A 112,227-nucleotide genomic window follows, 5' to 3' on the forward strand; every position below is an offset into this window, starting at 1 on the left:
CACGCCGACGTTCCAGCGCCGCTCCCGCACCGCCCGCAGCGCCACGTCCACGGCAGTGTGCGGGTCCGCGACCACGCCGATCAGCTCGTCCCCCACGGAGCGCTGGAACGGCAGCAGGGTGTCCACGTGGCGGAGCCGGCGGATCAGCTCGTCCACCATGTCTCCGACCTCGCGGGAGTCACGCTGGTTCACGGTCAGGACGTACATGCCCTCCATCCTGCCAGCCGGCTCGACTCCCGCCGGGGAACCCGGCCGTCTGCCCCACGCAGACGACCGCCCGGCCCCACAGTGGACGGTGTGGGGCCGGGCGGTCGTTGCCGGGGGTGCTGTCAGGCGCCGCGCCGGCCGGCCAGGATGATGCCTCCGCCGGCCAGGGCGATCACGCCGAGCCCGCCGATGGCCCACGGCAGGATCCCACCGATGCCGCCGGAGTCCTGGGACTCGGCCGCCTGCACGTCCGCCTCGGTGTCCTTGTCCTTCTGCTCATCGGTTCCCGACGACGGCTCCTCGCCGTCCTCGGATCCTCCCGCCTCGGACGGGGACGGCTCGGATTCGTCGGTCTCCTCCGCCTCGTCCGAGGACTCAGCGCTCTCCTCTGCCTCGTCCGAGAGGTCCGAGGACTCGGCGTCGTCCTCACGGTCGGTGTTTTCCGACTCGTCCGCGTCCTCGCGGTTGGTGTCGTCCTCCCGCTCGGCGTCCTGTTCCCGCTCGGCGTCCTCCTCACGGTCGGTCTCGTCCTCGCGGTCGGCGCCTTCCTCGCGCCCGGTGTCGCTGTCCTCGCCGAACGCCTCGGTGTACTCGGCGCTGGTGGTGATGAACTCGCCGGCCTCCTCCTCGGCCTCACCGCGCACGTCCACGGCCAGCTCGAAGGACTGGGGGACGTCTGCGGCAGAGGGGTCGTACTCCCGCTGGACCTTGATGTACTGGCCCCCGGGGACGGAGTAGGCCTCGGCCCCGCCGCTGGAGATCCGTCGGTTCGGGTGGATGTGCTCCTCCAGCACGCCGTTGGCGTACGAGCCCTCTCCGGGGCCGATGATCGACAGGTCGCCGGTGCCGTTCACTCCGCTTCCCCCAGCGTCGGGGTCGGACGTGAAGGACATGTGCTCACGCAGCGGGTTGTAGGCGAGGGCCCAGATCATGAGGTTGTCCTCTGCGTCCGAGGTGATGTCCACTCGGGCGGCCAGGGTCTGGTTGGTCGCGGCGTCGATCTTGAAGTACTTCGCCTCGCCGGGGACCAGCGTGTCGGTGATGGTCTGTCCGGACTCGATCGGTGTGGCGTCGTTGAAGGAGCCGCCGCCGGCGACCTGCTCTGCCTTGGCGGTCTTGACGTCCTTGAACTTCGGGCTCGGTGCCGGGGAGCCGGAGGCCTTCTCCTGCTTGGCGTAGGCCACCATCAGCTCCAGGGGGATCTCCTCGTCCGAGGCGGTGTCGGCGGCGTGCATGACCTCGACGACCACCTCGTCGTCCTTGGTCAGGCAGTTGTCCCGGGTCTCCTCGCTCAGCTCCTTGCTGAAGGCGTCATGCTCGAACCAGTGCACGGTCGCGTGCAGGCCCTTGCCGCGCGACGGGACAACCTCGTCCCTCAGCGCGGTGCAGGTCTCGTAGGGGCGCTCGGACAGGTCCACGGGCCGGATCAAGATGTCGCTGCCGCCCAGCATCTCGTTGGTCTCGCGGTCCTTGACCACCGTGGCTGTGACCACCGGGGTGTAGCCCTCGTGGTAGGGGATCCGGTAGTAGCGGCGGCCGGCAGAGTCGTCGCCGTCGTCGCTTTCGCCCTTCTGTGTGGCGATGGTGTCCGTGAACTGTCCGGCGCTCATGCGGGGCGCGTCCTCGGCGCTTCTGCCGCCTTCCACGGGGGTGCCGGCGGTCTGGTAGCCCTGCAGGGCGCGGGTGGTCTGGGTGGTCAGGGTCTCGGTGAGCTGCTCGGCGTCGTCGGCGGAGGAGTAGGTGCCGCCGGTGGCCTCGGCGATGCACTCGAGGGTCTCCTGGGCCTTGGTGTTGCCCTGCAGGCGGAAGCCGATGGTGTGCACGGTCAGGTCGATGCCGTCCTCGGCTAGCTGCTGGGCGATCTCGCAGGCCGGGGGCTCGTCACAGGTGGGCTCGCCGTCGGAGACCAGGACGATGGACTTCTCGCCCTCGACGTCCTTCAGTTCGTCCGCGGCGTGCTGCAGGGACTGGCCGATCGGGGTGCCGCCCTGGGCGTCCAGGGCGTCGACCTTCTTCGTCAGCTTCTTCGCGTCGACCTTCTCGACCTTCTGCAGGGTCTCGATCTTCGTGCAGGTCTTCCGGTCCGCGTGGCCGAAGGCGACCATGCCGAGCTTGGCGTCCTCGGGGGTCTTCTCGATCAGGTCTTTGGTGGCGTCCTTGGCTGCGTCGATGCGGGCGGTGCCCTTCTCATCGGCGTCCTTCTCCAGCATGGACTCGGAGTAGTCCATGACCACGACGACCGGCTGCTGGGAGGTGCCCGGGGCCGGGGTCTGTTCCTTCTGCTGCTCGGCAAGTGCGGGGGCGGCGGTGAGCGAGGCGAGGCCGAGCAGGCCTGCGGTGGTCGCGGCGGCGAGGACCGGACGACGCCCGGTCCGGGTGCGGTGGGTCTGTGCGGCGGCGCTGGCCTGGTGCTGCATGATGTCGATCCTCCAGGTGTTCTGCGGCCGCCCCGTCGGCGACCACTCCCTTGCGTTTGCTGTTGCAAACATACCCCAGGTGATCGCAAATGCAAACACCAGGCGCGAAGGATTCTCGTCCACTGCGGCGACGATTCGGTGAACTTCCGCTCGACTGCAGATGAAACGCCAGGTCAGAGCCGCCTTCCCCGCTCGGCATCCTGACGCGCCGCACATCACGACGACGGCCGCCCGCCTCCGCCGGACCCCGCACCCTCCGGTGCGGTTCGGTTGAAGGCGAGCGGCCGTCGTCGGTCAAGCACCGGCGGGAGCACAGGTCCCGGCGGCGCTCAGAAGGCGCGGATCACTCCTGCTCAGTGGCCGGCTCGGCGGCCTCGGTGTCCACGTCGCGGCCCTGCGGCTCGTCCGACTCGGAGTGCTCGCCAGCGGCCTCGAAGCGCTTGATGGAGGCCTCGAGCTCGGCCTCGGCGGCCGCGCGGCCCTCCCAGCCCTCGGCCTTGACCCACTTGCCCGGCTCCAGGTCCTTGTAGCGGGTGAAGAAGTGCTCCAGCTCCTTCTTCAGCCACTCGTCGATGTCCTCGAGCTCCTGGATGTGGTCGAAGCGCTTGTCCGCCGGGACGCACAGGATCTTGGCGTCGCCGCCGCCGTCGTCGGTCATGTTGAACACGCCGACCGGGCGGGCCTCCACCACCACGCCGGGGAGCAGGTCGAAGCCCGGCAGGAACACCATCGCGTCCAGCGGATCGCCGTCCTCGCCCAGGGTGTTCTCGAAGAAGCCGTAGTGGGTCGGGTACTGCATCGGGGTGAACAGCACGCGGTCCAGGCGCAGGCGGCCGGTCTCGTGGTCGAACTCGTACTTGACGCGCGAGCCGGCGGGGATCTCGATCGTGACGTCGTGCTCCATGACGCTCCTCAGGTAGGAAATGGGGGTTGGTCTGGGACCACAGTACCGGCGCAGTGGCAGGCATCCGCCATGATGGGACGTATGGGTCAGGTCATCGCAGGGCGTTTCGAGCTGCTCGCCCCGATCGCTCGCGGAGGGCAGGGGACGGTGTGGCTGGCGGTCGACCGCCGCATCGGACGCCGCTGTGCCGCCAAGGTGCTGGACCAGGCCGACTCCGCCTCCCTGCTGCGCTTCGTCCGCGAGCAGGGTGTGCAGGTGGACCACGCGCACCTCGCCTCGCCCTACGGCTGGGCCGCCGAGGACCACGAGGTGGCCATCGCCATGCCGCTCGTGGCCGGCGGGTCGCTCGAGGGCGCCCTCTCCGACTGGGGTGCACTCGGGGAGTCGCTGACCGCCGCGCTGCTGCTGCAGCTGCTGGACGGGCTGGCCGAGCTGCACGGCTCCGGCTGGATCCACCGGGACGTCAAACCCGCGAACGTGCTGCTCGACGCCAGCGGCTCCGGCGCGCCCCATCTGCGGCTCGGGGACATGGGCCTGGCCATGCGCGACGACGACCCCCGCCTCACCAGCCTCGGGCACCTGCACGGCACGCCCGGCTACGTGCCCCCGGAGGCCTACACGGAGGCGGCCCCGGCCCCGGCGCAGGACTTCTTCGCCGCCGGCGTGACCGCATTGCGCATGCTCGACCCCGGCTGCCGACCGCGGGACGTCGGCGAGATCGCACGGGTGCTCGCCGGCGTGCAGGACGCCGGGCTGCGGCAGGTGCTGACCGGACTGGTCGCCGACGACCCCGACGCCAGGGTGCGCGCCGCCGCGCAGGCGCCTACCCGGCTGGCCGTGGTGGCGGCCGCGGGCCCCGGCGGTGGATACGTCACCGCCTCCGGCGAGCCGTTCGAGGTGTTCGACCAGCTCGAGGGGCTGGACGAGGAGTTCGGCAGTGCGGCAGCGGAGGACGGTGCGCCGGGGCCCGCACCGGCCGAGCCGGAGACCGAGACGCGGACCGTGGACCTGCCCCCTCAGCGGCCGACGAGCGTCCTGTCCGCCCCCGGGCGGGTGGAGGCGAGCGCCGCACCTGCGCCGCGGCCGATCGCCGCCGAGGCAGCCCCGCCCCAGGCAGCCCCGGCCCAGGGCGCGCATGCCCGTGCAGCGGCGGTCGGGGCCGGTGCCTCCGGCCCGGGTGCCGCTGGACGCGGCCGCTCGCCCCTGCTGGCCTGGAGCCTGGTGGGCGCCGGGGTGCTCGCCGTGGTCGTCGCCCTCGTGATGCTCCTCGGCGGCGGAGGAGGGGACGACCCCGGGGACCAGGCGCCCTCGCCGCCGTCCTCGACCGCTCCGGCGACCGACGCGCCGTCCTCCGCCGAACCGTCCTCCGGGGTCGCGAGCTCGGAGTCGACGGCAGACGTCGAGACCTCCGCCGAGCCGACCGACGGCTCGGGCGCGGAGTCCTCGGGAGGCGAGGAGCCGTCGTCGGGCAGCGACGAGTCCATGCCCCCGGCCACGGGACAGTCGAGCCCCGACGCGCCGGCGACCCCGCGTTCGACGGGGCGACCGAACTTGACCAGTTCGGTGCGCGAAGGGCAGGGATGCATCCCCGCCGAGCACGGCACCGAGGTGATCGGCCTGGACGAGCAGCACCTGATGTGCACCTGGACCGACGGCGCCTACAGCTGGACCGTGGTCCAGGACTGAGCCCCGGAGCCTGACCCAGGCGGTCAGGTCCGGGGCCCGGCCGTGGGGCCGGCTCCGTCAGGCGCGACGGCGGGCGGCGAGCAGCAGGCCGCCGACCAGCGCCACCACGCCCGCGCCGCCGAGGGCCCACGGGAGGAACCCGGCGCCGTCGCCGTTCGAGGAGCCCCCTGCCGCGGACTCGGGGGTGGCGTCCACGGAGGTGTCCGGGGCGTCCTCCTCGGCGTCGTCGGAGGGCTCGGAGCCGTCCTGGCCGTCGGACTCCGCACCGGCGTCCTCCGCCGGCGAGCCGTCGCGGGAGGTCTCCTCAGCGGAGCCCTCGGTGGAGCCGGCGGAAGAGCCCTCGCCGGCGCTCGACCCGTCCGTGTCCGCGGAGGACTCGTCCTCCGCGCCGAAGCGCTCGTCCCACTGGGCGGCGGTGAGGACCATGGCGCCCTGCGGATCGGTCTCCTGCGGCTCCCCGTCCACCACGGCGGTCAGCTCGAAGGGCAGCTCGCCTCCGGCCTGCTCCTGGAACTCACGGGCCACCACGATGTACTGCCGGCCCGGCACGGAGAGCGGGAAGTGCTCCCGTCCCGGATCCAGGGTGCTGCGCAGCTCCGGGTCGATCGGCCCGGCGAGCACGCTGGCCTGCATCGCCCCGCCGTCCTTGGGATACAGCCCGAGGTCCAGGCTGAAGTCCTCGTCGGCCGGCTCGACCTCTGTGGCGAAGGGCATCTCCTCGCGCAGCGGGTTGAAGACGCTGACCTGGGTGCCGCCGGCCCGCTGGGAGTCGCCCGGCAGATCCTCGCGGACCGTCAGGGTCTGGCCGGCCTGCACGTCGATCGCGTAGTAGCGGCGCTCACCGGGCAGCAGGGTGCCCTTCACGGTCTTGCCGGACTCGATGTCCTCGGCCCGGCCGAAGGACAGCCCGCCGGGGAGGTCCGCGGCCTCCGTGCGCTCGGGCAGGGTGAAGGACGGCGGCGGCAGTTCGGCCCCGCCGCCGGAGCTCTCCACCGTGGGCTCGTAGCCGACCGTCAGCTCGAGGGGCACGTCCTCCGGCCCGCCCTCTCCGTCTTCCATGCGGTAGACCGCCACCACCAGGTCCTCGCCGTCCACGAGGCACTCCTCGCGCAGCGCCTCGTCCTCGGACAGGGCCTTCATCTCCTCCCGGTCTGACCAGAGGGACGTCAGGTGCGGGTTGGCGGCGCCGGTGTTCTGGATGGTCCACTGCCGTCCGCCGTCCATGCCGTCCGGGAAGCAGTTGCCCTCGGCGTCCGGGCGTGCGGGCACTGGGCGGACGGCGAGCCCGTAGCCCTCGCCGGTGCGCAGGTGCTCCACCGGGGTCGCGAGGGTCGCCGAGACCACCGGGGTGTATCCCTCACGGAACGGGACGCGGTAGAAGCGGACGTCCTCGAAGGTCTCGGAGGCCATCTCCTCGCGCGTGGGGTGCTCGAGCCAGGCACGGGTCGGGAGGGAGTCCACGAACTGTCCCGGGGTCAGCGCGGCGGCGCTGCGGACGCCGTCTCCTCCCTGCACGGGGGTGCCCTCGGCGGTGTACGCCTCCAGCGCCCGGCGGGTCAGCTGGCTCGTCAGCTGGTCCGCGTCCTCGGCGTCCGAGTAGGTGCCGCCGGTGGCCTCCGCGATGCACTCGAGGGTCTCCTGGGCCTTGGCGTTGCCCTCGAGGCGGAAGCCGATGGTATGCACGGTGAGGTCGATGCCGTCGTCGGCCAGCTGCTGCGCCACCTCGCAGGCGGGCGGCTCGTCGCAGGTGGGTTCGCCGTCGGAGACCAGGATGATCGACTTCTCGTCCTCCACGCCCTTCAGCTCGTCCGCGGCCTGCTGGAGGGACTTGCCGATCGGGGTGCCGCCCTGGGCGTCCAGCGCGTCCACCTTCTCCATCAGGGCGTCCTTGTCCACCTCGGAGACCTCCTGCAGCGTCTCGATCTTCGTGCAGGTGTTCCGGTCCGCGTGGCCGAACGCCACCATCCCGAGCTGCGCGCCCTCCGGCGTCTTCTCCACCAGCTCGCGGGTCGCGGTCTTCGCGGCGTTGATGCGGGCGGTGCCCTTCTCATCGGCGTCCTTCTCGAGCATGGACTCGGAGTAGTCCATGACCACCACGACGGGCTGCTGGGTGGTGCGGGCGCCGTCGTCGTCCTTCTGCTCGGCGAGGGCCGAGGGCGGGGCGAGCACGGCGGCCGAGAGCAGCGCGCCCGTGGCGGCGGCGGTGATGCGGCGGTGGATGCGGTCCATGACGTCCTCCTCGTCTGGGGGGCCCGTTCGCCCCTGTGTTCGCAGTCGCAAACATACACGAGTGTTTTGCAGTTGCAAACCCCCTGCCGGCATCCGATGTGACCGACCCGATGTTTCGCACCTGCAAACACCTTTGCGATCATGGAGCGCATGACCACCACACAGGACTACGCAGAACAGCAGCGCGCCCTCTACGGCGCCCCTCTGGGCGAGCGCTTCGGCGTGGTCCTGAAAGAGTACGGCATCAGCCAGCGCACGCTCGCCGCCACGCTCGGCCTCTCCGCACCGATGCTCTCCCAGCTCGCCAACGCCCAGCGCATCAAGATCGGCAACCCCGCCGTCTACGCGCGCCTGGTCATGCTCGAGGAGCGCATCCAGGAGGAGGACAAGGCAGCCGTCCTCGCCGAGGTCCGCGAGTCCGACCCCGTCCTCACCACCCAGGTGCGGCACACCTCCTCCCAGAACGCCGACGACGGCACCGCACCCGGGCACGACCGCCTCGCCTCCGCCCTGGCCTCCCTCGGCCGTCCGGCCGAGCTCACCTCCGCCGCGGAGGCCGCCGGAGAAGGACCGCTCGCCTCCGTGCTGCGCCGGGCCGCCGAGCTGGCCGAGGGCCGCCGGTGAAGACCTCCCTGTTCGCCGCGGCGGCGGCCGCGCTGCTGGCCGCGTCGCCGATCGTCCAGCCCCATCCCGGGGGCATCGGCCCGCTCGAGGGTGACCCGGCCCCGGCGGCGGTGCGGCAGATCGCGGAGGATGCGGCCACCGCGCCGATCCCCACGGAGGACGAGGTCGCCTCCGTCCTGGCCGGGCCGCTCGCCGAGCATCCGGGCACCGCGCACGTGTCCGTCCGGGACGCGGTCACCGGGGAAGAGCTCTACGGGCAGAACCAGGACGCAGGGATCGCCCCGGCCTCCGCGCTGAAGCTGCTCACCGCCGCCACCGCGCTGCGCACCCTGGGCTCCGAACGGCAGTTCCGCACCCGCACCGTGCTGGTGGACCCGGCCCGTTCCGCGGTGCACACCCAGCCGCAGCCGGCGAGCACCTGGCAGCCCGCGGCCCCCGCCCAGCCCGCGCCGGTGGCGACCGCCCAGCCGGAGCCGGCCTCCACCGCGCAGCCGGAGCCGGCCTCCACCGCGCAGCCGGAGCCGGCCTCCACCGCGCAGCCGCAGCCGACCCCGAGCTCCACCTGGCAGCCCCAGCCCAGCTCGAGCTGGACCCCGGGTTCCTCGTCCTGGACCCCGAGCCCGTCGTCCACGTGGCAGCCGAGCCCGTCCCCCTCCGGGACGCCTTCGCCCACACCGACGCAGAGCCCCGCACCGACTCCGGAGCCGACCCCCTCGCCGAGCGACGCCCCGGCCCCGAGCCCCACGTCCGAGCCGAGCGAGAGCGGCGAGCCGAGCAAGAGCGGCGAGCCGAGCCAGAGCCCGAGTCCGTCCTCGGCGAGCCCCTCGGAGGGTGAGTCGGACGGCGAGGGCGTGCCGCCGTCGTCGTCCCCGAAGCCCTCCGGCCCGAAGCAGCTGGTGCTGGTCGGCGGCGGTGACGTCATGCTCGGCACCGGGGCCTCGGACGAGAAGCGTGTGGACGGCCACGCCGGCCTGGCGACCCTCGCCGAGCAGACCGTGAAGGGCCTCGAGGAGCAGGGCGTCACCGGGGAGGTCGAGCTGTCCCTGGACCTGCGCCTCTACGCCGGCGACGGCGTGAACCCCGGCTGGAGCGAGGGCCTGCTGGAGGAGGGGTACATCTCCCGGGTCCAGCCCCTGGCGACCTTCGGCGGCCGCCCGCAGGCCGGCACCGCCGAGGAACGTGTGGCCGACCCGGCCCAGTTCGCCGCGAAGCGCTTCCAGTCCGTGCTGAAGGAGAAGATCGCCGAGTCCGGTGCGGACCTGCAGCTGAAGGTCCGTGAGGACGTCCCGCAGACCACGGTCCCGCGCGAGATGGTCGAGGAGTCCGACTCCGTGGGCGAGGTGCGCTCCGCCCCGCTGCGCGAACAGGTGGACTACATGTTGGCGCACTCGGACAACCAGCTCGCCGAGGCCCTCGCCCGCAACGCCGCCTACGCGGTCGGCCGCGTCCCGGACCACCGCGGCGCCGCCGGCCTGATGACGGACGTGGCGGCGGACCTCGGCGTGGACACCGAGGGGATGGACCTGAAGGACGCCTGCGGTCTCACCGGGCAGAACCGCATCAGCGCGTCCGCGCTCACCGGCGTCCTCGCCGCGTCCGCGGAGATGCCGCTGCTCAGCGCGGCGCTGGAGGGCCTGCCGAGACCCGGCAGCGACTCCACGCTCTCCGAACGGCTGGTGGGCACCGCGGCGGAGGACGTGGCCGCCGCCAAGACCGGCACCCTGCTCGAGTCCGTGTCCCTCACCGGGCGTGTGGTGACCCCCCGGGGGCGGGTGCTCGTCTTCTCCGTGGTCCTCTCCGGCATCGACTCCCAGGTCGGCGAGGCCCGCGCCGCCACCGACCGGGCCGTGGTCGCGCTCTCCCAGCTCTGAGCGAAGCCCCCTGCACAGGGGACCCGAGGGCGTCCTGAGACCGGGGCCGTGTGGTGGACTGGGCGCATGACCGATTCCACCGCCGCCACCGCCCCGGCCGGCTCCGACGCCCCCGGCCCCTCCGCCGACGCCGTCCGCCGCGATCCCATCGACTGGGCCGTGGCCGCCCGCACCGCCGGGGCCCTCGTCCCACCGGGCCCCCGGCTCTCCGCGCGGCAGGCGAAGGCCGAGGCCGAAGGGCTGCGCCGCGCCGCGGACGACTCCGTGGAGCACGTCCACCGGCTCACCGGCCTCGAGGCCGCCCGCGACCTGCGGGACTCCCAGGTGCTGATCGTGGACCGCGCCACCTGGGCGACGGCGAACACCCGGTCCTTCAAGGCGCTGCTCGCCCCGACCTTCGCGCACCTGGCTGCCACCCGCCCGCAGGAGTACGCCGTCTCCACCACCCCGGTCGCCACCGCTGCCACCGGCGCCGAGCTCGGCGCGATCCTCGCGTTCCTCGGCTCCAAGGTGCTCGGCCAGTACGACCCCTTCGCCGCCCTCTCCGGCAACGGCGGACGCCTCATGCTGGTGGCCCCGAACGTGGCCGCCGTGCGCGCCGAGATCAACGTGGTCCCCGAGGACTTCCGGCTCTGGGTGTGCCTGCACGAGCAGACCCACCGCGTGCAGTTCGCCGCCGCCGACTGGCTGGCCGCGCACCTGCAGGAGAAGACCACGGAGCTCACCTCCGCCCTGTTCGACAAGTCGGACTCCCTGCCCGAGCGCCTCCGCGCAGCGTTCACCGCCGCGCTGCCCGGCAGGAACAACGACGACGGCCCCACCGGCCGCCCGGGCGTCTCGGCCGATCCCGCGGTCACCGCCGTGGGGGAGGACCCGGCGCACGGCGCCGGGGGCGCCTCCGCCGAGGAGGAGGCCGCGGTGGACCTGCAGACGGGGGCGGGAGCCGCCGTCGGGAAGGGTGGTGCCGAGAGGCCGGGCGGTGCCGAGAGGCCGGGCGGTGCCGAGGGGCCGGGCGGTGCCGAGAGGCCGGGCGGGCTGCTGGGGGCCCTGCAGGACGACGAGGACCGGGCTCGCCTGTCCCACCTGACCGCCGTGATGTCCCTGCTCGAGGGGCACGCCAACGTGGTCATGGACGCGGTGGACGCCGAGGTGGTGGAGACCGTGAAGACCATCCGCCGCCGGTTCAACGCCCGCGGCGACCGGCGCAGCCCGCTGGAGAGGTTCGTGCGCCGGCTGATCGGCATGGACGCCAAGATGCGGCAGTACGCGGACGGGCAGAGGTTCGTGGACGCAGCGGTCGCCGAACTCGGCATGGACGGGTTCAACGTGGTCTGGGACGACCCCGCGCTGCTGCCCACCGAGGCCGAGATCCACGCGCCGGACCTGTGGGTCGCCCGCATGCGCCGCGAGGCATGAACACGGTGAACGGCGGGGGCGAGGTGGACCGGCGGACCGCCGGGGTGCCGGTCGGTGACGGAGGCGCTGCCGGGCGCGGCGCCGAGCCGCCGGCGCTGGGTGCGTGGCCGCCGCCGACCCGCTGGCCGGACGCCGTGCATCGCGGGGTCGCCGCGCTGAAGGGTGTCCTTCAAGGTCAGCGGCCGGCCCTCCTGGCCGTCTCAGGCGGGGCGGACTCGCTCGCGCTCGCCGTGCTGGCCGCCGTCTTGATCGGTACGCGGGAGGGCGCCGCACTCAGGATCGGGGCTGCGGTGGTGGACCACGGGCTGCAGCCGGGATCCGCCGAGGTCGCTGCGGCGGCCGCCCAGGTGTGCCGTCGCCTGGGGATGGAACCGACCTGCGTGGAGACGGTCCGCGTCGAGGACGACGGCGACGGCCCCGAGGCCGCCGCCCGTGCGGCACGGATGACGGCGCTGGCCGAGGCCGCGCGCCGGACCGGGGCAGGGCTGGTGGTCACCGCCCACACCGCCGACGACCAGGCCGAACAGGTCCTCCTCGCCCTCGCCCGAGGCTCCGGCACCCGTTCCCTGGCCGGGATGCCGGCCCGGCGCCGGCTGCTCCCGGCGACGCAGGCCGGCGGCGCAGAAGGGGCGGGCACGACGGACGGGGCCGACGATGGGGGCGTGGAGCTGGTGCGTCCGCTGCTCGGGCTGACCCGCGCCGACACCGAGGCGATCTGCGCCTGGGCGGGCGCGACCTGGTGGACCGATCCCATGAACGCCGAACCCGACATCCGCCGGGTGAGGGTGCGTGAGCACCTGCTGCCGCTGCTCGAGGACGAGGAGCGTGGCCTCGGCGCCGGAGTGCGCGCCGGGCTCGTCCGCTCCGCGGCCATCGCAGCCGAGGACGCCGCCGCCCTCGACGCCTGGGCCGGCCGGGAGCTGGCCCGACTGCGGCGGGACGTGGAGGACACGGCCGCCACCTCGTCGCCTCGCCCGCTCGCGCTCGACCTGGACGGCCTGGCCGCCCTCCCCGCCGCCGTCCGGCACCGGATCTACGCCCGCGCCGCCGCCCTGACCGGGGCCGAGCCCACCACCCGCGAACGCCTCCTGGCGATGGACGCCCTCGTCACGCAGGCGCGCCGCGGCGGCACCTCGGCGGGCCCCGTGCAACTGGGCGGGGGCACCCGGGTGAGGCGCCGTCGTCGGGAAGCCGCCGGAGGCGGAGAGCGCCCGGGCGCGGGCGCGCGCACATGTGCAAGACTGGAGTTCCACCCCGACCCCGCGGTCGACTGAACGCGTCCGCCGCAGGCCCGCCCGCCACCCGGGCCGCCCCGACCGGACGCCTCCCACCTGTCACCACACACCCCTACAGGAGCGGCTCAGCATGGATGCCAACGACGTCCGGGACGACCTTCTTCACGTTCTCATGACCAAGGAGGAGGTGCAGGAGACCATCGAGTCCCTCGCCGCCCGCATCGACGAGGACTACAAGGGCAAGGACCTGCTGATCGTGGCGGTCCTCAAGGGCGCCGTCATGGTGGTCGCCGACCTCACCCGCGCGCTGAAGTCCCACGTGGAGCTGGACTTCATGGCCGTCTCCTCCTACGGCTCCGGCACCAAGTCCTCCGGCGTCGTGCGGATCGTCAAGGACCTGGACACGGACCTGATGGGCCGCGACGTGCTGATCGTCGAGGACATCATCGACTCCGGCCTCACGCTGTCCTGGCTGAAGACCAACCTCGAGTCCCGCAACCCGAACTCGGTGGAGATCTGCACGCTGCTCCGCAAGCCGGACGCCATGAAGGTCGAGATCGACGTGAAGTACGTGGGCAAGGACATCCCGAACGAGTTCGTGGTCGGCTATGGGCTCGACTACGCCGAGAAGTACCGCAACCTGGACTTCGTGGGCACCCTCGCCCCGCACGTGTACTCCTGAGCCGGCGGTGCCGGCCGGGGCGGCGGTGCGCTGGCCGGGCCGAGGGTCTGGTTGGGGGCACTGGCCGGGCCGAGGGTCTGGTTGGGGGCGGCGGTGCGCTGGCCGGGCCGAGGGTGCCGGCCGGGGCGGGAGTGATCTACTCCACGTCTCGCGGACATCTACTCTGAGTCTGTATCGGCTGCGTCGGAAAAGCGGTCGAATCTGCGGCGATTCCGACCCGTGGCACACAGTCAGCAGGTCATCGACATGATGGTTCGACGGTGGGCAGGTGCGATCCGAGCCGTTCGCCGTCCGTCTGCGCTCACGGACTCGGCCAGAGACGCCTGACCTCACGGATCACCCGCGCATAGGCGTTGTCCGCATCCCGTGCAGTGACGACGATGTTGCGGTAGCCGTGGCGCTCGAAGGCGGCGTTGCGCAGCACGTCCTTGTTCAGCTGCCGCTCCCTGCCGTGGTGCTTGCCGTCGTAGTGGATGGCGATCAGCTGCCTGCGGTATCCGAGATCCGCACTGGCCGGGTACGTCGGATGGAACTCCCGGTCGACGACGGTGATCTGCAGATCCGGGTCTGGAAGGCCGGCGTCCACGAGCGCGAGCCGCAGCTCCGTCTCCTTCGGGGAGTCTGCTCCGATGCGGATCTGCGTGGCGCACTCGCGGAGCAACCGCCGGTGGCGGCGGCCGGCCCGGCCTTCCACGGCCGCCGTGAGGCGAGACAGGAAGAAGACTCCACCGTCGCCTCCGTCGAAGCGCACGGCGCGTCGCGCCAGGTGGTCGCCGAAGGCGATGAGCTCGTTGCGCTCCAGTAGCGCGGCCATGTCCAGCCACGTCCGAGTCGGATCGGTGACCTGCCACTCCCGTCCCAGAAGCTGGCTCACGACGAGTTCCTCGGCACCGATGCGACTGCGGTGGGTTGCGAACCCCCGGGCGCGGGGGACGCCGGCGCGCGGATCGCGTGTGAGATGGAGACGCGAGTCGTCCATGACCCGTGCCGGCAGCCACAGTCCCTGGACCCGGGCGGCGGTGACATGGGAGAGGACCACGCTCTCACGCAGGTGGAGGAGGTGATCCAGGCGCCTCATCTCCTCCATGTCCAGATGACGGGTCCAGGTGTAGGGCTGTTCGTCGGACAGGCGTGAGCCGCCGTCCACGCCGGTGGTGGACTGTCCGGACGGGGGGTTCTCCGTCTGTGCGGAGCCGGGCGGTGTGGGTCCGTCGCCCTCGAGGCCGATCCAGCGGTAGACGCCCCGGCCGATCCGCTGGACGTCCCGGCGTCGGAGGCGCTCCTTGCTGACACCGGCTTTCTCTGCATCCCTGAGGGTGAAGGCGCGGGAGCGCAGGGAGGAGGGGAACGGGGCGGGGTGTCTCATCGACACCAGCGTGGATGAGGCGTGGGAGCTGTGGGGTGTCCGCGGGGAATCTGTGGATAACCGCATGCGGGGGAGCGATCCTCCTTCCGACGTCGGTGACGGGACGACGACGTGCGTGCCGGGCTGACGGAGAGGAGCGTTACGCGCCGTCTGTATCCCCTGCGTCGGAACTCGCGCTGCTGAGCAGGGGCATTCCGACCCGTGGCACACAGCGAAGGGCGGTGACGCCGCCACGACGGTGACGACGACGCCAGACTGCCCCCGCGCCCCCACCCCGCGCCCCCGCCCCCGCGCCCCCGCCCACACGTCCCCACGCCGCCCACGCCTCGCCCGCTGTCCACCTGCGGCGAACTCTCCGCCGCCCGCCAGCATCCCGTCGGCCCCGGCCGGTAACGTAGGCCCCCGGACCAGTGCACCCGGCCGGCAGGCCGTGTTTCAGGACAGGAGCGTGGCCACGTGGCGGACAAGAACGCCGGCTCGAAGGACAGGCCTTCGGGTCTGAAGAAGTTCCTCCAGGGACCCTTCTTCTGGATCCTGCTCGCTCTGGTGGTGCTGGGCTTCGTGATCCCCTCCGTGATGCAGCCGCAGCGCGAGGCGGTGGACACGAACGTCGGCATGACGCTCCTGAAGGAGAACAAGGCTGCCGAGGCCCTCATCTCCGACGGCGACCAGCGCGTGGACCTCACCCTCCGCGAGAACTACAAGCAGGAGGGGAAGGACTTCGGCAAGGAGGTCTACTTCTACTACTCGGAGGCGCGCGCCGAGAACGTCGTCGCGGCGATCGACGAGTCCTCCCTGGACGGCTACCAGGACGAGCCGGAGCGCTCGAACTGGTTCCTGTCCATGCTCGGCCTGGTCCTGCCGTTCATCATCATCCTGGGCCTGTTCTGGTTCCTCATGAGCCGCATGGGCGGCGGCAACTCCAAGGTCATGCAGTTCGGCAAGTCCCGGGCGAAGCTGATCAACAAGGACAACCCGGACGTGCTGTTCAAGGACGTCGCCGGCGCGGACGAGGCCGTCGAGGAGCTCCACGAGATCAAGGAGTTCCTGACCCAGCCGCAGCGCTTCCATGCCGTGGGCGCGAAGATCCCGAAGGGCGTCTTGTTGTACGGCCCTCCCGGCACCGGCAAGACCCTGCTCGCCAAGGCCGTCGCCGGCGAGGCGAACGTCCCGTTCTACTCCATCTCCGGCTCGGACTTCGTGGAGATGTTCGTGGGCGTGGGCGCCTCGCGTGTCCGTGACCTGTTCGAGCAGGCGAAGCAGAACGCTCCGGCGATCATCTTCGTGGACGAGATCGATGCGGTCGGCCGCTCCCGCGGCGCGGGCATCGGCGGCGGCAATGACGAGCGCGAGCAGACCCTGAACCAGATGCTCGTGGAGATGGACGGCTTCGACGCCTCCACCAACGTCATCATGATCGCGGCCACCAACCGGCCGGACGTCCTGGACCCGGCCCTGCTGCGCCCGGGCCGCTTCGATCGGCAGATCCCTGTGGAGGCCCCGGACCTGGACGGCCGCGCGAAGATCCTCGAGGTGCACGCCACGGGCAAGCCGATCGCCCTGGATGTGGACCTGCGCACCATCGCCAAGCGCACCCCGGGCTTCACCGGTGCAGACCTGGCGAACGTCATCAACGAGGCCGCTCTCCTCACGGCCCGTTCGAACAACAACGTCATCGACGCCACCGCCTTCGACGAGGCCGTGGACCGCGTGATGGCCGGCCCGCAGAAGCGCACGCGCCTGATGAACGAGCACGAGCGCAAGGTCACCGCCTACCACGAGGGCGGCCACGCCCTGGTGGCCGCGGGCCTGCGCCATTCGGCGCCGGTCACGAAGATCACGATCCTGCCCCGCGGCCGGGCGCTCGGCTACACGATGGTGGTCCCGGAGAACGACAAGTACTCCATCACCCGCAACGAGCTGCTGGACCAGCTGGCCTACGCCATGGGCGGCCGGGTGGCCGAGGAGATCGTCTTCCACGACCCCTCCACCGGCGCCGCGAACGACATCCAGAAGGCCACCGAGACGGCGCAGAAGATGGTCACCCAGTACGGCATGTCCTCCAAGGTGGGCGCTGTGAAGCTGGGCGGCGAGAACTCGGAGGCGTTCGGCCACGGCAGCCCAGGCTCTGGCCGCGGCTACTCGGAGGAGCTCGCCTACCTCGTGGACGCCGAGGTCCGTCAGCTGATGGACCAGGCGCACGCGGAGGCCCACTGGGTGCTCACTGAGAATCGGGACGTCCTGGACCGCCTGGCCTACGAGCTCCTCGAGCGGGAGACGCTGAACCAGGAGGAGGTCGCGGAGATCTTCAAGGACGTGCGCAAGCGCGAGCCTCGCCCGGTCTGGCTGGCTGCGGACGACCGCCCGCAGCAGGATCTGCCCCCGGTGCTGTCCCCGCAGGAGCGCCGTTCGCGCCTCGGAGACGGCGAGCAGGAGCCGATCGGCGTGGAGTCGACCACCGTCCCCGGCCACGCGCCGGACGCCCCGCCCACCACGGCCGGACCGGACCGGGGCTCGGCGCCCGGTGACGGCGGCCCCGACCTGCCCGGAGCCGGCCATGACCCGATCCACTGACCACCATGACCAGCCCGGCCGCGACCACGCCGGCCGTGACCACGCCGGCCGTGACCACGCCGGCCGTGACCACGCCGGCAGCAACCACCCCGGCCGCGACCACGCCGGCAGCAACCAGCCCGGCCGCGACCACGCCGGCCGTGACGCCTGGCCGGAGGACTGGATGGACGGCGGCGCGTCGCCTGCGGTCTGGGACCCGGCGGCGCAGGAGTCGGTGGTGACGTCGGCGGACGCGGATCCCGTGCTCGTCTCCTCGGCGCCGCAGGCGCAGCGTCCCGACGACGGCGCCGGCACCTCCGCCTGGCACGGCACCTCCCCGGATCCCCACCGGGACGCCGAGGATCCCCACCGGGGCGCCCAGGATCCCCATCGGAACGCCCCGCAGGGGGAGGCGGCTGGCCGGGGTGACGGAGCCGACGTCGTGACGGGGGTGCCGGGCACCTTCGACCCGCAGCAGACCACCGTGGACCGGCCGCGCATCGAGCGGGCCGTCCGCGAGATCCTCGAGGCGATCGGGGAGGACCCGGACCGCGAGGGACTGCAGGACACCCCGAAGCGCGTGGCGAAGGCCTACGCGGAGTTCTTCGCGGGCCTGCACCAGTCCGCGGACCAGGTGCTGGGCACGACGTTCGACATCGCGCACGACGAGCTGGTGCTGGTGAAGGACATCCCGTTCTACTCGACCTGCGAGCACCACCTCGTCCCGTTCCACGGCACCGCGCACATCGGGTACATCCCGTCCGCGCAGGGCCGGGTGACCGGCCTGTCCAAGCTGGCCCGGCTGGTGGAGCTCTACGCACGCCGCCCTCAGGTCCAGGAGCGGCTGACCACACAGATCGTGGAGGCGCTCGTGGAGCATCTGCACCCGCGCGGGGCGATCGTGGTGATCCAGGCCGAGCACATGTGCATGTCCATGCGCGGTGTCCGCAAACCCGGCGCGAAGACCGTCACCTCGGCGGTCCGCGGCCAGCTGCGCGACCCCTCCACCCGGGCCGAGGCGATGAGCCTGATCCTCAACGGCTGATGTCCGCCTCCCACGACTGCCGCGTCCGGCCCCGACCGTTCACCCAGGTGGACGTGTTCGGCGCCGGGCCGTTCGCGGGCAACCCGCTGGCGGTGGTGCTGGACGGCGAGGGCCTGTCCGAGGAGCGGATGGCGGCGGTCGCGTCCTGGACGAACCTGTCCGAGACCACCGTGGTCCTGCCGCCCACGGACCCGGCCGCCGACTACCGCGTCCGCATCCTCACCCCCACCGGCGAGCTGCCGTTCGCCGGGCATCCCACGCTCGGGACCGCCGCGGCCTGGCTGCTGGCCGGCGGCCGTCCGCGCACGCCCGGGGTCGTGGTGCAGGAGTGCGCCGCCGGCCTCGTGGAGGTCCGGGTCGAGTCCGGCCCGCACCTGCGTCCCGACGACGGCCCCGTCGCCTCCGAGGGCTGCCTCACCGGTGGTGCGGGGTCTCCGCTGCGCCTGGCCTTCCGTGCGCCCGCCCTCACGCGGGACACGGAGCCTGATGGGGCCGAACTGGAGGCGGCCCTGCACGTGGCCGGCCTGGACGGGGACGATGTGGTCGCCGCTCGCTGGACGGACAACGGCCCCGGCTGGCTGTCCCTGCTGCTGCGGGACGTGGAGACCCTGCGTGGGGTCCGCCCACGGCCGTCGGCGGACGGCTCGGCGGTGAAGGTCGGACTGTGCGCACTGACCGACGCACGGACCGCCGCCGTCGCCCTGGAGGTCCGCGCCCTGCTCGCGGACTCGGGTGTGCGGGAGGACCCCGTGACCGGCAGCCTGAACGCCGGCCTGGCCTGCTGGCTCACCGGCGCGGACGCGCCGGACGGCGGCCACCGGCTGACGGTGCCGTTCGAGGCGGGGCAGGGTGCCGCCGTCGGGAGGGACGGGCGCGTGTGGGTGAGCGCGGACGAGGCCGGGGAGCTCTGGATCGGCGGCGACGTCACCGTGGGCGTGCACGGGCAGATCCTGGCGTGAGCGCGGCATGGCCCCGACGCCCGGCCACGTCTGCCGGCGCCCGTGCCCGCTCTGACACAATGAACCCATGACCGCCGAGGACCAGACGCCCGCCCTTCTGCGCCGACTGCCGGCTGACCGCACGCTCGTCATGGGCGTCCTCAACGTCACCCCGGACTCCTTCTCGGACGGAGGCCTCCACGCCTCCGTCCCGGCCGCGATCGAGCACGGCCGCGCGCTGCTCGCCGCCGGGGCGGACATCGTGGACGTCGGCGGCGAGTCCACGCGGCCCGGCGCCGCGTTCGTCACCGAGGAGCAGGAGCAGGAGCGCATCCTCCCGGTGATCGAGCAGCTGCTCGCCGAGGGAGCGGTCCTCTCGGTGGACACCAGGCACACCGCCACCGCGCGCGCCGCGCTGGCCCTCGGGGACGTGATCGTCAACGACGTCTCCGGGCTGAACCACGAGCCGGACATGCCCGCGCTCATCGCCGCCACCGGCGCGCCGTACATCCTCATGCACAACCGCGGCACCCCCACCACCATGGACACCCTCGCGGACTACGGGGACGTGGTGGAGGACGTGATCGCCGAGCTGATCGAGGTCCGCCAGCGCTTCTACGACGCCGGCGTCGCCCCGGAGCAGCTGATCCTGGACCCGGGCCTGGGCTTCGCCAAGGCCGGGGAGCAGAACTGGGAGCTGCTGCGCGGCCTCGACCGGCTCACCCCCCTCGGCCACCCCGTGCTGGTGGCCGCCTCCCGCAAGCGCTTCCTGGGCACCCTCCTTCAGGGCCAGCCCGGGCACACCCACGACGACGGCGCCTCGCCGTCCCCGACGCAGCGCGACGCCGCCACGGCCGCCGTGTCCGCCCTGTCCGCGCACCACGGCGCGTGGGCGGTCCGGGTGCACGACGTCCCCCCGACCGCGGACGCCGTCCGCGCCGCCGCCGCCTGGCGAGGCAAGGAGACCGTCTGATGTTCGCCCGCCACCAGAGCGCCTCCGGCCCGACCGCCGGCCGCGGCGTCCGTTCCGAGCACACCGGCGCTGAGAGCGTCCGCCCGGTCCGTCCGGCCCGCCGAGACGTCATCCGCCTCATGGGCATCTCCGCCGTCGGCCACCACGGGGTCTTCGAGGCGGAGAAGCGCGAGGGCCAGCCGTTCGCGGTGGACGTGGTCATGCACGTGGACGTCGCCGAGGCCGCCGCCACGGACGACCTGACGAAGACCGTGAACTACGCCGAGGTCGGGGACCTGGTGGCCGGGTTCATCATGGGCGAGCCCTTCGACCTCATCGAGACGCTGGCGGACCGCATCGCCGGCACGATCCTGCAGACCCAGCCGCTGGCGGGGACCGTGGAGGTCACCGTGCACAAGCCGCAGGCCCCGCTGCCGCACGAGTTCCACGACGTCCAGGTGACGGTCGTCCGCGACCGCGCCGACCTCGAGGCCTCCCGCTGATGTCGGACGCCTCCACCCCCGCCCCGGGCGAGCCCGTCCCGCGGGACTGGACCCACCCGGCACAGGGCCCGGCCCCCACGAAGACCCTGGGGGACAGGCCGAGCCGGCCGGCCGTCGTCGTGCTGGCGCTCGGCGCCAACCTGGGGGAGGCGGACCAGACGATGGACGCGGCCGTGGCCGCCCTGACGGTGATGCCCGGGTTCACGGACGTGCAGGCGTCCCCGCGTGCGCTCACGAAGCCGGTCGGCGGCCCGCCCGGACAGCCGGACTACCGGAACCAGGTGGTCACCGCGCGGACCACGCGCTCGCCGTGGGAGGTGCTGGGCGTCGCGCACCTGCTGGAGCAGGAGCACCACCGCCGCCGGACCGTCCGCTGGGGCGCCCGCACCCTGGACGTGGACATCGTCGCCTACGGGGACCTCACCAGCGACCACCCGGACCTGACCCTGCCGCATCCGCGCGCCGCCGAGCGCGCCTTCGTGCTGCTGCCGTGGCTCTGGCTGGACCCGGACGCCGCGCTCGCCGGGGTGCCGGTGGCCGAGCTCGCCGCGCGCGCCGAGGGTGCGGACACGGTCCGCCGCATGCCGCCGGAGCGCGTCCACCTGGACGGCGGGCCCGCCCGCACGAAGCCCTCCCTTCCCGACGGCGGCCGCCTCTCCCCGGGTGCGTCGTCGGCCTCGCACGGGACCTCACGGCAGGAGGAGACTGCTCCCGGAGAGCGCATCGACTCGACGTGGAGGGACCGCACATGATCACGCTGCGCACCTGGTGGCTGCCCGGGATGGCGCTGCTGGCCGGCCTGCTGGGCTGGACGGTCGCGCTGCTCTCCCAGGGCGCCGGCCGGCTGACCCCGGTGCTGGGCCCTCCGGCCCTGATCACCCTGCTGGTGGTGGCCCTGATCAGCCTCGGCTTCGGCCTGCGCATCCGCCGGGACCGGGGCCGGAAGCCCGCCGAGCGCATGGACCCGCTCGCCGCCGCCCGCATCCTGGTGCTGGCCCAGGCGGGGGCGTTCGCCGGCGCCCTGTTCGGCGGCTGGCACGCCGGGGTGCTGGTGCAGGTGCTGACCAGGGCGGTCGCCGCCCGCGGCGTGCTCCTGGACGCGATCCTCATGGTGGTGGCCGGTGCCGTGATGGTGGTGATCGGCCTGCTGGTGGAGTCCTGGTGCCGCATCCGCGGCGACGATTCGGATCCCGAGGGCGGCCTCGGGCAGGATGGGCAGTCCGGCGGGCGGGGCGTCCGCCGTCCACCCGAGACGGAGGAGGGATACGCCAGTGCGCGCCATGGAGCTTGAGGGCGTCGAATTCACGCCCGTGTCCGAGCGGGAGATCCCGGCCCAGCTGGTGACCGGCGTGGTGGGCACGCTGTTCTTCGTGGGCGTCACCGCCGTCCCGTTGATCCTCAAGCTCACCGGCGTCTGGGCGGGCCTCTGGGACTGGTTCGCCTGGGGTCTGCCCGGCGCGATGCTGCTGTGGGGTCTGATCGACCTCGCCCTGACCCCCCGCCAGGTGCGCGCCCGGGGCTATGCGGAGCGGGAGGACGACATCCTCTGGCGGGAGGGACTGATGTTCCGCTCCGTGAAGGCCGTGCCCTACGGGCGCCTGCAGTACGTGGACGTAGAGGAGGGGCCGATCCAGCGCCGCTTCGGCGTGCAGACGGTGACCCTGAAGACCGCCGGCGCGGACCTGGAGATGACCGGGCTGTCCAAGGCCGAGTCCGAGCGGCTGCGCGAGGTGCTCATGCAGCGCGGCCAGGCAAGGCTGGCGGGCCTGTGATCCCGGAGGACCGCATGCCGACGCCTCAGGACGACGACCGCCGCGACCTGCCCGGACCGCAGCCCCAGGGACAGGACCTCCCCGCCGATGACGCCCCCGCGGCGGAGACCGAGCGGCCCACAGACGCCGCCGACGCCCCCGCGACGGACACCGAGCGTCCCACGGACGCCGAGGGCTGGACCCGCATGCACCCGCTGACCCCGTGGGTGAAGAGCTGGACCTTCCTGGCGGTGATGCTGTTCATCGTCGGCCGTGAGTTCGTGGAGGAGTGGGTGGACAGCGTCTTCGGCGGCGGCCGCCGCGGTGGGGACTCCGGTTCGGGCGGCTCCGGGCCGGACTCGATCATGGACTTTTTGCCGGCCATCGGCATCGCCGCCGGCGTGATCCTGCTGCTCGGCGTGGTCTTCTTCCTGTCCTGGTGGTTCAGGCGCTTCCGCCTCACGGGCACGGAGGTACAGCTGCGCGAGGGCTGGCTGTTCCGGAAGAACCGGCAGATGCGCTATGACCGCCTGCAGGCCGTGGATCTGCAGCACCCCCTGATCCCGCGCCTGTTCGGGCTGGCCGCGGTGAAGGTCGAGGCCGCCGACGGCGGGGACACCGCCCTGGAGCTGTCCTTTCTGAAGAAGGACCGCGCTGAGCAGGTCCGCCGCGAGATCCTCGACCACGCCTCGGGCGTCGCCGACTACCGGGCCGAGCAGGCGCAGCCGGCAGACGGCCTGCCCGCGGAGGGCGCGTCCGCCCCCGGCCCCCTTCCCGACGACGGCACCGCACCCGCCGCTTCCGGCTCACCGGACGCGGTGGTCCCGGCCGGGCAGCCGATGCTGCGCGACCGGGACGAGGGCGTGCTCATGCTCAAGGTCCCGCCGGGACGGCTGGTCGGCTCGGTGATGCTGTCCGATTCGGGCCCGCTGGCCACCCTCATCGGCTTCGCCGGGCTCCTGGGGGCCGCGGGACTGTTCGTCGGCCTCATGCCCGAGGCATGGCTGGGCGACGGGGAGACGCGGTGGTCCATCATCGGGCTCGGCGCGGCGGGCTTCGCGGTCCCGCTGCTGTTCGCGATCGTCGCCAGCACCTGGTCCGGCCTGAACAAGGGCTGGGGCTTCACCGTCCGCCACTCGCGGGACGGGCTGAAGCTGCGCTACGGCCTGACGGAGACGAACTCGCAGACCGTCCCGCCCGGGCGCGTGCAGGGCGTGACCATCCGGCAGTCCCTGCTCTGGCGGCCGCTGGGCTGGTACCAGGTGCGGGTGCAGGTGGCCGGCTACGGCACCGGTGTGGACTCCGAACGCTCGCTCGTGCTGCCGGTGGGCCCGTGGGAGGACGTGCTGCGCGTGCTGACCATCGTGTCCCCGGAGCCCGGCGTGGCCGAGGGCGTGGCCGCAGAGCTGAGCCCGGCGGAGTTGATGCACGTGGCCATGCACGGCGACCTCACCGACGGCGGATTCACCCACATCCCGCGCCGCGCGCGGGCCTGGTTCACGTGGTTCACGTGGCGCCGCACCGGCTTCCTCACCACCTCCCGGCTGCTGCTGGTGCGCGGCGGACGCTTCGCCCGCCGCCTCGAGGTGGCCGAGCACGAGCGCATCCAGGACCTGCGGATCGATGCCGGACCCGTGCAGCGCCGTCTGCGCGTGGCGGACGTGGCCGTCCACCTGGCCGGCGGCAAGCAGGTCACCGTGAAGGCGCAGGACCGTGCGGCGGCCGAGAAGCTGTTCCAGCATGAGTCGCAGATCGCCGCCGTGGCCCGCCGCCTCAAGGACCGCGATCAGTGGATGACCCCCGAGGAGCTCGAGCTCTTCGAGCGGCAGCTGCAGCCTGCGGGGGCCGGTGCTGCGGCGCCCGCGCCGGCCGCACAGGACCCCGGCCGGCTGCCGAGCGCGGAGGCGGGCCCGACCCCCACGAAGGAGACACCGTGACCGGCGGACTGGACACCGCGATCGACCCCGCCCAGCGTCCGGGACGCCTGGGCGTCGGCGTGATCGGCGCAGGGAAGGTGGGTGCCGTGCTGGGCGCGGCCCTGCGCAGCGCCGGGCACACGGTGACCGGCGTGCACGCGGTGTCCGAGGCCTCGAAGACCCGGGCCGAGGCGCTGCTGCCGGACGTGCCGGTCCTGGAGATCCCGGAGATCCTGCGCCGTTCCGAGATGGTGCTGTTCGCCGTCCCGGACGACGTGCTCGGCGAGCTCGTGGACGGTCTCGTGCAGGCCGGCCACGTGCAGGCCGGGCATCTGCTGGTGCACACCTCCGGCCGCTACGGCGTGGGCGTGATGACGTCCGTCCGGGCGGTCGGTGCGATCCCGCTGGCCATCCACCCGGCCATGACCTTCACCGGGCTGTCCCTGGATCTGGACCGGCTCAAGGACTGCGTCTTCGGCGTCACCGCGGACCCGGTGGTGCTGCCGGTGGCGCAGGCGCTCACCGTGGAGATGGGCGGTGAGCCGGTGGTGATCAAGGAGGCGGACCGGCCGGCTTATCACCTGGCCCTCTCCCACGGCTCGAACCATCTGGTGACCTTGACCGCACAGTCGGCGCAGCTGCTGGCGGAGATCGGCGTGACGGACACCGAGCGCCTGCTGCGGCCCCTGCTCTCGGCGTCCCTGGAGAACGCCCTGTCCAACGGGGATGCTGCGCTGACCGGCCCGGTGGCCCGCGGGGACGTGGAGACGGTGCGTGGTCACCGCGAGACCCTGGAGCATCTGGGGGCCGAGGGCATGCCCGCGGACATCCTCCACGCCTGGGAGGCCATGGCCCGCGCGACCGCAGACCGCGCCGAGGACCGCGGCGCCCTGCGCCCGGATGCGGCGGGGTGGATCCGCGCCGCCCTGGACGGCGCGGAGGAGTCGGGCGAGACCGGCGGCGAGACAAGCAGCGAGACCGGCGGCGAGACCGGCGGGCTCTGACCCCTCCACGCCCCCGCTTTCTGGTCCCCCCGCTTACTGGTGAGGACTCACCCTCTCACGCCCTGCTTTCGGGTCCCGAGGGGGTGAGTCCTCACCAGTTGGTGGAAGGGGAGGAGGAACTCATTCCGCCCTGGCCGGCGCCTCAGCCTCCCAGCCGCACGGCGTGCTCCAGCGCCGCCTCGGCCTGCCGCCCGTACCCGCCGCCGAACAGCACGGCGTGCACCAGCAGGGGCACCGCCTGATAGGCGAGCACCCTCTCCTGCCACCCGTCGGCGAGTGGGAAGGCCTCCTCGTACGCCTCCCACGCCCCGGGCCCGAAACCGCCGAACAGGTCCATCATGGCCAGGTCCACCTCGCGGTGTCCGCGATGCGCGCACGGGTCGATCAGCCAGCTGCGCCCGGCGGCGTCGATCAGCCGGTTCCCGGCCCACAGGTCACCGTGGACCAACGACGACGGCTCCGCCCCTCCCAGCACCGCCGCACCCGGGTGCGTGTTCGGGGAGTCGGGGCCGAAGCCGGCCGTCAGCTCCGCCAGCGCGGCCGCCAGTTCTCGGACGCGCTCGGGGGCGCTGCCTGCGTCCACGGCCTGCTCGGCCAGCGGCACGATGCGTCGGACCACCCATGACTCCGCCCAGGTGTCGCACGGGGTCAGGTCGATCGCGGCGGCGCCGAGCCAGGCCCGCACCGGCCCACGGTCGGATCCGGCGGGCCGGTGCGGGTGTCCGTCCACCGCGCCGAACCAGTCGGCACCTGCCTCCGGCGGTCGGGAGTCCCGGTGCAGGGCGGCCAACTCCCGGCCGAACGCCTCCTCTGTCTGCGGGGTGGCCCGGCCGGTGTCCTCGACCCACTCGATCTCGAGCAGGTCGTCCTCGGCCCGCAGCACGGCCGGCACCCGCGCGCCCGCACCGGCCAGGGCGCGCAGACCCCGGGCCTCGAAGGCGAGGAGCCCGGGGAGGGCGTCGGTCTTGCGGAAGGCGAGGGTGCCGTCGTCGTGGCGGACGCGGTGCGTGGAGCCGGTTCCCGCCATGCTCAGCGGTCCAGCAGGGAGGTGAAGCTGAAGAACATGAGCTGTGAGGACACCAGGAAGAACAGGGCGAAGAGGATGATGAACACCCGGACGCCGATCTGCACACCATGGCCGCGCATCCGCAGCTCCTGGCCGTCCTGGGGGGCGAGGAAGCGGGAGGGGTCCTGCGGGTCGTAGATGACGGTGACGAACATGCCGCCGCGGTCGGTGAGTCCGACGTCCGAATAGGTGGGGGAGGCGCGTACGGTGCGGCCGTCCAGGGTCATGAACTCGATGGTCTCCACGATGTAGGTCTGCCGGTTGTCCCCGGAGCCGCTCTGGCCCACGTAGGCGGTGATCACCTTGCCCTGCACGCGCTGCCCGACGCGGACGATGCGGTTCGCGTCCGCGCGGCGCCGGGCGACGGAGACCAGCCCCCATCCGGCGATGGCGATCATGAACAGCGGAACCGCCGCGAACATCAGCTGGAACGTGCTGAACCCTCCGGGCCCGAATCCGAGCAAGGTCCCCTCCTCTGCCTCCCGCGCCTTCCGGGAGTCCGTCTGTCCGGCGGCCTGTGGCCATCCCTGTCCGGGTGAGACGCTAGCGCATGGGCCCGGCCGGGGGAACGACCACCGTGATGGAATGGTGTCCATGACCGAGGATGCCGCGCAGAAGAACGCCCCGCACACCGACGCCGTCGCCCCGCTCACCGATGCGGAGGAGCAGTGGGTCCAGGACCGCCTCGGCTTCGCCCGTCAGGAGGGCGTGGACCACCTCGAGCTGGACCAGGTCAGCGCCTACGCCGAACGGCAGCTGGCCGCCATGCAGGCCGGGGAGCTGGAGCCGGAGGTCGCCTCCGTGATGCTGGACGTGGTGGCCGTGCTGATCGGCGAGCACCTGGGCGCCGCGCACGGTCTGCAGTGGGTCACCGTGAGGGACGACGACGGCACGCACCTCGGCCTGCGGGATCCCTTCTCCTCCGCGGTGGTCTTTCCGCAGTCCACTGTGGGCACCCACTGGAACGACGGCGCCACCGGGTGGGTCCCGCAGTTCGTCGAGTGGTTCGGCGGGCAGGTGCGTCAGGTGCGGAGGCAGGGCTGACGTGGGGGCGGTGCGCATTCTCACGGATGGCGGGGTCGTCGTCCTGCGCTGTGACCACGGAGGACCGGACGCGCTGCCGCGACTGACGCTGGAGGATCCGGGTCCGACGTTCGGCCTTGCCCTCAGCACACAGAGGTGCCCCGGCCCCGTCCCGGGGGTGCGGGTGGAGGTGCTGCGGTCGGGCCTGTGCGGCGACCTGTGCTCCGTCGGTGCCGCGTTGGTGCCGGACGGCGGCGGTGAGGTGGTCTGGCTGTCCGCGCCGGAGCGTTCCGATGCCGGGCAGATCCTGGCCGCCGCCGTCGAGGTCCTGCGTGCTGCGGCGCCGGCTGCGCAGGTCAGCGCACCGCCGGTGGCGGCACCGCGCGCACGGGTGGCACAGGTCAGCGCGTGGGACGCGGTGGTGGCCCCCAACGGTCTGGCCGGGGGCCTTCCGGACGGGGATCAACCAGCGCCGGTGCAGCGCGCCCTCGGCGGGGCCTGGAGCATCGTCGTGGACACTGCGCCGGACCGTCCCGTGGAGGCTTGGCTGTGGCTGGCCCATCGTGAGCAGGCCGCAGGGGACGAGGTGGTGCGCATGACGGCCACCTGGCACGGGCCGGGCGCGGACACGCCGTGGCATGTGGAGCTGCATGTCAGCCACCGGGTGGAGGAGGCGCAGACCGAGTTCCTTGTCATCGACGGCAGCACGTCTCAGGACTGGGTGATCGCGGACGCGGTCCACGTCCCGGGGACCTCGCTGACCTGGCGGGTGCATCCGGCGCCGCGGCCGGACGAGGCCTCCCGGACCGGCGAGGCCCTCTACGCGCTGATCACGGCGCTCGCCGAGGCCGTGCCGGCGCAGGCGTGATGACGTCTCGCCGTCGGCGGAGGTCCTAGAGGTCTCCGGCCTTGATGGCCGCGACGACTCCCTCCACGCAGTCCTCGATCTGCTCGTACATGTCCACGAACACGTGCTTCGGACGCTGCCAGGGGTCCGGGACCTCCAGGACGCCCTGGGTGTCCACGGAGGAGGCGAACTCGCCGAGCAGGTGCACCTTGTCCTCCGCGTCGCCGGGTCCGGCCAGGGCCAGGACGTCGTCATAGTTCGACTCGTCCATGACGAGGATCAGGTCCGCGTCGTCGATGTCCTCGCGAGTGAGCTGCGCGCCCACGGAGTCGAAGGTGTAGCCGCGCTCCCGGCCGACCTCAAGGGCCAGCGGGTAGGGCTGCTCGCCCACGTGGTAGTCCGCTGTCCCTGCCGAGCGCACCGAGACCCGGGAGTCCAGGCCGGAGCGCTGCAGGGCGCGTTTCAGCACCGCCTCGGCGGCGGGGGAGCGGCAGATGTTGCCCAGGCAGACGGTGATGATGCGCATGTCTCGATCCTTCCATGCGTTCGCACAGCCGCGCCAAGGGCGTCCGTGGGCGGAAGGGAGGCTGGAGTTCCGGTATACCTGGCGGTATCCTAGGCGCATGACTGTGACGAGCAACGGCCCGGCCACCATCAAGGTCTCGAGTGGACTCCGGGACCGGATCAATGCAGATGCACGCGAGCGCGGTGTCACTGCTGCGGGACTGATCGAGCAGCTGCTCGACGACTATGAGCGTCGACGCCGGATGGAGGCCTTCGGGTTCGCAGTGCGCGGCGCGGACGACGAGTACTGGGATGAGTTCCGGGAATGGGACGTCGCACTTCCTGCGCCAGAGGGGCACGACGGTGACCGTTGAGCTCCATCGCGGAGACGTGGTGTGGGCGGATCTGAACCCGACCCTGGGGAGGGAACAGGCCGGCCGGCGGCCGGTGTTGGTCGTGGCGAGCGACCTCTTCCTGGCCAAAGCTGACACACTGGCCATCGTGCTTCCCTGCACCACCACCGACCGGGGCTGGCCCAACCATGTCCGCCTGACGGGCCCCCACCTGGAGCTGCCTCGGCCGACCTTCGTCCTGACGGAGCAGCCTCGGACGATCACGAGGGACAGGCTGGGATCCCTGCTCGGGCGGGTCGACGTCACGACGATGCGCGAGGTGGACGTCTGGCTTCGAGACTTCTTGGCCCTGCCCTGATCTGCACCTCCCGCTCCACCGGTTCCGTCCTCCGCGAAGCCGATTGACCCGCATCACACCCCGCGGATAGAACGGTTCTCATGAGTGAACCGCGCACGTCCTTCCACGACCTGACCGACTTCATCGCGCTGCCCCGCACCTCCGGCCTGACCCTGAGCCCGGACGGTACCCGCCTGGTCACCACGCTGGCCACACCGAACGCCAAGGGCACCGGCTACGCCTCCGCCCTGTGGGAGGTGGACCCGTCGGGCGAGCGGCCGGCGCACCGCCTGACCCGCTCCGTGGAGGGCGAGGCCGGTGCCGAGTTCGCGGCGGACGGCACCCTGTACTTCACCTCCGGCCGCCCTGCCCCGGGAGAGGAGGAGAAGTCCTCTGCGCTGTGGGCGCTGCCGGCCCAGGGCGGCGAGGCCCGCGTGGTGCTGACCCGCCCCGGTGGCGTCTCCTCCGTCTCCTGCGCCTCCGCGGCGGACACCGTGGTGCTCGGCGCCCCGCGCCTGCGCGGCGCCGCCACCGAGGCCGAGCATGCCGAGCTGGCGAAGGCCCGCAAGGACGCCGGCGTGGACGCCATCCTCCACACCGGATACCCGGTCCGCTTCTGGGACCACGACCTCGGCCCGGCCACGCCCGAGCTGTTCGTGCTCGCCGACGGCCCGGACCCGGACGTCCCGGTCGACCAGGACGACGCCTCCGCCGATCACCCCAGCGCCGCGACGATCGAGCAGGCCGGCGGCATCCCGGAGGAGGGCGAACACCATCTGCGCCACCTCACCGGCTTCGACCGCTCCCACGGCTTCGGCGTCTCCGCCCACGTGGCCCCGGACGGCTCGTTCGCGCTGGTCACGGCGTCCCGTGCCGGGGCGAAGGCGGACATGAGGGAGTGGATCGCCCGCGTGGACACCGCCACCGGCGAGGTCACCGCCCTCGTGGACGAGCCCGGCCAGGACGCCCACGCCGGGCCGATCAGCCATGACGGGACCCGCGCGGTCATCGTCGTCGGCCCGCACACCACCCCCCAGTCCACGCGAGACCCGAAGCTCTTCGTCATGGACACCGCCACCGGCGAGCTCACCCCGCTGGCCCACGACTGGGACCGCTGGCCCCACGTGGTCGGCTGGCTGCCGGACGACTCCGCGGTGATCGCGGTGGCGGACCAGGACGGCCGCGCCCCCCTCTTCCGCATCGACGTCCCCTCCGGCGCCGTCACCCAGGTGACGCACCAGGACGAGGCGTGGTCCGACGTCGTCGTCTCCCCGGACGGCACCACCCTGTACGGTGTGCGCTCCTCCTACCTGTTCCCACCGGAGGTGGCCCGCGTGGACCTCGCCACCGGCGAGGCCACGCGCCTGCAGAACCCGTCCGAGCGCCCGGCTGTGCCCGGCACCCTCGAGGACGTGGAGACCACCACGGAGGACGGCACCCGCGTCCGCGGCTGGCTCGCCCTGCCTGCCGGGAAGGCCCCCGAGGGCGGCCACCCGCTGCTGCTGTGGATCCACGGCGGCCCGGTGTCCTCCTGGAACGCCTGGTCCTGGCGCTGGAACCCGTGGCTCATGGTCGCCCAGGGCTACGCGGTGCTCCTGCCGGACCCGGCGCTGTCCACCGGCTACGGCCGCGACTTCGTGCAGCGCGGCTGGGGCCGCTGGGGCGCCGAGCCCTACACGGACCTGATGGCCATCACGGACGCCGTGGAGGCCCGGGCGGACATCGACGCCACCCGCACCGCCGCCATGGGCGGCTCCTTCGGCGGCTACATGGCCAACTGGGTGGCCGGCCACACGGACCGCTTCAAGGCGATCGTCACCCACGCCTCCCTCTGGGCGCTGGAGGGCTTCGGCCCGACGACGGACGCCTCCTTCTACTGGGACCGTGAGATGAGCCCGGAGATGATGGCCGCGAACTCCCCGCACCGATTCGTGCAGGACATCGTCACCCCCATGCTCGTGATCCACGGGGACAAGGACTACCGCGTGCCGATCGGCGAGGGCCTGCGCCTCTGGTACGAGCTGCTCGCCACGTCCGGCCTGCCGGCGGGCGAGGACGGTTCCACCGAGCACCGGTTCCTGTACTTCCCGCAGGAGAACCACTGGATCCTCACCCCGCAGCACGCGAAGGTCTGGTACGAGGTGGTCCAGGCGTTCCTCGCCGAGAAGGTCCTCGGCGAGGAGGCCGCACCCCTGCCCAAGGAGCTCGGCCTGAACCCCTGACGGCCCTGCTCGACGCCGGTCGCCCGCCTTCCACACAGAAGGCGGGCGGCCGTCGTCGTGTTCGGGGAGGGGGCGCCGTCCAGGCCGGCGACGAGCACGGCCGGCAAGGGCTCCAAGCGCGGCCTGAAGGTGCGTTGACTGCGCGTCGACCCGCGGCTCAGTCCTTGGACCAGATGCGCGTGTTGAGGCGGAAGTCCTCCACGAGGCCGAGGAACAGGACGAGGTCCTCGTAGATGTCCCGGCCCATGTCCTCGATGGTGCGCTCGTGCTGCCGGGCCAGGTCGAAGCCGAACCGGTTGGTGTCCAGTGCCGCGCCGATGTTCATGCGCCCTCCCGTGAAGGACACGGCCATGTGCTCGGTGCCGAAGCGTTCGCGCAGCCGGTCGAGCGTGTCCATCAGCTCCGGGGTGATGAGGTAGCGCGCCTCGACCTGGTCCGAGGCCCACCCCTCGTACTGGCGCATGATGCGCACGTCCTCCAGACGCAGCGGGGTGATCCCGCGCTCCCGGGCCGTGTCCTCGCTGAGTCCGCGGAACGCCTGGTGGTCCTTCCGGGGCAGCAGGTACACGGTGGAGGTGAAGTCCTTGTGGAAGTCCGCGGAGAAGAACACGAAGGACGGGCCCAGCATCGCGGTGTCCGTGGTGACCTGCTCCGCCCAGCCCTGGACAGAGGTGCGCAGGGACTTGGGCACCAGCGCGCTGAGGTCGCCCCCGCGCTCGAAGCGTGCCTCCAGTCTGGACAGCTCGTCCTGGCGGCGTCGCGAGTCCAGGGTGCCCCGGCGCGCCGAGTCCTGGAGGCGTTCCATGCGTCGGCGGTCCCGCGCCTCCTTCTCAGGGTCGGCCTCGGGGGCCGGCGGACGCATCTGCTGCCACTTCAGGTCGGCCAGCACGAAGTCCGTCTCGCCCAGGGTCCCGGAGACGACGTCCTCCTGCAGGACGCTGGTGTCCATGATGAAGCCGGCCGAGCGCAGGCGGGGCTGCGGGACGCTTCCCTCCGGCTCGTACTCGGCGCGCAGGGCGGCGCCCTCATGGCCGGCGTCGGGGAGGGTGAGCCCCGCCGCGATGGCCTCGAACACGGGGGCGGTCACGTCGGTGCTGACGGTGCGGGACGCGTTCGCCAGGCGGCGGACGACCACGAAGGCCGGGATCGCGAACACGACGGCGGCGCCCAGGGCGATGAGGACCTGGCCCAGCAGCAGTGCGAGGACGAAGACCGCGAGTCCTCCGGCGAGCATCACCTTGAAGTACCAGGGCACGTCGGTGCGGGCCGTGTCGACCTGCTCGCCCACCTGCCGGGTCCGCTCGGCGTCGAGCCCGGACCAGACCTCCTCGAACGGGGGGACCTCGATGCCGCTCATGCCCGACCCTCGGAGAGGAAGCCGTCGAGGTCCGTCTGGCTGCGCTTGACGGGATCGGTGAGCGTGAACAGCGTGTGCGGCTGGAAGCCGAGCAGGCCGGCGATGAGCACGGTGGGGAACTGGCCGCGGGCGGTGTTGTACTCCGTGGCGGCCGCGTTGTAGGCGCGCCGGGCGGCCTGCAGGCGCTCCTCGGTCTCGTTGACGGTGCGCTGGAGGATCTCCACGTTCGCCAGCGACCGCATCTCCGGGTAGGCCTCGAAGCTGGCCAGGCTGCCGGGGGAGCTGATGATGCGCCGCTGGACGTCGTCAAGGGTCTGGTCGAGCTCGGCCTTCTCCGGGACGCTCAGGTCGCGGATGCTGCGGCCGGTGCGCAGCGCCGTCGCGTCGAGGATGGTGCGGACCTCCTTGCCCACGGCGCCCTCGACCACCTTGGCCTGCTGGCTCACCTGGTCGTAGCGGGTCTCCAGGGCGACGTCGATCCCGCTGAGCGCCTCGTTCGAGTCGTTGCGGCGGCGGACCAGCCCGTTGTAGACGGAGACGGCCCACACCGCGAGCACCACCACCACGGCGACGGCGACGAGCGTGAGGATGGTCGGGGTGTTCACAGGTCCTCCTCGGGACGACGGCGCGTGGGTGCGGGGCGACGGCGCGTGGGTGCGGCGGAGTCCTTAACGGGACGGGCGCGGGTGCCGGCCACCGTAGCACGTGGGGGACAGAGAGCATCCGGTCAGGGGCCGCGACAGCCCTGCGCCCCGCCCGCCGGCCGCCCCCGTGCCTTATGGCGAGAACCTCATGACCCCGAACACCTAGACTTGGACGGTGACTCCCTATGACCGCGTCCCCGACCAGCGTCCCGTCCCCGCCGGCACCGGCCTCACCCTCGAGGACGCCTTCCCGGCACCTGAGACGGCCGAGGCCGGAAGTGTGCCTGCGCGTCCTCGTCTGACCCGGACGGTCGCAGAGATGCGCTCTGCCCTCCGTGAGCTCGTCGCCGGCGCCGCGGACCACGATGCCTCCGACGCCGAGCCCGTCACCGTCGGCCTGGTCCCCACGATGGGAGCCCTCCACGGCGGCCACGCGGCCCTGGTGCGGCGGGCCCGCGCCGAGAACGACGTCGTGGCGGTCAGCATCTTCGTGAACCCGCTGCAGTTCGGCGATCCGGCCGACCTCGAGCACTACCCGCGCACCCTGGACGCCGATCTGGACCTGTTGGCGGCGGCGGGGGCCGACGTCGTGTTCGCCCCCGACGTGCAGCAGATGTATCCGGGCTACCCTGACGCGCCGATCGTCACCGTCTCGGCCGGCCGTATGGGGGAGGTCCTCGAGGGCGCCTCCCGCCCGGGGCACTTCGACGGCGTGGCCACCGTCGTGGCGAAGCTGTGGAACATCGCCCGCCCTGCGGTGCCGGTCCTGCGCAGCTACTTCGGTCAGAAGGACGCGCAGCAGCTCACCGTCCTGCGCCGCCTCGCCACGGATCTGGACATCGACGTCGACGTCCGTGCCGTGCCCATCGTGCGTTCCCCCGAGGGCCTTGCCCTGTCCAGCCGCAACACCCGCCTGGACGCCGCGGGCCTGGAGCACGCGCTCGTCCTCAGCCGTGCCCTGCGCGGCCTGGCCGACGCCGCGGCGGCCGGCGAGCCCGTCGACGTCCAAGCCGCCCGCCAGATGATCGCGGACGAGCGCGGCGTGGAGCTCGACCACCTCGTGGTGGTGGACCGGGACACCTTCGCCGAGCTCGGCCCGGAGCTGCTGTGTCAGCCGTTGCGCCGGGACGCCCTCGCCCTCGTGGCAGCACACGTGCCGCCGGTGCGGCTGATCGACAACATGGTGCTGCCGGCGGCGCAGGACTGAGGCGTCGGCACTTGGTGGCAGGCCGGCCCCGGCTGGGATTCTGACGGTCCACGCCGCCAGGGTGGAGGTTCGTCCAGCGTCCGCACGCACGTCTCCGGAAGGATGAAGATGCCGTCCCCAGCTCACCGCGGCCTGCCGGGAGGGGACCCGGAGGACGCGGTCTCGACGCCCGTCCCGCGCTCCTGCGACGACCTCGCCGCACTCTTCCACGTCCACCCCACGCAGGCGGCGCCGGCACTGCTCGGCTGCCTGCTCACGGCCGTCACCGCCGACGGGGCGGTCACCGTCCGCCTCACCGAGCTCGAGGCCTACGGCGACCGGGGCGAGGACCCGGGCGCCCACTCCTACCGTGGCCGCACCGAGCGCAACGCCGCCCTCTTCGGACCGCCGCAGCGCACGTACGTGTACCTGAATTATGGGATCCACCGTTGTCTCAACCTCGTCGTCCACGAGCCCGACGCCGCCGGAGGCCTCCTCGTCCGCGCCGCCGAGGTCGTCGCCGGTCATGACCTCGCCGTCCTCCGCCGGGGCCGGAACACCGGCGCCCGACTGCTCTCCGGCCCCGGCAACCTCGGCCAGGGCCTCGGCATCACCCTGGAGATGGGGCACCTGCCGATCACACTCGCCGATGCTCCTGCGCCCGGGGGAGCACCCGGGCTCGCTGTTCCCCGCATCCCGCGTCCCGACGACGGCCTCGCGCCCGCCGTGTTCGTCCTCGCTCCGCCGCCGGCCGGCTCGGTCCCACCGCACGTGTCGACCGGGCCCCGGGTGGGCGTCTCCGGCGAGGGCGGATCGGCGCGGTTTCCGTGGCGGTACTGGATCACCGGCGACGCCTCGGTGAGCCGCTTCCGTGCGGGCCGGAACGTGCCCGCCTGAGGGCGGCCGCCTGCCGCGGGCCGCGATGTCCGAGACCCCGGAGGCTTCGCTCCGAAACGGAGCACCCCGCGCATGCTCTGGATCAGATCGAGCGCTTGGGATGGGGAAGGGTGCTTGGCCCCGGAGGCTTCGTTCCGAAATGGAGCGTGCCGCGCAGGCTCTGGATCGGATCGAGGCGCAGATCGAGGCGCGGGCAGGCGCAGATCCGAGTGCAGATCAAGAGCCGCGCAGGACGCCGCGGCGGACGCGCGTCGCTCCTGCGCCCTTGTCAGCAGAGGGGCGGGCGTGTCTACGGTGCAGGCATGAGCATGAATCAGAGCCCCCAGGGCGAGACGAAGCAGTCCGTGACCCGTACGATCGACGCTCCGGCCAAGGACATCTTCGAGGTGCTGACCCTGCCGGAGAAGCACAAGCTCTTCGACTCCAGCGGCTTCGTCGTGGACGACGAGAAGACGCAGCGCATCCAGAAGGTCGGCGACGTGTTCACCATGAACATGCAGGGCGAGCACATGGGCGGCGAGTACCGCACCGACAACCACGTGGTCGCCTACGACGAGAACAAGATGGTCGGCTGGGCCACCGCACCCGCCGGCACCGAGCCGCCGGGATGGGAGTGGATCTGGACCCTCGAGGCCACCGGCCAGGACTCCACGGAGGTGACCCTGACCTACGACTGGTCCAAGGTCACCGACCCGGACCTCCTTGCGAAGAACCTGTTCCCGCTGATCAGCCAGGAGCAGATGGAGGAGTCCGTCTCCAAGCTCGCGGCCGCGGTCTCCTGACCTGAGCGAGGCATGGTCGGCGGGGCAGTGACGGCCCGCCGGAGGAGTTCCGCACCCAGCAAAGTCCTCTGAGCCGACCCGACGACGGCGGCGCACCCGGGCACTGCATGCAGTGCTCCCCGGGTGCGCCGCCGTCGTCGCCCCTGCGCAGGTGTGACCTGACCCACTAGGCTTCGGGGGAGCATGCCCGCCCGCCGTCCACAGCATCCGAAGGAGCACCACCTGTGACCGCACCTGCCGAGAACGCCGTCCCGAGCCCCACCGAGGACCTCTACCGCCACGTCAACGGCGAGTGGCTGGCCTCCCATGAGATCCCCTCCGACCAGGGCGCCTACGGCGCGTTCCTCGAGCTGCGGGACAACGCCGAGCTCGCGGTCCGGCACCTGTGCGAGGACGCTGTGCGCGCCGTCGGCACCGGCCATGATGCCGCCCGCGCCCGCGTGGAGGCCTCTGCGGACCTCGCCTCCCCGGACACCGCGTTGGACGCCGCCTCCGCGGATGATCCGGGGCAGACCGCTTCCGCCGAGGACGCCGCCGCCTCGGACGCCTCTTCCGATGACACGTCCGACGACCAGACCGCGCTGCGACGCCGCATCGCCGCCCTCTACACCTCGTTCATGGACGAGGAGGTCGTGGAGGCCCGCGGCGTGGCCCCGATCGCCGGAGACCTCGCCGCCATCGAGACCGTGGAGACCCCGGAGCAGCTGCTCACCCTCTCCGGCGCCCTGCAGCGGCACGGCGTCTCCGGCCTGATCAACACCGGCGCAATGAACGACGCCGGCGACCCCGAGCGCATGCTCCTGCACCTGCTCCAGGGCGGCCTCGGCCTGCCGGACGAGTCCTACTACCGCGAAGCCTCCTACGCGGAGATCGTCTCCGAGTACCGCGCCCACCTGGGCCGCATGCTCGCACTGGCAGGCATCGGCGCGGACGAGGCGGAGGCCTCCGAGATCGCCGGCCGCGTCGTGGACCTGGAGACGCGGATCGCCGCGCACCACTGGGACGTGGTCCGCACCCGGGACGCCGTGGCCCGCTACAACCTGCTGACCCGCGCGCAGCTGGACCAGACGTTCCCGCTGGCCCAGGCTTGGCTGGAGGGCATCGGCGCCTCCGGCACCCGCTCGGACGAGGTGGTGGTGTGGCAGCCGGAGTTCCTCACCGGGATCCAGTCCCTGCTGGCCGGGGCCGACGCCGTGGACCTGCAGACCTGGAAGCACTGGCTGGAGGTGCAGGTGCTGCGCTCGCTGGCCCCGTACCTGCCGGAGGCCTTCGTGGAGGAGAACTTCTCCTTCTACGGCCGCCGCCTGGCCGGCACCGAGGAGGTACGCCCGCGCTGGAAGCGCGCCGTGGCGTTCGTGAACTCCGCCGCCGGCGAGGACGTGGCCCAGCTGTACGTGGCCAAGCACTTCCCGGCCGGCCACCAGGAGGAGATGGACAGGCTCGTCCACCTGCTCAACGAGGCCTACCGCCGCTCCATCTCCGCCCTGGACTGGATGGGCGAGGACACTCGCCAGCGCGCCCTGGAGAAGCTGTCCATGTTCCGCCCGATGGTCGGCTTCCCGTCCACGTGGATGGACTACTCCACCCTCGAGGTGGACGCGGACGACCTGCTCGGCAACGCCCGCCGCGCGGACGAGTTCGCGTGGGACTGGGACCTGGCCAAGATCGAGAAGGGTCCGGATCCGGAGGAGTGGCACATGACCCCCCAGACCGTGAACGCCTACTACTCGCCGCTGGAGAACGCGATCGTGTTCCCGGCCGCCATCCTGCAGCCCCCGTTCTTCGACCCGGAGCGCTCCATGGCCGCGAACCTCGGCGGCATCGGTGCGGTGATCGGCCATGAGATCGGCCACGGCTTCGACGACCAGGGCTCCCGCTACGACGGCACCGGCACCCTGAAGAACTGGTGGACGGACGAGGACCGCGAGGCCTTCTCGGACCGCACGGCCAAGCTCGTCGCCCAGTACAGCGCCCTGTCCCCGGCGGAGGCCCCGGACCACCACGTCAACGGGGAGTTCACCCTCGGGGAGAACATCGGCGACCTCGGCGGCCTGGGCATCGCCCACCAGGCGCTGGAGATCTGGCGCGAGGAGCAGTCCGACGCGGACTCGGAGGACACCGCCGCGCAGGACCGCGAGTTCTTCTCCTCGTGGGCCTCGGTGTGGCGTCAGCTGACCCGCACGGAGACGATGATCACCCGCATCGCCTCGGACCCGCACTCCCCGAACGAGTTCCGCTGCAACCAGGTGGTGAAGAACCTGGACGCCTTCCACGCGGCGTACGGCACCACCGAGCAGGACCCGATGTGGTTGGCCCCGGAGGAGCGCGTCTCCATCTGGTGACCCGACTCCGCAGGGGAAGAACGACGGCGGCCGCGCACCTGCCGACTGCATGTGCAGTCGGACGGTGGGCGGCCGTCGTCGTGGGTCCGGGGCCTCGGAGGCCTCGGCGCACCGCGGCAGCCGGGGTGGGCGGCGGGGAGGGGCGCCTGCGGCGCCGGAGGCCTCACTCGGCGCGGCGGGTGCGCTCCTCGGTGAACCGGTGCAGCAGGGTGCCGAGCTGCCGGATGTCCTCCAGGTCCCAGCCGGCGAGGTCGCGGCGCATGCCGCCGCCGACCGGTCCGGTGCGCACCTCGTGGAGGCGGCGCAGGCCCTCTTCGGTGGGGCGCAGGACGGCGGCCCGTCGGTCCTTCGGATCGGCGTCCCGGGTGATGAGCTCCAGGGACTCGAGCTCCTTGACGAAGCGAGAGATCTGGGCGCGGTCGGCGAGCATCGTCTCGGCCAGGGCGGACGGGGACAGCGGGGCGGCGTTGACGATCGTCAGGAACGCCTTCATCGCACCGGAGGACATGCCGGGGCTGAGCTGCTCGGCGTGCCGGGCCATGAGCTGGCGGTACTGGCGGACGAGTGTGACGAAGGAGCCCTCGAGGTCGCGGATGGCGGCCTCGAACTCCTCCGGGTGCTCGGCGGCGGCGCCCTGGGGAAGCGGGGTGCTGCTCATCGGTCGCCTCCGGTCCGGCGAGTCGCATCGGTGCCGGTGCCCCGGGAGGCGTCCGGTTGCTCGCCGGTGTCCCCCCGAGCCGTGTCCGTGCCGCGGGAGACGCCCGGCTGTCCGCCGGCGTCCGGGCGCTCGTCACGGATCTGCGGCAGGGAGCCGGTGTGCGGGCCCACCGCGGCGGCCGCCGCCTCCTGCTGGGCGCTGCGGCGGGCGCGCTGGGCAGCACGCTGCTCCTGGGCGTTGCGACGGCCCAGCGGGATGTTCGGAAGCAGCAGCACCGCCACGATGCCCAGCACGGCCAGCGGCACGGTCCAGAGGAAGGCGTTCGAGATGGCCTGGGCGTAGGTCTCCTCGAAGATCACGCGCAGCTCGTGCGGCATGGAGGCCACGGCGGGCAGGCGGCCGGCCTGCATGTCCGTGGCCCACTTGGCCCCCTCGGGGCCCATGCCCGCGAGGGCGGCCTGGACCTCGGCGGCGCGGGACTGGATGCCGTCCGCCACCGTGGTGGCCACGGCGGCGCCCATCGCGGCCACGCCGGCCGAGCCGCCGAGGGTACGGAAGAAGGTCACGCCCGAGGTGGCCACGCCCATGGCGTGCGGATCCGTGGTGTTCTGCACCACCAGCACGAGGTTCTGCATGGTGATGCCCATGCCCAGGCCCACCAGTGCCATGTAGACGCAGACCAGGGCGAAGTTCGTGTCGTAGCGCAGGGTGCCGAGCAGTCCCAGGCCGACGGTCAGGAGCACGGAGCCCGCCACCAGGAACGGCTTCCAGTTGCCGTGCTTGGTGATGTGCCGGCCCGCCAGAGTGGAGGAGATCAGGAACGCGGCCATCAGTGGCAGGGTCATGAATCCGGCTTGGGACGGCGTGGCACCGCGGGCGAGCTGCATGTACTGGGCCAGGTAGACGCCGGAGCCGAACATGGCCAGGCCCACCGACAGCGAGGCCACCACGGCCAGGGTGAACGTGCGGTTCCGGAACAGGCGCAACGGGATCAGCGGCTCGGAGACGCTGCGCTCGACCACCACGAACAGCGCGGCGGCCAGCAGGGATCCGCCGACCATCCAGGCGCTGGTGGGCGAGACCCACTCGAAGTCCTGGCCGGCGCGGGTGACCCAGAGCAGCAGGAGGGTGGTGGCGGCGGCCATCAGGGCGATGCCGAGGATGTCGATGTTGGCCTTCCGGGAGGAGAGGCGCTCGAGCTTGAGGTTCTTCTCCACCATCACCAGGGCGGCGAGGGCGAACGGCACGGCGACGAAGAAGTTCCACCTCCATCCCAGGGTGTCCGTGATCAGGCCGCCGAGAAGCGGGCCGCCCACGGTGGCGACGGCTATGACGGCACCGAACAGCCCCATGTAGCGTCCGCGCTCACGGGGGCTGATGATGTCCGCCATGATCACCTGGGAGAGGGCGATGAGACCGCCGCCGCCCAGGCCCTGCAGGACGCGGCAGGAGATCATCCACGCCGGGTCCTGCGCGAAGCCGGCCGCGGCGGTGGCCGCGACGAACACGACGATGGCGATCTGGAACAGCAGCTTGCGGGAGTACAGGTCCGCCAACTTGCCCCAGATCGGGGTGGCGATCGCGGTGGCGAGCATCATCGCGGTGACCACCCACGTGTAGGTGGCCTGGTCTCCGCCGAGGTCATGGACGATCACCGGCAGGGACGTGGAGACCACCGTGTTGGCGATCATCGACACGAACATGCCCAGGAGCAGGCCGGTCAGGGCCTGGAGGATCTTGCGGTGCCGTTCCTGTGGATCGGCGGCGACGATCGAGACGGACGAGGTCTCGGGGTTCGTGGTGGACATGCGGTCCTTCCGGGGAAGGGAGGCGACGTCGTGGCGGCGGCGGGCGGCAGCGGCACCCCTGGGAAGGTGCTTCAGGCTGCGGCGGGCCGGGGCGCGCGGCGGGGCACTCCGGTCAGGTCATTGCGTGGAGTCAACGGTTGATTCTAGTCAATGATTGACGATCGTCAATGGTCGCTTCTTGAGGCCTCCTGACACCTCCGGCCGCCTCCGTCCGCGTCAGCGCTAGCCTGGGACGCAATGCCCGGTGGCGGCCGGCGCCGCAGCCCCCGGCCCCCTCGCCCTGCTGATCCACCCGCACGGAGGTGCCCCATGACTGCTCGCTTCCTGACGATGATCGACCTGCCCGAGTCCGGACTGGCCCTGCTGCGCGAGGCCGGTGAGGTCACCCGCGGCGAGGATGTCGGCGGGAACGCCGCCCTGCCCGAGCTGGCCGCCTCCGGCGACTACGACGTGATCGTCTGCGCGCTGGACCAGACGTTCGACGCCGCCACGCTCGAGAAGGCACAGCTGCAGGGCATCGCCAACTACGCGGTGGGCTACAACAACATCGACATCCCCGCGGCCACCGCCGCCGGCATCCGCGTGGGCAACACCCCGGAGGTGCTCACGGCGGCCACCGCGGACATCGCGCTGCTGCTGATCCTCGGCGTCACCCGCCGCGCCTACGAAGGAGAGCGGATGATGCGCGCCGGGCAGTTCACCGGCTGGGCGCCGGACCTGTTGGTGGGCAAGGACGTCGCCGGCGCCACCCTCGGCCTGGCCGGATTCGGCCGCATCGGCAGGGCGGTCGCCGAGCGCGCCCTCGCCTTCGGCATGCAGGTCGTCTTCGCCCCGCGCCCGCCGGCCCATCGTGACGTGTCCGCAGCGGAGCTCGGTGACCTGGCCGGCCGTGTGGAGCAGGTCCGTTGGGAGGAGATGGTGGAGCGCGCGGACATCCTCTCCCTGCACGTGCCGCTCACCGAGGACACCCGCCACCTCGTGGACGCGGACGTCCTGGCCCGCATGAAGCGCGGCTCGGTGCTCATCAACACCGCCCGCGGCCCGGTGGTGGACGAGTCGGCCCTGGTGGAGGCGCTGCGCTCCGGGCATCTGTTCGGCGCCGGCCTGGACGTGTTCGAGGACGAGCCGGCCATGGCCGCCGGCCTCGCCGAGCTGGACAACGTCATGGTCCTGCCGCACCTGGGCTCGGCCACGCGCAACACCCGGGACGAGATGGCCGTCCTCACCGCCCGGAACGCGATCGCCATGGCCACCGGCGGGGACATCCCGGCCTGCGTGAACCCCGCGTGATGCTCCTGACCCGCGCCCGCCGCCTGGTCCGCGCGCTGCGCACAGCCCGCCGCACCCATGACGTGGTGACGGCCGCGGACGGCGCCGCCCTGGCCATGACGACCTGCGGAGACGAGACGGCCCCGGGCGAGCGCCGCGTGGTCGTGGTGGTGGGCGCGCATCTCAGCGCCTGGTACTACCGTCCCTTCGCCCATGTGCTGCGGGCCCGCCTGCGGGAGATCTCCGGGCAGGACTGGGCCGTGGACGTCTACGACCGCCGCGGTCGCGGCGACTCGGCTCCGCAGCCGGAGGACTACTCCATGGACACCGAGGTGGCGGACCTCGCCGCCGTCCTGGAGCACACCGGCGCCCGCCAGCTGATCGGCCACTCGCTCGGCGGCTCCGTGGTGCTCAACGCGCTGCAGCAGGCCGGTGGGCTGTTCCCTGCCGAACTGGTCCCGGACCGCACCGCGCTCTACGACCCCTGCGTGAACCTGGACGGCCCCCGGACCGCCCACTGGCTGTCCCGCCTGGAACAGGCCGTGGAGGACGGCAAGACCGCCCGCGGCCTGGCGATTCTCCAGCGTGGCCTTCAATCCTCCGCCGTGCTGTCCCAGGTGCCGGAGTGGTTCCTCACCTTCACCTTCGCCGGCCTCGTGGCCACCCCGCTGGGGAAGATGGCCCGCCGCATGCTGCCGACCCTGTCCCGTGAGCTCATCGCGGCGATGCACGAGGACGACCGCCCCGAGAACTTCGCCGCCATCACCGCCCCGGTGCACCTGATGTGCGGCGGCCTGTCCCCGCAGTACTTCCAGGAGGTCGTCCGCCGGCTGCACGCAGCCATGCCGACCACCACCTTCGAACGCTCCCCGCGCTGCATGCACGGCGCCATCCCGTTCGCCGTGGAGGCCGTGCTCTCCGATCTCGCCGAGCACTTCACCGCCGCCCCGTCGGTCAGCGCAGGGCGGACGCCAGCGCCCGCAGCATGAACGGCTCAGGCGTGATGGGCCCGTCATGCAGGCGGGCCGGCATCACGCGCCAGGCCATGGCCGCCGTGCGCCGCGGCGCCCCGGCCCGGTGGGCGGCCTGCGTCAGCACGCGCGCGGTGTCCGCGAAGAACCCGGGGGAGCGGCCTCCCGTCACCAGGGTCACCCGAGTGTCCGCCAGGTTCCGCGCCAGTGCCTCCGCGTCCACGGGCTCGGCCACGGCCGCCCGCATCTCCGCCGACGACGCCGGCAGCAGCCGCAGCATCCCCTTCCCGGGTCGGGTGAAGGACGCCGCGCCGATCATTCCGCGCAGCACCGTCACCGGCAGCCGGGACAGCGGCCCGGCCGTGCCCAGGTCCCGCACCAGATGCGCCCATGCGGTGCCCCAGCGGGCGTCCGCCACGGCCTCGGCCATCCCGGGGCGCCACAGCCCGGCCAGCATCCCGTCCAGGTTCAGCGCCGCATCCCAGGTGACCACGGACCACGGCCGGCCACCGGCCGCGGCGTGCTCCGCGGCGGCGAGCAGCGCCACCGACCCGCCGAACGAGTGCCCCAGCACCGACCTCGCCCCGGTCAGCGCCATCACCGCGCGCAGGTCGGCCACCTCGGCGGCCAGCAGGTCCTGCTCCGGCTGCGGCGAGGACCCGGACCGGCCCCGCCGCGCGTAGGTGGCCACCGGGGCCCGCAGGCGCTTCGCCAGCGCCCGTGCCGTGGCCGCGTAGGCCGCGTCCGTCACCAGCGTCCCGTGCACCATCACGACGACGGCACTCGCCTCGGCGCCGCCTGTCGCCGCGTCCGCGACTTTCGGCGCGGCGCCCGCTCCCGCGGGCGACCCGCCCGCCCCGGTGGGCCGGGAGGCGGGGGAGGCGGCCGTCGTCGTGCCCTCGGCCCACCCCGGCGGCAGGTGGGTGCGCAGACGCAGGCGCGTGCCGTCGTCGAGGGTCACGAGGCGCTCCAGCGTGCGACGGGGAGAACGGCGTGCGGGCATGCCTGCACGCTACCGTCGCCCGGAGCCCGTCCCACGTGGCGGGCCCCACTGGCCGGGGTCGTGGAACCGCCTGGCCACGCCTCTAGACTGGGGAATTGTGACCACGCAGAACACCCCCGCTCAGACCGCAGTCGACCACCACGACCAGCAGGCCGTGCGCGCCGCCAAGCGTAACGCCCTGCTCACCGAGGGCACAGAGGCGTTCCCGGTCGAGGTGAAGCGCACCCACTCGCTCACCGCGGTCCGCGAGGAGTTCGACGGCAAGCACGAGCCGGGCTGGGAGGACGGCCCGGAGGTGTCGGTCGCCGGTCGCATCGTGTTCCAGCGCAACACCGGAAAGCTGTGCTTCGCCACCCTCCAGGAGGGCGGCCCCGACGGCGCAGGCGTGCGCCTGCAGGTCATGCTGTCCCTGGCCAACGTGGGCGAGGACTCCCTGGCCGAGTGGAAGAAGGTCGTGGACCTCGGCGACCACGTGTCCGTGACCGGCAAGGTCATCGTCTCCCGCCGCGGCGAACTGTCCATCATGGCCGACTCCTGGCAGATGGCCTCCAAGGCGCTGCGCCCGCTGCCGGTGCTGCATGCCGAGCTCAACGAGGAGACCCGCGTCCGCCAGCGCTACGCGGACCTGATCGTGCGCGACGCCGCCCGTGAGATGGTCTACACGCGCGCCAAGGTGGTCTCCGCGATCCGGCGCACCCTGGAAGGCCACGACTACGTGGAGGTCGAGACCCCGATCCTGCAGCTCGTCCACGGCGGCGCCCAGGCCCGCCCGTTCCAGACGCACCTCAACGCGTTCGACCAGGACATGACGCTGCGCATCGCGACCGAGCTCTACCTCAAGCGCGCCGTGGTGGGCGGGATCGACCGCGTCTACGAGATCGGCCGTGTCTTCCGCAACGAGGGCGTGGACTCCACCCACTCGCCCGAGTTCACCACCCTCGAGTGCTACGAGGCGTGGGCGGACATGCGCGTCATGGCCGACCGCATGCAGCAGATGATCCTCGCCGCCGCGGACGCCGTGGGCGCCGGCCGGCAGATCCAGACCGAGAAGGGCACCGTCGACCTCGACGGCGAGTGGGCATGGGTGGCCGTCTACCCCGGTCTGTCCGAGGCCGTGGGCCAGGAGATCACCCCTGAGACCGACGTGGCGGTGCTGCGGGAGATCGCAGAGCGGCACGAGGTGCCGGTGGACCCGCAGTGGGGCGCGGAGAAGCTGGTCATCGAGCTGTTCGGTGAGATCGTCGAGCCGACGCTGATCAACCCGACCTTCGTGTACAACTATCCGCCGGCCGCCCAGCCGTTGGCCCGGCCGCACCGGGAGGAGCCGGGCGTCATCGAGGCCTGGGACCTGGTCATCGGCGGCACGGAGCGCGGCACCGCGTTCTCCGAGCTGATCGACCCGGTCATCCAGCGCGAGCGCCTGACCGCCCAGTCCCGCGCCGCCGCCGCCGGCGACGACGAGGCCATGCAGCTCGACGAGGACTTCCTCCGCGCGCTCGAGTACGGCGCCCCGCCGATGGGCGGCCTCGGCCTCGGCATCGACCGTCTGGTCATGCTGTTCACCGGCGTGGGCATCCGCGAGACCATCCTCTTCCCGTTGCTGAAGCCGGAGGCCTGATCGGCCATGGCGACGTTCTGGGACTACTTCTCGGTGCTGGCCCCATCCGTGGGCCTGGCGCTGCTGTTCTGGCTCATCATGCGCTCCCTGCTCCGCGCGGACACCGGTGAGCGTGAGGCGGAGGGCCGGAGGCGCTCGGGCGTGGACGCGCGCGCGGCGGCCGAGGAGGCCGAAGCCCGGGAATGGGCGCGCCGGCGGCGCGCGGATGAGGCGCCCGCCGAGGGGCGTGTGGAGGCCGACGCCGCGGAGGGCGGCGAGGGTCGCCTGGAGACCGACGCCGCGGAGGTCGGCGAGGGTCGCCTGGAGACCGACGCCGAGGCGCCCGCCGAGGGGGCCGGCGAGGGGCGCGCCCCGGAGGAGGGTGCGCCGCGCGCCTGAGGGCGCGGTGCCAGCCAATGGACGCTACTGCGACCAGCACAACGGGTGCGCCGCGCGCCTGAGGGCGCGGTTCCGTCCGGCGGACACCCTTTCCTGCAGCGAGTATCCGCTGCAGGGGAATGACCCTGCGGAGGCAGGTTTCCCCGTACCTGGGATTCTGCTGACAGACGACGCCTGCAGGAGAAATGTTCATCCGCAGGAAAGGCATAGATCGGCTACCGTGGAAGCGGACACAGAGAGCCAGGTGGCCGGAGAACCTTCCAGCGCAGCCTTTTCCCTTGGGTGAATCGGCTTGCCAGGGTGAAATCCCGGTCGCTGCAGACGAATGAGGGAGATGGGCAAGCACATGGCACAGAAGGTCGAAGTCGTCTTGGTGGACGATCTGGACGGCTCGGAGGCCGCCGAGACCGTGAAGTTCGCGCTCGACGGGCGCCACTACGAGGTGGACCTGTCCGAGGACAACGCCCGCGAGCTGCGCAACTTCCTCAAGCCCTACATGAAGAAGGGCCGCGCCGTGGCGCCGCCGTCCCCGAAGGCCGAGGCCGCGGAGATCCGCAAGTGGGCCGCGGACAACGGCTATGAGGTCTCCTCCCGCGGCCGCCTGCACCGCGACGTCGTGGAGGCCTACCGCAACGCCAAGCGCAGGTGACCTGCGGAGCCCGGCTCCAGGAGCCGGGGCCCCGTGGATCGGCCCCGACGGGGTCCGTGACGACGGGCGGCTGATCGCTTCACCCTGTGGCGAACAGCCGCCCGTCGCCCTGTCTGCGTGCGTAGGCTCGGGACCAATCGAAAGCCAAGGCAAGAGCCAAGGAGTGTGTCCATGTTCGAAAGGTTCACCGACCGCGCGCGGCGGGTGGTGGTGCTCGCGCAGGAAGAGGCGCGGATGCTCAACCACAGCTACATCGGGACCGAGCACATCCTGCTCGGCCTGATCCACGAGGGTGAGGGCGTCGCAGCCAAGGCCCTGGAGTCGATGGACATCTCCCTCGGCGCGGTCCGCGAGAAGGTGCAGGAGGACATCGGTCAGGGGCAGCAGAACCCGCCCGGCCACATCCCCTTCACGCCGCGTGCCAAGAAGGTGCTCGAGCTGTCCCTGCGCGAGGCGCTGCAGCTCGGCCACAACTACATCGGGACCGAGCACATCCTGCTCGGCCTGATCCGCGAGGGCGAGGGCGTCGCTGCCCAGGTGCTCGTGAAGCTCGGCGCGGACCTGAACCGCGTCCGTCAGACCGTCATCCAGCTGCTTTCCGGCTACCAGGGCTCCGGCCAGGGTGGCAAGGAGACCGCCGGCGTCGCCCCGGGCGGGCAGTCCGAGGGGCAGAACGCGGGCTCCGTGGTGCTGGACCAGTTCGGCCGCAACCTCACCGCCGCCGCCCACGACGGCAAGCTGGACCCGGTCATCGGCCGTGCCGAGGAGATGGAGCGCGTCATGCAGGTGCTCTCGCGCCGCTCCAAGAACAACCCGGTCCTCATCGGTGAGCCCGGCGTCGGCAAGACCGCGGTGGTGGAGGGTCTGGCCCAGGCCATCGACCGTGGCGACGTGCCGGAGACGCTGAAGGACAAGCAGCTGTACTCGCTGGACCTCGGCTCGCTCGTGGCCGGCTCGCGCTACCGCGGCGACTTCGAGGAACGCCTGAAGAAGGTCCTCAAGGAGATCCGCACGCGCGGGGACATCATCCTGTTCATCGACGAGATCCATACCCTCGTCGGCGCCGGTGCCGCCGAGGGCGCGATCGACGCCGCCAGCATCCTCAAGCCGATGCTGGCCCGCGGCGAGCTGCAGACCATCGGCGCCACCACACTGGACGAGTACCGCAAGCACATCGAGAAGGACGCCGCGCTCGAGCGTCGCTTCCAGCCGATCCAGGTCAACGAGCCGTCCGTCGAGGACGCCACCAAGATCCTCCGCGGCCTGCGCGACCGCTACGAGGCGCACCACAAGGTGTCCATCACGGACGACGCCCTCAAGGCCGCCGCCTCGATGTCCGCCCGCTACATCTCGGACCGCTTCCTGCCGGACAAGGCCATCGACCTGATCGACGAGGCCGGCGCCCGCCTGCGCATCCGCCGCATGACCGTGCCGCCGGAGATCAAGGCCTACGAGGGCCGCATCGCCGAGGTGCGCTCCGAGAAGGAGGCCGCGATCGACGGCCAGGACTTCGAGGGTGCCGCGCGCCTGCGCGACCAGGAGCAGCAGCTCGTGGACGAGCAGAAGCAGAAGGAACAGGCCTGGCGGACCGGTCAGGCCTCCGACGTCGCCACCGTGGACGAGGACCTCATCGCCGAGGTGCTGTCCAAGTCCACCGGCATCCCGGTCTTCAAGCTGACCGAGGAGGAGACCGACCGCCTCAAGAACATGGAGGCCGAGCTCCACCGCCGCGTCATCGGCCAGGACGAGGCCATCAAGTCCCTGTCCCGCGCCATCCGCCGCACCCGTGCCGGCCTGAAGGACCCGAACCGCCCGTCCGGCTCGTTCATCTTCGCCGGCCCCACCGGCGTCGGAAAGACCGAGCTGGCCAAGTCCCTCGCCGAGTTCCTCTTCGGCGAGGAGGACGCCCTGATCACCCTGGACATGTCCGAGTTCCAGGAGAAGCACACGGTGTCCCGCCTGTTCGGCGCGCCTCCCGGCTACGTCGGGTACGAGGAGGGCGGCCAGCTCACCGAGAAGGTCCGCCGCCGTCCGTTCTCCGTGGTGCTGTTCGACGAGGTGGAGAAGGCCCATGCGGACCTGTTCAACTCGCTGCTGCAGATCCTCGAGGACGGTCGCCTGACCGACTCGCAGGGCCGTGTGGTGGACTTCAAGAACACCGTGATCATCATGACCACGAACCTCGGAACCCGGGACATCTCCAAGGGCGTCATGACCGGCTTCCAGTCCGCCACGGACACGGCCACCGGCTATGAGCGCATGAAGGGCAAGGTGCGGGAGGAGCTGCGCCAGCACTTCCGCCCGGAGTTCCTGAACCGCGTGGACGACGTGATCGTCTTCCCGCAGCTGCAGAAGTCCGAGATCGTGGAGATCGTGGACCTGTTCATCGCCCGCCTCGGCAAGCGCCTGGCGGAGCAGGACCTGTCCATCGAGCTCACCCAGGACGCCAAGGAGCTGCTCGCGGACCGGGGTTACGACCCGGCCATGGGCGCCCGTCCGCTGCGCCGCACCATCCAGAACCTGGTGGAGGACCAGCTCTCCGAGCGCATCCTCTTCGGCGAGATCCCGGCCGGCTCCCTCATCGCCGTGGACACCACGGGCGAGGGCGAGGGCCGCGAGCTGACGTTCACGTTCTCCGGCGGCCGCAGCGAGGTCGAGGGTTCCCAGATGCAGGAGCTGGAGGCCGGCGTGTCCGAGTGACGCCGCGCCGCTGTCCGGCGGTCGATGCAGCACGCGGGGGCGGGGGCTTGACCCTCGCCCCCGCGGCGCGTTGACTCGCAGGCAACACCGTCCCCCGCCGGACGGCCCCGCCCGGACGGAGCCGGGAGCAACGGTCCGGCGGGGCGGCCGCCCGAGAGGCGGGCGGCCCGGATGAGAGGAGACACCATGGCTGACATGGAGAACACGTTCGACAAGATCAAGGGCGACGCCAAGTCCGGCCTCGGCGAGGCCACCGGCAACGACCGCATGAAGGCCGAGGGCCGCACCGAGTCTGCCGCCGCCGGAGCCAAGGATGCCGTCCAGAACGCCGGCGACAAGCTCAAGGGTGCCGCCGACGGCGTGAAGAACGCCTTCACGAAGGACTGAGGCGGCAGACCCAGGCCGACCTGGGCAGACGCGAGGCAGGGGCGGCGCCGGGAGCATCGTCCCTGCTCCGCCGTGAGGAAAAGGCGGTACATCGGGTACCAGAATGCCCAGGATGTTCCCAGGCAATAGGCGGCCCCGAGGGTGGCGCCGCGTCTGTGGATCTGCTTACGGTGGGGGCAACCGCTCAGGCGGCCGACCGGTCGCCACGGAGATCGAGGACTTCGGTCCACGGGATCCGGAGCGGAGGAAATGTCCCCCACTCCAAGGAGGTCCAAACCATGGGCATCGGCGATCTCGGCAACCTTGCCAACGAGCACTCTGACAAGATCAACGACGCTGTCGACCAGGCTCAGGAGCAGCACGGCGACAAGCTCGGCGAGCACAAGGACACCGTGAACAAGGGCATCGACGGCGCTCAGGACAAGTTCCTGAACGGCGGCGAGAACAAGGACAACGAGCAGAAGTGACTCTGCCCGGGTCCTGACCGGCCCTGAACCGGTCGTCCGAAGGCCCCCGCAGCCTCCCCTCGAGGGACGGTGTCGCGGGGGCCTTCGTCATGTCCGGCATGCCTGGCCCCTCGCGCCGAACCAGAGGATTCGGCCGGTTCAAGACCCGGTGAAGTGACCATTTCTTCTGGCTCGGTGCAGCACACACTGGTTCGGTGCGGCACACGCCGTGGACGCCGGGCACGGTGCCGGTCCTACACTGGGCGGATGCCGAAGCTCCCGGTCGCCCTGCGTCCCGCCCGCACCACCGACGTCCCGGCCATCCAGGACATCGTCCGCCCCCACGCGGACAGCCGCGTCCTGCTGCAGAAGGAGACGGTGGCCTACTACGAGGCCATCCAGGAGTTCGTGGTGGCGGAGGACGAGGCCGGAGAGCTCGTCGGCTTCGGCGCCCTGCACGTCATGTGGGAGCACCTCGCGGAGGTCCGCACCCTGGCCGTCGCGGACCGTGCCCGCGGCGGGGGAGTGGGCCACGCCCTGTTGGAGGAGCTGCTGGAGCGTGCCCGCGCCGTCGGCGTCTCCCAGGTGTTCTGCCTGACCTTCGAGGTGGACTTTTTCTCCGCCCACGGCTTCGACGTCATGGAGGACCAGTCCGCCGTGGACCCTGAGGTGTACGCCGAGCTGCTGCGCTCCCAGGATGAGGGCGTCGCCGAGTTCCTGGACCTCGCCCGGGTCAAGCCGAACACCCTCGGCAACACCCGCATGATCCGCACCCTCTGACGCCCCGCAGGGGCGGCCGTCAGTCGGGGAACGAGTAGGCGCCGTCGCGTTCGAGGAGGAGGCCGTCGTCGAGAAGGCCGGCCAGGCAACGGGTCCACTGCGCCTCGTCCGGCACGTGTGTGCCCAGGCGCCGCGTTCCGGCCACGGCCTGGCGCACGGCGCCGACCTCCACGCGGCCGGCCTCCCGGACCGCGGCCATGACGGCGCCGCGCAGCTGGCGGTCCGTTCCCGCCCAGTCCTGCCCGCGCGGGGTGTGCTCCGGCTCCGGCCGTCCGGCGGACACCCAGGCGCACTGCTCGAGCAGAGGGCAGTCGTCGCAGCGCGGCGATCGGGCCGTGCAGACCAGCGCCCCGAGCTCCATCACGGCGGCGTTCCAGCGGTTGGCCCGCGTGCGGTCCGCCGGCATCAGCGCGTGTGCGTCGCGCATCTCCGCGCGGGTCAGGGTCTTCGGCGGCAACCCCTGCCCGCGGACCGCGCGGGTGAGAACCCGGCGCACGTTGGTGTCCACGACGGTCTCGGGGATGCCGAAGGCGAAGCTCGCCACGGCCGCCGCGGTGTACTCGCCGACCCCCGGCAGGGCGCGCAGGGCGGCAGGGTCCGCCGGCACCTTACCGCCGTGCCGGTCCACCATCGCCGCGGCCGCCTGCTGCAGGCGCAGCGCCCGGCGAGGGTAGCCGAGCCGGTCCCAGGCGGTGAGCACCTCGGCCGTGGAGGCCTCCGCGAGGTCGGCGGGACACGGCCAGCGCTGCATCCAGTCCCGCCAGCGCGGCAGCACCCGGACCACCGGGGTCTGCTGGAGCATGATCTCGGAGACCATCACGCCCCACGGCGAGCAGTCGGCGCTGCGCCAGGGCAGGTCCCGCGCGTGGACGTCGAACCAGTCCAGGACCGCCGTGTGGAGGCGATCCTGGGCGGCAGGCGTGAGTTCGGCGACCTCGGGCATGGCGTCCACTGTAGCGGCGGGCTCCAGCCCTACCCTGGTGGGCATGGACGGCCTTCCCCCCACCGAGTCCGAGCGCGCCCGGCAGCGTGCCGCCATGTTCCGCCGCCGCCGGATCGTGTTCGGCGTCGTGGCCCTTGCCGTGGTGGTGCTCCTGGTGCTGGCGGGCATCGCCCTGGGCGGCCTGATCTCGCGCCTGGTGCAGGACATCACCGGGGAGTCCGACCCGGAGCCGGCCGCCGTCAGCGCGACCCCGACACCCTCGGCGAGTCCCGGCCCCTCCGAGGAGCCGTCCTCCGGCCCCTCCCCGTCCGGATCCGCCTCGGACGATGCCGGCGGCAGCGGCTCCGCCGAACCGACCGAGAGCCCGTCCGGCAAGCCCTCCGACGACGCCCGTGACAAGCCCTCGGAGGAGCCGAACCCCTCGCCGTCCTCCACCGCTCCGGAGGCGCTCGAGCCGCCGTGCCGGGGCTCTGCCATCCAGGTCACGGCGGGCACGGACAAGACCGTCTACGACCGCGGCGAGCGTCCGGAGCTGGCACTGAAGGTGATGAACCTGTCCCAGGAGCCGTGCACCCTCAACGTGGGCACCACCGAGCAGGTCTTCGAGGTCACCACGGCCGAGGGGGACGACGTGTTCTCCACCGAGATCTGCCAGGCCGACCCGCAGGACCAGGACATGGTGCTCGTCCCGCACGACGAGCAGACCGCACTGTTCGAATGGAACCGCCGCAACTCCGAGAAGGACTGCACCGAGCGCGGTGAGCTCGTGGATCCCGGCTCCTACCGCCTCACCGTGACGCTGGGCGACCACTCCTCCCAGCCGGTCGCCTTCCGCCTCACCGACGACAAGCCCGAGGGCCAAGGCTGAGCAGCGACGGCGGCCTGTCCGGCCTCGTCTTCCCCCGTCCCCTCCACGACGACGGCCGCCCACCGTCCGCCGGCGGCCTCGCCCGTCCGTCGGGTCGCCTCAGCGGGTCCATGTGGGGATGGTGTTCAGCGCCTCGGACAGCGACCCCACCTGCGCGACGGAGAAGCCCTTCGGGACCTCGCCGAGCGGCTCGGGGGAGCGGGGGACGATCGCGCGGGTGAACCCCAGACGCGCGGCCTCTCGCACGCGTCGGCCGATGCCGGGCACCGGGCGGACCTCGCCGGCCAGGCCGAGCTCGCCGACGGCGATCATGCCGGTCGGCACAGGGGCACTGAGCTTCGCCGAGGCCACCGCCACCGCGACCGCCAGGTCCGAGGCCGGCTCGGACAGGCGCACGCCGCCGACGGTGGCGACGTAGCAGTCGTCCTGGGCCAGGGCGAAGCGGGCGCGGCGCTGCAGCACGGCCAGGAGCATGTTCACGCGCGCCGAGTCCACACCGGAGACGGTCCGCCGCGGACTGCCGCCGGCGGACGGGGTGAGCAGGGACTGCACCTCCGCCACGAGCGGGCGGCGCCCCTCCAGTGTCACGGTCACGCAGGTGCCCTCCACGGGCTCCGCGGTGCCGGAGAGGAACAGGCCGGAGGGGTCGTCCAGGGATTCGATGCCGTCCTCGCGCAGGTCGAAGCAGCCGACCTCGTCCGTGGGGCCGAAGCGGTTCTTCACGGCGCGCACCAGGCGCAGCCGGGAGTGGCGGTCGCCCTCGAACTGGCAGACCACGTCCACGAGGTGCTCGAGCAGGCGCGGGCCGGCAATGGTGCCCTCCTTCGTCACATGGCCCACCAGCACCGTGGTGATGCCCTTGTCCTTCGCCGTGCGGATCAGTGAGGCGGCGACTTCGCGCACCTGGGTCACGCCGCCGGCGATGCCGTCCACCTCCGCCGACTGCAGGGTCTGGACGGAGTCCACGATCACCAGGGACGGCTGGATCCGTTCGATCTGTCCGAGGGCCCGGCCCAGGTCCGTCTCCGCGGCCAGGTGGAGGGTGTCCGCCAACGCGCCGATGCGGTCTCCGCGCGAGCGGACCTGCGCGGCGGACTCCTCGCCCGTCAGGTACAGGACCGGACGCGGTGTGCCGTCCGTGCCGCGGGCGGTCTGGGCGGCCACGTCCAGGAGCAGGGTCGACTTGCCGATGCCCGGCTCCCCGGCCAGCAGGATCACGGCTCCCGGGACGAGCCCGCCGCCGAGCACGCGGTCCAGCTCGCGCACGCCGGTGCTGCGGAAGGAGGCGAGGGTCGCGTCCACGTCCGCGATGCGCGGGGCCGCCTCGGCCACCGTGGAGGCCTTCGTTGTGCCCGTGGTGGCCGTCATCCCGGCCTCCTCCACGGTTCCCCAGGCCTGACACCGGCCGCAGCGGCCGACCCACTTCACCGTGGTCCAGCCGCATTCGGTGCACTGGTATCCGGGGGGCCTGCGGGAGGGGGACTTCGAGCTCGCCATGGACGCCACTCTAGGGGCGGACCCGGACGCGATCAGACGCCCGGCAGGTAGCCCACGGCCTCCTCGTGGTCCGCGCCGGTGGCCTCGAGGAGGTCGACCATCATGGGCCTGAGCAGCATCACGAGGGCCTCGCCGTGCAACGAGCCGCCGCCGAGGTGCGTCGGGTGCAGCCGGGAGGCCGCTGCGCCGAGTGCCTCGCGGGCGTCGAGCCGGCCCTGGCGGCGGCCGGCGGGCGTGGGCTCGTCGAAGCACCGGTTCAGGATCTGGACGGCGTCCGCGGCCTCGTCGAACCAGCTGCTCAGGGATTCGGCCGCCTCGTCCGTGAGTGAGCCGGAGTCGATCAGGCTGACCACGCGCCGGGCCACGATGCGCAGGGAGCGGATCGCCAGGTCAGAGCGGTCCACCGCGTAGGCGACGACCGTCACGAAGCCCTTCTGCCGCCGTTCGAGCGGGGAGTAGGTGGTGACCTCGCGCGCCATCTGCACTTCGCGTCGCAGCTCGTCCAGCACGGACTGTGTGCCGCGCCCGGTGATCAGCGCCATCCATGCCGTGCTGGACTCCTGTGTGCGCAGCGCCGTGGACAGGTCCCGCAGGATCGAGACCATGGGGTCGTACAGGGCCTGCAGTCGCTTCGCCGTGGACCTCTGCGTGCGGTGCGGCCTGAGGAAGGTGACGATCAGGGCGCAGCAGGCGCCCACGACTGCGTCCAGGCTGCGGGAGAACGGGCCGTCCGCGGGTGCCGGGAGCAGCACGACCAGGACAGCCTGGAGGGACATCTGCGTGGTGAAGATCGGCCCGGAGTCCAGGAACCGGGCCGCCATGATGGACACGAACAGCACGATCGCCGCCTGCCACATCCCGCGGCCGAGCCCGAGCATGAGGGCATCACCGATCAGGATGCCGAGCGTGCAGCCGACAGAGACCTCGAGCACGCGGCGCAGCTTGGGCTCGCGGCCCCAGCCGAGGCCCACCAGTGTGGCGGTCGCGGCGAACAGCGGTCCCTCGTGGCCGAGCACGGCCTCGGCGAACCAGTAGGCCGCCACGGCGGCGATCGTGGTCAGGGCCGCCTGGCCGGCCGAGGAGCGGGTGCGCATCCAGCCGGCGCGGGCGCGGCGTCCGACGAAGCGCCGCAGCCGCTCGCCGAGGCCGAGCTCCTCCACCTGCGGCAGGGTGCCGGTGGCGGTGGAGTGGCGGTGTTCCATGCCCGCCAGCCTAACGGCGGACGGGCATGGGCGACGCTGGATCTGTGGCCTGGCTCTCACCTCTGCGGACACCCTGTGGACCAGGTCACAGAACGGTGACGAAGTGTGAGCCGCAGTTCACCGAGCGTTCAACTTCCCCGGCCTCATGGTTCACAGACCGTCCGTAGGTTGAATGACGTCGCAGGAGCCACAGGGGTGCCCGTCAGGGCGACCCCACCTCAACGGAACGGGCTCCCGCCACCACTGTCATCCGACCTCCGAAAGGGGCACTTCCCGATGAAGGCTCTTCGTGCAGGCCGCGCCGCGGCCCTCCTGTCCGTTGCCGCCCTGGCTCTGACCGCCTGCTCCAACTCCGACAACGGAGACTCCGACTCCGACAACGGCAACGAGGAGACCTCGCAGGTCTCGGGCACCCTGACCGGCGGCGGCGCCTCGTCGCAGGAGGCCGCCATGGGTGCTTGGACCTCCGGCGTCGCCGACGTCGCCCCCGAGCTGTCCGTGAAGTACGACCCGGTGGGCTCCGGCAGCGGTCGTGAGGGCTTCCTGTCCGGCCAGTACTCCTTCGCCGGCTCCGACGCCGCCATGGGCGAGGACGAGGACCCCACCGAGGTCTGCGGCGACAAGGGCGCCTTCCACGTGCCGGCCTACATCTCCCCGATCGCCGTGGCCTACAACCTCGAGGGCGTCGAGGGCGTCCAGATGGACGCCGAGACCATCGCCAAGATCTTCGCCGGCGAGATCACCAAGTGGAACGACCCGGCCATCGCCGACCAGAACGAGGGCGTCGAGCTGCCGGACAAGGACATCACCGTCGTCCACCGCTCCGACGACTCGGGCACCACCGAGAACTTCACCGCCTACCTCACCGAGGCCGCCGGCGACGCCTGGAAGTACGACGAGATCGAGACCTGGCCGTCCGAGATCCAGGCCGAGTCCGCTCAGGGCACCAAGGGCGTCGTGGGCCTGGCCTCCGACACCGACGGTGCGATCACCTACGCCGACGCCTCCGCCACCGGTGACATGAACACCGTGAAGGTGAAGGTTGGTGAGGAATACGTCGAGTACTCCTCCGAGGCCGCCGCCGCCACCGTGGACAAGTCCGAGGCCAACGAGGACGGCTCCATCGAGCTCGACCGCGCCACCGGTGAGGAGGGCGTCTACCCGATCGTCCTCGTCTCCTACCACATCTACTGCAACGAGTACCAGGACCAGGAGACCGCTGACCAGGTCAAGGCCTTCGCCTCCTACGTGATCTCCGAGGACGGCCAGAAGGCCTCCGAGGAGTCCGCGGGCAACGCCCCGATCTCTGAGGAGACCCGCAAGGCCGCCCAGGAGCGCATCGACGCGATCGCCGCCCAGGGCTGACCCGCCCGGCCTGACCCACTCCGCGCTGTGACGCCGCCGTCAGCCGTCGGCCCCGTGTCAAACGGGGTCGACGGCTGACGCCGTGGACAGGGCCGGCATTGCTCCATCCCCACTGTGGGCCCGCGCCGACGGGTCCGCTCCACCACTGACACAAGGGAAGGCATCGTGACCTCACCTGCACCCGAGACCGCAGCCCCGCGGGCCTCGACCCTGAAGACCTCACGCGGCGGTGCCGCCGGGGACAAGGTCTTCTCCGGTCTGGCCCTCGCCGCGGGCATCATCATCCTGCTGGTGCTCGCCTTCGTGGCGATCTTCCTCGTCTGGGAGTCGTTGCCGGCCCTGTTCCCGGAGGCGTTCGACAAGGAACTGAAGTCCGCGGACACCTTCTTCCAGTATGTGTGGCCGCTCATGGCGGGCACCGTGATGGCCGCGATGGCCGCCTTGCTGATCGCCACCCCGATCGCCGTGGGCGTCGCGCTGTTCATCTCCCACTACGCACCGCCGAAGATCGCCCAGCCGGTCGGCTACGTCATCGACCTGCTCGCCGCGATCCCCTCGGTGGTCTACGGCGTGTGGGGCTGGCTCACCCTCGCCCCGCTCATGGTGCCGATCTACCGGTGGCTGCACGAGTACCTGGGCTGGCTGCCGATCTTCGGCGGCGACGTGACCACCACCGGTCGCACGCTGATGACCTCCGGTGTGGTCCTGGCGGTCATGATCCTCCCGATCATCACCGCCCTGTGCCGCGAGATCTTCTCCCAGACCCCGAAGCTGCACGAGGAGGCCGCGCTGGGCCTCGGCGCCACCCGCTGGGAGATGATCAAGATGACCGTCTTCCCGTTCGCCCGCGCCGGCATCGTCTCCTCGGTCATGCTCGGCCTGGGCCGTGCGCTCGGTGAGACCATGGCCGTCACCCTGGTCCTGTCCCCGGGCGTGTTCACCTGGTCCATGGTCCAGTCCGGCCGCAACGCCACGATCCCGTCCGAGATCGCACTGAACTTCCCGGAGGCCTTCGGCATCCGTCTCAACGAGCTGATCGCCGCGGGCCTGATGCTGTTCATCATCACCCTGGTGGTGAACATGATCGCCCGCTGGATCGTGAACAAGCACAAGGAATTCTCGGGGGCCAACTGATGAACTCGACTGTGAACCACACTCCGGCCGAGACCGGGGCCGCCCCCGGCGACCGCGGCCAGCGCCGCGGGGAGGAGGAGAAGATCCGCGTGCAGCGGTCCTCGCTGACCTCCGGTCAGAAGCCCTCGTGGACCTGGATGGCCGTCCTGGCCGGAGCCCTGGCGGTCGCCGCCGGGCTGACCTTCCTGCTCACCGGCGGAGGCTTCTCCGTCGGGGGCTTCGCCGTCCTGCTGGGCATCCTCTACGTGGTGGGCATGTACATCGTCGACCACTTCCTGGAGACGAGGCGCCGCGCTACGGACAACCTGTGGCGCAACCTGGTCTGGGGGACCTTCCTCATCGCCCTGGTCCCGCTGGTCTCCGTGATCTGGTCTGTGGTGGGCACCGGCCTGCCGACCCTGGTCACTCAGCCCCACTTGCTGCTGTTCGACATGGCCGGTGTCACCGGCGCGGACGACGCGGCCTACGCCGACGGCGGCTCCCCGGCCGGCGGACTGCCGGGCGGCTTCGTCCACGCTCTGATCGGCACCGTAATGATCACCTTGATCGCCACCGTGATCTCCGTGCCGATCGGCCTGCTGACCTCCATCTACCTGGTGGAGTACAGCCGGGACAACTGGTTCTCCCGCGCCATCATCTTCTTCGTGGACGTGATGACCGGCATCCCCTCGATCGTGGCGGGCCTCTTCTCCTTTGCGATGATGCAGGTCGTCATGGAGCGCATCCTCGGTCCGGGCCCGGCGGCCATGCAGGCTGTGAAGATGGGCTTCTCGGCAGCCATCGCGCTGTCCGTGCTGATGATCCCGGTGGTGGTCCGCTCCACCGAGGAGATGCTGCGCGTGGTCCCGAACGAGCTGCGCGAGGGCTCCTACGCGCTGGGCGTGCGCAAGTGGCGCACCATCTTCAAGGTGGTCCTGCCGACGGCGATCTCCGGCATCGCCTCCGGCGTCACCCTCGCGATCGCCCGTGTGGCCGGTGAGACCGCGCCTATCCTGGTGACCGCGGGCTACGCGATGAACATCAACTGGAACCCGTTCGACGAATGGATGACCGCCCTGCCGGTGTTCATCTACCGTCAGCTCGTGGCACCGACGTCCCCGACCGCCACCGACCCGTCGCTCCAGCGTGCATGGGCCGCGGCCCTGGTCCTCATCGTGATCGTCATGGGCCTGAACCTGATCGCACGCGTGATCGCCAAGGCGTTCGCCCCGAAGAAGGGCCGCTGACCGAGGCCGGTGCGGAGCCCACCGCTCCGCGCCGGCCCTTCGGCCCCACAGACTCCCGCTCCACAGCGACTCCCCAGAAGGAAAACCGCACATGTCCAAGCGCATCCAGGCCAACGACGTCGACGTCTTCTACGGCAAGTTCAAGGCCGTCGAGGGCGTGAACATCGACATCTCCCCCCGCTCCGTCACCGCCTTCATCGGTCCGTCCGGCTGCGGCAAGACCACCTTCCTGCGCGCCATCAACCGCATGCACGAGGTGCTCCCCGGCGCCCACGTCGAGGGCTCCCTGCTGCTCGACGGCGAGGACATCTACGCCCCGGGCGTGGACCCGGTGGCCGTCCGGTCGCAGATCGGCATGGTGTTCCAGCGCCCGAACCCGTTCCCCACCATGTCCATCCGGGAGAACGTGCTGGCCGGCTACAAGCTCAACGGCACCCGCCTGAGCCGTTCCGAGGCGGACTCGATCGTGGAGAAGTCCCTGCGCGGCGCGAACCTCTGGAACGAGGTCAAGGACCGTCTGGACAAGCCGGGTTCCGGCCTGTCCGGCGGTCAGCAGCAGCGCCTGTGCATCGCGCGCACCATCGCCGTGTCCCCGGATGTGATCCTCATGGACGAGCCCTGCTCGGCCCTGGACCCGATCTCCACCCTCGCCGTCGAGGACCTCATCAACGAGATGAAGGAGAACTACACGGTCATCGTCGTCACGCACAACATGCAGCAGGCAGCCCGCGTGGCGGACAAGACCGCGTTCTTCAACATCGCGGGCGTCGGCAAGCCGGGCAAGCTCATCGAGTATGACGAGACCAACGTCATCTTCAACAATCCCTCGAACCAGCAGACCGAGGACTACGTCTCCGGCCGCTTCGGCTGATCGGCGCCGCCTCCCCTTCGGGAAGCACACCACGACGTCGGCTCCGTCGCCCTTTTCGAGGCGACGGAGCCGTCGTCGTCTCCCTACCGTCCGGAGGGCCCACCCTCCGCGGTTCGAGGGGCAGACACGGGGTTGAGATCGCAGAACATGGCCGTGTTGTATCCCCAAAACGGCTGGTCGGTCCCCGAAACGGTCGGCGCGGCGGTACTGCCTAGGCGAAGACGAGGACGCCGCCGGCGAGGATGAAGGACAGCACCAGGCAGACGGCCGGGGTGGCGAGCCACCACAGGAAGACGCGGGCCAGCTGGCCCCAGCGGACGGAGGCGAAGGTCTGGTCCTGGCCGGCGCCGACGATCGAGGCGACCGTCATGTGGGTGGAGGACATCGGCATGTGCAGCAGCAGCGTTCCGAAGAAGAGCCAGGCGGCCGCGGTGCCGGCGGCCACGGAGGCGCGCAGCGGGTCCAGCGAGACGAGCCGCTCGGTCAGGGTCCAGGAGATGCGCCAGGCTCCGCCCAGGGTGCCGATCGCTGTGGCCAGGGCGAACGCGCCCGCGCAGGCCCACAGCTGTGCCGGAGGCAGGGCCGTGAGCTCGGTCGCGCCGGCACTGGCCAGGGCCAGGGCCCAGAGGATGCCCATGCGCTGGCCGGTCTGCATGCCGTGGCCGAACGCTGAGGCGGACGTGGAGATCGCCAGGGCGAGCCGGGCGCGGTGCTGGACGCGGACGGTGGAGCCGGTGGTTCCGAGCCGCAGCAGGGGACGGGTCAGCAGACGCGCGAAGGCCCAGGCGATGAGCGGGGAGATCAGCAGGCCCACGAGCAGCTCCCACTGGACGAAGGATACGACCTGCTCGATCTGATCGCTGCCCACCGTCAGGTGCGCGGCGATCGTGGTGCCCCAGAGGGCGGAGATCAGGGAGTGCGTGGTGGATCCGGGGATGCGACGCCACCACATGAGCAGGCCCCAACCGATCGTGACCAGGATGGCGATGCCGGTGGTGGCCAGGCCCGGCCAGCCGTTGGTCTCCGGGTGCAGGAAGAACGCCGCGTAGAACGTCATCAGGGTGGTGCCGAAGAGGACGCCGAGTGCCTTCATGGCGGCGGTGAGCTGCAGGGAGATGCGCGGGGACAGGGAGCGGAAGCGGACCGCGAGGGCCACGGAGTTCGGGGCGTCGCGGAAGCCGGTGAGGACGCCGAGGCCGCAGATGGCCACAAAGCTCAGGGTGAGGCCGAGGAGCACGGTGGCGGCCTCAGGACTCGCGCACGAGGACGGCGCCGAGGTGCGTGTTCACATCGCGCAGGGCCTCGACGGCGGACTGCAGCGCCCAGGCGACCTCGCGCCGCCGGTTGAATTCGCGTTGCAGCAGGTCCTCGCCGAAGGAGGCGAGCCACTGCACGAGCACCCGGTCCGTGCGGCGGGAGGCGCGGGTGAGCTGGATCCAGGTCTCCTCCAGAGCGTCCAGGTCCCGGAGCTGCTCGGTGGCGTCCGTGAGCAGCTCGGACTGGCGGCCGATGGTCTCCAGCGTGTCCAGGGCCTCGGCCGGCAGGTCGTCCATGCGACCGTGGTGCACCAGGAAGCCGGCGGCCACCACCCGCTGCACGGCGTGGTGGACGCCGGAGGCGAGCAGGTACAGGTCCTCGCGGGGCAGGGGGGTGACGTAGACGCTGCGCAGCGCCGTGAGGAAGGCCATGAGGGAGGCGGAGGCGGAGGCGTCCAGGTCCGCGAGGTCGCGGTCCACGGCGTCGCGGGAGGACCCCTCGGAGACGGGGGACTGGGCCACGACGTGGACGGAGCGGCCGAGTGCGCCGGCGAGGTCCGCCATGTGGATCAGGGCCGGGGTGTCGCGGGTGGTCAGCCAGGTCCGGCGCTGCGCCATGGGGCCTCTCCTGACGGGTCTCGGGCCGGCGGCCCGGCGGCTGCCGGCGCCGTCCGCGGCCGGTGTGGGTGCGGTGGAAGGGGGGGCGCGGTGCCGGACCGGGAACGCCTCTCGGCGGATGGCCGCTCGCAGCGGCAGAATGTTGGAGCCCGGGGTTACCAGCAGCCCGGCACCGCTACCTGTCAGTCTAGCGATCCGTCACGCCAGCCACGAGCCGAGTCCTCGAGTGCCTCCGCGGTGCCCAGCAGCCGCTCGGCACGGCGCGTGAGGCGTACGGCGTGTTCGGGGGCGGCGATCTCCAGGTCCACCGCGTGGCGGGTCTGGCCGAGGGAGACCACACGGGCGTAGGCGGCGGCGCGCTCGAAGGCCACGTCGATCTCGGCACGGTAGGCACCGGTGAGGATCGTGGTGGTCAGGCGGCGCAGCTCCTCCGGCCCGGGTGGCTCGACGGCCCCGGCGACGGCGCGGGCCACGTGGGCGTCATGGCCGGCCCGGTACCAGGCGGCCCAGGACTCGCCGTCCCGCGCGGTGGCCTCGTGCAGGGCGTAGAGGCGCCAGAGCGCCCCGGCCAGGGAGACGGCCGGCGCGTCCGCCCAGAGCTCCGCCACCGTGGCGATCCCCACCTCCTCGACCAGCCCGATGAGCCGCTCGACCACCTGCGGGTCGTCCTCCGTCTGCCCGCCCGTGACGAGGGCATGGGCCAGGCGGGAGGCGGCGGCGGAGACCTCGGCCGGGTCCTCACCGCCGGCGAACCGGGCCAGCTCGTCCGGCGTGGACATCCGCGGACGATGGTGGCGGCCCGGCCGGGACGCGGTCGAGCTGGCTCCCCGTCCGGAGGCGGCGCGGTGGACGGCCATGGGCGGACTCCTTCTCACGATCGTGGGCGGGAGCCCCACGGTACTCTCCCACGGCGGGCCGGTGCCCTGCGGTAGGCTCGAGAGGCCCGGTGCGAGCGCCGGGCGACGGGCCTTTAGCTCAGCTGGCAGAGCATCGGACTTTTAATCCGCCGGTCGCGGGTTCGATCCCCGCAGGGCCCACAGTAGACAGTCCCTGACCTGGCCTGATGTCAAGTCAGGGACTGTCTTTATTGTGGGCCGTGGGTTTCGATTCGCCCTTTACCCACCCGATTCACTCGAGGGAGCCTCCGTCGCGTCGCGTCGCGGTCCGGGTCCTCCCAGAGGCTGGCCAGGGCCGCCGTCATAGCCGCTGTCTCCGGAGCCTCGGTCCGGTAGGGGGCCCGCTTCAACGCCACGGCCCTGACCAAGTTCCCGACTTCCATCGGCTTCACCGGCGACGTCTGGTGTCGCGTGGTGATGCGTCTGGACGCGGGCGCCACCCCTGGATCAGGTCGTGGCCACGGTCGACGTTCCGACCGTCCAGGCCGTCCACGAGTGAGCGCACACGTGGCTGGCCGTGAACGGCGGGGCCCGACTGCCGCCCCCACCTGATTGGCCCCACCGGCGCCCACGTGGCCCATCGCCCCTCACCGGGTGGCGGGGACGCGGCGCGAGTGCCCTGGGATGCCCCATGGGCAGGCTGCACCGGGCCGCCGCTGAGTGCCTGGTCACCTCTAGAGTGGGCGCGAGGTGTCAGATTGATCACTACAGTTACTAGGGTGACTGACATCTACTTGTACGCCGATGAGACTGGCAACCTCGACTACGCGTCTGCGGGCAAGCAGGGCGCGACTGACTACTTTGGCTTCGGCACTGCTGTCTTCAAGGGAGACCACGGCGCCCAGTTGATGGAGGGGCTGAAACTTCGAGCGAGGCTTGCTGGACAGGGAATCTCGCTGGACAACGGGTTCCATGCCGTAAACGACTCCCATGCAACTAGGGATGAGGTTTATGGGATCATCGCTGGTCAGGCCCCTCGCTTCGATGCCGCCTTCCTCCTCAAGGCGAATGCCCGTTACCTTGTGAGCACCCCCGAACGTCGGGGGTCTGGTCGCTCGGCCGGGTATGGCTCTGTTGCCCTGCCATCAATGGTCCGGGGGGTGTTGCCGCCCGGTCGAGAGACACGCGTTGACCGCTGATAGGGACACGGCCCACCAGCTGGTGAGGTCTCTTCGTAACGTGGGTGCCGGCATCGGGTGTCAAGACTGCGACCAGTAGTGATGCTCCAAGGAAGGACAGCATCATGGAAACCAGATTCGCGGTCGTCATCGGCCTAGACGTCGGGAAGACTGCCCACCACGCGTGCGCGCTCGACCCGGACGGGAACAAGCTGTTCGACAAGCCTCTACCGCAAGACGAGGCCGAGCTCAGGGAGCTGTTCACCAGCATGCAGGCCCATGGAGAGGTGCTCATGGTGGTCGACCAGCCCAACACCATCGGGGCACTGCCGATCGCTGTGGCCCGCGACGTCGGCTGCACCGTCGCCTACCTTCCCGGGCTAGCGATGCGCAAGGCAGCGGATCTGTATCCGGGCAGGTCAAAGACCGATGCGCGCGATGCGTTCATCATCGCTGACACAGCCCGCACCATGCCCCATACCCTCCGGCAGGTCGATCGTGACAGCGAGGTCCTCTCCGCGTTGAAGGTCCTTGCCGGCTTCGATGAGGACCTCGCCCACGAGACCACCCGGGCACTGAACCGGATCCGATCTCTGCTCACGCAGATCCACCCCTCGCTCGAGCGCATCTTCGCCGGCGGCAGCCTTTCAACAGCGCTGGTGCTGGATCTGCTGGAAAAGTTCGGCGGCCCCACTGGGTTCAAGAAGGCTGGGCGGAGCAAGGTTCTGCGCTTCGCCCGTTCCCACTCCCGCCGCGATCCGGAAGCACTGGTTGACCGGATCTTCACCGCTTTGGGTGAGCAGACCGTAGTGGTGCCGGCGACCACAGCAGTCGAGCTCGTGATCCCCCGAGTCGCTGGTCAAGTCAAAGAACTGAAGGAACAACGGGCGACCGTGGCGCAAGAGGTCGAGGCCATGCTGGAGGACTTCCCTCTCGCCTCGGTCTTGATGAGCATGCCGGGGATCGGCATCAAGACCGCCGCTCAGATCCTCCTGACCATCGGAGACGGCTCAGCGTTCGAGACCCCAGGCCACCTCGCGGCCTATGCCGGAATCGCGCCGGTCACGCGAAGATCCGGGACCTCGATCCGTGGTGAGTTCCCGGCTCGTTCGGGCAACAAGCGGTTGAAGAACGCCCTTTTCTACTCGGCCTGGGTCGCCTCGAACTCGGACCCGCTCTCCAAGGCCTACTACGACCGCAAACGCGCCGAGGGCAAGCGCCACAACGCCGCCGTAATCTGCCTAGCCCGCCGACGCTGCAACGTCATCTTCGCGATGCTCCGCGACGGCACCTACTACCAAGCCCCAGAACCCGCCCCTGCCCCCGAGCCAGCCGCCCTCGCGGCTTGACTCGCAACATAGGGACACCCCCCCGTGTGAAGGCCCAGGGTGAGATGCGCCTGTACAAGTTGGCGTGGTTTCTGCACTTCAAGGAGATCGCCCGCCGAGTCTCGAACCGCAACGACCACCTCTATGTGATCGCGGGGACGTTCGGCACCAAGGAGCGTAAGAAGCAGGCGGAGATGGCGATCAGAGACGTGTGCAACCAGGTCGATCGTGATGTCACTCTATGCGTCTGGAGTGCGGCCAGTTCGTGGGGACTCCAGGTCGCCGACTATGGCCTCTGGGCGACCCATCGCGACCTCACCGGGAAGCAGAATCACTGGTTCGACCTGCACGTAGCGCCGCACCTGGAGACGAACTTCCATCCGTGGGGAAAGTTGCCCTGAAAGGTTAAGACCGGCTATCCCCCTTGGGGGGAAGAGACCCCCTGGGTCTCTTGTCGCCGGTGCCACAAGTTAAGCACACTCGGCTGCTGGAAGTCCACCCATCCCTAGTCTTCCCCCGGGGCATGGGACGGTGTGTAGTCCGCCGCGATCCGTGAACCGCCCACCTCTTACCCGCCTGAGTCGTCCGGAAACAACGTGTTCCGACAGTGCCTCTAATGGAGGATAGTGAACTGGTCCCCGTTTCTTGGACCGTTAATTGGAGGCTAGGGCGTGTCTGACAATGAATCCAGGGGCCGGCTGACACCCTGGAGCGCATGTCCCGGTTCCAGATGCTCTCCGATGCCCAATGGGAGTTGATCGCTCCGATGCTCCCGGCCCGCACCGGTAGGCGGGGCCGGCCGTTCGCCGATGCCCGCACGATGGTCGAGGCCATCATCTACCGGTACCGGTGCGGGATCGCCTGGCGGGACCTGCCTGAGGTCTACGGGCCCTGGCAGAGGAGTGTGGACCTGGCACCGGCGCTTGGCCGAAGAGGGCACCTGGGATGCGGTGCTGGCGAAGCTGACCGCCGCCGCGGATGCCGAAGGTCTGATCGACTGGTCGGTCTCGGTGGACTCCACGATCGCCCGCGCGCATCAGCACGCCACGAACATCGCCCGCCACATAGGGGGATGGGTCGAACTACAAGAATCCGCGTGAGGAGCCGGCCGATCACGGCATCGGGCGCTCCCGTGGCGGGCTGAGTACGAAGATCCATCAGCTCGTGGACGGGACCGGGCTGCCGCTGGTCAGCCTGATCACCCCTGGCCAAGCAGGAGACTCGCCCGTGCTGCTGCCGTTGCTGGAGCAGCTGCGCGTGGCCCGCCCGGCAGGCCGGCCCCGCACCCGCCCAGACGCGCTGCTGGGCGACAAAGCGTACTCATCACGGGCGATCGGCACTCATCTGCGCGCCCGCGGGATCAAGGCCGTCATCCCCGAGCCGTCGGACCAGCAGGGCCACCGCAGACGCCGCGGCTCGGCCGGCGGCCGACCCGTTGGCCTCGATGCGGTGGCCTACAAAGGCCGGAACGTCATCGAGCGCCAGTACGCGCATCTGAAGCAGTGGCGAGGGCTGGCTACCCGGTATGACAAGTACGAGATCGTCTACCGGGCTGCCGTGGTGCTCAACGCGGTGCTCGCGTGGTCCAAACGATTATCAGACACGCCCTAGGCCACGAGGGCCTGAGCCCGGTACTCCACCGGGCCCAGGCCCTCGAGTCGTGTATGGACTCGGGCCGTGTCCGCGCTTCGGGGGCGTCAGGGTCCGAACAGCCGGTCCACGTAGGCGTTGGTGAAGACGCGCTGCGGGTCCACGGCGTCGCGGACGGCGCACCAGTCTGCGTGACGCGGGTAGGCCTGCGCGGTCCAGGCGGCGTCGCGGGTGTTCATCTTGCCCCAGTGCGGGCGGCCGCCCAGGGAGACGAACAGGTCCTCGACCTCGCGGAAGTAGTCGGTCGGGTCCTCACGGTGGTAGCGGTGCACGGCGATGTACACGGAGTCCCGGCCGTGCGCGGTGGACAGCCAGACGTCGTCCGCGGCGGCGGTGCGGACCTCCACGGGGAAGGAGACTCCGCGGCCGTCCCGGAACATGCCGGCGCAGATCTCGCGGAGCCCGGCGAAGGCCTGCTCGAAGTGCTCCAGCGGCATCGCGTACTCCATCTCCGTGAACCGCACGGAGCGGTTCGCCGCGAACACGTTGTAGGAGATGTCCGTGTAGGTGCGCTGGTCCAGGCCGCGGCAGGCGATCCCGTTCAGCACGGGCACGGTGCGCGGCACGGCGGCACCCAGCCGGCACATGAGCTCGTAGGCGCCGTTGGCGAGCAGCCCGTCCATGACCTTCGTGCGCAGCGGCGGCAGCGGGTCCAGCCCCGAGCCGAGGGGAAGGCGGGTGTTCAGCTTGGTCAGCCCCAGGCCCGTGCCCGGGAACCAGTAGAACTCGTGGTGGTCGGCGGTGCGGGAGCGCTCCTGGAAGCGGCTCACGGTCTCGTCGATCGGTTCGGCTCGCTCCTCGGCGCGCAGCAGGAATGACTCGCACACGGCGAGCTCCACCTCGGTGACCACCCCGAGTGCTCCCAGGCTCACTCGGGCGGCCTCGAACAGTTCGGGCTCGTGGGCCGCGTCCACGCGGCGCAGGCGGCCGTCCGCGGTGAGGATCTCCAGGCCCGCGACCATGCCGGAGTAGCCGGTGTGCCCGAGGCCGGTGCCGTGGGTGGAGGTGCTGATCGCTCCGCCGACGGTCTGCCGGTCGATGTCACCCATGTTCGCCAGGGCGAGCCCGTGGGCGCCGAGCAGCGGGCCGAGCGCGGACAGGCGCGTGCCGGCGCGCACCCGCACCCGACCTGCCTCCCGGTCGATCCCCGTGAGGCCGGTCAGCGCGCCGAGGTCCAGCTGCACGTCGTCCGTGGCGGCGACGGGGGAGAAGGAGTGTCCGGCTCCGATGGGCTTCACCCGCCCGCCGCGCGCAGCCGCCTGCTCCACCACCGAGGCGAGCTCCTCGACTCCGGCGGGACGGACGACCGCCGACGGCGTCCACGACTGGAACCGGCACCAGTTGTGGGCGGTGGGGCGGGTCGTCGTCCCTGCTGACGAGGCGCTCACAGGAAGACCTTCCCCTCGCCGCGGTAGGTGGGCCAGACGTCCACGATCTCGTCCTCCACGCGGCAGTAGACGGCTACGGCGGACAGGTGCTCGGCAGGCTCGCCGGCCTTCGCGTGGCGGAAGAACACCGGGTCGCCGAGCTTCATCCCGCGGGCGGCCGTGCCGCGCAGCGGGGTCTGCACCTCGCCGGCGCCCTCCTGCCCGGAGAGGGACAGGCCCTCCGGCCAGGCCACGGTGGGGGACCGGTCCGGGCCCGGCACGCCGGAGGCGATCCAGCCGCCGCCGGTGACGGTGACGGTGGTCGGGTCGGTGCGCCGTGCCACCGGGCAGATGAAGAAGCTCGCGGGGCGGACGGTGAAGTGGGCGAAGGCGTCGAAACTGGCTGGCCCCATCAGGCCGGAGCCAGCGCCGACCTCGGTGACCGCCCCCTCGGCGACCGTGGACTCGATCGAGCCGGTGCCGCCGCCGTTGACGAACTCCAGCTGCACGCCGTGGCGGGCGGTGACCTCGCGAATCGCCTGCACCATCTCCACCCGGCGGCAGGCCAGGTCCCGGATGGAGGCGGCCTTGATGCCTCGGATCGCCAGGGAGCGGGGTCCGCCGCCCTCCGGCAGGCCGGCCACCTGGCCCTCATAGGCAAGCACGCCCACCAGGGAGCAGCCGGGGGCGCCGAGGATCTTCTCCGCCATCACGCGCGCCTGTTTCGGGGTCTTCACGGGTGAGCGGAGGGCGCCGACGCGGAGCCAGGGCACGGCGGTCGGCTGCCAGGCGGCGTCCAGGTCCAGGCAGAGGCGCAGCGGCGGCATCTCGCCGGTGGACTGGGAGGGGTGCAGGCCGGCCTCGCGCTGGACCTGCTCGATCAGCTCGAGGTGTTCGGGCGAGTCCACCGCCACGGTGATCGCGGCGCGGGCCTCGGCGGAGCGGACCCAGGCGCGCAGGGCCGGACGGTCCACGGTGGGGTAGGCGACCAGCAGGTCCGTGTGGCCGCACTCCTGCAGCCACAGGGCCTCGGCCAGGGTGAAGGCCATGATGCCGGAGAAGCCGTCCTCGCCGAGGGCGGCGTCGATGGCCTTGCGGATGCGCAGGGACTTGGAGGCCACGCGGATCGGGGTGCCGGCAGCGCGCCGGGCCATGTCCGCGGCGTTGGTGCGGAAGGCGGTGATGTCCAGCAGGGCGAGGGGCGCAGGGGGCAGCTCGTCCTGGCTGCGCCGGAGCGCGGCGACGTACGCCTCGAAGGGGGGCTGCTGCGCCACTGCAACGGTGGCCGGGGCTGATGTGTGCCGTGTCACGGCTACGATTGCACCATGTCCGGGACAGCCCTGCCACCGTCGGAACGCCTCGCCACCGGAGTCCACGCGCTCTGGTCCCGCCCCGTCACCGAAAGGGACGGCACTGATCTGGTGCTCGTCTTCCACGGCTACGGCACGAACGAGCGGCGCGCGGGTGCACGCTTCTTCCCGATGCTCCCCGAGCGCTGCACCGGGCTCGCCCTCCGCGGCGGCCTCGAGATCGACGCCGGAGCCACGGAGGGACTGCCGGACGACCCGGGCGCCTGGGGCTGGTTCCTGCTGGACCTGAGCCTGAAGGGCGAATTCTCCCAAGTCCTCGCCGCCGTGCACCGCGTCTACGACGTCCTCGCGGACGAGGCCGTGACCCGCCACCGCTTCCGGTCCGTCTCCGTGCTCGGCTTCTCCCAGGGCATGGCCATGGCGACGACGGCCATCCGGGTCCGTCCCGAGAGCTTCGCCTGCGGTGTGGGGCTGGCCGGCTTCGTCCTCCAGGACGCCCTCCTGGAGACCCTCGACTCGCCTCCGGAGGGCCCCGGCCCGCGTCCCTTCTTCTGGGGTCGGGACCCGGACGACCCCGTCATCAACGACGGCGCGATCGCCTACACGGACCACTGGGTGCAGGAGCACACCCGGCTCACCGCCCGCACCTATCCGGGCATCCTGCACTCGGTCGGCCCGGAGATGGGCCGGGACGTGAAGATCTTCCTGGAGCACGCGCTGGCCTCCTGAGGCGTGCAGGCCCGGCCGGTGCGAGCCGGGAACGCCCGCCGCACAGCAGGCGCAGGCCCCGTGGCGGGCCTTGCCCTCCGGTTCGTCACGCCCTCAGCGCACAAGGTCCCTCAGCCCTCTGCCGCGCGCCGGCCCGGGCACTACTGTGGCCGCCATGGCAAAGAACTCCACGCTCGGACGCCTCGCCGGTGGGAAGGCGATGAACGTCGCGATGAACAGTGCCTTCGACAAGGACGGCAATCCGACCGACGGCTTCCAGAAGGCCGTGCAGCGAGCCATCAGGGTCCAGCGCCCGCTCGTGCTGGCCAACATCCGCCGCCTGCACCGCAGGCACCCGGACGAGTCCCCCGCGCAGATCGCCGACCGCCTGACGGATCAGTACCTGCTGGCCGTCACCGGCGCCGGGGCCGCTGTGGGCGGCACCGCGATCATCCCGGGCCTCGGCACGGTGGCCGCGCTGGGACTGTCCGCCGCCGCGGTGGTGGGCTTCATGGAGACCACCGCCCTCTACGCGCAGTCCATCGCGGAGCTGCACGGCATCTCCACGGACGACCCGCAGCGCGCCGAGGCACTCGTCATGGCCGTCATGCTCGGCGAGGACGGCAGGAAGATGCTCCGAGACTTCGCCGCCGGCCAGCGCGGCGGCATCGTGCCGGGCGGGGCCGCGAACCCCACGGGCCTGTCCGCGCTCATGGGGATCGGCGCCCAGGGCAGCATGTCCGAGCTCTTCTTCCAGCAGATGAAGAAGAAGTTCATGCGGAAGATGCTGGTCCGCCAGGGCGCCGGATTCCTGGGCCGCGCGGTCCCCTTCGGGGTGGGCGCCGTGATCGGCGGGGTCGGCAACCGTGCCATGGGCAAGGCCGTGGTGAAGTCCGCGCAGACCATGTTCGGCCCGCTCCCGGCCGCCCTGCCCGGTGAGGTGGTGCATCCGACCACGGACCCGGAGCAGGACGAGCAGGAGCTCAAGGTCCTCGAGGAGAAGGCCCGGAAGGAGCTCTCCGGCCAGGTGGACTTGGAAGGCGATCCGATCGCCTCCCCGATGGACGCCGGGCCCGCCGAGGGCGAGGGCAAGGACGAGGACGAGGGCGAGGGCAAGGACGAGGGCTTCGTCGCCGGCCTCAAGGGCCGCTTCGTCCGCAGGAAGGACAAGAAAGCCTGACGGCCGGTCCCCGGCACCACCGCCCGGGCAGGCGCCTGCGGAAGGGGACGACGACGGACACCCGCCGTGGCTGTGCGTCGTGCCCCTCCCTCGTGTCCGGGGCTAGAGCAGGACCGTGGCCAGGGTGTGGATCACCAGGCCGGCCAGGGCGCCCACCACGGAGCCGTTGATGCGGATGAACTGCAGGTCCTTGCCCACGAACAGCTCGAGGGTGCGGGCGGTCTGCTCGCCGTCCCAGCGCCGCACGGTCTCCTCGATCACGCCGGTCAGCTCCGGCCCGTACTCGGTGAGCGCGGAGGCGGCGGCCTGACGGGCCAGACCGTCCACGCGGTCCCGCACGTCCGTGTCCTCCTCGAGACGGCCGCCGAGGTCTCGCAGCCCGTTCACGAGCGCACGGTGCAGGTCCGAGGAGGTGTCCTCGAGCGCCTTCAGCAGGGACTCGGACAGGCCGTTCCAGGCGCGGCGCAGCCAGTCCCGCAGGTGCTCGTCCGCGAAGAGGCTCCGCTTGAACCGCTCCACCGACTCCCGGGTGGCCGGGTCCGCGCGCATGCGCTCGGCCACCTGGGCCAGCCACTGGTCCACGGCACGGCGCGCCTCATGACGCCGGTCCCGGCGGATGCCGGCCAGATACTTGAGCAGCTCGGCGTGCAGGCGCTCGGCCAGCAGCCGGTCCACCAGGTCCGGGCTCCATTCGGGGGACCGCTTCTTGACGGTCTCCACGAACACCTCCGGGTGGGCGGCGACCCAGTCCCCGGTGTTCTCCACGATCAGGTCCACCAGGGTGTCGTGGTGGCGGCCGGCCAGCACGTCCTCCAAGACCCCGGCGAGCGTGGGGGACCAGTCCGGTTCCACCATGTGCCGCTGCACGAGGTGGCCGAGCAGGTCCTGGATGACCTCGTCGTCCGCGGCCGCCATGGCCTGGCGCGCCACGGCGGACACCTGGACGGCCACGCGGGCGGCGTTCTCCTCCGTGCGGAGCCAGCGGCCCAACGGCGCAGCGACCTGCAACCCCTCCACCTTCTCCCTGGCCACGTCCGAGTCCAGGAAGTTCTCCTGTACGAAGTCCTTCAGGGCGGAGCCGAGCTGGTCCTTCTTCCGTGGGATCAGGGCCGTGTGGGGCACCGGCACCCCCATCGGGTGGCGGAACAGGGCTGTCACCGCGAACCAGTCCGCGAGCGCGCCCACCATGCCGCCCTCGGCTGCGGCGCGCACATAGGACAGCCACGGGTGCTGCTCCTGCAGCACGAACGCGATGACGAACACGACCGCCAGGAAGACGAGCAGGCCCGTGGCCACCGCCTTCATGCGGCGCAGGTCCCGGGCACGGGAGTCGACGGCCGGATCGACCCCGGCCATGCCGAGGGCCGGAGTGCCGGAGGCGGGGGGCAAGGTCACTGCGGGTCTCCTGGGAAGAGGTGGTTCCGCCGGCCGCAGGCGGCGGCGAGACGGGCGGAGAAGGCGGGGGCCGTCGTCGGGAAGGAGGTGCTCCGACCCGCCGGCGACCTGCGATGACGACCATTGAACCAGCCCTGCCGGACGCCGTGGGCCCGAGTGTCCGCCGTCCCGTGGCCGGGGGCATGGCCTGCGTTCACCGCCCGTTCGTCCCGGGCTCGTAGCGTGCACGGCATGACACCGCTGGTGATCGCCCACCGAGGCGCGTCCGCCGACTACGCCGAACACACCCGCGCCGCCTACCTGCACGCCCTCGCCGTGGGCGCGGACGGTCTCGAGTGCGACGTCCGCCTGACCCGGGACCGCGAGCTCGTCTGCTGGCACGACCCCACGGTGGACCGGTGTTCGGACGGCAGCGGGCCGATCGCCGAGCACACCCTCGCCCAGCTGCGCCGTCTGGACGTGCACTCCTGGCATCCGGCGTCCCTGCCCGCCGCCTACGGCCGGGCGCGGGACCAGCTGCTGCGCTTCGCCGATCTGCTCGAGATCGCCGCAGCCGCCGGACGGCCTCTGCGCCTGGCCGTCGAGCTCAAGCACCCCTCCCCGTTCGGGCACGAGCTCGAGGAGCGCGTGCTCGCCGAACTCGTGGCCCACGGCTGGGACCCGGAGACCGGCATGCTCGGCGCTGTGCAGGTGTCGTTCATGTCCTTCGACCCCGGCTCCCTGCGGCACCTGGCGCCGATGGCCGGGCCGGACGCCCTCTGCGCCCTCGTGGACGTGGACCCGGAACCGGCAGCCTCCCGCCTGGCCCGCGGCCCCGTCACCCGGGTGGCCGTGCGCGCCGCGATGCAGCAGGCGCTCGCCGGCTGCGAGGCCCTCGTGTGGGGCGGCGGCACCCAGCTGGCCGGCCCCTCCGTGGCGTATGTGCGCCGTCACCTCGCGGACGTGAAGGCCTGGACTGCCGCCGGGCGTCGGCTGCGCGTGTGGACCCCGGACCTGCCGGAGGACGTCGCGTTCCTCGTCTCCCACGGGGTGCACGAGCTCACCACCAACCGTCCGGGAGCGGTACGGGAGCAGCTCGCCGCCGAGGCCGCCGGGGCTGCGGCGTCCGTGGGGGTCCGGCAGGGGCGTCAGAGCAGCCCTGCCCGCAGGGAACATGCCGCGGGCCTTCACCCTTCGCGCGGAGTGTGAGTATGATCACGGGCAACCCCGGGGCGTGATCAGCGCCACTCGGGGGCCGCTCGCGCCGACATGGAGGCGCCAAGCACGCACGTAACGCCAAGCGCCGTTTCCTGGCCGCCGCGGCCGTCACCGCGTCCGCAGTCCTCGTCCTGGCCGGCTGCGCCGAGTCCCAGCGCGGGGACAACACCGGCGGAGGAACCGACGGGGACGTGGACAGCACGTTCATCTTCGCCGGCTCCTCGGACCCGAAGACCCTCGACCGGGCCTTCGCCCAGGACGGCGAGTCCTTCCGCGTCTCACGGCAGATCTTCGAGGGACTCGTGGGGGAGAAGGTGGGCACTGCCGATCCGGAGCCCCTGCTCGCCTCGATCCCGGGCAATGAGCTGGGGATCTCGGTGGAGGCGGACGGCACCCACGTCTGACCCACCCACTTTCGTTCGGGAAACCGTCGCGTTCCGGGGCGCTTTCGTTCGGGAGACCGTCGCGTTCCGGGGTGCCTCCGGACCTTCGCCCGTCGGGTCGTCCCCGGTCGCACACGACGACGGCGCTCGCCCGGCGCCGTCATCGTGTGTGACGTACACATCGCTCATAGGTGACGCGGTCTACTCTCTACTGTCACCACAGCGCCCCGGGTCCGCCGCAGGCGGGCCCGCGGACCACAGAGAGAGGGGAGCCGCATGGCTTCGCACAGTCGCGTCGACACCGCGCACCCGGTGCACAACCCGGACATCGTCGGGTTCACCGAGGCCGAGATCAACGAGCAGCCCGTCAAGCCGAAGTGGAACTCGCTCGGCCCCGGCATCGTCGCCGCCGCCACCGGCGTGGGCGCCGCGGACCTGGTCGCCACCCTGACCGCCGGCTCCCGCTACGGCTACATGCTCATGTGGGCCGTGGTGCTGGGCGTGATCCTGAAGATCGTGCTCGTCGAGGGCACCGGCCGCTACTACCTGTCCACCGGCAAGACGATCTTCCAGGGCTGGCGCACGCTCGGGGCCTGGACCACCGTCTACTTCGCCCCGTACATCCTCGTCTGGGGCTTCGTGTACGGCGCCACCGCCATGTCCTCCACGGCGCTGCCCCTGGCCGCCCTGTTCCCCGGTGTGGACGCCAAGGTGTTCGCCATCGTGGCCGGCGTGATCGGCCTGAGCCTGGTGTGGCTGAACAGGTACCGCCTGATCGAGACGCTCATGACCGTGCTGATCGGCGTCATGTTCGTGACCGTGCTGCTCTCCGCCGCGCTGACCGTCCCGAACGTGGGCGCGATCCTGGCCGGCCTGGTCCCGCGCATCCCGTCCGGCGATCCCGAGGTCATGTTCTACGTCCTCGGCCTGGCCGGCGGAGTGGGCGGCACCATCACCCTCGCGGCCTACGGCTACTGGCTGCGAGAGAAGGGCTGGAACGTCCCGAAGTACATGAAGGTCATGCGCTTCGACAACGCCACCAGCTACATCCTCACCGGCATCTTCGTGATCGCCACGATGATCATGGGCGTGGAGCTGCTGCACTCCGCGGGCATCGCGATCTCCTCCGGAGACAAGGGCCTGCTGGACGTCGGCACCGTGCTGGCAGACCGCTACGGCCAGGCCTGGGCCACCGTGTTCCTGGTCGGCTTCTTCGCCGCGTCCTTCTCCTCGCTGCTGGGCGTGTGGCACGGCGTCTCCCTGATGTTCGCGGACTTCTGGGCGAACTTCCGCAAGCCGGCCGACCAGCTGGACCAGGACGACGCCCCGTCCCTGTCCTCCGCCCCGGCCCGCTTCTTCCTGCTCTGGATCACCTTCCCGCCGATGATCCTGCTGTTCCTGGACCGCCCGATCTTCCTGATCCTGCTGTACGGCACGCTCGGCGCGCTGTTCATGCCGTTCCTGGCGGTGACCCTGCTGTTCCTGAACAACTCGAAGAAGGTCCCGGCCCGCTTCCGCAACGGCTGGGTGAACAACATTCTGCTCGGCGCCACCACCGCGATCTTCCTGGTGCTCGGCGCCAACGAGCTCTACAAGGCCCTGCAGCCGCTGTTCGAAATCCTCGGCTGACACCCCGAGCACTTTCGTTCGGGAAACCGTCGGGTTCCGGAGCACTTTCGTTCGGAAGACCGTCGGGTTCCCGCGGAACCCGGCCCTCCCGACGACGGCACTCACCGTGCCCAGGTGCGTGCCGTCGTCGTCCCCCGCCTTTCCAGCCGACCTTCGGGCGCTCCATGTGGGGCCGGCGGAGGCGGCCGCAGACAGACCCTGCACAATAGAGGCGTTCATCACACTCCAGGAGAGGACCTGCGTCATGGACGGGAACCAGCCCCACGACCGATCGACCGCGCCGCCGGGGGAGGGGAGCAGGCCAGGGCGCGGTCGGCTGATGCCTGCGAAGTTCATCGAGGAGGTCACCTACCCGCACGACATCCACCCGGCCCTGGTGCCCGGCGTCTCCATCGAGGACCAGAGGGTCCGCTATGGCCTGGACAAGGCGATCATCGGCGTCGTCGGCGTGCTGGTGGTCGGCTTCGTGGTCTGGGGCGTGCTGCAGCCGGACGTGGTGCTGGAGGCCTCGACCACCGCCCTGAACTGGGTCATGCAGAACCTCGGCTGGGTGTTCTCCTCGCTGGCGATCGGGATGGTCCTGTTCCTGCTGGTGCTGGCGTTCTCCCGCTACGGCGGCATCACCCTCGGCCTGGACGGCGAGAAGCCCGAGTACTCCACCGCCTCCTGGGCGGCCATGCTCTTCGCCGCCGGCATCGGCATCGGCATCATCTTCTTCGGCCCCTACGAGCCGCTGACCTACTACCTGTCCCCGCGGCCGGGCGCTTACGAGCCCGCCTCCACGGAGGCGATCACCGGCGCCATGGCGCAGGCGGCCCTGCACTGGGGCATCAACGCCTGGGCCATCTACGCCATGGTCGGGCTGGCGGTGGCCTACGTGTCCTACCGGCGTGGCCGCGTGCCGCTGATGAGCTCGATCCTCATGCCGCTGTTCAACCGCGGCGACGACCCGAAGTCCTTCGGCGCCCGGCTCATCGACTCCCTGGCGATCATCGCCACCCTGTTCGGCACCGCCGCCTCTCTGGGCATCGGTGCCCTGCAGATCGGCCAGGGCGTGCAGATCGTCACCGGATGGTCCACGGAGGGCAACGCCGTGGCGATCGGCATCATCACCCTGCTGACCATCGGGACCGTGGCCTCCGCGGTCTCGGGCGTGGCCCGCGGCATCCGTTGGCTGTCCAACATCAACATGGTGCTGGCGATGGGCCTTGCGCTGTTCTTCTTCGTGGCCGGACCCACCGCATTCCTGTTCAACGTGATCCCCGGCGTGATGATGGAGTACGTCGGCTCCTCGGCGGACATGCTGGGCGCCAACATGGCCCAGGGCGAGGACATGCAGGCATTCCTGTCCTCCTGGACCACCTTCTACTGGGCCTGGTGGGTGTCCTGGGCGCCGTTCGTGGGCGTCTTCGTGGCCAAGATCTCCCGTGGCCGCACCATCCGCCAGTTCATCCTGGGCGCACTGTTCATCCCGTCGGCCGTGATCATCCTGGCGTTCACCGTGATCGGCGGCACCACCATCTGGCTGCAGCACACGAACGGGTCCATCGCCCCGGACGGCACCGCTGACTCTCTGCCGGCCCCGGCGGAGATCTTCTGGGTGGTCATCGACCAGCTGCCCGGCGGCGGGCTCGTGGCCCCGGTGGTCATTCTGATGCTCGCCGTCTTCTTCATCACCACCGCGGACTCCGCGTCGATCGTGAACTCGCAGCTGTCCCAGGGCGGCGACCCGTCCCCACGCCGCCTGGTCACCGCATTCTGGGCGGTCTGCATGGCCGGCATCGCCGTGGTGATGCTGCTGACCGGCGGCGACACCGCGCTGTCCGGTCTGCAGAACCTCATCACCATCACCGCGCTGCCGTTCTCCGTGGTGATCGTGCTGATGGCGATCGCGCTCTTCCGCGAGCTGCAGCATGACCCGCAGGCGATCCGAGAGCACTACAAGGACGAGGCGCTGGAGAAGGCGGTCCGCCTCGGCATCGAGGACCACGGTGACGACTTCACCCTCGCGGTGCAGCCGGTGGCCGCGGACAGTCCCTACGCCGTGGGCGGCGACTTCGACTCCACCGCCGCCGAGGTCACCGACTGGTACCAGCGCAGGGATGAGGACGGCAACGAAGTCGCCTACGACTACGAGACCGGTGAGTATCTGGACGAGGACTCCGCCGGGCAGGGTCACGAGGACCGCGAGGACGGGCCGGCGACCGACCCCGCCGACCGTCACGACGACGGCCCGGCACCCCGCACCTGAACCCCCGCCCCGGCGCTTTCGTTCGGGAGACGGTCGGGTTCCTGGGCGCTTTCGTTCGGGAGGCGGTCGGGTTCTGTCGGCCCCGAGCGGGGGCTGACAGGGCGCGCGGTCCCGGGCAGACTGGGCCGCATGATCGTTGCGTTCTCCGTCGCCCCGTCCGGCGCTCCCTCAGACCCGTCTCTCTCCCGCCCTGCCGGGAGTGAGGACTCCGGCTCGGTGCACGAGGCCGTGGCCGCCGCCGTCGCGGTGGTGCGCGCCTCCGGTCTGCCGCACCGCACCTCCTCGATGTTCACCGAGATCGAGGGGGAGTGGGACGAGGTCATGGCCGTGGTCAAGGAGGCAACCGAGGCCGTGGAACCCTACGGCTCCCGTGTCTCCCTCGTGCTGAAGGCGGACATTCGCCCCGGCCGCACCGGCGAGCTCGACGGCAAGCTCGAGCGCCTCGAGGCCGCCCTGAAGCGCGCGGACGAGGACGCGCAGGAGAGCCGCGGGTGAGCGCCGCCGCCGACGGTGCTGCCGCGGCCGACAACGCCAACGGTGCCGCCGTGGCCGACGCCGCCGACCGAGCCACCGGGGCACGTCCGGACTCGCGTACTGGTGAGGACACACCCTCATCCGGCCGCGAATCGAGGGTCGAGACGGTGAGTCCTCACCAGTTGTCACAGCAGGCGGGGGCGAGGACTCCCGAGAGGACTCCCGAGGCGTCGGTCCGTCCTGTCACCGCCGAGGACCTGCCCGCCGTCCTCGCCATGAAGAACAGGTCCTGGCGCACCGCCTACGCCCACGCCCTCCCTGCCGAGGAGTTAGACCGCATCGACGCCGGCCTCGCCGACCAGGTCGAGTCCTGGAAGCGCACTGTCGCTGACCCGGAGGTCAACCTCGTCCTCGGCGAGCAGGGCCCGCGCGCCGCCTCGGCGTCGGGGGCACCAGGTGCTGCGGACGATGAGGAAGGCCGGTCCGAGGCTCCGTCGGAGGCGGGTGCCGTCGTCGGGATGGCGTGTGCGGGTCCCCGCCGGGCCTTCGGCGATGCCGCCATGGTGCTCGCCGGCACCGGCCTGTCCGAGGGCGACCTGCCGGAACGCGAGCTGTTCGCCATCTACCTGGACGAACGCGTCTACGGCACGGGACTCGCCGACCGCCTCCTCCACGAGGTCCTCGGCGACGCCCCGGCCGTTCTCTGGGTCTTGGACGGCAATGCCCGGGCCGAAGCGTTCTACCGCCGCCACGGCTTCGAGGCGCTCGGCGCTCCCGCGCCGCTCGGCGGGAGCTGGGGCGAGCACACCGAGCGGCTCTACGTGCGGCGCTGAGCCGGCTGAGCTCGTCTACTGGTGAGGACTCACCGTCATCCGGCCGCCGATCGGGCCACGAGACGGTGAGTCCTCACCAGTTGGCGCAGGGGGGCATCCCACGAGTCAGCGCAGCGGGGGCACCTCACCAGTTCGCGCAGGGGCGGGGGCATCTCACCAGTTCGCGCAAGGGCGGGGGCACCTCACCACTTCGCGCAGGCGCGGGGACATCGCACCGATGCGGGAGGATGGAGCCATGATCGAGGCCGGCACCTTCCCCATCAGCTCGGGCACCGCGTCCATCGAGCCGGACCCGTGGACGCCCGGTGCCTTCCTGCTGCGCGTCAACGGCGTGGAGTCCTCCCAGCTGAACCCGGACACCCCGACGGAGCTGGGCTTCGAGTACATGCGCTGGGCCGCGGCCGTCCTCACCCACCGCTTCGCCACCGACCAGCGGATCCGCGTCCTGCACCTGGGCGGCGCCGGCTGCACCTTCGCCCGCTGGGTCACGGCCGTCTACCCGCAGGCGCACCAGGTGGCCGTGGAGCTGGACGCCGGGCTGGCCGAGCTGGCCCGCACGCGCTTCGAGCTGCCGCGGGCCCCGCAGCTGAAGATCCGCGTCGGGGAGGCGGGCGAGGTCCTCGCCGGCATGCGCCCCGGCACCCGCGAGGTCGTCTTCCGGGACGTCTTCGCCCCCGTCTCGGACGACCCCGACGCCCTCCACGTCACCCCGGAGCACCTCACCGGGGTCTCGGCCGCGGCCTCTGCCGCCTCCGTCCTCACCCCCGGCGGGGTGTACCTCATGAACATCGGCGGCGGCCCGGACCTGACCTCGGTCCGCCAGGAGGTGGCCGCGCTGTGCGAGGTCTTCCCCCATGTGGAGGTCATGGCGGATGCGACCATGCTCAAGGGCCGCCGCCGCGGCAACGTCATCGCCGCGGCCTCGGACGTTCCGCTCACGGACGAGTCCCTCGGCGGCCCCTCCGCCCTGGCCCGCACCCTTCTCTCGGACCCCGTGCCCGCCCGGGTCGTGGACTCGGTGGAGAACTTCACTGCCGGGGCGAGACCCCGCCCCTGAGACCCCGCCCCTGAGTTCCGCCCCCGCCCCCGCCCCTGACCCCGCTCCTGAGACCCCGCCCTCAGGCCCCGCACAGGAGTAGTCTGGACGTGCACCGTCGGGGTCAGCGTGGATCCCGGCACCGCCGTCGCCGAAGGAGGCCCCGCATGCCCAAGGACCCGAACACCACCGCCCCCGCCGCCGGGGAGGAGACCGCCGACCGTCTGGGCGTCGTCGTGGGCGTGGACGGCTCGGACCAGTCAATCTCCGCGGCCCGCTGGGCCCAGCGTGAGGCCGGCGCCCGCGGCGTCCCGCTCACCCTCGTCACCGCCTACACCATCCCGGCCTTCTGGGGCTACGCCGGCGAGGTCGGCGGCCAGCTCGCCGACGACACCGCCCTGCGCGAGGGCGTCCTGACGATGCTGAAGTCCGTCGAGTCCAAGCTCGAGGCGGACGGCGTGCGCCCGACCCTGCGCGTGGAGATCGGCGACGCCGCCGGCGTGCTCGTGGACCTCTCCCGTGACGCGGACATGCTGGTCTCCGGCGCCCGCGGCCGCGGCGGCTTCCTGGGCCGCCTGCTCGGCTCGGTCTCCTCGGCCCTGCCGGGCCACGCACACTGCCCGGTCGCGATCATCCCGGCCGGTGAGGACGCCTCCCGCGCCGGCGGCGACGCCGCCGTGGTGGTCGGTGTGGACGGGTCCGAGCAGGGCCGCGCCGCCGCCCTCGTGGCCGCGGAGGAGGCCCGCATCCGCCAGGCCCCGCTGCACATGGTCTCCGTGGTCCCGCCGGTGGCCGCGTCCACCGCGTGGCTGTCGGTCTCCGTGGACGAGCAGGCGATGATCGACGACCTCCAGCAGCGGCTCGAGGCCGGTGCCGCCTGGATGCGCCACGAGCACCCGGATCTGACCGTCACCACCGAGCTGCTGGACGGCGCCCCGGTGGAGGTCCTGGCCGCGCAGACCACGACCGCCCGCCTCACCGTGCTCGGCACCCGCGGCCTCGGCGGCTTCGCCGGCGCGCTGCTGGGCTCCACCAGCCAGGGCGTCTCCGTGCATGCCAAGGGCCCGGTGCTCATCGTCCCGTTCCGCGAGGACGACCGCCTGGCCTCCCGCAAGGACTTCGGTCCGCTGCTGGACCAGCAGGACTGAGCCTGCAGGGCCGCTTCCCGACGACGGCCGCTCGCCGGCACGAGACCCCCTCGCCTTCCCCGGAGGGCGAGGGGGTCTGGTCGTGTCCGGTCCGCTCCCGCCGGCGCGGCTCGGCGCGGTCCGCTCCCGCCGGCGCGGCCGGGCCCGGCCCCGGGCAGGGCGAGGGGACAGGAGGAGGGGAGCGGCCGTCGTCGGGAAGCTGAGGCGTCAGCCCCAGCCGAGCTCGTGGAGGCGGTCCTCCTCGATGCCGAAGAAGTGGCCGACCTCGTGCATGACGGTCACGGTGATCTCGTCCTCCAGCTCGGCGCGGGAGCGGCAGTGGCGGGTGAGCGGGCCGCGGAAGACCACGATCCTGTCCGGCAGCTGCCAGGGCATCTCGGCGCGCTCGGTGAGCGGGATGCCGTCGTAGAGGCCGAGCAGCTCGGTGTCCGGGTCCTCCCACGGTTCCGGCTCGTACTCCTGTTCGACCACCACGACCACGTTGGTGAGCAGCCGGGCGAGCTCGTCCGGGATCCGCGCCAGGGCGGCGGAGACGGCGTCGTCGAACTCCTGCTCCGTCATCCACTCGAGGTGCTCGTCGGGGGTGTGGTGCTCGGGCGTCACGGCGCTCCTGGGGCGGTCTGGTCGGGTCCGGTGCGGGCCGCCGGGGATTTGCGGGGCCTGGAGGCCCACTCTAGACTCAGGGGGTCCGCCACGCGTGCGCGCGAGCGGGCAGGCCCCCATCGTCTAGTGGCCTAGGACACCGCCCTTTCACGGCGGCGACACGGGTTCGAATCCCGTTGGGGGTACGCCTGGCCACCCGTTGTGTGCAGCGTGGTGGAGATCACCTCTCTGCCGATTTGGACAGGTGGGAGACTCCCTGGTAGAGTTTCTACTCGTTGCGAAGGGCCGAAGAGTCCTCCGAAGCGATAAAATGAACATGGCCCTGTGGCGCAGTTGGTTAGCGCGCCGCCCTGTCACGGCGGAGGTCGCGGGTTCAAGTCCCGTCAGGGTCGCTCGGATGTTCCGACCACCGGAATGCCGGTGACGGAGGATCTTGGTGACGATGAGTCATCAGGCTCTGTAGCTCAGTTGGTAGAGCGTTCGACTGAAAATCGAAAGGTCACCGGATCGACGCCGGTCGGAGCCACCACGTCAGAAGGAGGCCCTCGCGGAAGCGGGGGCCTCCTTCGTTGTGTGCGGGGGCGGTGCGTGAGACGTCCGGGCCTCAGTACTACTCCGAGATCCACGACAACTGATCTCCTCCCAGGGCCCCGGTCCTCATGCGAGGGCCGGGACGTCTGTGCGGGCGCGTATTGTACGCTCTGCGCGGGTGACGTGATGCCGTTCACCCGAACGTGGCATTGCGGAGCCACGGCAACTAGTGTCATAAGGCGTGACTTCCACTCCGCCTTCATCGAACAGCACTGATTCATCGACCCCGCCGGGAGATCGCCCGGCCTCTGACGCCGCCGTGGATGCGGCCACCGCCCCCGGCGTGGACGGCAGCACCGACATCACGCCCGAGCGGCCGCACGGCTCCGACGTCGAGCTCGTGCCCGGCACCGGAAAGCTCAAGGGCTGGGTGTTCTGGCCCTCCGCCATCGTGATCCTCGCCTTCGTGGGCGCCACCCTTGCGTTCCCGGAGCCGATGGAGACCGCGATCGGCTCGGTGCAGTCCGCGATCATCGCGAACTTCTCCTGGTGGTACGCCCTCGTGGCGCTCATCTTCGTCTTCTTCTGCCTGTACCTGGGCTTCTCCCGCAAGGGCCAGATCACCATGGGCCACCCGGACGAGGAGCCGGAGTTCTCCACCCTGTCCTGGTTCTCGCTGCTCTTCGCGGCAGGCATGGGCATCGGCCTGGTGTTCTACGGGATGACCGAGCCGCTCAGCCACTTCGTGAGCCCCCGCCCGGACGTGGCGGCCGCGGACCCGAACACGGGCCAGCTGGCGCAGGACGCCCTGTCCACCACCTTCATGCACTGGGGTCTGCAGCCCTGGGCCATCTACGCGGTGGTCGGCGTGGGCGTGGGCCTGGCGATCCACCGCCGCGGCCGTCCGCTGTCCCTGCGCTGGGCCTTCGAGCCGCTGATCGGTGAGAAGAACACCCGTGGCGGCTGGGGCAACCTGATCGACAACATCGCCCTCATCGGCACCGTGTTCGGCGTCGCCACCTCTCTCGGCCTGGGCGTGACCCAGATGGCCGCGGGTCTGCGCTCGCTGGGCATCGTGGCCGAGGATTCGACCTGGGTCGAGTACGTGATGATCGCCGGCGTGACCGCGGTGGTCCTCTACACGGTGGTCTCCGGTGTGGCCCGCGGCATGAAGTGGCTGTCCAACTTCAACCTCGTCCTGGCAGCCGGTCTCCTGCTGTTCCTGGCGTTCGTGGGCCCCACTGCCTACCTGTTCAAGGAGATGGTGCAGTCCTTCGGCGCCTACATGCAGGGCTTCCTGAGCAACTCCCTGAACGTCTCCGCCTTCAACGGCGAGGAGGGCGACGCCTGGCAGGCCGGCTGGTCCGCGTACTACTGGGGCTGGTGGATGTCGTGGACGCCGTTCGTCGGCATCTTCATCGCCCGCATCTCCCGTGGCCGCACCGTGCGTGCCTTCATCATGGGCGTGCTGGCCGTGCCGACCCTGATCTCCGTCCTGTGGTTCGGCGTCCTGGGCGGCATCGCCATCTACTACGAGACCGTGAAGCCGGAGGGCTACGCCTCCGTGGTGGGCGACGACGGCACGATCGACGCGAACTCCGCCCTGTTCCAGGTGCTGGAGCAGCTGCCGGCCGGCACCATGCTCATCATCGGTGCGATCATCCTGTCTGCGGTCTTCTTCGTGACCTCCTCGGACTCCGGCTCCCTGGTGATGGGCATGCTCGCCACCGGCGGCGACCCGGAGCCGAAGATGTGGATCCGCCTCTTCTTCGCGATCGCCACCGCCTTCATGGCGGCGGCCCTGCTCATGGCCGGCGGCCTGTCCGCCATCCAGACGCTCGCGATCACCATCGGTCTGCCGTTCTCCGTGCTGATGCTGGTGATGTGCGTGTCCACGCTGCGCACCCTGTCCTACTCGGTGGCCCGGGTGGAGGCTGTGCGCCGTCGGGCCCAGCTGGCGTCCATCAAGAACCACCTGGGTCTGGACACGGACGACGAGGTCGTGGACGGTCCTGCCACGGCTTCGCAGTGGTGGGCCTCGCTCAGCCGTGAAGGCAAGCACCGCATCGCGCAGATGGCCTCGGCCGGTCCGGACGACGTCATCACGGTGACCCCGCCGAGCGGAGAGGGCTCCTCAGCGTCCGATTCGCGTTGATCCGCTGACTCGCTCTGCCCCCGTACCGGGGCGACGACGGCCCCGGCGCCTTCCGCAGAGAAGGTCGCCGGGGCCGTCGCCGTGGTGCAGGATGCCTCGCGCCTGGTGCCTTGCGCCTTGCGCCTTGCGCCTGGTGCAGGGTGCAGGGTGCCTGGCGCAGGGGCCGGGCGCCTGATGCCTGGCGCAGGGTGCCTTGGGACGCCGGGCGCCTGATGCTCGCGCCACGCGCCTGGACGCCGGTCAGGGGCAGTCGTCAGCGGTACTCTTCGGCCGCCAGGGGCATCTGTCCGGTGCGCGCGTTGCGGTGGCCGTGGCGGCGGGCGCCCAGGAACCAGGCGGCCGTCAACACGGCCAGCCAGACGACGCCGATGACGAGCGCCTGGCGGCTCTGAGGGTCCCAGGCGAGCAGGCCGATGACCAGCGCGATGAAGGCCGTGGTGGCCCAGGTGGTGAAGGCGCCGCCCGGCAGGGCGAACGTACCGGGGCTCTCCCCGTGGCGGGCCATGGTCTTGCGCATGCCACGGTGCGTCATGAGGATCATCGTCCAGGTGAAGACCACGGCGAAGCTGGCCACCTGGGCGACCGTCACGAACACGTCCTCCATGAAGGTGTTGATGAGGGCGCCGACCACCATCACGGCCAGGACCAGGCCCACGGCGGCCCACGGCACGCCGCGGTCGGAGACGGTGCGGAAGGCGCGCGGGGCGTGCCCGTCACCGGCCATGGCGTAGAGCAGGCGGCCGATCGAGTAGGTGCAGGCGTTCACGGCGGACACCGCGGCGGTGAGCACCACGAAGTTCAGGATGTGCGGGGCGAAGGGGATGCCCAGGGTGTCGAAGATCTCCACGAACGGGGAGTTCTGGCCGCTGACCTTGTTCCACGGGACCAGGGACATGATCACGACCATGGTGCCCACGTAGAAGATCAGGATGCGGGCGGGCACGGTGTTGATGGCCTTCGGCAGGGCGCCGGAGGCGTCCTTGGCCTCGCCGGCGGTGATGCCGATGGTCTCGATGCCGCCGAAGGAGAAGATCACGATCGCCAACGCCAGCAGCACACCGGTGAGGCCCTCGGGCATGAACCCGCCGTGGTCCACGAGGTTGTGCAGGCCGGCGCTGGTCTCTCCGTCATAGCTCATTCCCATGACCATCAGGACCAGACCCCCGACGATCATGCCGAGGATCGCGACCACCTTGACGATCGAGAGCCAGAACTCGAGCTCGCCGAAGTTGCCCACATGGGTGAGGTTGACGGCACCGATGAACAGGATACAGGCGCCGATCCACAGCCAGGCGGGGGTGCCCGGGTACCAGAACTGCATGTACACGGCCACGGCGGTGACGTCCGCGATCACCACGATCGACAGTTCGAACACGTAGGTCCAGCCCGTCACGAAGCCGGCGAAGGGGCCCAGATAGCGGTGTGCGTAGGCGCCGAAGGAACCGGAGACGGGCTCGCGCACGGCCATCTCGCCGAGGGCGCGCATCACCATGAACACGGCGAGGCCTGCGACCGCGTAGGCGAGGATCACGGCGGGGCCGGCGGTCTGGATGGCCGGTGCTGAACCGTAGAACAGGCCGGTGCCGATGGCGGTGCCGAGGGCGATGAAGACGATGTGACGGGTGCTCAGGCCGCGCTGCAGGCCGGGGTCCGCGGCAGATCGTGCCGGGGCCCCTTCAGGGGTGTGTGCCATGGTGGTGGCTCCTCCGAAGCGGTGGGGTCATGGGTGAGGCGACTCACCATTGTGGACCCAGGTCACACTCCGCGCCACTCCGTACGTGTTCAACACGCCGCGTCCGCCCGGTGGCCTGCGGTTTCCACCCCGCAGAAGGTCACACCAGGAGCCAGGCGGCGGTGTCCGGCAGCAGGGCAGCGGCGGCGTCGGGGGCCCCCGGCTCGCGGTCCGAGCGCGCCAGCACGCGGTGGCCTGCGGGCAGCTCCACCTCGTCCTCACCGAGGTTGGCGATCACCAGCACGGTCTGTTCCGGGATCGGCTCGCCGGATCCGAGGTGCCGCCCCCCGCCGCTGGTGACCGTGAAGGCGACGACGCCGTCGGCAGGGTCGTGGCGGTCGGACCATGCGAACCGGCCCACGCCCATCTCCAGCTCGCCGCGCACCGAGAGCAGGTGCCGGTACAGCTCGTAGAAGGAGCCCGGGACCTCCACCTGTCGGTCGGCGGCGTAGCGGGCGAAGGACTCCGGCTGGGGCAGCCACGGGGCCGCCGGGATGCCGTCCGTCCTCGGCGCCGCAGCGACACCCTCACCCGGCGAGGCGACGCCGTCCGATGACGCCGCCGCGCCGCCGTCGTGGTTCACGGCGAAGCCGTGGCCCGGGGCCTCGGCCCTCCACGGCATGGGGATGCGGCAGCCGTCGCGGCCGGGCTCGGCGCCGTCCGTGCGAAAGAAGTACGGGTCCTGGCGGTACTCGGCGGCCAGGGTGGTGTGCTCGGGCAGGCCGAGCTCGTCGCCCTGGTAGACGTACGCCGAGCCGGGCAGGCCCAGCTCCACCAGTGCGGCGGCGCGGGCGCGGAAGCGGCCCAGCTCCTCGTCCGGCTGCTCGTCCTCCGCGGTGATGCCGTCCGGGTAGGAGGACGGGTCGGACAGGCCGTAGCGGGAGGTGTGGCGCACCGTGTCGTGGTTGGACAACACCCACGTGTTCGTGGCGCCGACCTTGGTGGCCTCCACCATGGAGCGGTCGATCGCCGACGCCATGGACTCCGCGTCCCACCCGGACATCAGGTAGGTGAAGTTGAAGGTCTGCTGGCACTCTCCCTCGCGGACATAGCGGAACATGCGGGGCAGCGGGGAGACCCAGGCCTCGGCGACCATCATCGGCTCATGGTCGTAGGAGTCCAGGACACGGCGCCAGGACCGGTAGATCTCGTGCACGCCGTCCTGGTCCAGGAACGGCATCGCCGGCTCGAACGCATCCACGTCGAAGTCCGGGTCGTGGTCCTCGCCGGCGTCCGTGACCATGCCCATGCGGGTGTGGTCCGCGTCCGGCAGGCCCTCCTGCTTGACCATGCCGTGGGCCACGTCGATGCGGAAGCCGTCCACGCCGCGGTCCAGCCAGAAGCGCAGCACGGACTCCATCTCCTCGTGGACCTCCGGGTTGTCCCAGTTCAGGTCCGGCTGCTTGGAGTCGAACAGGTGCAGGTACCACTGGCCCGGGGTGCCGTCCGGGTCTGTGGTGCGGGTCCAGGCGCGGCCGCCGAAGGTGGACTCCCAGTTGTTCGGCGGCTCGGAGCCGTCCTCGCCGCGGCCGTCGGCGAAGTGGTAGCGGGCGCGCTCGGGGGAGCCGGGGGCGGCGGCCAGCGCGGCCTGGAACCAGGGGTGCTCGTCCGAGGTGTGGTTCGGGACCAGGTCCACGATGATCCGCAGTCCCGCCTCGTGCGCCGTGCGGATCAGCTCGTCTGCATCCGCGAGGGTGCCGAAGCGCGGGTCGATGTCCCGGTAGTCCGCGACGTCGTAGCCGCCGTCCGCCTGCGGGGAGCGGTAGAACGGAGACAGCCACACCGCGTCCACGCCGAGCTCGGCCAGGTACGGGATCTTCGCGGTCACGCCCGGCAGATCCCCCATGCCGTCCCCGTTGCCGTCCGCGAAGGAGCGCGGATACACCTGATAGATCACAGCGTCCACCCACCACGGGTTGTGGGGGCGGTTGCGGGCTTCCGACGGCGGCGTGCTCAGGGGCTGCGAGGTCATGCCGACCAGCCTAGGGCTGTGCGGTGTGGCCATGCCAGGCGGCGGCAGGGTGTGACGGTGTGGGGTAGCGCACGGGGCGGGGTGGGTGAGCAGGGGCTGCAGGCGCCGGTCCGTCCGGCGACAGGGTCCTGGATCCCGAAGCCCTCGCCCTCGATCCGATCTGGACCCCGAAGCCCTCGATCCGATCTGGATCCCGAAGCCCTCGATCCGATCTGGTTCCCGAAGCCCTCGATCCGATTCGGAGCACGCCACGCACGCGCTGAATCGGATCGAAGGGTGGCGACGACGGCAGCTCACCTGGGTCGGCCCGGCGTCCCGACGACGGCAGCTCACCTGGGCCGGCCCAGTTGGCCGGGGCGTTCGGCTCAGTTGGCGCGCGCGTGGAGGGTGAGCAGGCCCCAGCGACGGTTCAGCCGCTCCTGAGCGACAGCCGCGGTGGACTCGTCCTGCTCCTCCAGGCAGGTCAGCAGCGTCCAGAGGTCGTAGGGCGACTCGTCCGGCCAGACGTACGGGGTGAGTCGGCCGTAGTCGAGCTCCACCACGGCGTCCGGGCCGAACAGCTCCAGCCACCCGGACAGCTCCGTCAGCTCCCCGTTCAGGTCCGCGTCCGGGGCGTGGTCCCGCAGGATCCGGGCCGCCCGACCGCAGCGGACGAGCGCGTCCAGCAGGCCCACCGTGCGGCGGGCGCGGAACGGGCGGTCGGGTGTGGCGCGGGTGCCCTCGTCGTCGAAGGCGTCGGCGCCCTCGGCGCAGGCCGAGCCGTCCTCCGCGCCCGTCGGTGCGGATCCCTGTGCGGCCGCGCGGCCGAGGTCCTCGTCCGGGTCGAACAGCAGCAGCCACGAGTGCGGCACGCCCCAGAGCGAGGAGCGGGTGCGGATCGCCGAGCCGGGGCGGGCGAACTCCGGGCGGGAGTCCCGGCCCCGCAGTCCTGCCCCGAGACGGTCGTCGCCGGAGAGGTCCTCGCCGTCGGTGCCGTCCGCGGCGGTGCCGGGCGCATCGGTGTCGGAGGCGACCGAGGGATCGGGTGAGGCGTCGAGCGCGGCGGTGTGCCGTCGTCGTGCCTCCTCGGGGATGAGGGCGGCGAACTGCTCCGGCTCCAACAGGCGCTCCAGGGAGGCCGCCGAGTAGGCGGCGCGGCGGGCGAGCTGGTCCGGGCAGAAGCGGACGCGGCCGTCCGGGTGGGTGAGCGCGCGGACGAGGTCCGGCTGCTGCGGATGCGGGAACGGATCCACCCGGCGGCGGGTCACGCGCGCCAGGGTGCGGCGGTCCGCCTCGGCCTCCACGTCGGCACGGTCACGGCCGGCGGCGTCCGCGAGCACCGGGCCGAGGGCGGCGGGGAACGCCTCGGCCGGTTCGAAGACGCGCAGGTGCGCGATCGCGTCCATGGCTGCGGTGCGACCGGGCGCCGGTCAGCGGTAGTCGACGATGACCGGCGCGTGGTCCGAGGCGCCCTTGCCCTTGCGCTCGTCGCGGTCGATCCAGGCGTCCGTGACCGTCCGCGCGAGGGCGGGGGAGCAGAGCTGGAAGTCGATGCGCATGCCCTTCTTCTTGGGGAAGGCCAGGCCCGTGTAGTCCCAGTACGTGTACACGCCGGGGCCGGGGTGGCGGGGACGGACGACGTCCACCAAGCCGGCGTCCGTGAAGGAGCGGAAGGCCGAGCGCTCCGGCTCGGAGACGTGGGTCAGCTCATTGTCCAGGAAGAACTGCATGTCCCAGACGTCCTCGTCCTGCGGCGCGATGTTCCAGTCGCCGGTCAGGGCCAGGCGCAGGTCCGGGGACTCGGCCAGCTGCGCGGCGGTGAGGTCCTTGAGGGTGGAGAGCCAGTCCAGCTTGTAGACCATGTGCTCGTCCTGCAGCCCGCGGCCGTTGGGCACGTAGAGGCTCCAGAGGCGCACCGGGGCGGCACCGTCCGTGGACTCGGTGCCGACCGTCGCGCCGATCGCACGGGCCTCCTCATGCGGGTCCTTGCCGCCCTTGCCGAAGTGCGGCTGGCCTTCGAAGCCGCGCTGCACGTCCCCAAGGCCCACGCGCGAGGCGATGGCCACGCCGTTCCACTGGGAGAAGCCGTTGTGCGCCACCTCGTAGCCGGCGCGCTCGAACAGCTCCCACGGGAAGTTCTCGTCCTTGCACTTCGTCTCCTGGATGGCCAGGACGTCGATGTCCTGCCGCTCCAGGAAGGCCTCCACGCGGTCGGCGCGGGCACGGAGGGAGTTCACATTCCAGGTCGCGATCTTCACCCGGCCAGGCTATCGAAGGGCGCGGGGCCGGTGGGAACGGGCGGTCTCGGGGCGGCGTCGGCGGGCGGTCACACCCTCGGACGTCCGAGCGTGTATCGAACTTGGGCCGGAGCCGGCCGATCCGGGCCTGGACGGCCCAGGTTCGATACACGCAACCGCATCCTTCGGCGCTCGCAACGGCATCCTTCGGCGCTCGCAACGGCATCCTTCGGCACACGCAACCGGGTCCTCTCTCTTCGCCCAACGGCGCCGCAGCGCCGCGGCTCGGGTCTTGCCTCGGACGCGGAAGGCACTTAGGTTAGTTACACAAGTAATGAACCACTGAAGCTCAGACGGGAGTCGAGATGGCCAGCACAGACCCGCACGGACAGCCCCTGTTCCGCACCCTTGCGCAGACGATCGAGCGCGGCATCGTAGACGGCAGCTACCCGGAGGAGACGCAGATCCCCTCGACCAACGAGTTCGCCCTCCACCTGCGCATCAACCCTGCGACCGCCAACAAGGGCATCAACCTCCTCGTGGACGCCGGACTGCTCTACAAGCGACGCGGCATCGGGATGTTCGTGGCCGAGGGGGCGCGTGGACGCCTGCTGGCCCAGCGGACCGAACGGTTCGCCGGGGACTACGTGGACCCGATGGTCGCCGAGGGGCAGCGCCTCGGACTGCAGCGTGAGGACATCGTCGAGCTGGTGAGCGAGCGGGCGGTCAGCGCCGGAGGAGCCGTCATCGACGCCGCCGGGGAGCCCGCCACCACGGACGGACGGCAGCCGGCGGAGGCGTCAGTACGCCGGAGCCCCGGTGCCGCTGAGGCAGGAGGAATGCGATGAGCACCGCGCCGACGGCCACGCCCGTCCTCGAGTTCCCGCCCACGGTCCGTCCCCTCTCCGCGGACGCCCCGATGTCTCCGGACGCCGCGGTGAGCGTCCGCGGCCTGGCCCGCCGCTATGGGGAGGTCCGCGCGCTGCAGGACGTCAGCTTCGACATCGCCCCCAACACCATCTGCGGACTGCTCGGCGCCAACGGCGCAGGCAAGACCACACTCATGTCCCTGATCTCCGGCCAGGACCGCCCCAGCGCGGGCACCCTGCAGGTGTTCGGCCGGGAGCCGTTCGACGACGCCGCCGTGCTCACGCAGCTCTGCTTCGCACGCGAGAACCAGGCCTACCCGGACACCTTCGCCGTCCGCCACGTCCTCGCCACCTGCCCGCTGTTCCTGCCGCACTGGGACGCGGACTTCGCCGACGAGCTCGTCGAGACGTTCCGGCTCCCGCTGAACCACAAGATCCGCAAGCTCTCCCGCGGGCAGCTCTCGGCCGTGGCGATCGTGGCGGGACTCGCCTCACGGGCGCCGCTGACCTTCCTCGACGAGCCCTACCTCGGACTCGACCCCACCGCTCGGCGCCGCTTCTACGACGCGCTCCTGCGCGACTACGCCGAGCACCCCCGCACGATCCTCATGTCCACCCACCTGATCGGCGAGGTCGAGGGGTTCTTCGAGCAGGTCCTGGTGATCGACGACGGCCGCCTCCTCGTGGACGCCAGCGCCGAGGACATCGCCGAGCTGGCCTTCACGGTCTCCGGGCCGGCGAAGGCGGTGGAGGCCGCCACCGGCGACCGCCAGGTCCTCGAGACCCACCGCATCGGCGGTCTCGCCTCGGCCGTGGTGCTCGGCACCCCGGACGCCGCGATGCACCGTCGGGCCGCAGAGAGCGGGCTCGAGATCGGCCCGGTCGGCCTGCAGGACCTCATCGCGGCACTCGGCGCCGCGCCGCACGGCACCGCCGAGGCCCGAGCCCACGACCAGGAGGCGACCCGATGACCACGGCGACCGCACAGACCGACGGACGGGCCGTCGTCGGGAAGCCGACGGCCCATCACGACGACCGCACCCTGCCGCACCGGTGGCTGCGCGTGGTGCGACTGCACTACTCGGACCTGACCGGGATGCTCGTCACCACCCCCGTGACGTTCGCCCTGCTCACGCTGTTCTCCGTGGCCGTGTACCTGGTGCTGAAGGCGTACGTGGTGCCCGCGGAGACCGACCTCTCCCAGTTCTTCCGCGGGAACATGGGGGTCCTGTGGATGCTGCCCGGATTCCTTGCGAGCGTGGGCGCGTTCTCCTACGTGCGGACCATGCCCTATGCGGTCGGCATGCTTGGCTGCACGCGCGGCGAGTATTGGCGCGGCACCCTCGTGTGGGCGCTGCTGCAGGCGGTGTACTCCGCCGCCGTGGTGGTGGTCTTCCTGGTGCTCGAGCAGGCCACCGGCACGTGGTTCACCGACGGCGCCCGGGTCTTCGACGTGGCGACCCTCGGGGACGGACACCTCGGCACGGCGGCGCTGGTGGCCTTCTGCGTGGGACTGGCGTCCCTGCTGCTCGGGGGCTGCATCGCCATCGCCTGGCTGCGCTGGAAGCAGTGGGGTGTGATCGGAGGACTCCTGATCCTGGCCGTGGTGCTGCTCGGCGGTGCCACGCTGCTGCTGGCCCTGGGAGCGGACGTGATGGGCTTCCTCGCGGAGGACGCGCTGCTGAAGCTCTCGTCCCTGGTCCTTGCCGTGGCCGTGGCCGCCGCGCTGCTCAGCCGCCTGCTGCTGGGCCGGGCTCCGGTCGCGCGGTAGGGCCGGCGCGGGACGTGGTCACACCCTCGGACGTCCGAGCGTGTATCGAACTTGGGCCGGAGGCGGCCGATCCGGGCCTGGACGGCCTAAGTTTGATACACGCAACGGCTTCGATACACGCAGCCACTCCCCGTCCCACCGCTCACGGCCTCAGCGCCACGGCCTCAGCGCCACCAGTCCTCGAGGATCGTCACCGGGGTGGTGCGCTTGTGGCGGCTGCGCAGCCAGACGGCCTCGATCTTGTCCGCCACGTCCTCGGGCACCTGACGGCCCTCGAGGTAGTCGTCGATGTGCTCGTAGGTCAGGCCGAGCTCGTCCTCGTCCGCGCGGCCCGGGCTGCCGTCCAGCAGGTCGGCGGTCGGCACCTTCGCCCACAGCACCTCCGGCGCCCCGAGCTCCTTGGCCACGGCCCGCACCTGGCGCTTGTTCAGGCCGAACAGGGGCAGCACGTCCGCGCCGCCGTCGCCGAACTTGGTGAAGAAGCCGGTCACGGACTCGGCGCCGTGGTCCGTGCCCACCACGAGCTGGCCGTGCTGGCCGGCCAGGGCGTACTGGGCCACCATGCGCACGCGGGCCTTCACATTGCCCTTGTTGTAGTCGGAGATCGGCTCCCCGGTGGCCGCCGCGAAGGCCTCCGCCACGCCGTCCACGCCGTCGGCGATGTCCAGCGTGCGGTCGATGTCCGCGTCGATGAAGTCCATGGCCTGCTGCGCCTCCGCCTCGTCAGCCTGCACGTTGTAGGGCAGGCGCACGGCGGTGAACTGCGGGTTCCGGTGCGAGGGCTTCGGCAGGGTCTCGGCGGTCGGCCTCGGGGACTCGCCGCCGCGCAGCACGGGCCCGCCCATGGCGACGGCGTCGGTCACGCCCAGCTCGGCACGCGCCCTCTCCACGGCCAGCTGCGCCAGGCGGCCGGCGGCGGTGGAGTCCACGCCGCCGGAGATGCCGAGCACGAACCCGGCCGCGCCGGTCGACTGCAGGTAGTCCGCCAGGAAGCGCACCCTGCGGTGGACCTCCTCGGCGGGGTCGATCGCGGGCTTGACGCCCATCTCCTCGATGATCTTCTGCTGCAGCTCACGCATGCGCCGAAGCCTACTCGCGGCGTGTTTCCGGCGGGAGTCGTGCTCCTCGGCCGCTTCCCGACGGCGGCACACCGCTTCCGCGGCGTCCCTCACCCGCCCCGTCGGTCGGCCTTGTGGCGGCGTCTGCTCCGTGGCGGAGTCGGCGTCCCGCACCCGCGCCCGTGGTCGGCCTTGTGGCGGCGTCTGCTCCGTGGCGGAGTCGGCGTCCCGCACCCGCGCCCGTGGGTCGGGGCGGGACGGAGCCTCAGGCCTCCGGATGCCCCAGGTTCCGGGCGATGGTGCGCAGGGCGGCCAGGGCGGTCTCGTAGTCCTCCCGGGGCAGGTCGCCGATCGCCTCGGCGCGGAGCCGGTCCACGGCCTCGGCCACGCGCTCGCCGGCCTCGCGACCGGTGGCGGTGAGGGTGAACAGGTCGCCTTCGACGGCCACCCACGCCGCCTCCACCAGCTCGTGCAGCTCGGCGAGCGCGGTCTCGGACAGTTCCGGGGCGAAGCCCGCGGTGACCTCCTCCGAGCTGAGCGGGCTTGCGGTGAGGGCGTTGAGCATCTGCCACTGCGCGCGGGTGAGCCCGTGCTCTTCGAGCGAGGCGGCGACGCGGGCGGTGATCAGGCCCTCCGTCTGCGTGATCCAGTGGGCCAGCGGCAGACCGGCATGGCGGGACGTCTCGGTGGTGCGTGCGTTCTCGTCCATGTCCGTCAGGCTAGCGCCGAACCAGGTTCCGGGGCAGGGGTGCCGCTCCGGGGCAGGGGTGCCGCTCCGCCGAGCGCCGCTAGCATGAGGGGCATGAGCGAGAACACCGCAGCCCCCACCCCCGAGCAGGACCGTGCCCGCCTGAAGGAGCTCATCAAGGAGCTCGCCGTGGTCCGCGGAAGGGTCACCCTGTCCTCCGGCAAGGAGGCCGACTACTACGTGGACCTGCGCCGCGTGACCCTGCACCATGAGGCCGCGCCGCTGATCGGCCGGGTGATGCTGCGGATGCTCGAGGACGCCGGTGTCGAGTACGAGACCATGGGCGGCCTCACGATGGGGGCGGACCCGGTGGCCACCGCGATGATGCACGCCGCCGGTGCCGAGGGTCGCGCGCTCGACGCGTTCGTGGTGCGCAAGGCCCAGAAGTCCTACGGCATGGGCCGTCAGGTCGAGGGCCCGGGTGTGGACGGCCGGAAGGTCGTGGTGCTCGAGGACACCTCCACCACCGGGGGCTCGGCGCTGACCGCCGTCGAGGGCGTGCGCAGGGCCGGCGGCGACGTGCAGGCCGTGGCCGTGATCGTGGACCGGAACACCGGCGCCGCCGAGCGCATCGCCGAGGAGGCCGGGGTGCCCTACCTCTACGCCTTCGGCAAGGACGAGCTCGGCCTGGACTGAGCCCGGCTCACAGCCATTCGGCCCGCTTGAACAGCACCCACAGCACCACGGCCACGGTCAGCATCAGCGCCAGCGCGAACGGGTAGCCGAACGTCCAGTGCAGCTCGGGCATGCGATCGAAGTTCATGCCGTAGATCGACCCCACCAGCTGCGGGGCGAAGATGATCGCAGCCCAGGACGAGATGCGCTTGACCTGCTCGTTCTGCTCGATCGACTGCTCGGCCAGCCGCTTGGACGCCAGCGTGGAGTCCAGCTCCAGCGCGCTGTTCAGCATCGCGCGCATGGCGGCCACGCGCTCGTTGATCTGCACGGCGTGGTCGTGGACGTCGCGGAGGCGGCGCAGGTTCTCCACCTCGATCGCCGCGCCCTGGGACGCCGCACTCGACTCCCCGGCCTCGTCCGCGTGCAGGCGTGCCCGTGCGTCGTCCTGGAGCTGGTCCACCATGGTCGGCAGCGCGCGGATGGCGTGCTGGAAGTTCAGCACCTCGCGGGAGAGCTCGTAGATGCGGCGGGACACATGCGCGTCGCCGGCGAAGATCTGGTCCTCGATCTCTCCGATGTCCTGCTCGAGGCCGTCGGCCACCGGGAAGTAGTCGTCCACCACCTTGTCCAGGATCTCGAAGGTCACCTGCCAGGGGCCGAGCGCGAGCCGGTCCGGGCTGTCGCGCTCCAGGGAGTGGCGCACGGCGGCCAGGTCCGGCTCCTCGGCGTGGCGCACGGTGACCACGTAGTCGTCCCCGGAGAAGACGCCGATCTCGCCGAACTCCACGGTCTCCGTCTCGTCGATGTACCGCGCCGGGTGCAGGACCATGAACCAGTCCTCGCCGTAGTGCTCGAGCTTGGCGCGCTGCCCGCCGGACAGCGCGTCCTCCACGGCCAGCTCGTGCAGATGCAGCTCGTCCGCGACCTCCTGCAGCTCGTGGGCGTCCGGCCGGTACATGCCCAGCCAGGCCAGGTCACCGGACTCCTTCAGGGCCCGCCAGGTCTGGTCCAACGAGGTCGGTGCGAGGATGCGTCTGCCGTTCTTGTAGACGGCGTTGTCGATGATCGTCACCTGACCATTGTGCGCCTGTTCCCTTCCGGGCCGCCTCCAGGCTTACGGGCGTACGGTGGAGCCATGAGCGAGAAGATCACCCAGACCCAGACCGTCGAGGCCGTCCGAGACGGCAAGTCCCTCCTGCCCGCCGAGGCGGTGAACACCGCGCCCGTGGTGGCGCTCGGGCTCTTGGGCGGCTACGTCACCGCCCGTGAGACCGGCATCCGTCCGCTGGGCGGCGTGCTGCTCGGCGCCGCCGGCCTGCTGGCTGGCCGCACCTGGCTGGCCAAGGGCGGACCGGCCGTCACCGGTGGGCTGGCGGCGCTGTATCTGGGCGGTTTCGGAGCCTCCCATCCGCTGGCCAAGAAGATCGGCGCGTGGCCGGCCGTGCTGGCCGTGACCGCCGCGGCCGCCGGCGCCTCGAAGGTGCTGGTGGATGCGAAGGCTCCGCGCGTCGCGTGAGCTCCCGCCCGCTTCACGACGACGGCGCCTCACCTTCGGAGGGTGAGGCGCCGGAGCGTGTGGTCGGGGTGGGCCCCTGGGAGGGCCCGTGGCCGCAGGACCCGCGCTTCGATGCAGACCTGCTGCGCGAGGGGGACCGCCGCAACGTGCTGGACCGGTACCGGTACTGGAGCCTCGAGGCGATCGTCGCGGACCTCGATGCGCGGCGGCACCCGTTCCATGTGGCCATCGAGAACTGGCAGCACGACCTGAACATCGGCACGGTGGTCCGCACCGCCAACGCGTTCAACGCCGCCGGGGTCCACATCATCGGCCGGCGCCGCTGGAACCGCCGTGGCGCCATGGTCACGGACCGGTACCTGCACGTGCACCACCATGACACGGTGGCGGCGTTCGCCGCGTGGGCGGCCGAGGAGGGGCTGCCGGTGCTCGGCGTGGACCTGTTCCCCGAGTCGGTGCCGCTGGAGACCTTCGACTTCCCCCGCGCCTGCGTGCTGGTCTTCGGTCAGGAGGGACCGGGGCTCTCGGAACAGATGCGGGCGGCGTCGAGCGCGGTGCTGTCCATCGCGCAGTACGGCTCCACCCGTTCGATCAACGCGGGCGTGGCCGCCGGCATCGCGATGCACGCGTGGATCCGGCAGCACGCGGACGCGGCGCCGCCGTCGCCCTAGGAGGACGACGACGGCGCCGCGTCGGGGTGCTGGGCCACTGCCCGTACGGGGCCGGGCGGCCCGGCGCCGCGGACCGGCGGCTCAGCGCTCGAAGGTGAGCGGCACCTCGAGCGAGTCGAGGGTCTCGGGGTCCTTGATGCCCGCCTTGACGATCACGTCGACCTTCGCGGTGGCCTCCGTGGCGTCGGCCGGGACCTCGAACCAGACGCGGTCCTTGAACCGGTACTGCAGGTCGGAGGGGTCGTCCAACCAGCGCTGAGTGGTGCCGTCCGGCAGCTCCAGCGTGATCATGGACTCGTCTTCGTCGGTGGAGTTGAGCTTGTTCGTGCTCACGTCCAGGCCCAGGAACACGTTGCCGGACGTCGCCCAGCCCTGCTTGGGGAGGGCGGGCAGGATCTCCGCGCCCTCGATCTGGCCGCTCAGGTGCTCTGTCTTGCCGGTGAAGCCCGTGAAGGACACGTCCCAGTCGTGGCCCTCCTCCACGGCCACGGAGGTCGGACGCTCGTAGATGTGCTCCACGTCGGAGGCGGTGCGGGAGCCGTCCACGAGGGAGATCTCCTGCGCCGCCTCGTCCTGGACGACTTCGAGGGTCACGTCCTCGGGCTCTGCGTCTTCGGGGGCGGAGACGACGACGGTGGCCTGGTCTCCCGCAGCCAGGGGTGGGACTCCGACCTCCACCGGGTCGCCGTTCACACGGAAGGTCGTGGTGGTCTCGGGGGCCTCGCCCTCGAAGGCGTGGCGGGCGTCGGAGGCCTGCACGACGGCGACGTAGAGGGCTTCACCGTCCGCGGCGGTCACCTCGTCCGCGTAGTCGAAGACCATGGGGGCGATCTGCTCGGCGAGCTTGCCGGGCACGGCGTCCACGCGGGCCGTCTGGGTCACGGCGAAGCGGGTGCTGAGCACCTCGACGGTGTTGGCCGGGGACTCCTCGACCTCCTCGAGGCCCAGGTCGTTCGGCACCGAGTTCAGGGTGCCGGCGACGCCGGGCTCGAAGGTGGTCTGGAAGTCGGCGGTCTCCTCGGCCTCCTCGCTCTCGGCGGTCTCCTCGGCCTCCTCGCTCTCGGTGGACTCCGGCGACGGCTCGGCGGCCTCGGACGATGCGGAGGAGGCGCTGGCGGCATCCTCCTCCGGAGCGTCGGACGTGCCGCCGCACGCGGTGAGCGTCAGGATGGAGGCGAGCCCGAAGGCGGTCAGGGCCGTGCGGCGGCCGCGGGCCGAGGTTGAGAACGAGCGCATGAGAACTCCTGGGAAGGTCGGACGAAACCGCGGGCCTGCGAACAGACCCGCAACACAGGACCTTAGCGGGAACTCACGGCGAAGTCTCAGAGGATTCCCGGTGGACGTGAAGTGACGGGAACGGTGCTCGGCCGCGGCCCCTCCCGGCATGACGCGGTGGGGTCGCGTGCGGGAGCGGAGGGAAAGGCGGGCGGTTCAGCCTGCGAAGGGCCGGACCGGCAGGCCTGTCACCCCCGGGCGGACGGCGAACAGGGCCCCGGCCAGCGGGTCCTCCCCGCGTTCCATGTTCTCCCAGGAGGTGGTGATGTAGAGGGTGCCGAGGTCGTCGCCGCCGAAGGTGCACGCCGTGGTCTTCTGCACGGGGACCTCCACCACCTCGTCCAAGGTCCCCTCCGGCGTGTACCGGTGGATCTGGCCGTGGCTGATCACCGCAACCCAGATGCCGCCCTCGGCATCCACGGTGAGTCCGTCCGGCTTGCCCTCGCCGTCGAGCACGTCCACGAGCACGCGCTGGTCCGTCAGGCCCTCCTCGCGGGAGTAGTCGAACACGGCCACCTGCCGGGTGGGGGTGTCGTTGTAGTAGGCCCGCGTGCCGTCCGGGCTCCACTCGAGGCCGTTGGACGTCGTCGAGCCGGTCAGCACGACGTCCACCTCGCCCGCGCCGCCGTCGGGCCCAGGGGCGAGGCGGTAGAGGTTCGCGGCCCCGGGGGTCTTCGCGTAGGCCATGGTGCCGCAGTGGAACCGGCCGTCCGGGTCGCAGCCGCCCTCGTTCATCCGGATCCCCGCGTCCGCGCCCCACAGCTCGGGCAGCGTCGTCAGCTCGCCTTCGGGCGAGATCAGGGCGAAGCCCCGCTCCACCGCGACGACGGCCCCGCCCCCGGTGCGTGGGCGCAGCGCGGCGGCCACGTCGCCGACGTGCGTGCGGTCCACCGTGCCGTCGGCGCGCAGGGCCAGGACGTCCCCGGCGAGCATGTCCACCCAGCGCAGGCCGCCGCCGGCGGTCACACCCTCGGCGGCAGTGCCCCAGGAGTCGGCCCAGACGGGGCCCTCGCCGTGGTAGGCGATGGGATCGGTGAGCTGCTCTGCGCGCATGTCTGCTCCTTCGGTGGGCGGGACGGTCCTGCCCTTGACGCTAGCCGACGCTCAGAACCAGCCGCACGAGTCGGCGGTCCGGCGGTCGTTCAGTGCGGCGTCGAGGAAGCCGGTCGCGCGCGGCAGCGCGGCCACATAGCCGCCCACGTGGGTCGGGGTGAAGACCGGGTCGAAGCGCACCTGCGCACCCTCCGCGCACCAGCGGTGCCCCAGCTCACGGCCGGTCCGGTACGGGATGACGTCATCGGTCAGCGAGTGGGCGATCATCACCGGCATCTCCGGATGACGGCCCTGATGCCCGAGTCGCTGGTCGGCGAGGATGCCGGCGAGCAGTCGGTCGCTGCGCACCAGCTCCGGGAAGGACTGGCCTGAACTGGTGATGGTGGAGGAGTCCAGGTCGGCGAACGCTGAGCCGTCCGAGGTGCAGGCGGTGGAGGCCTCCTCGAGGGTCTGCATGCCCAGGGCGTTGAGGTACAGGCTCGGGTCCACACCGTAGGCCTCGAAATGGCCCGCCATGGCGAAGAGCAGGAACGCGGCCGAGCCGCCCCCGTCGATCGCGTCGGCCACCTGGGTCAGGTCCGCCGGGGGAGCGCCCGCGTAGGCGGCCTTCACGTCCAGCTCCGGTGCGTACTCGCCCGCGAGCTCGGCGGCCGCGGCCGCGGCGCCACCGCCCTGGGAGTAGCCGGCGATCGCCACCGGGGACGTGGCCGTCACGCCCGAGCCCTCGAGCCCGGCAGCCGCCCGGACGGAGTCCAGCACGGTGTGCGCCTGGGACTGCCGGACCATGTAGGTGTGCAGGCCCTCGGTGCCGAGCCCCTCGTAGTCCGTGACCACCACGGTGTATCCCTTGTTCAGCAGCGTGGAGATGCCGACGCCTTCGTACTGCTCTCCCGTGGACAGGGTCTTGGACGGGGCGCACTGGTCTCCCACGCCCTGGGTGCCCACCGCGTAGGCGATCACCGGCCGCTCGCCGGAGCCGGTCCACTGCTTCTCCGGTTCGAGGACGGTGCCGGTCACGGCGATCGGCTCGCCCGTGGCGCTCACGGAGGAGTACATGATGCGCGTGGCCGTGGCGGGGATGCGGATCAGCTTCACCGGGTCCAGGTAGAAGTCCATCGGCTCCTGGCGGATCAGCGCGCCGGGAGTGCCGGGGATCGAGTCCGGAGCGGCGTAGAAGTCCTCGTCCGCGGCCTGGGCCAGAGCGGTGCGGGCGGCATCCCACTGTGCCCGCTCCGCGGTGGTGGGCGCCGTGGACAGCTCCTGCACGGCGGCCTCCTGCTCGGGGCCCATGCCCTGCTGTGCGGCGGCGGGGGCGGCGCCGGCGAAGGTCGCGCCGAGGCCGAGCGAGACGGCCGCGGCGAGGGTGGTCAGACGGGAGGGGCGGGAGGTGGTCATGGGTTCCTCGGGTGGGGGACAGGTGCGGGCCTGCCGGCCTGCGTGTGATGCACCTCACGCTACGGAGCGGCCCGACGGCGGGCAAGAGACCTTCGTCCAGACCTCGCCGCGGTCCCCGGGCGCACCGATAGGATGGTGCCGGCGGCTCCGCACCGGCGCGGGCGCACGCGTCCGCCACCTGAGAGGGTGTCCGCCGGTGACAGCACGGAGCCGGATCCGTCTGCCCGACCGCGACGCACAGGAGCGCAGCATGCCCATCGCAACCCCGGACAAGTACGCCGAGATGATCGACGCCGCCAAGGACGGCGGCTACGCCTATCCGGCGATCAACGTCACCAGCTCCCAGACCCTGAACGCCGCCCTCCGCGGCTTCGCCGAGGCCGGCTCGGACGGCATCATCCAGGTCTCCACCGGCGGTGCCGAGTTCTTTTCCGGCAAGAACATGAAGAACATGGTGGCGGGCTCCCTGGCCATGGCCGCCTTCGCCCGCGAGGTCGCCAAGCAGTACGACGTCACCATCGCCCTGCACACGGACCACTGCCCGAAGGACAAGCTGGACGGCTTCGTCCGCCCGCTGCTGGACGCCTCCGAGGCCGAGGTGAAGGCCGGCCGCGACCCGATCTTCAACTCCCACATGTGGGACGGCTCCGCCGAGACCCTGGACGAGAACCTGAGGATCGCACGGGAGCTGCTGGCCCGCACCGCCGCCAACAAGCAGATCCTCGAGGTGGAGATCGGCGTCGTCGGCGGCGAGGAGGACGGCGTCGCCAACGAGATCAACGACCAGCTCTACACCACCGTCGAGGACGGCCTGGCCACGGTCGAGGCCCTCGGCTCCGGCGAGCACGGCCGCTACATCACCGCGCTCACCTTCGGCAACGTGCACGGCGTCTACAAGCCGGGCAACGTGAAGCTGCGCCCGGAGATCCTGGACGAGATCCAGCAGGCCGTCGGCGCGAAGATCGGCAAGGACCGCCCGTTCGACCTGGTCTTCCACGGCGGCTCCGGCTCCACCGAGCAGGAGATCGCGGACGCCGTGCGCTACGGCGTCATCAAGATGAACGTGGACACGGACACCCAGTACGCCTTCACCCGTCCGGTCGTCACCCACATGTTCCAGAACTACGACGGCGTCCTGAAGATCGACGGCGAGGTCGGCAACAAGAAGATGTACGACCCGCGCACCTGGGGCGAGAAGGCCGAGATCGGCATGGCCCAGCGCGTCGTGGAGGCCTGCCAGGACCTCGGCTCCGCCGGCAAGTCCATCAAGTGACGCGGCCGGAACGCCGGCTGGGCTCTCGAGAGGAGGCGGTCTGATGGAGATGCTCCCCTGGTTCGCTTGGATCCCGATCGTGGCGATCCTCGTCTGGGGCGCCGTGCAGATCGCCCAGCTGATCACCGGCCGCAGCGTCGAGGGCCTCGAGGGCTCCGGCCTGTCCGACCGCATGGACGAGCTCGAGTACCGGCTCTCCGAGCTGGAGTCCTGGTCGGACCAGGTCGGGGACGCGCCCCGTCGACCCGCGGTCGAGCGCGGAGGCGCGAGCGGCGGCGAGTCCCTCGAACATCGCATCGAACGTCTCGAGGCCCGCGCCGACCGCCGGGAGGCGCGGGACCGGGACCGCGACGACTGGGACCGTCAGGCCAAGGACCTCGGCCTCGAGGACTGACGGCGGGCCCGCCCCGCCGCAGCCGGCCTCCAGCACGACGGCGGCCGCTCACCTCGCAAGGTGAGCGGCCGTCGTCGTGCCGGGAGGGGGCCCTCCGGGGTGTCAGTCGTCCTCGACGACGCGCGGGGGCTGGCCCGGGGCGACCGGGCCCGGAGCGCCCTCGGGGCGGTCGATCATCGAGTGGGTCGGCAGATCCTCCGGGTCGGACTCGCCGGCGGGGATCTTGCGGGCCTCCTCGAGGGTCTTCTCGTCCATCTGATAGTCCATGAAGAACGGCGATGCCTTGCCGATGACGTCCTGGTACGTGGAGGGGTCCTTCAGGACGGTGTCCGCCAGGTGGTCGCGGGCCTCGGTGACGATCGTGGTGCTCTCGGCCACCGGGGAGTTCTCGATGGCGGTGAGGCCCTCGTTGGCGTCGCCGTAGCCCTCCATGGCGCCGAAGGTGATGGACACCATCTCGGTGCCGTCGTCACTGCAGGCCCAGCCGGTGCGCTGCGGCATCAGCGGGGCGCCGTCGGCGCCGCCCTTCATGCCCGGGCGCACGAGGGCCATGAGTCCCTTGTTGGTCTCCTCGTCGAACGTGTACTCGTCCGCGATGGCTGCGGGCTCCGGCTTGCACCACTCGAGGCGCTCGTCGTTGAGGTTGTGCTGGTAGCGGACCATGGCCATCGGCATGCCGTTCTCCGCACGGGTGGAGCTGGTGAAGGAGCAGCTCATGAACTCGAGGTTCTCGTCGCGGGAGGCGAAGAGCTGGGCGATGGACATGGCGGACGCGTTCGGGATGTGCGTGGCCACGGCGTCCAGGGTGCCCTGGTCCAGGACGTCGCGGGCGCAGTCCATCACGGACACGGTGTCCTGCTTGGCGGAGGCGATCGAGATCCAGCTGCCGGTGGCGGCGCCGTCGGTCACCCCGGGGCCGTCGGTCTCGAGCGCCTCACGGGGCTGCGGGCGGCGGGTGCCGGCGGCGGCGCTCGATGCGGCGGCCTCGGCCACCTGGGAGGCGGCCGCGGCGGTCGGGTCGAGGCTCTCGGACGGGCTCGGCTCGGAGGCCTCCTCGGTGCCGGAGGAGGGCGCACCGTTCGGGTCCTCCTGGTCTGCGACGCAGCCGGAGAGCACGAGTGCCAGCGCGGCGGCGCCTGCGCCCAGGGGCAGGAGGCGGCGTCGTGCGGCGGTCGAGGCCTTGGCCATGGAGAGCTCCTTCGAAGACAGTGGGCGGTGCCGGGAGGGCACATGCACTGACCCACGGTACCGGAGAAGCCTGGAAGCGGCCCGGGGCCGCCGGGCGAGCGTGGATACACTTTCGGAGAACCCCGCCGCCTGCTGACGTGCATCCCCGTATGTGCGGTGCGGGCGGACCCGCAGACAGCACAGGAGGAGATCGCCATGTCCGAGTCGCTGATCGGCAAGAACCTGATGGAGCCGCCGGCCACCCTGCTCCCGGAGGAGCCCGAGGTCCAGGCTCGCATCGAGGCCGGAGACCTGCCCGAGGACATCGTCCCGGTCGCCCCGGACTCCTCGCTCGTGTGGGCCATGATGGCCGAGGACGCCTGGAAGGAGGGCCGTACGGTCGACTCCTACGCCTACGCGCGGGTCGGCTACCACCGCGGCCTCGACGCCCTTCGCCGCTCCGGCTGGCGCGGCGCCGGCCCGGTGCCCTACTCCCATGAGCCGAACCGTGGCTTCCTCCGCGCCCTCTACGCCCTCGGCCGGGCAGCCGCCGGCATCGGCGAGTCCGAGGAGGTCCAGCGCATCGGCACGTTCCTGAACGACTCGGACCCGTCGGCGAAGGAGCAGATCGAGAAGGCGCAGGGCTGACGCGCACGTGGCCAAGCTCTACTTCCGCTACGGGGCGATGAACTCCGGGAAGTCCACCGGCCTGCTGCAGGCCGCCTTCAACTACGAGGAACGGGGCCAGCGCGTTCTGCTGGCCAAGCCGCAGGTGGACACCAAGGGGGATGACGAGATCGTCTCCCGCCTCGGCGTCTCCCGCCGCGTGGACTTCCGGATCCGCCCGGACGACGACGTGGTGCAGCTGTTCCGCGGCCACGCCTCCGGGGAGGATCCGGACGCCCTGGTGGACCGCCTGGACGGCGTCCCCCCGGTGGCGTGCCTGCTGGTGGACGAGGCCCAGTTCCTCACCCCGGGGCAGGTGGACGACCTGCTGCGGATCGCCGTGGAAGAGGGGGTACCCGTGCTCGCCTACGGCATCCGCACCGACTTCCGCACCCATTCCTTCCCGGGCTCGGCACGGCTGATGGAGCTGGCGCATTCGCTGGAGGAGCTGAAGACCATCTGCCGGTGTGGGAAGAAGGCGCTCTTCAACACCCGCAAGGCCACCGACCCCGCCACGGGGGAGGAGCACTACATCTTCGAGGGGGACCAGGTGGCCATCGACGGCGTCGAGGTGACCTACGACTCCCTCTGCGGCGGCTGCTACCTGCGCGAGTCCGGCGGCCGGCTGGGCTGAGGCGGCGCTCTCTGCGCCGAGCCAGAAGAATCGGCTGCTTCGAGGCTCGGCGAAGGGGCCGATTCTTCTGGCTCGCGTGAGGCGGAGGTGCGTCTGACTCGCGCGAAGCGGAGGTGCGTGTTGTCAGGGAACTCCCAGTGCTGGTTCGGTCTCCGTACACCAGCGCTTCATAGGCTGAAGCCACCTCATCAAGGTGCGAGTGATGACGGGCGAGGGGCCTCGGAGTTGATCCGGGGCCCCTCGTCCTGTCCGGGCAGCGACGTTCAGCGCGGCCGGAAGTCGGTGCGCAGGGCCCGCTGGATCCGGACCACCCGCTCATCCGACCACTCCTGGCCCAGCACCGCGGCCCAGTAGGGCACGACCTCCTCGAAGTACTGGTGCCCGTGGCCGCCGTCGGTGGCGACGGACAGCGGCTGGTCCATGCCGACCTGCCAGAACGTGGCCCACGGCGTCCAGGTCAGGTTCGGGGAGACGTCCCGGCCCACCTGCTCCTCCATCCAGTCCGGCTCCGAGATCAGCAGGTCCGGGTCCCACCAGACGATCGGGTCCGAGGCGTGCTGGGCGTAGACGACCCGCGGATGCTCCCACTCCGCGTAGGGGCCGCCGTAGTAGTCGTGGCCCAGCTCCTCGGGGCGGGTGACGAACCGGACGTGCCGCCCGTTGTCCACCACGGGAGCGACCTCCGGGCTGCCTGGCCGTCGCTGCTCCGTGAACTGCTGCCACAGCGGCGTGAACCGCGGGGTGCCGCTGAACACGGCGCCGTCGACGTCGGCCATGAGCTCCTCCGGGGAGTCGAACGCGCCCTGCATGCCGTAGGAGCCCAGCGACTCGCCGCTGACCACCAGCAGCGGGCGACGGTCCTCGGGCAGCTCGAGCCAGGCGTCGTGGACGGCGTCGAAGAGCGCGCGGCCGGCCTCCGGAGGGGACTGCCGGTCGGAGACGTAGGCCAGGGCCGAGGAGAAGTAGGAGTACTGCAGGGACACCGTGGCGCAGTCCCCGCCGGCCAGGTACTCGACGGCGCCGGCAGACCAGCCCTGCACGAAACCGGTGCCCGTCGTGGTGGTCACGTGCACGACGGACCGGTCGAAGGCGCGGGTGCGCTCCATCTCGGCCAGCACCGCGTCGACCGCGTCCTGGAGGGTGGGGTTGCCCTCCTTGCCGGCGTACAGGCGGATCGGCTCCCGAGCCGGCTGCCCGGTGATCTCTGCGATGCGCTCGCGACGGGCGCCGTCGGCGACGAACACCTGACCGTCCCGGCCGAGGCTCTCCCAGGACTGCGTGGACTGCGGCGACCCGGAGCGCTCGGGCTCGGCCGGCCGGGTGCGTCCGGGGGCGGTCTCGGCGTTGAGCTGCGCGGCGGAGGACAGGGCGGCGTTCATGCCTTGTCGGTACAGCACGCCCTCGGAGAGCCAGGTCACGGTGGTGAGCACGACGACGGTGGCCGCCGCCGTCGCCAGGACCCCGGGCAAAAAACGGCGAGCCAGGTGCCGCACCTTCCACCAGGCCAGCGCCAGCAGACGGACGAGCAGCAGCACCACCCCGGCCAGCGCGAGCCCCGCGGCCACGCCCGCCAGCTGCGATCCGGCCCCGTTGCTGCGCAGACCCACCAGCTCGGCGGTGAGCTCCTGTTCGCGCAGGCTCCACACCCAGATGGCGACGGTGACCGCCGTGAGCAGCACCGTCCAGCCGAGGCGGATAAGCCAGTCCGACAGCGGCGGCAGGGTGATGCGCAGACCGATGCGGCGGGCGATCCACGCGCTCGCCCGGCCCACGAGGTCGCCGACCAGGTAGCCGAGCACGGAGCTCAGCCCCACCGCGACGGCCGTCATCCACCAGGTGCGGGGCAACAGACTGGGACTCAGGGACACCCAGAGCATCACGAGGGCGAGGGTCATGCCCGGCTGGGACAGACGCAGCAGGAAGCGCTGCCGTCGGTCCAGGACCTTCAGGGGGCTCACCGGGTACACCACGTCCGGGGCGTCCGGCGCGGGCGGGCGCCACCACGGGCGAGAGCCGCCGATGATGCGGTGACTGCCGACGGCGGCGTGACGACCGTGCCGGGCCGCCGTCGAACCCGCGCCCGACGGGGGCAGCTCGGCCGGAGCGTCGGAGGGCGGATCGGTCGGGGCGGCGGCCACGGCGCCAGGCTAACGACGTCGTCCCGCTGCGGCCAGTGCTGGGCGGCTCCGTCCCGGGACGGGCGCTGCGGAGGCCGTCGGAGATGGGGCAGAGTGGCTGTGGAACACGGTGCGTGGCACGTGATCAGCGCGCCTGGATGGAAGGAGGATGGATGAGTGAGCAGGGCATGGAGCGGGTTTCGCTCGCAGATGTGCAGTTCCCTTTGCGGGTGCGGGTGCGTACTGGTGTGTGGGCGCCGGCGTTCGTGATGGCGGTGGTGCTGTGGGTGCTGTTCGTGCCGATCATCCTGGGGGTGCCGTCGTCGTTGTTCGAGGCGGACTCGGCGATGTTGCCGTTGCTGCGGGTGTTGGCGGGGATCGGGTTCCTGCCGTTGTCCTTGTATGTGGCCTACACGTGGATGGCGTGGCGTCGTCCGCGGCATCTGACGGTGGATGAGGAGGCGGTGTGGACGGATTCGTGGCGGGTGCGTTGGGAAGACGTCAGGTCTGTGTGGTTGAACCCGACGCATGGCCAGGCTCCGGACAAGAAGACGCAGGTGGCGTTCTTGATGGAGAAGCGGGTGTGGACCGATGAACTGCGGCGGGGGAACCGGTGGGACTCGGGGTATCCGTTCGGTCTCGGGGGGATGCTGTGCAGGGACGGGACGGTGAAGACGCAGTTCGCCACGGATCCGCCGATCCAGTCGTTGTTCGGGCTGTTCGAACAGTTGCGCATGCAGGCCCGTGGCGAGAAGCCGGACGACGCGACCGCCCATGGGTGACGTGACAGGGTTCGAAGGCGTCTCGACTGCTGAGGACGGTGTTGTCTTCGGGCCCTTCGCGTTGCGGGTGCCGCAGGCGTGGGTGCCTGCAGACGGTCACGTCGGAGCTCCGGGGGTTCGGGTGTTCGATGTGCGCGCGGAGACTGCACACACGGGAGCGGAGGAGATCCACCCGAATGTTGCGGTGCGGTATTTCGTGGAGCCCGAGGAAGGCGGCGTGGCATCGGCCGCGTTGCGAGAGCTGCACCTCGGCGGAGAGTCCGCCCTGGACGGTTTCCTTCCGCTGTCCTATGAGGCGTTCTTCACTGGGGTCGGACTGCCTGCCCGGCGTCATCACGTGGTGGCGTGGCAGCGCGGGCTGCTCTGGCACAGTCTGCGTTGGTATGTGGGGTCGGGAGACCACGTCCTGGAACTGACCCTGACCGTGGGGGAGGGTGACGATGTGACGGCCTTGGGATCCCAATGCGACGACCTCGCCCGTCGTGTCCGCCCGGTCCATGGCTCTGACCGTCCGGACGCATTGACGTGGCCGCGTTTGCCGCACGCGATGCAGGACCTCACGCTGGAGACGGTGGTGATCGAGCAGGATCTGGTGCCGGCCCAGGTGGAGCGTCTCAGCACACCTGAAGACCTAGTGCCGTCGAAGCTGTGGTCCGATGAGATCTCGTCGACTCAGGCCGCTTTGATCGAGCAGCGTGCGCCGCTCCTCAGTGGACGGGGTGTGCGGGACGGGCATGAGTGTCATGTCGAGATCTGTCTGGCGGGCTGGGATGAGGCCGTGGTGGTCACTGTGGAGAACGACGGTGCCGGTGCGTCGCCGGTGCGCCGAGTCGCGACCGTTCCGGTGGCCGTTGCAGTTCCCTTGGCACTGGAGAGCACAGGCGTGCGAGTGGAGTGGTTGAGGGACGCGGTGTTCGAGGCAGAGTGCGTCGTCGGCGCCGATGAGGGCGGATGGTCGGCGGTGGCGGGCACGTCTGCGGCGCAGGATCTGCTGCGGCGTCCGCGGGACTGGTGGGTATGGAGAGACCGCGAGGACCATGTGGCCGCGGAGTGGATGCGGCCTTACGGGGGTCCGCCGTTCGCAGTGATCCGAGGTGAACGGAGCTCGAGGGCCGTTCCGGTCGTGCCAGGGATCTTCTACGCCGCGTTGCAGGAGTCGATCGCTGCGACGATTGCCTCCGAGGACGGTGATACACGCTGATGGACAGTGCTCGATGATCCTGCTGCCATGCTGGCCATGGAGCTTGCGGACCGGACTGGGGATGGTCACGTGCCCACCGTCGATGAGGCCCCTGCCGTCCTGGAGGCCACGGACGCGGCGACCTTCTCCATCGTCGCCGCCTTCCGCCTGCGGGAGTGTCCTTTCGACCGGACCGTCACGCGCTACTGCCTGGTCCCCCGAAGACTGGCCTGTGCCCGGAGAACTGCATGTGCGGCTCCCCGCGGCTCGGCATGCAGGCGAGGACCCTCCAGTACACCTGGCTCGAGCCCGAGGAGCCCGTCCACCAGGTGTCGATGGGCATCGGGGGCGGGACCGTCGTCGTCCAGTGCCGGCCGGGTCCACGCCCAGCTCGGCGCCGGCGGCGCACGGAAGTACCGGAGACACCGACCTGCTCGGCCACGGACTTCGAGGTGCCCCCGGCGAGCATCAGATCAAGCACTTGCAGACGCAGCCGCTTCGAAGCAGCACGAGAGATTGCGGCCATGGTGAGTACGACAGACCTTCCTGGTGGGCCCCGGAAGATCTCTTGCACTCACCGATGGAATCCGCCACGGTGCGTGGCACGTGATCAGCGCGCCTGGATGGAAGGACGATGGATGAGTGAGCAGGGCATGGAGCGGGTTTCGCTCGCAGATGTGCAGTTCCCTTTGCGGGTGCGGGTGCGTACTGGTGTCGCGCGTCAGACTTAGTGGCAGGGCCGTTATGTAGGTCCTGAAGGAGAGTCAGACATGGGTAGACCACCCTCGATTCCGGCGGAGAAGAAGACCCGGATAGTGCTGAGCGTGCTGGCCGGCGAGATGTCCATCGCCGAAGCGGCACGCAAGGAGAAAGTCAGTGAGCAGTCCATCGGACGGTGGAAGGCCGAGTTCCTGGAAGCCGGCAAGACCGCCCTGGTGGCCGGCAGGTCCGGACCATCCTCCCGAGAGGAACAGCTGGAGGCCGAGGTCGCCGAGCTGACCCAGGCCTTGGGCGAGGCACACCTGGAAGCCAGGGTGTGGAAGAAGTCCGCGGAGGGCCGGCTGGGCCCTTCGAGGACCTCGAGGTGATCCGCGTGGAAGCGGGCATGTCGACCGCGAGGTTCTGCCAGCTCTTCGACATGCCCGAGCGGACCTGGCGCCGCTGGCAGGCCAAGGCCCGCACCGGGACGGCGGTGAAGGGACCGTGGCCGCAACCGGGACGGCAGGCCGCCAGGGAACTGGTGGTCAAGCACGCGCTGGCCCATCCGGCGTGGGGGCATCGGAAGATCTGGGCAATGGTCCGCCACGACGGGCATGTGGTTTCCGAGGCGACCGTGCTGCGAATCCTGCGCGACGAGGGGCTGATTCTGCCCGCGCAGTACCAACGGGAGCGACGGAAGCTGGCCGAGCGGCGCAAGGCCGC

At 71.4% G+C, this 112,227-nt stretch carries 101 protein-coding genes, 4 tRNA genes and 2 pseudogenes (2 of these 107 cut by a window edge); 72 read left to right on the plus strand and 35 right to left on the minus strand.

Annotated elements, in window-relative coordinates:
• The 3 genes from CEQ11_RS02105 to CEQ11_RS02115 form a co-directional block, all read right to left on the minus strand.
• Window positions 1-207: the start of a hypothetical protein gene (locus CEQ11_RS02105; RefSeq protein ID WP_067191712.1), read on the minus strand. The gene continues 426 nt to the left of window position 1, outside the view; only the first 207 of its 633 coding nucleotides appear in the window; its start codon is at window positions 205-207; the stop codon falls past the left edge of the window.
• A gap of 122 nt (window positions 208-329) precedes the next feature.
• Window positions 330-2,624 (minus strand): VWA domain-containing protein, encoded by a 2,295-nt coding sequence (locus CEQ11_RS02110; protein ID WP_193762970.1) that lies wholly within the window; start codon window positions 2,622-2,624, stop codon window positions 330-332.
• 343 nt (window positions 2,625-2,967) lie between these two features.
• On the minus strand, window positions 2,968-3,528 hold the full coding sequence (locus tag CEQ11_RS02115; RefSeq protein ID WP_088477600.1) for an inorganic diphosphatase: 561 nt from the start codon (window positions 3,526-3,528) through the stop codon (window positions 2,968-2,970).
• 69 nt (window positions 3,529-3,597) lie between these two features.
• Here CEQ11_RS02115 and CEQ11_RS02120 point away from each other — a divergent pair, with 69 nt between their 5' ends.
• Complete coding sequence (locus CEQ11_RS02120) at window positions 3,598-5,214, plus strand: serine/threonine-protein kinase (RefSeq protein WP_088477601.1); 1,617 nt, start codon at window positions 3,598-3,600, stop codon at window positions 5,212-5,214.
• A gap of 57 nt (window positions 5,215-5,271) precedes the next feature.
• Here the strand turns inward: CEQ11_RS02120 and CEQ11_RS02125 are convergent, their stop codons facing one another.
• A complete protein-coding gene (locus tag CEQ11_RS02125) occupies window positions 5,272-7,443 on the minus strand; it encodes a VWA domain-containing protein (RefSeq protein WP_193762971.1) in 2,172 nt (723 codons plus the stop codon).
• Window positions 7,444-7,593: 150 nt separating this feature from the next.
• Here CEQ11_RS02125 and CEQ11_RS02130 point away from each other — a divergent pair, with 150 nt between their 5' ends.
• The 5 genes from CEQ11_RS02130 to hpt all read left to right on the plus strand — a co-directional run bounded on the left by CEQ11_RS02130 (window position 7,594) and on the right by hpt (window position 13,271).
• Window positions 7,594-8,067 (plus strand): DNA-binding protein, encoded by a 474-nt coding sequence (locus tag CEQ11_RS02130; protein ID WP_088477603.1) that lies wholly within the window; start codon window positions 7,594-7,596, stop codon window positions 8,065-8,067.
• Entirely contained in the window at window positions 8,064-9,938 is a 1,875-nt protein-coding gene (locus CEQ11_RS02135; RefSeq protein ID WP_102957471.1) for a D-alanyl-D-alanine carboxypeptidase, read from the plus strand. Before CEQ11_RS02130 ends, CEQ11_RS02135 begins: the two co-directional genes overlap by 4 nt.
• A gap of 66 nt (window positions 9,939-10,004) precedes the next feature.
• On the plus strand, window positions 10,005-11,354 hold the full coding sequence (locus tag CEQ11_RS02140) for a zinc-dependent metalloprotease (RefSeq protein WP_088477605.1): 1,350 nt from the start codon (window positions 10,005-10,007) through the stop codon (window positions 11,352-11,354).
• Window positions 11,351-12,628, plus strand: a complete 1,278-nt coding sequence (gene tilS, locus CEQ11_RS02145) for a tRNA lysidine(34) synthetase TilS (RefSeq protein WP_088477606.1) — start codon at window positions 11,351-11,353, stop codon at window positions 12,626-12,628. Before CEQ11_RS02140 ends, tilS begins: the two co-directional genes overlap by 4 nt.
• Window positions 12,629-12,719: 91 nt before the next feature.
• On the plus strand, window positions 12,720-13,271 hold the full coding sequence (gene hpt, locus CEQ11_RS02150; protein ID WP_067190043.1) for a hypoxanthine phosphoribosyltransferase: 552 nt from the start codon (window positions 12,720-12,722) through the stop codon (window positions 13,269-13,271).
• Window positions 13,272-13,572: 301 nt separating this feature from the next.
• Here hpt and CEQ11_RS02155 read toward each other — a convergent pair whose 3' ends face one another.
• A complete protein-coding gene (locus tag CEQ11_RS02155) occupies window positions 13,573-14,637 on the minus strand; it encodes a type IV toxin-antitoxin system AbiEi family antitoxin domain-containing protein (RefSeq protein ID WP_088477607.1) in 1,065 nt (354 codons plus the stop codon).
• Between the two features lie 498 nt (window positions 14,638-15,135).
• On the opposite strand from CEQ11_RS02155, the gene ftsH reads away from it, so the two are divergent.
• The 10 genes from ftsH (at window position 15,136) to CEQ11_RS02210 (ending at window position 25,299) form a co-directional block, all read left to right on the plus strand.
• Complete coding sequence (ftsH, locus tag CEQ11_RS02160; protein WP_227718885.1) at window positions 15,136-17,211, plus strand: ATP-dependent zinc metalloprotease FtsH; 2,076 nt, start codon at window positions 15,136-15,138, stop codon at window positions 17,209-17,211.
• 421 nt (window positions 17,212-17,632) lie between these two features.
• A complete protein-coding gene (gene folE, locus CEQ11_RS02170; RefSeq protein WP_067190102.1) occupies window positions 17,633-18,235 on the plus strand; it encodes a GTP cyclohydrolase I FolE in 603 nt (200 codons plus the stop codon).
• On the plus strand, window positions 18,235-19,194 hold the full coding sequence (locus tag CEQ11_RS02175; RefSeq protein ID WP_088477609.1) for a PhzF family phenazine biosynthesis protein: 960 nt from the start codon (window positions 18,235-18,237) through the stop codon (window positions 19,192-19,194). Before folE ends, CEQ11_RS02175 begins: the two co-directional genes overlap by 1 nt.
• A 67-nt stretch (window positions 19,195-19,261) precedes the next feature.
• Window positions 19,262-20,146, plus strand: coding sequence for a dihydropteroate synthase (gene folP, locus CEQ11_RS02180; protein WP_102957472.1), 885 nt, complete (start codon window positions 19,262-19,264; stop codon window positions 20,144-20,146).
• The gene (gene folB / locus CEQ11_RS02185) at window positions 20,146-20,628 is read left to right on the plus strand and encodes a dihydroneopterin aldolase (protein ID WP_082739745.1); all 483 of its coding nucleotides are present in this window, start codon (window positions 20,146-20,148) and stop codon (window positions 20,626-20,628) included. Before folP ends, folB begins: the two co-directional genes overlap by 1 nt.
• Window positions 20,628-21,380, plus strand: a complete 753-nt coding sequence (gene folK / locus CEQ11_RS02190) for a 2-amino-4-hydroxy-6-hydroxymethyldihydropteridine diphosphokinase (protein ID WP_088477610.1) — start codon at window positions 20,628-20,630, stop codon at window positions 21,378-21,380. The genes folB and folK overlap by 1 nt, the downstream gene beginning before the upstream one ends.
• On the plus strand, window positions 21,377-21,919 hold the full coding sequence (locus tag CEQ11_RS02195) for a DUF3180 domain-containing protein (protein WP_067190106.1): 543 nt from the start codon (window positions 21,377-21,379) through the stop codon (window positions 21,917-21,919). The genes folK and CEQ11_RS02195 overlap by 4 nt, the downstream gene beginning before the upstream one ends.
• 19 nt (window positions 21,920-21,938) lie before the next feature.
• Window positions 21,939-22,400 carry a PH domain-containing protein gene (locus tag CEQ11_RS02200; protein WP_227718687.1) on the plus strand — a complete coding sequence of 154 codons (462 nt, stop codon included), beginning with the start codon at window positions 21,939-21,941 and terminating at the stop codon, window positions 22,398-22,400.
• Between the two features lie 14 nt (window positions 22,401-22,414).
• Window positions 22,415-24,316, plus strand: a complete 1,902-nt coding sequence (locus tag CEQ11_RS02205) for a PH domain-containing protein (protein WP_127913438.1) — start codon at window positions 22,415-22,417, stop codon at window positions 24,314-24,316.
• Window positions 24,313-25,299, plus strand: a complete 987-nt coding sequence (locus CEQ11_RS02210) for a Rossmann-like and DUF2520 domain-containing protein (protein WP_088477612.1) — start codon at window positions 24,313-24,315, stop codon at window positions 25,297-25,299. The genes CEQ11_RS02205 and CEQ11_RS02210 overlap by 4 nt, the downstream gene beginning before the upstream one ends.
• A 142-nt stretch (window positions 25,300-25,441) precedes the next feature.
• On the opposite strand, the gene CEQ11_RS02215 is transcribed toward CEQ11_RS02210, so the two are convergent.
• A complete protein-coding gene (locus tag CEQ11_RS02215) occupies window positions 25,442-26,326 on the minus strand; it encodes a fructosamine kinase family protein (protein ID WP_070637416.1) in 885 nt (294 codons plus the stop codon).
• A 2-nt stretch (window positions 26,327-26,328) separates the two neighbouring features.
• Window positions 26,329-26,829, minus strand: a complete 501-nt coding sequence (locus CEQ11_RS02220; protein ID WP_083315139.1) for a DUF3592 domain-containing protein — start codon at window positions 26,827-26,829, stop codon at window positions 26,329-26,331.
• A gap of 130 nt (window positions 26,830-26,959) precedes the next feature.
• Between CEQ11_RS02220 and CEQ11_RS02225 the strand changes: the two genes are divergently transcribed.
• Window positions 26,960-27,409: a DUF3806 domain-containing protein gene (locus CEQ11_RS02225; RefSeq protein WP_088478857.1), complete on the plus strand. Its 450-nt coding sequence runs from the start codon at window positions 26,960-26,962 to the stop codon at window positions 27,407-27,409.
• A 157-nt stretch (window positions 27,410-27,566) separates the two neighbouring features.
• The gene (locus CEQ11_RS02230) at window positions 27,567-28,256 is read left to right on the plus strand and encodes a hypothetical protein (protein WP_127913440.1); all 690 of its coding nucleotides are present in this window, start codon (window positions 27,567-27,569) and stop codon (window positions 28,254-28,256) included.
• A 25-nt stretch (window positions 28,257-28,281) separates the two neighbouring features.
• Here CEQ11_RS02230 and CEQ11_RS02235 read toward each other — a convergent pair whose 3' ends face one another.
• Window positions 28,282-28,761, minus strand: coding sequence for a low molecular weight protein-tyrosine-phosphatase (locus tag CEQ11_RS02235; RefSeq protein ID WP_088477614.1), 480 nt, complete (start codon window positions 28,759-28,761; stop codon window positions 28,282-28,284).
• Between the two features lie 97 nt (window positions 28,762-28,858).
• Between CEQ11_RS02235 and CEQ11_RS02240 the strand changes: the two genes are divergently transcribed.
• The 3 genes from CEQ11_RS02240 (at window position 28,859) to CEQ11_RS02250 (ending at window position 31,651) form a co-directional block, all read left to right on the plus strand.
• The gene (locus CEQ11_RS02240; protein WP_088477615.1) at window positions 28,859-29,113 is read left to right on the plus strand and encodes a toxin-antitoxin system protein; all 255 of its coding nucleotides are present in this window, start codon (window positions 28,859-28,861) and stop codon (window positions 29,111-29,113) included.
• The gene (locus CEQ11_RS02245) at window positions 29,103-29,450 is read left to right on the plus strand and encodes a type II toxin-antitoxin system PemK/MazF family toxin (RefSeq protein WP_227718688.1); all 348 of its coding nucleotides are present in this window, start codon (window positions 29,103-29,105) and stop codon (window positions 29,448-29,450) included. Before CEQ11_RS02240 ends, CEQ11_RS02245 begins: the two co-directional genes overlap by 11 nt.
• An 80-nt stretch (window positions 29,451-29,530) precedes the next feature.
• On the plus strand, window positions 29,531-31,651 hold the full coding sequence (locus tag CEQ11_RS02250) for an alpha/beta fold hydrolase (RefSeq protein WP_088477617.1): 2,121 nt from the start codon (window positions 29,531-29,533) through the stop codon (window positions 31,649-31,651).
• A gap of 157 nt (window positions 31,652-31,808) precedes the next feature.
• Here the strand turns inward: CEQ11_RS02250 and CEQ11_RS02255 are convergent, their stop codons facing one another.
• A complete protein-coding gene (locus CEQ11_RS02255; protein WP_088477618.1) occupies window positions 31,809-33,008 on the minus strand; it encodes a DUF3137 domain-containing protein in 1,200 nt (399 codons plus the stop codon).
• On the minus strand, window positions 33,005-33,613 hold the full coding sequence (locus tag CEQ11_RS02260; protein WP_088477619.1) for a LemA family protein: 609 nt from the start codon (window positions 33,611-33,613) through the stop codon (window positions 33,005-33,007). The genes CEQ11_RS02255 and CEQ11_RS02260 overlap by 4 nt, the downstream gene beginning before the upstream one ends.
• Before the next feature lie 214 nt (window positions 33,614-33,827).
• Here CEQ11_RS02260 and panC point away from each other — a divergent pair, with 214 nt between their 5' ends.
• The 4 genes from panC (at window position 33,828) to CEQ11_RS02280 (ending at window position 38,859) form a co-directional block, all read left to right on the plus strand.
• Window positions 33,828-34,859: a pantoate--beta-alanine ligase gene (gene panC / locus CEQ11_RS02265; protein ID WP_088477620.1), complete on the plus strand. Its 1,032-nt coding sequence runs from the start codon at window positions 33,828-33,830 to the stop codon at window positions 34,857-34,859.
• A gap of 108 nt (window positions 34,860-34,967) precedes the next feature.
• A complete protein-coding gene (locus tag CEQ11_RS02270) occupies window positions 34,968-35,735 on the plus strand; it encodes a DNA-3-methyladenine glycosylase (protein ID WP_088477621.1) in 768 nt (255 codons plus the stop codon).
• 308 nt (window positions 35,736-36,043) lie between these two features.
• Window positions 36,044-36,517, plus strand: coding sequence for an SRPBCC family protein (locus tag CEQ11_RS02275; RefSeq protein ID WP_067190070.1), 474 nt, complete (start codon window positions 36,044-36,046; stop codon window positions 36,515-36,517).
• A gap of 224 nt (window positions 36,518-36,741) precedes the next feature.
• Window positions 36,742-38,859 carry a M13 family metallopeptidase gene (locus CEQ11_RS02280; RefSeq protein ID WP_088477622.1) on the plus strand — a complete coding sequence of 706 codons (2,118 nt, stop codon included), beginning with the start codon at window positions 36,742-36,744 and terminating at the stop codon, window positions 38,857-38,859.
• A 163-nt stretch (window positions 38,860-39,022) separates the two neighbouring features.
• Here CEQ11_RS02280 and CEQ11_RS02285 read toward each other — a convergent pair whose 3' ends face one another.
• Window positions 39,023-39,517 (minus strand): MarR family winged helix-turn-helix transcriptional regulator, encoded by a 495-nt coding sequence (locus CEQ11_RS02285; protein ID WP_088477623.1) that lies wholly within the window; start codon window positions 39,515-39,517, stop codon window positions 39,023-39,025.
• The gene (locus CEQ11_RS02290; RefSeq protein ID WP_088477624.1) at window positions 39,514-41,325 is read right to left on the minus strand and encodes a DHA2 family efflux MFS transporter permease subunit; all 1,812 of its coding nucleotides are present in this window, start codon (window positions 41,323-41,325) and stop codon (window positions 39,514-39,516) included. Before CEQ11_RS02290 ends, CEQ11_RS02285 begins: the two co-directional genes overlap by 4 nt.
• Window positions 41,326-41,634: 309 nt before the next feature.
• Here CEQ11_RS02290 and CEQ11_RS02295 point away from each other — a divergent pair, with 309 nt between their 5' ends.
• Window positions 41,635-42,615 carry a D-glycerate dehydrogenase gene (locus tag CEQ11_RS02295; RefSeq protein WP_088477625.1) on the plus strand — a complete coding sequence of 327 codons (981 nt, stop codon included), beginning with the start codon at window positions 41,635-41,637 and terminating at the stop codon, window positions 42,613-42,615.
• Window positions 42,615-43,583, plus strand: coding sequence for an alpha/beta fold hydrolase (locus CEQ11_RS02300; protein WP_102957473.1), 969 nt, complete (start codon window positions 42,615-42,617; stop codon window positions 43,581-43,583). The genes CEQ11_RS02295 and CEQ11_RS02300 overlap by 1 nt, the downstream gene beginning before the upstream one ends.
• Here the strand turns inward: CEQ11_RS02300 and CEQ11_RS02305 are convergent.
• A complete protein-coding gene (locus CEQ11_RS02305; protein WP_127913441.1) occupies window positions 43,549-44,568 on the minus strand; it encodes a thioesterase domain-containing protein in 1,020 nt (339 codons plus the stop codon). The two genes, CEQ11_RS02300 and CEQ11_RS02305, sit on opposite strands and share 35 nt — an antisense overlap.
• A gap of 97 nt (window positions 44,569-44,665) precedes the next feature.
• Here CEQ11_RS02305 and lysS point away from each other — a divergent pair, with 97 nt between their 5' ends.
• The 7 genes from lysS (at window position 44,666) to CEQ11_RS02340 (ending at window position 51,526) form a co-directional block, all read left to right on the plus strand.
• The gene (gene lysS / locus CEQ11_RS02310) at window positions 44,666-46,186 is read left to right on the plus strand and encodes a lysine--tRNA ligase (RefSeq protein WP_227718689.1); all 1,521 of its coding nucleotides are present in this window, start codon (window positions 44,666-44,668) and stop codon (window positions 46,184-46,186) included.
• 6 nt (window positions 46,187-46,192) lie between these two features.
• A complete protein-coding gene (locus tag CEQ11_RS13025; RefSeq protein ID WP_227718690.1) occupies window positions 46,193-46,564 on the plus strand; it encodes a hypothetical protein in 372 nt (123 codons plus the stop codon).
• Between the two features lie 346 nt (window positions 46,565-46,910).
• The gene (locus CEQ11_RS02320) at window positions 46,911-47,213 is read left to right on the plus strand and encodes an Lsr2 family protein (RefSeq protein ID WP_067190113.1); all 303 of its coding nucleotides are present in this window, start codon (window positions 46,911-46,913) and stop codon (window positions 47,211-47,213) included.
• A 171-nt stretch (window positions 47,214-47,384) separates the two neighbouring features.
• On the plus strand, window positions 47,385-49,913 hold the full coding sequence (locus CEQ11_RS02325) for an ATP-dependent Clp protease ATP-binding subunit (RefSeq protein WP_088477629.1): 2,529 nt from the start codon (window positions 47,385-47,387) through the stop codon (window positions 49,911-49,913).
• A gap of 186 nt (window positions 49,914-50,099) precedes the next feature.
• Entirely contained in the window at window positions 50,100-50,300 is a 201-nt protein-coding gene (locus CEQ11_RS02330; protein ID WP_067190085.1) for a CsbD family protein, read from the plus strand.
• A 278-nt stretch (window positions 50,301-50,578) separates the two neighbouring features.
• Complete coding sequence (locus CEQ11_RS02335; protein WP_067190087.1) at window positions 50,579-50,767, plus strand: Rv0909 family putative TA system antitoxin; 189 nt, start codon at window positions 50,579-50,581, stop codon at window positions 50,765-50,767.
• Between the two features lie 246 nt (window positions 50,768-51,013).
• Complete coding sequence (locus CEQ11_RS02340; protein ID WP_070638644.1) at window positions 51,014-51,526, plus strand: amino-acid N-acetyltransferase; 513 nt, start codon at window positions 51,014-51,016, stop codon at window positions 51,524-51,526.
• Between the two features lie 19 nt (window positions 51,527-51,545).
• On the opposite strand, the gene CEQ11_RS02345 is transcribed toward CEQ11_RS02340, so the two are convergent.
• Complete coding sequence (locus CEQ11_RS02345) at window positions 51,546-52,469, minus strand: A/G-specific adenine glycosylase (RefSeq protein WP_088478858.1); 924 nt, start codon at window positions 52,467-52,469, stop codon at window positions 51,546-51,548.
• A 43-nt stretch (window positions 52,470-52,512) separates the two neighbouring features.
• On the opposite strand from CEQ11_RS02345, the gene CEQ11_RS02350 reads away from it, so the two are divergent.
• Window positions 52,513-53,337, plus strand: coding sequence for a hypothetical protein (locus tag CEQ11_RS02350; RefSeq protein WP_087134225.1), 825 nt, complete (start codon window positions 52,513-52,515; stop codon window positions 53,335-53,337).
• Window positions 53,338-53,436: 99 nt separating this feature from the next.
• On the opposite strand, the gene radA is transcribed toward CEQ11_RS02350, so the two are convergent.
• Entirely contained in the window at window positions 53,437-54,834 is a 1,398-nt protein-coding gene (radA, locus tag CEQ11_RS02355) for a DNA repair protein RadA (RefSeq protein ID WP_088477630.1), read from the minus strand.
• A gap of 32 nt (window positions 54,835-54,866) precedes the next feature.
• Window positions 54,867-56,036: an aromatic acid exporter family protein gene (locus CEQ11_RS02360; protein ID WP_088477631.1), complete on the minus strand. Its 1,170-nt coding sequence runs from the start codon at window positions 56,034-56,036 to the stop codon at window positions 54,867-54,869.
• Window positions 56,037-56,312: 276 nt separating this feature from the next.
• On the opposite strand from CEQ11_RS02360, the gene CEQ11_RS02365 reads away from it, so the two are divergent.
• The 4 genes from CEQ11_RS02365 to pstB all read left to right on the plus strand — a co-directional run bounded on the left by CEQ11_RS02365 (window position 56,313) and on the right by pstB (window position 60,632).
• Entirely contained in the window at window positions 56,313-57,401 is a 1,089-nt protein-coding gene (locus CEQ11_RS02365; protein WP_088477632.1) for a phosphate ABC transporter substrate-binding protein PstS, read from the plus strand.
• Window positions 57,402-57,566: 165 nt separating this feature from the next.
• Window positions 57,567-58,535, plus strand: a complete 969-nt coding sequence (gene pstC, locus CEQ11_RS02370; protein ID WP_088477633.1) for a phosphate ABC transporter permease subunit PstC — start codon at window positions 57,567-57,569, stop codon at window positions 58,533-58,535.
• 137 nt (window positions 58,536-58,672) lie between these two features.
• On the plus strand, window positions 58,673-59,761 hold the full coding sequence (pstA, locus tag CEQ11_RS02375) for a phosphate ABC transporter permease PstA (RefSeq protein ID WP_088478859.1): 1,089 nt from the start codon (window positions 58,673-58,675) through the stop codon (window positions 59,759-59,761).
• A 91-nt stretch (window positions 59,762-59,852) separates the two neighbouring features.
• Window positions 59,853-60,632 (plus strand): phosphate ABC transporter ATP-binding protein PstB, encoded by a 780-nt coding sequence (gene pstB, locus CEQ11_RS02380; protein ID WP_088477634.1) that lies wholly within the window; start codon window positions 59,853-59,855, stop codon window positions 60,630-60,632.
• A 211-nt stretch (window positions 60,633-60,843) separates the two neighbouring features.
• Here pstB and CEQ11_RS02385 read toward each other — a convergent pair whose 3' ends face one another.
• From CEQ11_RS02385 to CEQ11_RS02395, 3 genes are all read right to left on the minus strand, one after another.
• Window positions 60,844-61,869: an inorganic phosphate transporter gene (locus CEQ11_RS02385; protein WP_088477635.1), complete on the minus strand. Its 1,026-nt coding sequence runs from the start codon at window positions 61,867-61,869 to the stop codon at window positions 60,844-60,846.
• Window positions 61,870-61,879: 10 nt separating this feature from the next.
• Window positions 61,880-62,506, minus strand: a complete 627-nt coding sequence (locus tag CEQ11_RS02390) for a hypothetical protein (RefSeq protein ID WP_088477636.1) — start codon at window positions 62,504-62,506, stop codon at window positions 61,880-61,882.
• 182 nt (window positions 62,507-62,688) lie between these two features.
• Entirely contained in the window at window positions 62,689-63,363 is a 675-nt protein-coding gene (locus tag CEQ11_RS02395) for a hypothetical protein (protein ID WP_088477637.1), read from the minus strand.
• Window positions 63,364-63,470: 107 nt separating this feature from the next.
• Here CEQ11_RS02395 and CEQ11_RS02400 point away from each other — a divergent pair.
• From CEQ11_RS02400 to CEQ11_RS02415, 5 genes and pseudogenes are all read left to right on the plus strand, one after another.
• Window positions 63,471-63,543: transfer RNA gene (locus CEQ11_RS02400), tRNA-Lys, on the plus strand.
• Between the two features lie 578 nt (window positions 63,544-64,121).
• A complete protein-coding gene (locus CEQ11_RS12670; protein ID WP_127913442.1) occupies window positions 64,122-64,541 on the plus strand; it encodes a hypothetical protein in 420 nt (139 codons plus the stop codon).
• 104 nt (window positions 64,542-64,645) lie between these two features.
• Complete coding sequence (locus CEQ11_RS02405; RefSeq protein ID WP_070639062.1) at window positions 64,646-65,869, plus strand: IS110 family transposase; 1,224 nt, start codon at window positions 64,646-64,648, stop codon at window positions 65,867-65,869.
• A 44-nt stretch (window positions 65,870-65,913) separates the two neighbouring features.
• Window positions 65,914-66,249: a hypothetical protein gene (locus CEQ11_RS02410; protein ID WP_102957474.1), complete on the plus strand. Its 336-nt coding sequence runs from the start codon at window positions 65,914-65,916 to the stop codon at window positions 66,247-66,249.
• Window positions 66,250-66,563: 314 nt separating this feature from the next.
• Window positions 66,564-67,459 (plus strand): annotated as a pseudogene (locus tag CEQ11_RS02415) (IS5 family transposase).
• An 86-nt stretch (window positions 67,460-67,545) separates the two neighbouring features.
• On the opposite strand, the gene CEQ11_RS02420 reads toward CEQ11_RS02415, so the two are convergent.
• The gene (locus CEQ11_RS02420) at window positions 67,546-68,886 is read right to left on the minus strand and encodes a D-arabinono-1,4-lactone oxidase (protein WP_088477639.1); all 1,341 of its coding nucleotides are present in this window, start codon (window positions 68,884-68,886) and stop codon (window positions 67,546-67,548) included.
• The gene (locus tag CEQ11_RS02425; protein WP_227718691.1) at window positions 68,883-70,139 is read right to left on the minus strand and encodes an alanine racemase; all 1,257 of its coding nucleotides are present in this window, start codon (window positions 70,137-70,139) and stop codon (window positions 68,883-68,885) included. The genes CEQ11_RS02420 and CEQ11_RS02425 overlap by 4 nt, the downstream gene beginning before the upstream one ends.
• A gap of 51 nt (window positions 70,140-70,190) precedes the next feature.
• On the opposite strand from CEQ11_RS02425, the gene CEQ11_RS02430 reads away from it, so the two are divergent.
• Together CEQ11_RS02430 and CEQ11_RS02435 are read left to right on the plus strand one after the other, a co-directional pair.
• The gene (locus CEQ11_RS02430; RefSeq protein ID WP_088477640.1) at window positions 70,191-70,904 is read left to right on the plus strand and encodes an alpha/beta hydrolase; all 714 of its coding nucleotides are present in this window, start codon (window positions 70,191-70,193) and stop codon (window positions 70,902-70,904) included.
• Between the two features lie 154 nt (window positions 70,905-71,058).
• On the plus strand, window positions 71,059-72,063 hold the full coding sequence (locus tag CEQ11_RS02435; RefSeq protein ID WP_127913443.1) for a hypothetical protein: 1,005 nt from the start codon (window positions 71,059-71,061) through the stop codon (window positions 72,061-72,063).
• Window positions 72,064-72,165: 102 nt separating this feature from the next.
• Here the strand turns inward: CEQ11_RS02435 and CEQ11_RS02440 are convergent, their stop codons facing one another.
• Window positions 72,166-73,458 carry a DUF445 domain-containing protein gene (locus CEQ11_RS02440; protein WP_227718692.1) on the minus strand — a complete coding sequence of 431 codons (1,293 nt, stop codon included), beginning with the start codon at window positions 73,456-73,458 and terminating at the stop codon, window positions 72,166-72,168.
• A gap of 231 nt (window positions 73,459-73,689) precedes the next feature.
• On the opposite strand from CEQ11_RS02440, the gene CEQ11_RS02445 reads away from it, so the two are divergent.
• From CEQ11_RS02445 to CEQ11_RS02480, 8 genes and pseudogenes are all read left to right on the plus strand, one after another.
• Window positions 73,690-74,646, plus strand: coding sequence for a glycerophosphodiester phosphodiesterase family protein (locus CEQ11_RS02445; protein ID WP_088477643.1), 957 nt, complete (start codon window positions 73,690-73,692; stop codon window positions 74,644-74,646).
• Between the two features lie 101 nt (window positions 74,647-74,747).
• Window positions 74,748-75,002, plus strand: a pseudogene (locus CEQ11_RS02450) (ABC transporter substrate-binding protein); the annotation flags it as partial.
• A gap of 312 nt (window positions 75,003-75,314) precedes the next feature.
• Window positions 75,315-76,667, plus strand: a complete 1,353-nt coding sequence (locus CEQ11_RS02455) for an Nramp family divalent metal transporter (protein ID WP_088477644.1) — start codon at window positions 75,315-75,317, stop codon at window positions 76,665-76,667.
• A 319-nt stretch (window positions 76,668-76,986) separates the two neighbouring features.
• Window positions 76,987-78,918: a BCCT family transporter gene (locus CEQ11_RS02460; protein ID WP_227718693.1), complete on the plus strand. Its 1,932-nt coding sequence runs from the start codon at window positions 76,987-76,989 to the stop codon at window positions 78,916-78,918.
• Window positions 78,919-79,047: 129 nt separating this feature from the next.
• Entirely contained in the window at window positions 79,048-79,413 is a 366-nt protein-coding gene (locus tag CEQ11_RS02465) for a thiamine-binding protein (RefSeq protein ID WP_088477646.1), read from the plus strand.
• Complete coding sequence (locus CEQ11_RS02470; RefSeq protein ID WP_127913444.1) at window positions 79,410-80,225, plus strand: GNAT family N-acetyltransferase; 816 nt, start codon at window positions 79,410-79,412, stop codon at window positions 80,223-80,225. The genes CEQ11_RS02465 and CEQ11_RS02470 overlap by 4 nt, the downstream gene beginning before the upstream one ends.
• Before the next feature lie 235 nt (window positions 80,226-80,460).
• Entirely contained in the window at window positions 80,461-81,282 is an 822-nt protein-coding gene (locus CEQ11_RS02475) for a spermidine synthase (protein WP_227718694.1), read from the plus strand.
• 146 nt (window positions 81,283-81,428) lie between these two features.
• Window positions 81,429-82,409 (plus strand): universal stress protein, encoded by a 981-nt coding sequence (locus tag CEQ11_RS02480; protein WP_067192389.1) that lies wholly within the window; start codon window positions 81,429-81,431, stop codon window positions 82,407-82,409.
• A gap of 207 nt (window positions 82,410-82,616) precedes the next feature.
• On the opposite strand, the gene CEQ11_RS02485 is transcribed toward CEQ11_RS02480, so the two are convergent.
• The gene (locus tag CEQ11_RS02485) at window positions 82,617-83,012 is read right to left on the minus strand and encodes a metallopeptidase family protein (protein ID WP_227718695.1); all 396 of its coding nucleotides are present in this window, start codon (window positions 83,010-83,012) and stop codon (window positions 82,617-82,619) included.
• Between the two features lie 112 nt (window positions 83,013-83,124).
• Between CEQ11_RS02485 and CEQ11_RS02490 the strand changes: the two genes are divergently transcribed.
• From CEQ11_RS02490 to CEQ11_RS02505, 4 genes are all read left to right on the plus strand, one after another.
• Window positions 83,125-83,197: transfer RNA gene (locus CEQ11_RS02490), tRNA-Glu, on the plus strand.
• A 133-nt stretch (window positions 83,198-83,330) separates the two neighbouring features.
• Window positions 83,331-83,404, plus strand: a tRNA-Asp gene (locus CEQ11_RS02495).
• A 61-nt stretch (window positions 83,405-83,465) separates the two neighbouring features.
• A tRNA-Phe gene (locus CEQ11_RS02500) sits at window positions 83,466-83,541 on the plus strand.
• A gap of 345 nt (window positions 83,542-83,886) precedes the next feature.
• Window positions 83,887-85,698, plus strand: a complete 1,812-nt coding sequence (locus CEQ11_RS02505; protein ID WP_227718696.1) for a BCCT family transporter — start codon at window positions 83,887-83,889, stop codon at window positions 85,696-85,698.
• A gap of 253 nt (window positions 85,699-85,951) precedes the next feature.
• Here CEQ11_RS02505 and CEQ11_RS02510 read toward each other — a convergent pair whose 3' ends face one another.
• The 4 genes from CEQ11_RS02510 to CEQ11_RS02525 all read right to left on the minus strand — a co-directional run bounded on the left by CEQ11_RS02510 (window position 85,952) and on the right by CEQ11_RS02525 (window position 91,639).
• Window positions 85,952-87,391: an amino acid permease gene (locus tag CEQ11_RS02510; protein WP_088477650.1), complete on the minus strand. Its 1,440-nt coding sequence runs from the start codon at window positions 87,389-87,391 to the stop codon at window positions 85,952-85,954.
• Window positions 87,392-87,530: 139 nt separating this feature from the next.
• The gene (locus CEQ11_RS02515) at window positions 87,531-89,402 is read right to left on the minus strand and encodes a glycoside hydrolase family 13 protein (protein ID WP_088477651.1); all 1,872 of its coding nucleotides are present in this window, start codon (window positions 89,400-89,402) and stop codon (window positions 87,531-87,533) included.
• A 365-nt stretch (window positions 89,403-89,767) separates the two neighbouring features.
• Entirely contained in the window at window positions 89,768-90,787 is a 1,020-nt protein-coding gene (locus CEQ11_RS02520; protein ID WP_088477652.1) for a hypothetical protein, read from the minus strand.
• 24 nt (window positions 90,788-90,811) lie between these two features.
• Window positions 90,812-91,639 carry an exodeoxyribonuclease III gene (locus tag CEQ11_RS02525; protein ID WP_088477653.1) on the minus strand — a complete coding sequence of 276 codons (828 nt, stop codon included), beginning with the start codon at window positions 91,637-91,639 and terminating at the stop codon, window positions 90,812-90,814.
• Window positions 91,640-91,983: 344 nt separating this feature from the next.
• Here CEQ11_RS02525 and CEQ11_RS02530 point away from each other — a divergent pair, with 344 nt between their 5' ends.
• Genes CEQ11_RS02530 through CEQ11_RS02540 form a run of 3 tightly spaced genes read left to right on the plus strand, consistent with a single transcriptional unit; the run spans window position 91,984 to window position 94,258 of the window.
• Complete coding sequence (locus CEQ11_RS02530) at window positions 91,984-92,466, plus strand: GntR family transcriptional regulator (RefSeq protein WP_088477654.1); 483 nt, start codon at window positions 91,984-91,986, stop codon at window positions 92,464-92,466.
• Window positions 92,463-93,458: an ABC transporter ATP-binding protein gene (locus CEQ11_RS02535; RefSeq protein WP_227718697.1), complete on the plus strand. Its 996-nt coding sequence runs from the start codon at window positions 92,463-92,465 to the stop codon at window positions 93,456-93,458. Before CEQ11_RS02530 ends, CEQ11_RS02535 begins: the two co-directional genes overlap by 4 nt.
• Complete coding sequence (locus CEQ11_RS02540; protein WP_088477655.1) at window positions 93,455-94,258, plus strand: hypothetical protein; 804 nt, start codon at window positions 93,455-93,457, stop codon at window positions 94,256-94,258. The genes CEQ11_RS02535 and CEQ11_RS02540 overlap by 4 nt, the downstream gene beginning before the upstream one ends.
• A 164-nt stretch (window positions 94,259-94,422) precedes the next feature.
• Here CEQ11_RS02540 and nadE read toward each other — a convergent pair whose 3' ends face one another.
• Window positions 94,423-95,337, minus strand: a complete 915-nt coding sequence (nadE, locus tag CEQ11_RS02545) for an ammonia-dependent NAD(+) synthetase (RefSeq protein WP_088477656.1) — start codon at window positions 95,335-95,337, stop codon at window positions 94,423-94,425.
• Between the two features lie 244 nt (window positions 95,338-95,581).
• Entirely contained in the window at window positions 95,582-96,025 is a 444-nt protein-coding gene (locus CEQ11_RS02550; protein WP_088477657.1) for a MarR family winged helix-turn-helix transcriptional regulator, read from the minus strand.
• Between the two features lie 93 nt (window positions 96,026-96,118).
• Between CEQ11_RS02550 and pyrE the strand changes: the two genes are divergently transcribed.
• A complete protein-coding gene (gene pyrE, locus CEQ11_RS02555; protein WP_088477658.1) occupies window positions 96,119-96,700 on the plus strand; it encodes an orotate phosphoribosyltransferase in 582 nt (193 codons plus the stop codon).
• Window positions 96,701-96,707: 7 nt separating this feature from the next.
• On the opposite strand, the gene CEQ11_RS02560 is transcribed toward pyrE, so the two are convergent.
• Complete coding sequence (locus CEQ11_RS02560) at window positions 96,708-97,754, minus strand: magnesium and cobalt transport protein CorA (RefSeq protein WP_193762973.1); 1,047 nt, start codon at window positions 97,752-97,754, stop codon at window positions 96,708-96,710.
• Window positions 97,755-97,817: 63 nt separating this feature from the next.
• Here CEQ11_RS02560 and CEQ11_RS02565 point away from each other — a divergent pair, with 63 nt between their 5' ends.
• Both CEQ11_RS02565 and CEQ11_RS02570 read left to right on the plus strand, forming a co-directional pair.
• The gene (locus CEQ11_RS02565) at window positions 97,818-98,198 is read left to right on the plus strand and encodes a hypothetical protein (RefSeq protein ID WP_067191518.1); all 381 of its coding nucleotides are present in this window, start codon (window positions 97,818-97,820) and stop codon (window positions 98,196-98,198) included.
• Window positions 98,195-98,869: an RNA methyltransferase gene (locus CEQ11_RS02570; protein ID WP_067191520.1), complete on the plus strand. Its 675-nt coding sequence runs from the start codon at window positions 98,195-98,197 to the stop codon at window positions 98,867-98,869. The genes CEQ11_RS02565 and CEQ11_RS02570 overlap by 4 nt, the downstream gene beginning before the upstream one ends.
• 81 nt (window positions 98,870-98,950) lie before the next feature.
• Here the strand turns inward: CEQ11_RS02570 and CEQ11_RS02575 are convergent, their stop codons facing one another.
• The 3 genes from CEQ11_RS02575 to CEQ11_RS02585 form a co-directional block, all read right to left on the minus strand.
• Window positions 98,951-100,105, minus strand: a complete 1,155-nt coding sequence (locus CEQ11_RS02575) for a hypothetical protein (RefSeq protein ID WP_088477659.1) — start codon at window positions 100,103-100,105, stop codon at window positions 98,951-98,953.
• A gap of 195 nt (window positions 100,106-100,300) precedes the next feature.
• The gene (locus tag CEQ11_RS02580; protein WP_088477660.1) at window positions 100,301-101,197 is read right to left on the minus strand and encodes an SMP-30/gluconolactonase/LRE family protein; all 897 of its coding nucleotides are present in this window, start codon (window positions 101,195-101,197) and stop codon (window positions 100,301-100,303) included.
• A gap of 51 nt (window positions 101,198-101,248) precedes the next feature.
• Window positions 101,249-102,592, minus strand: a complete 1,344-nt coding sequence (locus CEQ11_RS02585; protein ID WP_088477661.1) for a lipase family protein — start codon at window positions 102,590-102,592, stop codon at window positions 101,249-101,251.
• Between the two features lie 250 nt (window positions 102,593-102,842).
• Between CEQ11_RS02585 and fbaA the strand changes: the two genes are divergently transcribed.
• Both fbaA and CEQ11_RS02595 read left to right on the plus strand, forming a co-directional pair.
• Complete coding sequence (gene fbaA / locus CEQ11_RS02590) at window positions 102,843-103,865, plus strand: class II fructose-bisphosphate aldolase (protein ID WP_088477662.1); 1,023 nt, start codon at window positions 102,843-102,845, stop codon at window positions 103,863-103,865.
• 43 nt (window positions 103,866-103,908) lie between these two features.
• On the plus strand, window positions 103,909-104,259 hold the full coding sequence (locus CEQ11_RS02595; RefSeq protein WP_087134185.1) for a hypothetical protein: 351 nt from the start codon (window positions 103,909-103,911) through the stop codon (window positions 104,257-104,259).
• Between the two features lie 102 nt (window positions 104,260-104,361).
• Here CEQ11_RS02595 and CEQ11_RS02600 read toward each other — a convergent pair whose 3' ends face one another.
• Window positions 104,362-105,447: a hypothetical protein gene (locus tag CEQ11_RS02600; protein ID WP_088477663.1), complete on the minus strand. Its 1,086-nt coding sequence runs from the start codon at window positions 105,445-105,447 to the stop codon at window positions 104,362-104,364.
• Window positions 105,448-105,642: 195 nt separating this feature from the next.
• Between CEQ11_RS02600 and CEQ11_RS02605 the strand changes: the two genes are divergently transcribed.
• Both CEQ11_RS02605 and CEQ11_RS02610 read left to right on the plus strand, forming a co-directional pair.
• Window positions 105,643-106,074, plus strand: coding sequence for a DUF3151 domain-containing protein (locus CEQ11_RS02605; RefSeq protein WP_067191641.1), 432 nt, complete (start codon window positions 105,643-105,645; stop codon window positions 106,072-106,074).
• A gap of 7 nt (window positions 106,075-106,081) precedes the next feature.
• On the plus strand, window positions 106,082-106,726 hold the full coding sequence (locus CEQ11_RS02610; protein WP_067191640.1) for a thymidine kinase: 645 nt from the start codon (window positions 106,082-106,084) through the stop codon (window positions 106,724-106,726).
• Between the two features lie 263 nt (window positions 106,727-106,989).
• Here the strand turns inward: CEQ11_RS02610 and CEQ11_RS02615 are convergent, their stop codons facing one another.
• Entirely contained in the window at window positions 106,990-108,864 is a 1,875-nt protein-coding gene (locus CEQ11_RS02615; protein WP_088477664.1) for an alpha/beta-hydrolase family protein, read from the minus strand.
• Window positions 108,865-109,016: 152 nt separating this feature from the next.
• Here CEQ11_RS02615 and CEQ11_RS02620 point away from each other — a divergent pair, with 152 nt between their 5' ends.
• The 4 genes from CEQ11_RS02620 to CEQ11_RS02635 form a co-directional block, all read left to right on the plus strand.
• Window positions 109,017-109,625, plus strand: coding sequence for a hypothetical protein (locus tag CEQ11_RS02620; RefSeq protein ID WP_088477665.1), 609 nt, complete (start codon window positions 109,017-109,019; stop codon window positions 109,623-109,625).
• Window positions 109,618-110,826: a hypothetical protein gene (locus tag CEQ11_RS02625; RefSeq protein WP_088477666.1), complete on the plus strand. Its 1,209-nt coding sequence runs from the start codon at window positions 109,618-109,620 to the stop codon at window positions 110,824-110,826. The genes CEQ11_RS02620 and CEQ11_RS02625 overlap by 8 nt, the downstream gene beginning before the upstream one ends.
• Before the next feature lie 749 nt (window positions 110,827-111,575).
• Window positions 111,576-111,893, plus strand: a complete 318-nt coding sequence (locus CEQ11_RS02630) for a helix-turn-helix domain-containing protein (RefSeq protein WP_010080477.1) — start codon at window positions 111,576-111,578, stop codon at window positions 111,891-111,893.
• A gap of 17 nt (window positions 111,894-111,910) precedes the next feature.
• Window positions 111,911-112,227, plus strand: the 5' end (the start) of a protein-coding gene (locus CEQ11_RS02635) for an IS3 family transposase (RefSeq protein WP_227718698.1). Its footprint extends 613 nt past the window's final position; 317 of the gene's 930 nt are visible here — the first part of the coding sequence; the start codon lies at window positions 111,911-111,913; the stop codon falls past the right edge of the window.

The sequence above is a fragment of the Micrococcus sp. FDAARGOS_333 genome, from assembly GCF_002206575.2.
Lineage (GTDB): Bacteria > Actinomycetota > Actinomycetes > Actinomycetales > Micrococcaceae > Micrococcus > Micrococcus lylae.

Bases quoted from the DNA above. Each gene is read 5' to 3' on its own strand.
- CEQ11_RS02110 (WP_193762970.1), bottom strand. From the start codon at position 2,624: ATGCAGCACCAGGCCAGCGCCGCCGCACAGACCCACCGCACCCGGACC.
- CEQ11_RS02115 (WP_088477600.1), bottom strand. From the start codon at position 3,528: ATGGAGCACGACGTCACGATCGAGATCCCCGCCGGCTCGCGCGTCAAG.
- CEQ11_RS02120 (WP_088477601.1), top strand. From the start codon at position 3,598: ATGATGGGACGTATGGGTCAGGTCATCGCAGGGCGTTTCGAGCTGCTC.
- CEQ11_RS02125 (WP_193762971.1), bottom strand. From the start codon at position 7,443: ATGGACCGCATCCACCGCCGCATCACCGCCGCCGCCACGGGCGCGCTG.
- CEQ11_RS02130 (WP_088477603.1), top strand. From the start codon at position 7,594: ATGACCACCACACAGGACTACGCAGAACAGCAGCGCGCCCTCTACGGC.
- CEQ11_RS02140 (WP_088477605.1), top strand. From the start codon at position 10,005: ATGACCGATTCCACCGCCGCCACCGCCCCGGCCGGCTCCGACGCCCCC.
- tilS (WP_088477606.1), top strand. From the start codon at position 11,351: ATGAACACGGTGAACGGCGGGGGCGAGGTGGACCGGCGGACCGCCGGG.
- hpt (WP_067190043.1), top strand. From the start codon at position 12,720: ATGGATGCCAACGACGTCCGGGACGACCTTCTTCACGTTCTCATGACC.
- CEQ11_RS02155 (WP_088477607.1), bottom strand. From the start codon at position 14,637: ATGAGACACCCCGCCCCGTTCCCCTCCTCCCTGCGCTCCCGCGCCTTC.
- CEQ11_RS02175 (WP_088477609.1), top strand. From the start codon at position 18,235: ATGTCCGCCTCCCACGACTGCCGCGTCCGGCCCCGACCGTTCACCCAG.
- folP (WP_102957472.1), top strand. From the start codon at position 19,262: ATGACCGCCGAGGACCAGACGCCCGCCCTTCTGCGCCGACTGCCGGCT.
- folB (WP_082739745.1), top strand. From the start codon at position 20,146: ATGTTCGCCCGCCACCAGAGCGCCTCCGGCCCGACCGCCGGCCGCGGC.
- folK (WP_088477610.1), top strand. From the start codon at position 20,628: ATGTCGGACGCCTCCACCCCCGCCCCGGGCGAGCCCGTCCCGCGGGAC.
- CEQ11_RS02195 (WP_067190106.1), top strand. From the start codon at position 21,377: ATGATCACGCTGCGCACCTGGTGGCTGCCCGGGATGGCGCTGCTGGCC.
- CEQ11_RS02205 (WP_127913438.1), top strand. From the start codon at position 22,415: ATGCCGACGCCTCAGGACGACGACCGCCGCGACCTGCCCGGACCGCAG.
- CEQ11_RS02215 (WP_070637416.1), bottom strand. From the start codon at position 26,326: ATGGCGGGAACCGGCTCCACGCACCGCGTCCGCCACGACGACGGCACC.
- CEQ11_RS02225 (WP_088478857.1), top strand. From the start codon at position 26,960: ATGACCGAGGATGCCGCGCAGAAGAACGCCCCGCACACCGACGCCGTC.
- CEQ11_RS02235 (WP_088477614.1), bottom strand. From the start codon at position 28,761: ATGCGCATCATCACCGTCTGCCTGGGCAACATCTGCCGCTCCCCCGCC.
- CEQ11_RS02240 (WP_088477615.1), top strand. From the start codon at position 28,859: ATGACTGTGACGAGCAACGGCCCGGCCACCATCAAGGTCTCGAGTGGA.
- CEQ11_RS02250 (WP_088477617.1), top strand. From the start codon at position 29,531: ATGAGTGAACCGCGCACGTCCTTCCACGACCTGACCGACTTCATCGCG.
- CEQ11_RS02255 (WP_088477618.1), bottom strand. From the start codon at position 33,008: ATGAGCGGCATCGAGGTCCCCCCGTTCGAGGAGGTCTGGTCCGGGCTC.
- CEQ11_RS02270 (WP_088477621.1), top strand. From the start codon at position 34,968: ATGCCGTCCCCAGCTCACCGCGGCCTGCCGGGAGGGGACCCGGAGGAC.
- CEQ11_RS02275 (WP_067190070.1), top strand. From the start codon at position 36,044: ATGAATCAGAGCCCCCAGGGCGAGACGAAGCAGTCCGTGACCCGTACG.
- CEQ11_RS02285 (WP_088477623.1), bottom strand. From the start codon at position 39,517: ATGAGCAGCACCCCGCTTCCCCAGGGCGCCGCCGCCGAGCACCCGGAG.
- CEQ11_RS02290 (WP_088477624.1), bottom strand. From the start codon at position 41,325: ATGTCCACCACGAACCCCGAGACCTCGTCCGTCTCGATCGTCGCCGCC.
- CEQ11_RS02295 (WP_088477625.1), top strand. From the start codon at position 41,635: ATGACTGCTCGCTTCCTGACGATGATCGACCTGCCCGAGTCCGGACTG.
- CEQ11_RS02300 (WP_102957473.1), top strand. From the start codon at position 42,615: ATGCTCCTGACCCGCGCCCGCCGCCTGGTCCGCGCGCTGCGCACAGCC.
- CEQ11_RS02305 (WP_127913441.1), bottom strand. From the start codon at position 44,568: ATGCCCGCACGCCGTTCTCCCCGTCGCACGCTGGAGCGCCTCGTGACC.
- CEQ11_RS13025 (WP_227718690.1), top strand. From the start codon at position 46,193: ATGGCGACGTTCTGGGACTACTTCTCGGTGCTGGCCCCATCCGTGGGC.
- CEQ11_RS02320 (WP_067190113.1), top strand. From the start codon at position 46,911: ATGGCACAGAAGGTCGAAGTCGTCTTGGTGGACGATCTGGACGGCTCG.
- CEQ11_RS02325 (WP_088477629.1), top strand. From the start codon at position 47,385: ATGTTCGAAAGGTTCACCGACCGCGCGCGGCGGGTGGTGGTGCTCGCG.
- CEQ11_RS02330 (WP_067190085.1), top strand. From the start codon at position 50,100: ATGGCTGACATGGAGAACACGTTCGACAAGATCAAGGGCGACGCCAAG.
- CEQ11_RS02335 (WP_067190087.1), top strand. From the start codon at position 50,579: ATGGGCATCGGCGATCTCGGCAACCTTGCCAACGAGCACTCTGACAAG.
- CEQ11_RS02340 (WP_070638644.1), top strand. From the start codon at position 51,014: ATGCCGAAGCTCCCGGTCGCCCTGCGTCCCGCCCGCACCACCGACGTC.
- CEQ11_RS02345 (WP_088478858.1), bottom strand. From the start codon at position 52,469: ATGCCCGAGGTCGCCGAACTCACGCCTGCCGCCCAGGATCGCCTCCAC.
- CEQ11_RS02350 (WP_087134225.1), top strand. From the start codon at position 52,513: ATGGACGGCCTTCCCCCCACCGAGTCCGAGCGCGCCCGGCAGCGTGCC.
- radA (WP_088477630.1), bottom strand. From the start codon at position 54,834: ATGGCGAGCTCGAAGTCCCCCTCCCGCAGGCCCCCCGGATACCAGTGC.
- CEQ11_RS02360 (WP_088477631.1), bottom strand. From the start codon at position 56,036: ATGGAACACCGCCACTCCACCGCCACCGGCACCCTGCCGCAGGTGGAG.
- CEQ11_RS02365 (WP_088477632.1), top strand. From the start codon at position 56,313: ATGAAGGCTCTTCGTGCAGGCCGCGCCGCGGCCCTCCTGTCCGTTGCC.
- pstA (WP_088478859.1), top strand. From the start codon at position 58,673: ATGGCCGTCCTGGCCGGAGCCCTGGCGGTCGCCGCCGGGCTGACCTTC.
- pstB (WP_088477634.1), top strand. From the start codon at position 59,853: ATGTCCAAGCGCATCCAGGCCAACGACGTCGACGTCTTCTACGGCAAG.
- CEQ11_RS02390 (WP_088477636.1), bottom strand. From the start codon at position 62,506: ATGGCGCAGCGCCGGACCTGGCTGACCACCCGCGACACCCCGGCCCTG.
- CEQ11_RS02395 (WP_088477637.1), bottom strand. From the start codon at position 63,363: ATGGCCGTCCACCGCGCCGCCTCCGGACGGGGAGCCAGCTCGACCGCG.
- CEQ11_RS02405 (WP_070639062.1), top strand. From the start codon at position 64,646: ATGGAAACCAGATTCGCGGTCGTCATCGGCCTAGACGTCGGGAAGACT.
- CEQ11_RS02410 (WP_102957474.1), top strand. From the start codon at position 65,914: ATGCGCCTGTACAAGTTGGCGTGGTTTCTGCACTTCAAGGAGATCGCC.
- CEQ11_RS02430 (WP_088477640.1), top strand. From the start codon at position 70,191: ATGTCCGGGACAGCCCTGCCACCGTCGGAACGCCTCGCCACCGGAGTC.
- CEQ11_RS02435 (WP_127913443.1), top strand. From the start codon at position 71,059: ATGGCAAAGAACTCCACGCTCGGACGCCTCGCCGGTGGGAAGGCGATG.
- CEQ11_RS02445 (WP_088477643.1), top strand. From the start codon at position 73,690: ATGACACCGCTGGTGATCGCCCACCGAGGCGCGTCCGCCGACTACGCC.
- CEQ11_RS02455 (WP_088477644.1), top strand. From the start codon at position 75,315: ATGGCTTCGCACAGTCGCGTCGACACCGCGCACCCGGTGCACAACCCG.
- CEQ11_RS02460 (WP_227718693.1), top strand. From the start codon at position 76,987: ATGCCTGCGAAGTTCATCGAGGAGGTCACCTACCCGCACGACATCCAC.
- CEQ11_RS02465 (WP_088477646.1), top strand. From the start codon at position 79,048: ATGATCGTTGCGTTCTCCGTCGCCCCGTCCGGCGCTCCCTCAGACCCG.
- CEQ11_RS02475 (WP_227718694.1), top strand. From the start codon at position 80,461: ATGATCGAGGCCGGCACCTTCCCCATCAGCTCGGGCACCGCGTCCATC.
- CEQ11_RS02480 (WP_067192389.1), top strand. From the start codon at position 81,429: ATGCCCAAGGACCCGAACACCACCGCCCCCGCCGCCGGGGAGGAGACC.
- CEQ11_RS02510 (WP_088477650.1), bottom strand. From the start codon at position 87,391: ATGGCACACACCCCTGAAGGGGCCCCGGCACGATCTGCCGCGGACCCC.
- CEQ11_RS02515 (WP_088477651.1), bottom strand. From the start codon at position 89,402: ATGACCTCGCAGCCCCTGAGCACGCCGCCGTCGGAAGCCCGCAACCGC.
- CEQ11_RS02520 (WP_088477652.1), bottom strand. From the start codon at position 90,787: ATGGACGCGATCGCGCACCTGCGCGTCTTCGAACCGGCCGAGGCGTTC.
- CEQ11_RS02530 (WP_088477654.1), top strand. From the start codon at position 91,984: ATGGCCAGCACAGACCCGCACGGACAGCCCCTGTTCCGCACCCTTGCG.
- CEQ11_RS02535 (WP_227718697.1), top strand. From the start codon at position 92,463: ATGAGCACCGCGCCGACGGCCACGCCCGTCCTCGAGTTCCCGCCCACG.
- CEQ11_RS02540 (WP_088477655.1), top strand. From the start codon at position 93,455: ATGACCACGGCGACCGCACAGACCGACGGACGGGCCGTCGTCGGGAAG.
- nadE (WP_088477656.1), bottom strand. From the start codon at position 95,337: ATGCGTGAGCTGCAGCAGAAGATCATCGAGGAGATGGGCGTCAAGCCC.
- CEQ11_RS02550 (WP_088477657.1), bottom strand. From the start codon at position 96,025: ATGGACGAGAACGCACGCACCACCGAGACGTCCCGCCATGCCGGTCTG.
- pyrE (WP_088477658.1), top strand. From the start codon at position 96,119: ATGAGCGAGAACACCGCAGCCCCCACCCCCGAGCAGGACCGTGCCCGC.
- CEQ11_RS02565 (WP_067191518.1), top strand. From the start codon at position 97,818: ATGAGCGAGAAGATCACCCAGACCCAGACCGTCGAGGCCGTCCGAGAC.
- CEQ11_RS02575 (WP_088477659.1), bottom strand. From the start codon at position 100,105: ATGCGCTCGTTCTCAACCTCGGCCCGCGGCCGCCGCACGGCCCTGACC.
- CEQ11_RS02580 (WP_088477660.1), bottom strand. From the start codon at position 101,197: ATGCGCGCAGAGCAGCTCACCGATCCCATCGCCTACCACGGCGAGGGC.
- CEQ11_RS02585 (WP_088477661.1), bottom strand. From the start codon at position 102,592: ATGACCACCTCCCGCCCCTCCCGTCTGACCACCCTCGCCGCGGCCGTC.
- fbaA (WP_088477662.1), top strand. From the start codon at position 102,843: ATGCCCATCGCAACCCCGGACAAGTACGCCGAGATGATCGACGCCGCC.
- CEQ11_RS02595 (WP_087134185.1), top strand. From the start codon at position 103,909: ATGGAGATGCTCCCCTGGTTCGCTTGGATCCCGATCGTGGCGATCCTC.
- CEQ11_RS02600 (WP_088477663.1), bottom strand. From the start codon at position 105,447: ATGGCCAAGGCCTCGACCGCCGCACGACGCCGCCTCCTGCCCCTGGGC.
- CEQ11_RS02605 (WP_067191641.1), top strand. From the start codon at position 105,643: ATGTCCGAGTCGCTGATCGGCAAGAACCTGATGGAGCCGCCGGCCACC.
- CEQ11_RS02620 (WP_088477665.1), top strand. From the start codon at position 109,017: ATGAGTGAGCAGGGCATGGAGCGGGTTTCGCTCGCAGATGTGCAGTTC.
- CEQ11_RS02625 (WP_088477666.1), top strand. From the start codon at position 109,618: ATGGGTGACGTGACAGGGTTCGAAGGCGTCTCGACTGCTGAGGACGGT.
- CEQ11_RS02630 (WP_010080477.1), top strand. From the start codon at position 111,576: ATGGGTAGACCACCCTCGATTCCGGCGGAGAAGAAGACCCGGATAGTG.